Annotated in this window: 79 protein-coding genes and 1 other RNA gene (2 of these 80 cut by a window edge); 37 read left to right on the forward strand and 43 right to left on the reverse strand. The window is 60.8% G+C overall.

The features are described from left to right. A protein-coding gene (gene dacB, locus AB4O01_RS00215; protein WP_116255233.1) for a D-alanyl-D-alanine carboxypeptidase/D-alanyl-D-alanine endopeptidase crosses the window boundary here: on the reverse strand, nt 1-662 show its start. 799 nt of this gene lie to the left of the window's left edge; only the first 662 of its 1,461 coding nucleotides appear in the window; its start codon is at nt 660-662; its stop codon lies beyond the left edge, outside the window. Between the two features lie 233 nt (nt 663-895). Here dacB and AB4O01_RS00220 point away from each other — a divergent pair, with 233 nt between their 5' ends. Next, a complete protein-coding gene (locus tag AB4O01_RS00220) occupies nt 896-1,240 on the forward strand; it encodes a YggL family protein (protein WP_007916365.1) in 345 nt (114 codons plus the stop codon). A 277-nt stretch (nt 1,241-1,517) separates the two neighbouring features. On the opposite strand, the gene AB4O01_RS00225 is transcribed toward AB4O01_RS00220, so the two are convergent. Then, a complete protein-coding gene (locus AB4O01_RS00225) occupies nt 1,518-2,708 on the reverse strand; it encodes a benzoate/H(+) symporter BenE family transporter (protein ID WP_460090283.1) in 1,191 nt (396 codons plus the stop codon). Between the two features lie 357 nt (nt 2,709-3,065). Here AB4O01_RS00225 and AB4O01_RS00230 point away from each other — a divergent pair, with 357 nt between their 5' ends. After that, nucleotides 3,066-3,830 carry a GntR family transcriptional regulator gene (locus AB4O01_RS00230; protein ID WP_007918375.1) on the forward strand — a complete coding sequence of 255 codons (765 nt, stop codon included), beginning with the start codon at nt 3,066-3,068 and terminating at the stop codon, nt 3,828-3,830. 177 nt (nt 3,831-4,007) lie between these two features. Here AB4O01_RS00230 and guaD read toward each other — a convergent pair whose 3' ends face one another. The 4 genes from guaD to xdhA form a co-directional block, all read right to left on the reverse strand. Then, nucleotides 4,008-5,312, reverse strand: a complete 1,305-nt coding sequence (gene guaD / locus AB4O01_RS00235; protein ID WP_093431807.1) for a guanine deaminase — start codon at nt 5,310-5,312, stop codon at nt 4,008-4,010. 13 nt (nt 5,313-5,325) lie between these two features. After that, on the reverse strand, nt 5,326-6,183 hold the full coding sequence (xdhC, locus tag AB4O01_RS00240) for a xanthine dehydrogenase accessory protein XdhC (RefSeq protein ID WP_460090284.1): 858 nt from the start codon (nt 6,181-6,183) through the stop codon (nt 5,326-5,328). Between the two features lie 126 nt (nt 6,184-6,309). Then, nucleotides 6,310-8,703 (reverse strand): xanthine dehydrogenase molybdopterin binding subunit, encoded by a 2,394-nt coding sequence (xdhB, locus tag AB4O01_RS00245; protein WP_127926502.1) that lies wholly within the window; start codon nt 8,701-8,703, stop codon nt 6,310-6,312. Continuing rightward, nucleotides 8,696-10,150 carry a xanthine dehydrogenase small subunit gene (gene xdhA / locus AB4O01_RS00250; RefSeq protein WP_427119611.1) on the reverse strand — a complete coding sequence of 485 codons (1,455 nt, stop codon included), beginning with the start codon at nt 10,148-10,150 and terminating at the stop codon, nt 8,696-8,698. The genes xdhB and xdhA overlap by 8 nt, the downstream gene beginning before the upstream one ends. Nucleotides 10,151-10,418: 268 nt before the next feature. On the opposite strand from xdhA, the gene AB4O01_RS00255 reads away from it, so the two are divergent. The 6 genes from AB4O01_RS00255 (at nt 10,419) to ffs (ending at nt 19,691) form a co-directional block, all read left to right on the forward strand. Beyond that, entirely contained in the window at nt 10,419-11,078 is a 660-nt protein-coding gene (locus AB4O01_RS00255) for a GntR family transcriptional regulator (protein ID WP_460090285.1), read from the forward strand. Between the two features lie 2 nt (nt 11,079-11,080). Next, the gene (gene smc / locus AB4O01_RS00260) at nt 11,081-14,569 is read left to right on the forward strand and encodes a chromosome segregation protein SMC (protein ID WP_460090286.1); all 3,489 of its coding nucleotides are present in this window, start codon (nt 11,081-11,083) and stop codon (nt 14,567-14,569) included. Nucleotides 14,570-14,830: 261 nt separating this feature from the next. Then, nucleotides 14,831-15,694, forward strand: coding sequence for a cell division protein ZipA (gene zipA / locus AB4O01_RS00265; protein WP_034152851.1), 864 nt, complete (start codon nt 14,831-14,833; stop codon nt 15,692-15,694). 86 nt (nt 15,695-15,780) lie between these two features. Further along, on the forward strand, nt 15,781-18,138 hold the full coding sequence (gene ligA / locus AB4O01_RS00270; protein WP_460090287.1) for an NAD-dependent DNA ligase LigA: 2,358 nt from the start codon (nt 15,781-15,783) through the stop codon (nt 18,136-18,138). 158 nt (nt 18,139-18,296) lie between these two features. Next, on the forward strand, nt 18,297-19,460 hold the full coding sequence (locus AB4O01_RS00275; RefSeq protein WP_257357996.1) for a zinc-binding metallopeptidase family protein: 1,164 nt from the start codon (nt 18,297-18,299) through the stop codon (nt 19,458-19,460). 134 nt (nt 19,461-19,594) lie between these two features. Further along, nucleotides 19,595-19,691: signal recognition particle sRNA small type (gene ffs / locus AB4O01_RS00280), an RNA gene on the forward strand. Nucleotides 19,692-19,886: 195 nt separating this feature from the next. Here ffs and AB4O01_RS00285 read toward each other — a convergent pair. After that, nucleotides 19,887-20,636 carry a substrate-binding periplasmic protein gene (locus AB4O01_RS00285; RefSeq protein WP_460090288.1) on the reverse strand — a complete coding sequence of 250 codons (750 nt, stop codon included), beginning with the start codon at nt 20,634-20,636 and terminating at the stop codon, nt 19,887-19,889. A 145-nt stretch (nt 20,637-20,781) separates the two neighbouring features. On the opposite strand from AB4O01_RS00285, the gene dnaX reads away from it, so the two are divergent. The 5 genes from dnaX to AB4O01_RS00310 all read left to right on the forward strand — a co-directional run bounded on the left by dnaX (nt 20,782) and on the right by AB4O01_RS00310 (nt 26,617). Next, nucleotides 20,782-22,890 (forward strand): DNA polymerase III subunit gamma/tau, encoded by a 2,109-nt coding sequence (gene dnaX, locus AB4O01_RS00290; protein ID WP_460090289.1) that lies wholly within the window; start codon nt 20,782-20,784, stop codon nt 22,888-22,890. 67 nt (nt 22,891-22,957) lie between these two features. After that, a complete protein-coding gene (locus tag AB4O01_RS00295) occupies nt 22,958-23,296 on the forward strand; it encodes a YbaB/EbfC family nucleoid-associated protein (protein WP_016984747.1) in 339 nt (112 codons plus the stop codon). A 276-nt stretch (nt 23,297-23,572) separates the two neighbouring features. Beyond that, entirely contained in the window at nt 23,573-24,607 is a 1,035-nt protein-coding gene (locus AB4O01_RS00300) for an NADP-dependent oxidoreductase (RefSeq protein ID WP_460090290.1), read from the forward strand. A 66-nt stretch (nt 24,608-24,673) separates the two neighbouring features. Next, a complete protein-coding gene (recR, locus tag AB4O01_RS00305) occupies nt 24,674-25,276 on the forward strand; it encodes a recombination mediator RecR (RefSeq protein ID WP_007918335.1) in 603 nt (200 codons plus the stop codon). Nucleotides 25,277-25,468: 192 nt separating this feature from the next. Further along, nucleotides 25,469-26,617 (forward strand): acyl-CoA dehydrogenase family protein, encoded by a 1,149-nt coding sequence (locus tag AB4O01_RS00310; RefSeq protein ID WP_460090291.1) that lies wholly within the window; start codon nt 25,469-25,471, stop codon nt 26,615-26,617. Between the two features lie 110 nt (nt 26,618-26,727). Here the strand turns inward: AB4O01_RS00310 and AB4O01_RS00315 are convergent, their stop codons facing one another. Continuing rightward, nucleotides 26,728-27,276: an adenine phosphoribosyltransferase gene (locus tag AB4O01_RS00315; RefSeq protein WP_034152844.1), complete on the reverse strand. Its 549-nt coding sequence runs from the start codon at nt 27,274-27,276 to the stop codon at nt 26,728-26,730. A 78-nt stretch (nt 27,277-27,354) separates the two neighbouring features. After that, the gene (fnr, locus tag AB4O01_RS00320) at nt 27,355-28,089 is read right to left on the reverse strand and encodes a fumarate/nitrate reduction transcriptional regulator Fnr (RefSeq protein WP_007918332.1); all 735 of its coding nucleotides are present in this window, start codon (nt 28,087-28,089) and stop codon (nt 27,355-27,357) included. A gap of 154 nt (nt 28,090-28,243) precedes the next feature. Between fnr and AB4O01_RS00325 the strand changes: the two genes are divergently transcribed. Next, nucleotides 28,244-28,726 (forward strand): hypothetical protein, encoded by a 483-nt coding sequence (locus tag AB4O01_RS00325; protein WP_093431846.1) that lies wholly within the window; start codon nt 28,244-28,246, stop codon nt 28,724-28,726. On the opposite strand, the gene hemN is transcribed toward AB4O01_RS00325, so the two are convergent. From hemN to AB4O01_RS00360, 7 genes are all read right to left on the reverse strand, one after another. Next, a complete protein-coding gene (hemN, locus tag AB4O01_RS00330) occupies nt 28,723-30,105 on the reverse strand; it encodes an oxygen-independent coproporphyrinogen III oxidase (RefSeq protein ID WP_460090292.1) in 1,383 nt (460 codons plus the stop codon). The genes AB4O01_RS00325 and hemN overlap by 4 nt on opposite strands. A gap of 200 nt (nt 30,106-30,305) precedes the next feature. Further along, nucleotides 30,306-30,989, reverse strand: a complete 684-nt coding sequence (locus AB4O01_RS00335) for a sulfite exporter TauE/SafE family protein (RefSeq protein WP_460090293.1) — start codon at nt 30,987-30,989, stop codon at nt 30,306-30,308. Next, nucleotides 30,982-31,194 carry a cbb3-type cytochrome oxidase assembly protein CcoS gene (gene ccoS / locus AB4O01_RS00340; RefSeq protein WP_093431851.1) on the reverse strand — a complete coding sequence of 71 codons (213 nt, stop codon included), beginning with the start codon at nt 31,192-31,194 and terminating at the stop codon, nt 30,982-30,984. The genes AB4O01_RS00335 and ccoS overlap by 8 nt, the downstream gene beginning before the upstream one ends. Before the next feature lie 24 nt (nt 31,195-31,218). Then, nucleotides 31,219-33,669, reverse strand: a complete 2,451-nt coding sequence (locus AB4O01_RS00345; RefSeq protein WP_460090294.1) for a heavy metal translocating P-type ATPase — start codon at nt 33,667-33,669, stop codon at nt 31,219-31,221. Between the two features lie 426 nt (nt 33,670-34,095). Then, nucleotides 34,096-34,635, reverse strand: coding sequence for a FixH family protein (locus tag AB4O01_RS00350; RefSeq protein ID WP_093431857.1), 540 nt, complete (start codon nt 34,633-34,635; stop codon nt 34,096-34,098). Between the two features lie 11 nt (nt 34,636-34,646). Then, the gene (gene ccoG / locus AB4O01_RS00355; protein WP_093431860.1) at nt 34,647-36,062 is read right to left on the reverse strand and encodes a cytochrome c oxidase accessory protein CcoG; all 1,416 of its coding nucleotides are present in this window, start codon (nt 36,060-36,062) and stop codon (nt 34,647-34,649) included. Further along, entirely contained in the window at nt 36,062-36,379 is a 318-nt protein-coding gene (locus AB4O01_RS00360; RefSeq protein WP_257358019.1) for a hypothetical protein, read from the reverse strand. Before AB4O01_RS00360 ends, ccoG begins: the two co-directional genes overlap by 1 nt. Nucleotides 36,380-36,649: 270 nt before the next feature. Here AB4O01_RS00360 and AB4O01_RS00365 point away from each other — a divergent pair, with 270 nt between their 5' ends. Beyond that, complete coding sequence (locus tag AB4O01_RS00365; protein ID WP_460090295.1) at nt 36,650-37,654, forward strand: metallophosphoesterase family protein; 1,005 nt, start codon at nt 36,650-36,652, stop codon at nt 37,652-37,654. 38 nt (nt 37,655-37,692) lie between these two features. Here the strand turns inward: AB4O01_RS00365 and AB4O01_RS00370 are convergent, their stop codons facing one another. The 10 genes from AB4O01_RS00370 to ccoN (AB4O01_RS00415) all read right to left on the reverse strand — a co-directional run bounded on the left by AB4O01_RS00370 (nt 37,693) and on the right by ccoN (AB4O01_RS00415) (nt 45,795). Then, on the reverse strand, nt 37,693-38,112 hold the full coding sequence (locus AB4O01_RS00370) for a type II toxin-antitoxin system VapC family toxin (protein ID WP_093431866.1): 420 nt from the start codon (nt 38,110-38,112) through the stop codon (nt 37,693-37,695). Further along, nucleotides 38,112-38,366, reverse strand: coding sequence for a type II toxin-antitoxin system Phd/YefM family antitoxin (locus tag AB4O01_RS00375; protein ID WP_175559588.1), 255 nt, complete (start codon nt 38,364-38,366; stop codon nt 38,112-38,114). Before AB4O01_RS00375 ends, AB4O01_RS00370 begins: the two co-directional genes overlap by 1 nt. A 530-nt stretch (nt 38,367-38,896) precedes the next feature. Beyond that, nucleotides 38,897-39,880: a cytochrome-c oxidase, cbb3-type subunit III gene (gene ccoP, locus AB4O01_RS00380; protein WP_093431872.1), complete on the reverse strand. Its 984-nt coding sequence runs from the start codon at nt 39,878-39,880 to the stop codon at nt 38,897-38,899. Then, nucleotides 39,877-40,062 carry a CcoQ/FixQ family Cbb3-type cytochrome c oxidase assembly chaperone gene (locus AB4O01_RS00385; RefSeq protein ID WP_003175465.1) on the reverse strand — a complete coding sequence of 62 codons (186 nt, stop codon included), beginning with the start codon at nt 40,060-40,062 and terminating at the stop codon, nt 39,877-39,879. Before AB4O01_RS00385 ends, ccoP (AB4O01_RS00380) begins: the two co-directional genes overlap by 4 nt. A gap of 5 nt (nt 40,063-40,067) precedes the next feature. Beyond that, a complete protein-coding gene (gene ccoO / locus AB4O01_RS00390) occupies nt 40,068-40,676 on the reverse strand; it encodes a cytochrome-c oxidase, cbb3-type subunit II (RefSeq protein WP_093431874.1) in 609 nt (202 codons plus the stop codon). Continuing rightward, nucleotides 40,676-42,118, reverse strand: a complete 1,443-nt coding sequence (ccoN, locus tag AB4O01_RS00395) for a cytochrome-c oxidase, cbb3-type subunit I (RefSeq protein ID WP_093431876.1) — start codon at nt 42,116-42,118, stop codon at nt 40,676-40,678. Before ccoN (AB4O01_RS00395) ends, ccoO (AB4O01_RS00390) begins: the two co-directional genes overlap by 1 nt. A gap of 482 nt (nt 42,119-42,600) precedes the next feature. Beyond that, the gene (gene ccoP / locus AB4O01_RS00400) at nt 42,601-43,554 is read right to left on the reverse strand and encodes a cytochrome-c oxidase, cbb3-type subunit III (protein ID WP_186623383.1); all 954 of its coding nucleotides are present in this window, start codon (nt 43,552-43,554) and stop codon (nt 42,601-42,603) included. Then, the gene (locus AB4O01_RS00405; RefSeq protein ID WP_093431882.1) at nt 43,551-43,748 is read right to left on the reverse strand and encodes a cbb3-type cytochrome oxidase subunit 3; all 198 of its coding nucleotides are present in this window, start codon (nt 43,746-43,748) and stop codon (nt 43,551-43,553) included. Before AB4O01_RS00405 ends, ccoP (AB4O01_RS00400) begins: the two co-directional genes overlap by 4 nt. A 3-nt stretch (nt 43,749-43,751) precedes the next feature. Then, entirely contained in the window at nt 43,752-44,360 is a 609-nt protein-coding gene (ccoO, locus tag AB4O01_RS00410; RefSeq protein WP_003223389.1) for a cytochrome-c oxidase, cbb3-type subunit II, read from the reverse strand. Nucleotides 44,361-44,370: 10 nt separating this feature from the next. Further along, entirely contained in the window at nt 44,371-45,795 is a 1,425-nt protein-coding gene (gene ccoN / locus AB4O01_RS00415; RefSeq protein ID WP_099758480.1) for a cytochrome-c oxidase, cbb3-type subunit I, read from the reverse strand. Between the two features lie 95 nt (nt 45,796-45,890). Here ccoN (AB4O01_RS00415) and AB4O01_RS00420 point away from each other — a divergent pair, with 95 nt between their 5' ends. Together AB4O01_RS00420 and AB4O01_RS00425 are read left to right on the forward strand one after the other, a co-directional pair. Next, nucleotides 45,891-46,571: an alpha/beta family hydrolase gene (locus tag AB4O01_RS00420; protein ID WP_460090297.1), complete on the forward strand. Its 681-nt coding sequence runs from the start codon at nt 45,891-45,893 to the stop codon at nt 46,569-46,571. Nucleotides 46,572-47,743: 1,172 nt separating this feature from the next. Further along, a complete protein-coding gene (locus AB4O01_RS00425; RefSeq protein WP_099758482.1) occupies nt 47,744-48,109 on the forward strand; it encodes a DUF6124 family protein in 366 nt (121 codons plus the stop codon). 244 nt (nt 48,110-48,353) lie between these two features. On the opposite strand, the gene AB4O01_RS00430 is transcribed toward AB4O01_RS00425, so the two are convergent. From AB4O01_RS00430 to inhA, 3 genes are all read right to left on the reverse strand, one after another. Beyond that, on the reverse strand, nt 48,354-49,919 hold the full coding sequence (locus tag AB4O01_RS00430; protein ID WP_460090298.1) for a methyl-accepting chemotaxis protein: 1,566 nt from the start codon (nt 49,917-49,919) through the stop codon (nt 48,354-48,356). Nucleotides 49,920-50,021: 102 nt separating this feature from the next. Continuing rightward, on the reverse strand, nt 50,022-50,813 hold the full coding sequence (locus tag AB4O01_RS00435) for a CPBP family intramembrane glutamic endopeptidase (RefSeq protein ID WP_460090299.1): 792 nt from the start codon (nt 50,811-50,813) through the stop codon (nt 50,022-50,024). Between the two features lie 253 nt (nt 50,814-51,066). Further along, a complete protein-coding gene (gene inhA / locus AB4O01_RS00440) occupies nt 51,067-51,753 on the reverse strand; it encodes an isonitrile hydratase (protein WP_414926865.1) in 687 nt (228 codons plus the stop codon). 89 nt (nt 51,754-51,842) lie between these two features. Between inhA and AB4O01_RS00445 the strand changes: the two genes are divergently transcribed. Further along, entirely contained in the window at nt 51,843-52,826 is a 984-nt protein-coding gene (locus AB4O01_RS00445; protein WP_093431903.1) for a GlxA family transcriptional regulator, read from the forward strand. Here the strand turns inward: AB4O01_RS00445 and AB4O01_RS00450 are convergent. The 6 genes from AB4O01_RS00450 to AB4O01_RS00475 all read right to left on the reverse strand — a co-directional run bounded on the left by AB4O01_RS00450 (nt 52,795) and on the right by AB4O01_RS00475 (nt 58,815). Continuing rightward, a complete protein-coding gene (locus AB4O01_RS00450; protein ID WP_460090300.1) occupies nt 52,795-53,694 on the reverse strand; it encodes an alpha/beta fold hydrolase in 900 nt (299 codons plus the stop codon). The genes AB4O01_RS00445 and AB4O01_RS00450 overlap by 32 nt on opposite strands. A 12-nt stretch (nt 53,695-53,706) precedes the next feature. Beyond that, nucleotides 53,707-54,339, reverse strand: coding sequence for a BRCT domain-containing protein (locus AB4O01_RS00455; protein WP_099758487.1), 633 nt, complete (start codon nt 54,337-54,339; stop codon nt 53,707-53,709). Nucleotides 54,340-54,351: 12 nt separating this feature from the next. Next, the gene (locus AB4O01_RS00460) at nt 54,352-54,741 is read right to left on the reverse strand and encodes a hypothetical protein (protein WP_093431912.1); all 390 of its coding nucleotides are present in this window, start codon (nt 54,739-54,741) and stop codon (nt 54,352-54,354) included. Between the two features lie 394 nt (nt 54,742-55,135). After that, nucleotides 55,136-56,962 carry a glycoside hydrolase family 15 protein gene (locus tag AB4O01_RS00465; protein ID WP_460090301.1) on the reverse strand — a complete coding sequence of 609 codons (1,827 nt, stop codon included), beginning with the start codon at nt 56,960-56,962 and terminating at the stop codon, nt 55,136-55,138. Then, a complete protein-coding gene (locus AB4O01_RS00470; RefSeq protein WP_099758490.1) occupies nt 56,955-57,755 on the reverse strand; it encodes a glucose 1-dehydrogenase in 801 nt (266 codons plus the stop codon). The genes AB4O01_RS00465 and AB4O01_RS00470 overlap by 8 nt, the downstream gene beginning before the upstream one ends. A gap of 91 nt (nt 57,756-57,846) precedes the next feature. Further along, complete coding sequence (locus tag AB4O01_RS00475) at nt 57,847-58,815, reverse strand: family 2 encapsulin nanocompartment cargo protein terpene cyclase (protein WP_460090302.1); 969 nt, start codon at nt 58,813-58,815, stop codon at nt 57,847-57,849. A gap of 296 nt (nt 58,816-59,111) precedes the next feature. Here AB4O01_RS00475 and AB4O01_RS00480 point away from each other — a divergent pair, with 296 nt between their 5' ends. The 7 genes from AB4O01_RS00480 to AB4O01_RS00510 all read left to right on the forward strand — a co-directional run bounded on the left by AB4O01_RS00480 (nt 59,112) and on the right by AB4O01_RS00510 (nt 86,886). Further along, nucleotides 59,112-60,284 carry an MFS transporter gene (locus AB4O01_RS00480; RefSeq protein ID WP_460090303.1) on the forward strand — a complete coding sequence of 391 codons (1,173 nt, stop codon included), beginning with the start codon at nt 59,112-59,114 and terminating at the stop codon, nt 60,282-60,284. 72 nt (nt 60,285-60,356) lie between these two features. After that, a complete protein-coding gene (locus AB4O01_RS00485; RefSeq protein ID WP_093431927.1) occupies nt 60,357-61,097 on the forward strand; it encodes a thioesterase II family protein in 741 nt (246 codons plus the stop codon). 39 nt (nt 61,098-61,136) lie between these two features. After that, entirely contained in the window at nt 61,137-62,120 is a 984-nt protein-coding gene (locus AB4O01_RS00490) for a TauD/TfdA family dioxygenase (protein WP_099758494.1), read from the forward strand. A 178-nt stretch (nt 62,121-62,298) separates the two neighbouring features. Further along, nucleotides 62,299-65,700, forward strand: coding sequence for an amino acid adenylation domain-containing protein (locus AB4O01_RS00495; protein WP_460090305.1), 3,402 nt, complete (start codon nt 62,299-62,301; stop codon nt 65,698-65,700). After that, entirely contained in the window at nt 65,697-73,520 is a 7,824-nt protein-coding gene (locus tag AB4O01_RS00500; protein ID WP_460090306.1) for an amino acid adenylation domain-containing protein, read from the forward strand. Before AB4O01_RS00495 ends, AB4O01_RS00500 begins: the two co-directional genes overlap by 4 nt. A gap of 13 nt (nt 73,521-73,533) precedes the next feature. Then, a complete protein-coding gene (locus tag AB4O01_RS00505; RefSeq protein ID WP_460090307.1) occupies nt 73,534-85,854 on the forward strand; it encodes a non-ribosomal peptide synthase/polyketide synthase in 12,321 nt (4,106 codons plus the stop codon). 75 nt (nt 85,855-85,929) lie between these two features. Next, nucleotides 85,930-86,886, forward strand: coding sequence for an alpha/beta hydrolase (locus tag AB4O01_RS00510; protein WP_460090308.1), 957 nt, complete (start codon nt 85,930-85,932; stop codon nt 86,884-86,886). 944 nt (nt 86,887-87,830) lie between these two features. Here the strand turns inward: AB4O01_RS00510 and AB4O01_RS00515 are convergent. The 5 genes from AB4O01_RS00515 to pvdM all read right to left on the reverse strand — a co-directional run bounded on the left by AB4O01_RS00515 (nt 87,831) and on the right by pvdM (nt 95,763). Further along, nucleotides 87,831-90,311, reverse strand: coding sequence for a TonB-dependent siderophore receptor (locus AB4O01_RS00515; RefSeq protein ID WP_460090309.1), 2,481 nt, complete (start codon nt 90,309-90,311; stop codon nt 87,831-87,833). Between the two features lie 114 nt (nt 90,312-90,425). Beyond that, on the reverse strand, nt 90,426-92,075 hold the full coding sequence (locus tag AB4O01_RS00520) for a cyclic peptide export ABC transporter (RefSeq protein ID WP_093431948.1): 1,650 nt from the start codon (nt 92,073-92,075) through the stop codon (nt 90,426-90,428). Between the two features lie 109 nt (nt 92,076-92,184). Beyond that, nucleotides 92,185-93,072: a dihydropyoverdine dehydrogenase gene (pvdO, locus tag AB4O01_RS00525; RefSeq protein WP_460090310.1), complete on the reverse strand. Its 888-nt coding sequence runs from the start codon at nt 93,070-93,072 to the stop codon at nt 92,185-92,187. Between the two features lie 37 nt (nt 93,073-93,109). Further along, entirely contained in the window at nt 93,110-94,396 is a 1,287-nt protein-coding gene (gene pvdN, locus AB4O01_RS00530; RefSeq protein ID WP_460090311.1) for a pyoverdine-tailoring periplasmic protein PvdN, read from the reverse strand. Next, nucleotides 94,393-95,763, reverse strand: a complete 1,371-nt coding sequence (gene pvdM / locus AB4O01_RS00535) for a pyoverdine-tailoring dipeptidase-like protein PvdM (protein ID WP_460090312.1) — start codon at nt 95,761-95,763, stop codon at nt 94,393-94,395. The genes pvdN and pvdM overlap by 4 nt, the downstream gene beginning before the upstream one ends. Before the next feature lie 207 nt (nt 95,764-95,970). On the opposite strand from pvdM, the gene pvdP reads away from it, so the two are divergent. Further along, on the forward strand, nt 95,971-97,596 hold the full coding sequence (pvdP, locus tag AB4O01_RS00540; RefSeq protein WP_460090313.1) for a pyoverdine maturation tyrosinase PvdP: 1,626 nt from the start codon (nt 95,971-95,973) through the stop codon (nt 97,594-97,596). A 173-nt stretch (nt 97,597-97,769) separates the two neighbouring features. On the opposite strand, the gene AB4O01_RS00545 is transcribed toward pvdP, so the two are convergent. The 3 genes from AB4O01_RS00545 to AB4O01_RS00555 are packed head-to-tail and all read right to left on the reverse strand — an operon-like array spanning nt 97,770 to nt 102,309. Next, the gene (locus AB4O01_RS00545) at nt 97,770-99,164 is read right to left on the reverse strand and encodes an efflux transporter outer membrane subunit (protein ID WP_460090314.1); all 1,395 of its coding nucleotides are present in this window, start codon (nt 99,162-99,164) and stop codon (nt 97,770-97,772) included. 7 nt (nt 99,165-99,171) lie between these two features. Then, nucleotides 99,172-101,145: a MacB family efflux pump subunit gene (locus AB4O01_RS00550; RefSeq protein ID WP_460090315.1), complete on the reverse strand. Its 1,974-nt coding sequence runs from the start codon at nt 101,143-101,145 to the stop codon at nt 99,172-99,174. Next, nucleotides 101,146-102,309 carry an efflux RND transporter periplasmic adaptor subunit gene (locus AB4O01_RS00555; protein WP_460090316.1) on the reverse strand — a complete coding sequence of 388 codons (1,164 nt, stop codon included), beginning with the start codon at nt 102,307-102,309 and terminating at the stop codon, nt 101,146-101,148. A 322-nt stretch (nt 102,310-102,631) separates the two neighbouring features. On the opposite strand from AB4O01_RS00555, the gene AB4O01_RS00560 reads away from it, so the two are divergent. The 11 genes from AB4O01_RS00560 to AB4O01_RS00610 all read left to right on the forward strand — a co-directional run. Then, nucleotides 102,632-103,114, forward strand: a complete 483-nt coding sequence (locus AB4O01_RS00560; RefSeq protein WP_042704912.1) for a sigma-70 family RNA polymerase sigma factor — start codon at nt 102,632-102,634, stop codon at nt 103,112-103,114. 131 nt (nt 103,115-103,245) lie between these two features. Continuing rightward, nucleotides 103,246-104,580 (forward strand): lysine N(6)-hydroxylase/L-ornithine N(5)-oxygenase family protein, encoded by a 1,335-nt coding sequence (locus AB4O01_RS00565; RefSeq protein WP_460090317.1) that lies wholly within the window; start codon nt 103,246-103,248, stop codon nt 104,578-104,580. 573 nt (nt 104,581-105,153) lie between these two features. Then, the gene (gene mgtA / locus AB4O01_RS00570) at nt 105,154-107,853 is read left to right on the forward strand and encodes a magnesium-translocating P-type ATPase (RefSeq protein WP_460090318.1); all 2,700 of its coding nucleotides are present in this window, start codon (nt 105,154-105,156) and stop codon (nt 107,851-107,853) included. A gap of 145 nt (nt 107,854-107,998) precedes the next feature. Further along, entirely contained in the window at nt 107,999-108,715 is a 717-nt protein-coding gene (locus tag AB4O01_RS00575; RefSeq protein ID WP_007913384.1) for an MgtC/SapB family protein, read from the forward strand. 312 nt (nt 108,716-109,027) lie between these two features. Further along, complete coding sequence (locus tag AB4O01_RS00580; protein ID WP_093431979.1) at nt 109,028-109,561, forward strand: fimbrial protein; 534 nt, start codon at nt 109,028-109,030, stop codon at nt 109,559-109,561. A 147-nt stretch (nt 109,562-109,708) separates the two neighbouring features. Further along, nucleotides 109,709-112,090 (forward strand): fimbria/pilus outer membrane usher protein, encoded by a 2,382-nt coding sequence (locus tag AB4O01_RS00585; protein WP_460090320.1) that lies wholly within the window; start codon nt 109,709-109,711, stop codon nt 112,088-112,090. Nucleotides 112,091-112,119: 29 nt separating this feature from the next. Then, the gene (locus tag AB4O01_RS00590) at nt 112,120-112,854 is read left to right on the forward strand and encodes a fimbrial biogenesis chaperone (RefSeq protein WP_095047683.1); all 735 of its coding nucleotides are present in this window, start codon (nt 112,120-112,122) and stop codon (nt 112,852-112,854) included. Next, a complete protein-coding gene (locus tag AB4O01_RS00595) occupies nt 112,851-113,873 on the forward strand; it encodes a fimbrial protein (RefSeq protein WP_225919927.1) in 1,023 nt (340 codons plus the stop codon). Before AB4O01_RS00590 ends, AB4O01_RS00595 begins: the two co-directional genes overlap by 4 nt. Nucleotides 113,874-113,988: 115 nt before the next feature. Then, nucleotides 113,989-114,315: a response regulator gene (locus AB4O01_RS00600; protein ID WP_460090322.1), complete on the forward strand. Its 327-nt coding sequence runs from the start codon at nt 113,989-113,991 to the stop codon at nt 114,313-114,315. Then, the gene (locus AB4O01_RS00605) at nt 114,276-115,175 is read left to right on the forward strand and encodes an EAL domain-containing protein (RefSeq protein ID WP_460092196.1); all 900 of its coding nucleotides are present in this window, start codon (nt 114,276-114,278) and stop codon (nt 115,173-115,175) included. The genes AB4O01_RS00600 and AB4O01_RS00605 overlap by 40 nt, the downstream gene beginning before the upstream one ends. A gap of 150 nt (nt 115,176-115,325) precedes the next feature. Beyond that, nucleotides 115,326-115,343 carry the beginning of a response regulator transcription factor gene (locus tag AB4O01_RS00610; RefSeq protein WP_093431991.1) on the forward strand. 609 nt of this gene lie beyond the right edge of the window, so 18 of the gene's 627 nt are visible here — the first part of the coding sequence; its start codon is at nt 115,326-115,328; the stop codon falls past the right edge of the window.

Below are 115,343 nucleotides of genomic sequence, written 5' to 3' on the forward strand. Positions count from 1 at the left end.
TTGGAAGGCAGCGCTTTGACAGTGTTTTCGATACGCACGCTGGCAATCGGCGGCTCAACCGAGATCAGCACCCGGCCGTTATCGTTACGGGCAACAAAGCGCAGGGCCTTGAGGTTGACCAGCAAGGAGTCGGGTTTGACCAGGAACGGCTTGTTCTCGTCATTACCGTCATCGTTGAATTCCGGCAGCACTGGCTGCACGAAGAAGTTACGGTCGAGGATCAGATCACCGGTGATTTGCGTCACACCGTTGGCGCGCAGGTCGCGCATCAGCAGCCAGAGCTTTTCCATGTTCAGCTTTGGATCGCCGCCGCCCTTGAGGTAGAGGTTGCCGTTGAGGATGCCGCCGTTCAGGTCGCCATCGGTGTAGAACTCGGTCTTCCACTGATGGTTGGGGCCGAGCATTTCCAGCGCCGCGTAAGTGGTCACCAGTTTCATGGTCGAGGCCGGGTTGACCGACACGTCGGCGTTGAACACGGTCGGCGTGCCCGGGCCGTCCAGCGGCACCATCACCAGCGACAGGGCGCTGGGCTGCAATTTGCTCGCCTTGAGGGCTTTTTCGACATTCGGGGTGAGGGAAGTATTGATGGTGGCAGCGGAAACAGGCAGGGCCAGGGGCAAAAGAAGGCCGGCTAGAAACAGAGGACGCAACGATTTGATCATATGAAATAAAACCCTACAGTCGAGGGGAAAATAACGAGGACATGGATGAAAAAGCCCTCAGCGGTCATGAAAGTGTCGGCATTATGCCCCAAGGTGTTACAGCTTGTGCCTTGTCGGGGCCGGCCAATACGTTATTTTTTTACAGGCGGTCGGCTTCAGGGGCCAGAGAGTCGGGCAATCGGCGGCTTAAACTGGTAAAGTGCCGGCCGTTAATACTTAAGAGGATTGTTCCAATGGCGACTAACCGTTCCCAGCGTCTGCGCAAAAAACTGTGCGTTGATGAATTTCAAGAGCTGGGTTTCGAACTGAACCTGGACTTCAAAGAAGACTTGTCCGAAGAAGCCATTGACGCTTTCCTCGAAGCCTTCATCAAAGAAGCCATGGAAGCCAATGGTCTGGGTTATGTGGGCGGCGATGACTTCGGTCTGGTTTGCCTGCAGAAGCGTGGCTCGGTCAACGAAGAGCAGCGCGCTGCCGTTGAAGCCTGGCTGAAAACCCGCTCCGAGCTGACCAAGTATGAAGTCAGCCCGTTGCTGGACGTTTGGTATCCGGAAAAGCCGATCAACGCGGCTAAGTGATACTGAAAAAAACGGCGACCTGAGGGTCGCCGTTTTTTTTCGTCTGGGGTTTGGGTGTTTGGCTTGGGTATTGTGGTGAATCTACCCCTCATCGGAACGCCGCCCGCCCAGCCCTCTCCCCCAGGAGAGGGGGCCGATTTATGGGCTTTTCAAAGCCTGAGTTCAACTCGGGATCACATGTCGCTAAAACTCCCGCATACAACGCGGTCAGTCCCCTCTCCCTCCGGGAGAGGGATAGGCGGGCGGCGTTCCGATGAGGGGCTTTTGATCTTTTGCCTTAAACTTTGCGCCAATTGAGGATCACCAACGTCAAAACCCCCGCCACAATCCCCCAAAACGCCGAACCAATGGAAAACAACGTCAACCCCGACGCCGTGACCATAAAGGTAATCAGCGCCGCTTCGCGTTCCTTAACCTCGGTCATGGCAATGCTCAAGCCATTGATGATCGAACCGAACAGCGCCAGCGCGGCAATCGACAGCACCAGTTCCTTCGGTAGGGCGGCAAACAACGCCGCCAACGTTGCGCCGAACACCCCGGCAATCCCGTAGAAAATCCCGCACCAGACCGCAGCGGTGTAGCGCTTGTTGCGATCTTCATGGGCGTGCGGTCCGGTGCAGATTGCCGCGCTGATCGCTGCGAGGTTGATGCCGTGGGAGCCGAATGGCGCCAGCAGCAGCGAGGCAATCCCGGTGGTGGTGATCAGCGGTGAGGCCGGCACGTTGTAACCGTCGGCGCGCAGCACGGCGATGCCGGGCATGTTCTGCGAGGTCATGGCCACCACGAACAGCGGAATGCCGATGCTGATGGTCGCCGCCAGCGAGAAGTGCGGGGTGGTCCACACCGGTGTCGCCACTTCCAGATGAAAACCGCTGAAATCCAGCAGACCCATAAAGCCTGACAGCGCGGTGCCGATCAGCAGCGCGGCGAGCACGGCATAACGCGGCGACAGGCGTTTGATCAGCAGATAAGTGAAGAACATCCCCAGCACCAGCCCGGTGCGGTGCTGCGCAGCGACGAAGATCTCACTGCCGATCTTGAACAGAATCCCTGCCAACAATGCCGCCGCCAGCGACGCCGGGATCTTTTTCACCAGGCGTTCGAAGCTGCCGGTCAGGCCGCAGATCGTCACCAGCACGGCGCAGGTGATGTAGGCGCCAATGGCCTCGCCATAGCTCACGCCGCCGAGGCTGGTGATCAGCAACGCTGCGCCGGGGGTCGACCAGGCGATGGTGATGGGCGTGCGATAACGCAGCGACAAACCAATCGAACAGACCGCCATACCGATCGAGATCGCCCAGATCCACGAAGAAATCTGCCCGCTGCTCAGCCCGGCCGCTTGCCCGGCCTGGAACATCAGCACCAGCGAGCTGGTGTAGCCAGTCATCATCGCGATGAATCCCGCGACGATCGCCGATGGTGATGTGTCGGCCAGTGGGCGCAGTTGAGTGTGCGTGGCGTCGTTCATGACGGCGGTGTTCCTTATACCAATGAAGATGTCCCCTGTACGCCAAACCCCTGTGGGAGCGAGCCTGCTCGCGAAAGCGGTGTGTCAGTCGACATTCATTTTGAATGTGAAACGGCTTTCGCGAGCAGGCTCGCTCCCACAGGGGATTGTGGTCGACCAGCGGATTCTGTGATCAAGCCTAAACTCAAACGTAACGGATCGTTGCAATACAGCGGAAGTCACAAACAGCCGTACAGTCGTGTTGCCACCTTCCATTGTGTACAATCGCGCTGTTTTTTACGCGATACTTGCCAGCGACCTACTGTGCCGTATTACAGTCACGGTCTATTCGCCGCAGTTCTCCCGACTCGAGTGCCCATGAACGAACAGTTGCAACCCCTCAAGAAACAACCGCGAGCAGGCAAAGCCGGCCGCAGCGGAACCCAGGACGATATTGTCTACGCGCATATCTTCGAGGCCATCCTCGAACAGCGTCTGGCGCCCGGCACCAAGTTGAGCGAAGAAGCGCTGGGGGAAATCTTTGGGGTCAGCCGCACCATCATTCGCCGCGCGCTCTCGCGTCTGGCCCATGAAGGCGTGGTGCTGTTGCGGCCGAACCGTGGCGCCGTGGTTGCCAGCCCGAGTGTTGAAGAAGCCCGTCAGGTGTTTCTTGCCCGTCGCCTGGTCGAACGCGCGATCACTGAGCTGGCGGTGCAACACGCCACCGCCGAGCAGATCGCCGAGCTGCGGCAGATGGTCAACGACGAGCGCGACAGCTTCTCCCGTGGCGATCGCGGCGCCGGTATTCGTCTGTCGGGCGAATTCCACCTGAAACTGGCGGAAGCGGCGATGAACGCCCCGTTGATCAGCTTTCAGCGCAGCCTGGTTTCGCAGACGTCGCTGATCATTGCCCAGTATGAAAGCGGCAACCGCTCGCACTGCTCGTACGACGAACACACTCAGTTGATTGACGCGATCGAGAAGCGCGACGGTGAGTTGGCGGTGAATCTGATGATGCACCACATGGATCACATCGACAGCAAGCTCAACCTCGACGAGGAAGGCGCGTCGGATGATCTGCATGCGGTGTTCTCGCATTTGTTGCAGACCAAGAAGCCGGGGCGTCCTGCGGCCAAGCTCTGACTGACCAATAGAAAAATCCCCCGCAGCTGAAAAGTTGCGGGGGATTTTTTGTGCCTGTCTGATCGTTCCCACGCTCTGCGTGGGAATGCCTCTGGGGACGCTCCGCGTCCAGTGACGCGGAGCGTCACGGGCTGCATTCCCACGCAGAGCGTGGGAACGATCATGGGGCGGGGGAAATTAGCGCTGATGCACCAAAGCACCCGCCGCATACGTCTGCTGCACCGTGCGGTCATCGCCCAGCGTCATCAACACAAACAACGTCTCGGCAATGTTGTTAGCCTGCTTCAAACGGTAGCTCAGCAGCGGCGTGGCGTTGTAATCGAGCACCAGGAAGTCAGCGTCGGAACCCGGTTGCAGGTTGCCGATCTTGTCTTCCAGACGCAGCGCCCGCGCGCCACCCAAGGTCGCCAGGTACAGCGACTTGAACGGGCTCAGGCGCGCACCTTGCAGTTGCATCACTTTGTACGCTTCGTTCAGCGTTTGCAGCAGCGAGAAACTGGTGCCGCCGCCAACGTCAGTGCCCAGACCGACATTGAGCTTGTGCTTCTCGGCCATCGGCAGGTTGAACAAGCCGCTACCCAAGAAGAAGTTCGAGGTCGGGCAGAACGAGATCGCTGAACCGGTTTCCGCCAGTCGTGCGCATTCGTCGTCGCACAGGTGCACGCCGTGGGCGAACACCGAGCGCTCGCCGAGCAGTTTGTAGTGATCGTAAACGTCGAGGTAGCCCTTGCGCTCCGGGAACAGCTCCTTGACCCACTCGATTTCCTTGAGGTTTTCGCTGATGTGGGTCTGCATGTACAGATCCGGGTATTCGGTCAGCAGTTGGCCGGCGAGGGTCAGTTGCTCCGGGGTGCTGGTCGGCGCGAAGCGCGGGGTGACCGCGTAGTGCAGGCGGCCCTTGCCGTGCCAGCGTTCGATCAGCGCCTTGCTTTCGACGTAGCTCGATTCGGCGGTGTCGGTCAGGTAGTCCGGGGCGTTGCGGTCCATCATCACCTTGCCGGCGATCATGCGCAGGTCGAGCTTCTCGGCCGCTTCAAATAACGAGTTCACCGATTGCGGGTGCACGCTGCCAAACACCAGTGCGGTGGTGGTGCCGTTGCGCAGCAGCTCCTTGACGAAAATGTCAGCGACTTCGTCGGCGTGGGCCTTGTCGCCGAACTGGCTTTCGCACGGGAAGGTGTAGGTGTTCAGCCAGTCGAGTAGTTGCTCGCCGTAGGCACCGACCATGCCTGTTTGCGGAAAGTGAATGTGGGTATCGATGAAGCCCGGGGTGATCAACGCGTCTTGGTAATGCTCGATTTCGATGTCCGCCGGCAGGGTCGGCAGCAAATCACTGGCATGGCCAAGGGCGCTGATCTTGCCGCCATCGACCACCAGCAGGCCGTCCTCGAAATATTCGTAGGAGGCTTCGATCCCGACTTCGGCGGGGTCGGCGATGCTGTGCAGGATGGCGGCGCGGTAGGCTTTGCGAGTCAGAGGCATGAGGGTTCTCTAATCAGTTTGAGGCTTTGAGTTTGGTCGCCTGACTGCGCCGCGACACCGGCAGCAGTTTGGCAATCGGTTCGGCGCTGGCAGTCTGCTGGCCGAAGTTGGCGTTGTAGGTGGCGATGATTTCGCCGGCAATGGAGATGGCGATTTCCACAGGCAGTTTGCCTTTGACTTCGCCGATGCCCATCGGGCAGCGCATGCGTTGCACGACGCCGCTGTCGAAACCGCGATCACGTAAACGGTGTTCGAACTTCGCGCGTTTGGTCTTCGAGCCGATCAGGCCGAAGTAGGCGAAGTCGTTGCGCTTGAGAATCGCGGCAGTGAGTTCAAGGTCGAGTTGATGGTTGTGGGTCATGACGATGCAGTAACTGCCGGCGGGCAGGTCATCGATTTCATCCACAGGCTCTTCGGCGACGATTTTACGCACGCCGTGGGGGATCTGTTCGGGGAATTCGGCCTCGCGCGAATCGATCCAGCGCACCCGGCAGGGCAGGCTGGCGAGCAGCGGCACCAAAGCGCGGCCGACGTGGCCGGCACCAAACACGGCGATCTGCGCCTGCACCTGGCCCATCGGTTCGAACAGCAACACGGTGGCGCCGCCGCAGCACTGGCCCAGGCTGGCGCCGAGGCTGAAACGCTCCAGATGGGTGTCCTGCTTGCCGCTGGCGAGCATCTCGCGGGCGATCTGCATGGCTTTGTATTCCAGATGCCCGCCACCGATGGTGTCGAAACTCTGATTAGCACTGATGACCATTTTCGAGCCGGCATTGCGTGGCGTCGAGCCGAGCTCTTCGATGATCGTCACTAGAACGCAGGGTTCACCCTGGTTCTGCAGGTCGGCGAGGGCGTCGATCCAGTTGTACATACACACCTCTCAGATCGTTCCCACGCTCTGCGTGGGAATGCATCACTGGACGCTCCGCGTCCGCTGTTCAGGATGCGACGCAGAGCGTCGCGGGCTGCATTCCCACGCAGAGCGTGGGAACGATCATCAAACAACCGCGGTTTCAGCTTCGACCGCTTTCACAGCCTTCAACTGACGCATCTGCTCACACCCCCACAACACCCGCTCCGGCGTCGCCGGCGCATCGATCTGCGGCTGATGTTTGTAATCACCGAGGCTCGCCACCGCATCCTTGATCGCGCACCACGAAGCAATCCCGAGCATGAACGGCGGCTCGCCGACAGCCTTGGAATGGAACACCGTGTCTTCCGGGTTCTTGCGGTTTTCCACCAGCTTCACCCGCAGGTCCAGCGGCATGTCCGCCACGGCCGGGATCTTGTAGCTGGCCGGGCCGTTGGTCATCAGCTTGCCTTTGTTGTTCCAGACCAGCTCTTCCATGGTCAGCCAACCCATGCCCTGAATGAAACCACCCTCGACCTGACCGATGTCGATGGACGGGTTCAGCGAGGCGCCGACGTCGTGAAGGATGTCGGTGCGCAGCATCTTGTACTCGCCGGTCAGGGTGTCGACGATCACTTCGCAGCACGCCGCGCCGAAGGCAAAGTAGTAGAACGGACGACCACGCGCCTGGCTGCGGTCGTAGTAGATTTTCGGGGTCTTGTAGAAGCCAGTGCTCGACAGCGAAACCTGATTGAAATACGCCTGCTGGATCAGCGCTTCAAAGGTCAGGATATGGTCGCGAACACGCACGTGACCGTTGTGGAATTCAACGTCTTCTTCAGTGACTTTGTAGTGACGCGCAGCGAATTCGATCAGGCGTTTCTTGATGATTTCCGCCGCGTTCTGCGCTGCTTTACCGTTCAGGTCTGCACCGCTGGACGCGGCCGTCGGCGAGGTGTTTGGCACCTTGTCGGTGTTGGTCGCAGTGATCTGCACACGATCGATTTCGACCTGGAACACTTCGGCCACGACCTGCGCGACTTTGGTGTTCAGGCCCTGACCCATTTCCGTGCCGCCATGGTTCAGGTGGATGCTGCCATCGGTGTAGATGTGGATCAGCGCACCGGCCTGGTTCAAGAAACTGGCGGTGAAGGAAATGCCGAATTTCACCGGGGTCAGCGCCAAGCCTTTTTTCAGGATCGGGCTGTTGGCGTTGTAGCGACGAATCGCTTCACGGCGCTCGTGGTACTGGCTGCTTTCTTCCAGTTCGGCGGTCATCTCTTCGAGCATGTTGTGCTCGACGGTCTGGTAGTAGTGGGTGACGTTGCGTTCGGTCTTGCCGTAGTAGTTGGCCTTGCGCACCGCGAGTGGGTCGAGTTGCAAATGACGGGCAATCGCGTCCATCACTTCTTCGATCGCGACCATGCCTTGTGGGCCACCGAAACCACGGTAAGCGGTGTTCGACGCGGTGTTGGTCTTGCAGCGGTGACCATTGATGGTCGCATCGCCGAGGTAGTACGAGTTGTCCGAGTGAAACATCGCCCGGTCAACGATCGACGCGGACAGGTCCGGCGAGCAGCCGCAGTTGCCGGCCAGGTCCATGTTGATCCCGTGCAGGCGCCCGGTGCTGTCGAAGCCGACGTCGTACTCGACGTAGAACGGGTGACGCTTACCGGTCATCAGCATGTCTTCGACGCGCGGCAGGCGCATCTTCGTTGGTTGGCCGGTGAGGTGCGCAACCACCGCGCACAGGCACGCCGGGCTGGCGGCCTGGGTTTCCTTGCCACCGAAACCACCGCCCATGCGGCGCATGTCGACGACGATTTTGTTCATCGACACGTCGAGCACTTCGGCAACCAGTTTCTGTACTTCGGTCGGGTTCTGCGTCGAGCAGTAAACGATCATGCCGCCGTCTTCGGTGGGCATTACCGAGGAGATTTGCGTCTCCAGGTAGAAGTGTTCCTGACCGCCGATGTGCAGCGTGCCTTGGATGCGGTGTTCAGCGGTTGCCAGCGCAGAAACCGAATCGCCGCGCTGGTGGGTGTGGCTGTCGAGGACGAAGTGGCGCTTGCGGAGGGCTTCGACTACGTCGAGCACAGGTTCGAGATCTTCGTATTCGATGATCGCCGCCATCGCGGCTTTGCGCGCGGTTTCCAGATCCTTCGCGGCCACCGCGAGCACCGGTTGACCGACGAACTGCACGTCATCGATGGCCAGCAACGGGTCGCCTGGCATCAACGGGCCGATGTCTTTCAGGCCTGGCACGTCTTCGTGGGTGATGGCGATGCGCACGCCTTCAAAGGCGTAGCACGGCGAGGTGTCGATGCTGATGATCTTCGCGTGGGCGCGGTCCGACATGCGTGCATACAGGTGCAACTGGTTGGGAAATTCCAAGCGATCATCGATGTACTGCGCTTCACCGGACACGTGCTTGGCGGCGCTGTCGTGCTTGACGCTGCGGCCGACGCCAGAGGTCAGATCCTTGGCGAACAGTTCAGCCAGTTCAGCCTGGGTTTTTTCTACGCCGTGATGGTTAGACATAAGCGGTCACCCGAGTCTCGATGTGCGGTGTTTGCAGTTCGATGAAGTATTTGCGCAGCAGGTTCTGTGCGCTGAGCAGGCGATATTCCTTGCTGGCGCGGAAGTCCGACAGCGGGGTGAAATCTTCCGCCAGTGCGGCGCAGGCGCGTTCGACCACCGTGTTGGTGAACGGCGCACCAATCAGCGCGGCTTCACAATGGGCGGCGCGTTTCGGGATCGCGGCCATGCCGCCGAAAGCCATGCGTGCATCGGTGATCACGCCGTTTTCGACGCGCAGGTTGAACGCGGCGCAGACGGCGGAGATGTCGTCGTCCAGACGCTTGGAGACCTTGTAGGCGCGGAACAGCTGCTCGGCGCTGGCGCGCGGGACGATGATCTTCTCGATGAATTCACTTTCCTGACGGACCGTGACTTTGTAATCGATGAAGTAATCTTCCAGGTTCAAGGTGCGGCGAGTTTCGCCTTTGCACAGCACGACCTGCGCGCCGAGAGCGATCAGCAGCGGTGGCGAATCACCAATCGGCGAGGCGTTGCCGATGTTGCCGCCGAGGGTGCCCTGGTTGCGGATTTGCAGCGAAGCGAAGCGGTGCAGCAGTTCGCCGAAGTCCGGGTACTCGGCGTTCAGCGCTTCGTAGCAGTCGGAGAGGGCGGTGGCGGCGCCGATTTCGATGCGGTCTTCGAAGGTGTCGATGCGCTTCATTTCCGCGACGTTGCCGACGTAGATCATCACCGGCAGGGTGCGGTGGAATTGGGTGACTTCCAGCGCCAGATCAGTGCCGCCAGCGAGCAGGCGCGCTTGTGGGTAAGCGTCGTAGAGATCGGCCAGATCAGCGACGGTCAGCGGCACCAGGCAGCGTTTGTCGCCGCTGTTGAGTTCGCCGATATCGGTCGGTGCGATGGCTTTGAGGCGCGCAATGGTCTCCGCTTCGCGGGCATCGAACTGATCTGGTTGCTTGCCGCAGCAGGATTGCTCGGCAGCGGCCAGAATAGGCCGGTAGCCGGTGCAACGGCAGAGGTTGCCGGCCAGCGCTTCGTGGGCCTTGGCGTGATCCGGTGCATCACTGTTCTTTTGCAGGGCGAACAGCGACATGACGAAACCGGGGGTGCAGAAACCGCACTGCGAGCCGTGGCACTCGACCATGGCTTTCTGCACGCTGTGCAGTTCGCCTTTGTGTTTGAGGTCTTCGACGCTGATCAGTTGTTTGCCGTGCAGCGACGACACGAACGTCAGGCACGAGTTGAGGCTGCGATAGCGAATGTGTTCGCGGCCAGCGTCATCCGTTTGCAACTCGCCGACTACTACGGTGCAGGCGCCGCAGTCACCGCTGGCGCAACCTTCTTTGGTGCCGGATTTGCCGACGTGTTCACGCAGGTAATTGAGCACAGTCAGATTCGGGTCCAGGGCGTGCTCGCTACGGAGTTCCTGGTTAAGTAAAAACTGGATCACGGAAGGCCTCGCAGACTCATTATTGTTGTTAACCGACGTGAACCGAATTTAGCAGGTCTGACTTTTCGGTCAATGGTTTTCTGACTTAAAGGTCAGGAAAAAGCATTTCGTCGATCAACAACGTGTCTATTCAGTATTGACCCTCATTGGATCCCCTGCTTTTTTGCGGGAATCGTGCCAAAAACCGCTGAGTGGGCACTCCGCCATGAGCCTGCATTTGCGCTACACTGCGCCGCTTGTGCAGATCGATAGAGTTTGAAGGACAACCATGACGTTCAAGGCGCCGGACAGCCTCGCCGAGCAAATCGCTCACCACCTCGCCGAACGCATCATTCGTGGCGAAATGAAGCCGGGAGAGCGCATCCAGGAACAGAAGGTCACGCTGGCACTGAATGTCAGCCGCGGTTCGGTCCGTGAAGCCTTGCTGATCCTTGAGCGCCGCCACCTGATCGCGATCCTGCCGCGCCGTGGTGCGCACGTCACCGAGTTGACGCCGCACAAGGTGCAGAGCCTGTGCACATTGATGAGCGAGCTGTACATTCTGCTCGGCAACGCGGTGGCCAATGGCTGGCAAGTGCAGTCGGATATGGCGCCGTTCGTGCAGATCCAGCAGCGCCTGACCGCCAGCTACGAGCGTCAGGATATCCGCAGCTTCGTCGACGAGAGCTTCGCCGTAATGCGCGCCGCCTATCCGTTCGCCAACAATCCGTACCTGCAAGAGACCGTCGAGAACCTGCAGCCGGCCATGAGCCGTGCGTACTTCCTCGCCCTCGAACAGCGCAAGGCTTCAATGAGCGAGTTCCTCGAACTGTTCGAACGCCTGCTCGCCGCCGTGCTCGCCCGTGATTTGCCGCAGATCCGCATCGTGCTGACGGCTTACGCCCAGCGCAGCTGCGATCTGGTGGTTTCCGCCCTGACGGTTGCCTAAGCGTGCGGCTCAAGTGCATCAAACTGGCGGGATTCAAATCCTTCGTCGACCCGACCACGGTGAACTTCCCCAGTAACATGGCGGCGGTCGTCGGGCCGAACGGTTGCGGCAAGTCGAACATCATCGACGCCGTGCGCTGGGTGATGGGCGAAAGTTCGGCGAAGAACCTCCGTGGCGAGTCGATGACCGACGTCATCTTCAACGGCTCGACCAGCCGCAAACCGGTGAGTCAGGCCAGTATCGAACTGGTTTTCGACAACTCCGACGGCACGCTGCTGGGCGAGTACGCCGCCTACGCCGAGATTTCCATCCGCCGTAAAGTCACCCGCGACAGCCAGACCACGTATTACCTCAACGGCACCAAATGCCGGCGTCGCGACATCACCGATATCTTCCTCGGCACCGGTCTGGGCCCGCGCAGTTACTCGATCATCGAGCAAGGGATGATCTCCAAGCTGATCGAGTCCAAGCCCGAAGACCTGCGCAACTTTATCGAAGAAGCTGCCGGCATCTCCAAGTACAAGGAGCGTCGCCGCGAGACCGAAAACCGTATCCGCCGCACCCACGAAAACCTCGCGCGTCTGACTGACCTGCGCGAAGAGCTCGAGCGTCAACTCGAGCGCCTGCACCGCCAGGCCGAAGCGGCGAAGAAGTATCAGGAATTCAAAGCCGAGGAGCGTCAGCTCAAGGCACAACTGTCGGCCCTGCGCTGGCAGGATCTCAACGAACAGGTCGGCCAGCGCGAGTCGATCATCGGCACCCAGGAAATCAGTTTCGAAGCGCTGGTCGCCGAGCAGCGTAATGCTGACGCGGCCATTGAGCGTCTGCGTGATGGTCACCATGACCTGTCCGAACGCTTCAATCTGGTGCAGGGACGCTTCTATTCGGTCGGCGGCGATATCGCCCGCGTCGAGCAAAGCATCCAGCACGGCCAGCAACGCTTGCGGCAGTTGCAGGACGACTTGAAAGAAGCCGAGCGCGCACGCCTCGAAACCGAATCACACCTGGGCCACGACCGCACGTTGCTGCTGACCCTCGGCGAAGAGCTGGACATGCTCACCCCCGAGCAGGAAGTCACCAGCGCTGCCGCCGAAGAAGCCGCCGCTGCACTGGAAGATTCCGAATCGGTCATGCACGGCTGGCAGGAGCAGTGGGACGCCTTCAACCTGACCGCTGCCGAACCGCGCCGTCAGGCTGAAGTGCAGCAGTCGCGCATCCAGCAGTTGGAAACCAGCATGGAGCGTCTGGCCGACCGGCAAAAGCGTCTCGGCGAAGAGCGCGCGCTGCTCTCGGCTGACCCGGAAGACGCGGCGATCATGGAGCTCAACGAGCAGCTCGCCGAGTCCGAAGCGACCCTCGAAGATTTGCAGACCAGCGAAGAAGCGCAGGTCGAAAAGCTTGAACAACTGCGTCAGGAGTTGCAGCAAGCGCTGACCGCGCAACAACAGGCGCAGGGCGATTTGCAGCGCCTCAACGGTCGCCTCGCGTCCCTCGAAGCCTTGCAGCAAGCCGCGCTCGACCCGGGCACCGGCACTGCCGAATGGCTGAAAGAACACAACCTCGCCGAGCGCCCGCGTCTGGCCGAGGGCTTGAAGGTCGAGGCCGGTTGGGAGGTGGCGGTGGAAACCGTGCTCGGCGCCGATCTGCAAGCGGTGCTGGTCGACGACTTCAGCGGCTTCGATTTGTCCGGTTTTACTCAGGGCGATCTGCGCCTGCTCAGCCCGGCCAGCGATGGCGTGCGCGTGGCCGGCAGCTTGCTCGACAAGGTTGATGCGCAGATCGATCTGTCGCCGTGGCTCGGTCAGGTCAAGCCGGTCGACAGCCTCGAGCAAGCCTTGGCCTTGCGCGGGCAATTGAGCGCCGGCGAGAGCTTGATCAGCCGCGACGGTTACTGGGTCGGTCGGCACTTCCTGCGCGTGCGCCGGGCCAGCGAAGCGGAAAGCGGCATGCTCGCCCGTGGCCAGGAAATCGAAGCGCTGCACCTCGAGCGTGAAGAGAAAGAAGCCACGGTCGAGGCCATGGAAACCCGTCTGCAAACCCTGCGCGCACAGCAGCGTCAGCAGGAAAACGGTCGCGAACATTTGCGTCGTTTGCTGCAAGACGAAGCGCGCCAGCAAGGCGAATTGAAAGCACAGCTGTCCGCCGGTAAAGCCAAGGCCGAACAGCTGACTTTGCGTCGCACTCGCCTCGATGAAGAGCTGGTCGAGCTCGGCGAGCAACGCGAACTCGAGCACGAACAGATCGGCGAAGCGCGCATGCAATTGCAAGAAGCGCTGGATGCCATGGCGCTGGACACCGAACAGCGCGAGTTGCTGTTGGCCCAGCGCGACAGCCTGCGCGAGCGCCTTGACCGCGTGCGCCAGGAGGCGCGGCAGCACAAGGATCACGCCCATCAATTGGCCGTGCGTCTTGGCTCTTTGCGCGCGCAGCATGACTCCACGCGTCAGGCGCTGGAACGTCTGGAAATGCAGGCCGAGCGCCTGACTGAAAAGCGCGAACAGTTGAGTCTGAATCTGGAGGAGGGCGAGGCACCGCTGGAAGAGCTGCGCCTGAAACTCGAAGAACTGCTCGACAAGCGCATGACCGTCGATGAAGAACTGAAGACCGCGCAGATCGCTTTGGAAGATGCCGATCGCGAATTGCGCGACGCGGAAAAGCGCCGGACTCAGGCCGAGCAGCAATCGCAGTTGATTCGCGGCCAGCTCGAACAGCAACGCATGGAATGGCAAGCCCTGACCGTGCGCCGCAAGGCTTTGCAGGATCAGTTGCTGGAAGACGGCTACGATCTTAACGGCGTGCTCGCGACATTAACCGCGCAAGCCAGTGAACGCGAAGCCGAAGAAGAACTCGAACGCATCAACGCGCGGATTCAGCGCCTGGGTGCGATCAACCTCGCGGCCATCGATGAATACACGCAACAGTCCGAGCGTAAACGGTATCTGGATGCCCAGGACGCCGATCTGGTCGAAGCACTGGAAACGCTTGAAAACGTAATCCGCAAGATCGACAAGGAAACCCGCAACCGCTTCAAAGATACCTTTGATCAGATCAATGGCGGTTTACAGGCGCTTTTTCCAAAAGTTTTCGGTGGCGGGCGCGCGTATTTGGAACTGACGGGCGAAGATCTACTCGATACAGGGGTAACGATCATGGCGCAGCCGCCAGGGAAGAAGAACAGCACCATCCATTTGCTCTCCGGCGGGGAAAAAGCCCTGACCGCACTGGCACTGGTTTTTGCCATCTTCAAATTGAACCCGGCGCCGTTCTGCATGCTCGATGAGGTTGACGCGCCACTGGATGACGCTAACGTTGGACGCTACGCACGCTTGGTCAAAGAGATGTCGCAGACCGTGCAGTTCATCTATATCACCCACAACAAGATCGCCATGGAAATGGCCGAGCAGTTGATGGGCGTAACGATGCATGAACCGGGTTGTTCGCGACTGGTAGCCGTGGATGTCGAGGAGGCGATGGCGATGGTGGACGCCTGAGTCAGCGTGGTGTCGGAAAAGGTAATTCAGGTCTGTAGGACTTTTTTACCAACTGCGACTTGCTGGCCAATCGACATATTCGCGCAAGCCAAATGAGACAGACGGTGTAAAGTTGTCTTTGGTCGTGCTAGTTTAATGTCAATTTTTCGTATACGTGGGCAAAACGCCTGTCAGAACATAGAGTTGGCGCCACGTTTTAAAGCGGTTTGCACAATGTAAACCCCTTATTTTTCAGCATTTTTTATAGAGGCACGGGATTACATGGAAATCGGTCTGCGCGAGTGGCTGATCGTCATCGGCATCATTGTGATAGCCGGTATTCTTTTCGATGGCTGGCGCCGTATGCGCGGCGGCAAGGGAAAACTGAAATTCCGTCTTGACCGAAGTCTGTCCAACCTGCCGGACGAGGACACCAGCGCTGAGCTGTTGGGCCCGGCTCGCGTGCTGGACACCCACAAAGAGCCGCAACTGGACGAACACGATCTGCCGTCGGTGAGCATGCCGGCCCGCGAAGCACGCGAGCCTCGCGAATCCGGTTCGAAACGTGGCAAGCGTGGCAGCAACGGTCCGGCGCAGGGCGACCTGAATCTCGATCTGGATCTGGACGGTGGCCCGAGCTTCAGCAGCCGTGACAACGATTTCGTTGAAGACAGCAAGCCCGCGCCGGCGATGGCCGACAAGGATCAGCCGCAAGCTGAAGAAGTATTGGTCATCAGCGTGATCTGCCGTGATGCCGCTGGCTTCAAAGGCCCGGCGCTGTTGCAGAACATTCTCGAAAGCGGTCTGCGTTTCGGCGAGATGGATATTTTCCACCGTCACGAAAGCATGGCCGGCAATGGTGAAGTGCTGTTCTCCATGGCCAACGCGGTCAAGCCGGGCATCTTTGATCTGGACGACATCGACCATTTCAGTACCCCGGCGGTAAGCTTCTTCCTCGGCCTGCCAGGCCCGCGTCATCCGAAGCAAGCTTTCGACGTGATGGTGGCTGCAGCCCGCAAGCTGTCGCAGGAATTGAACGGCGAACTGAAAGATGACCAGCGCAGCGTCCTGACCGCGCAGACCATCGAACACTACCGTCAGCGCATCGTCGAATTCGAACGTCGCGCCTTGACCCAGAAGCGTTGATTGAAAAGATTGCCTCGGCACAAGAGGCAGTCGGCAATATAGATTGAGCAGCCTCGGCTGCTCTTTTGCTTTATGAGAGAACACCCATGACCGCCGCCAAAAACCGCATTCTCGAGCTACGCGCTGAACTCGATCAGCACAACTACCGTTACCACGTCCTCGACGAGCCGAGCATTCCGGATGCCGAGTACGACCGGTTGTTCCACGAGCTCAAAGCGCTGGAAGCGGCCAACACGGAACTGATCACCAGCGACTCGCCGACCCAGCGCGTCGGCAGCGTGGCGCTGACCGCGTTCACCCAGGTGCGTCACGAAGTGCCGATGCTCAGCCTCGGCAACGCCTTCGAAGAAACCGACATGCGCGAATTTGATCGCCGGGTGACCGAAGGTCTGGACCTGCCGGCCGGCGATCTGTTCGGTGGCGGTGCGGCGGTGGAGTACAGCTGCGAGCCGAAACTTGATGGCCTGGCGGTCAGTCTGCTTTATCAGGACGGCGTGCTGGTACGCGGCGCCACGCGCGGCGACGGCACCACTGGCGAAGACATCAGCGTCAACGTGCGCACCGTGCGCAACATTCCCCTGAAACTGCATGGCGAAGGCTGGCCGGCGACCCTGGAAGTGCGCGGTGAAGTGTTCATGTCCAAGGCCGGCTTCGAGCGTCTCAACGCCTCGCAACTGGAAATCGGCGGCAAGACCTTCGCCAATCCACGCAACGCTGCCGCTGGTAGCCTGCGCCAGCTCGACTCGAAGATCACCGCCAACCGTCCGCTGGAGTTTTGCTGCTACGGCATCGGCCAGGTCTCCCACGATATTTCCGACACCCACATCGGCAACCTCAAGCAGTTGCAGAAGTGGGGTATGCCGATCAGTCACGAACTGAAGCTGGCCAAGGGCATTGGCGAATGTCTCGATTACTACCGCGACATCGGCGCGCGCCGTAACTCGCTGACCTATGAAATCGACGGCGTGGTGTTCAAGGTCAACAGCATTGCCGATCAACGCGAACTGGGCTTCCGTGCCCGCGAACCGCGTTGGGCGATCGCGCACAAATTCCCGGCTATGGAAGAACTCACCGAGCTGCTCGACGTCGAGTTTCAAGTCGGTCGTACCGGTGCTGTCACCCCGGTCGCTCGTTTGAAACCGGTCAAGGTCGCCGGCGTCACTGTGGCCAACGCTACGCTGCACAACATGGATGAAGTCGCGCGTCTGGGCCTGATGGTCGGCGACACCGTGATCATCCGCCGCGCCGGTGATGTGATTCCGCAGGTGGTGCAAGTGGTCATGGATCGCCGTCCCGAAAATGCGCGCGCGGTGCAGATTCCCGAGAGCTGCCCGGTGTGCGGTTCGCACGTCGAGCGCACGCAACTGATCAAGCGCAGCAAAGGCAAGGAAACCGTCAGCGAAGGCGCGGTGTATCGCTGCGTGGGCCGACTGGCCTGTGGCGCGCAACTGAAGCAGGCGATCATTCACTTCGTCTCGCGTCGGGCGATGGACATCGAAGGCTTGGGCGACAAAAGCGTTGAGCAACTGGTCGATGAAGGTCTGGTCAGTTCGCCGGCCGATCTGTATGCGCTGAAGTTCGATGACATCGTCGATCTGGAAGGTTTTGCCGAGGTATCGAGCAACAAACTGCTGGCGGCCATCGAAGACAGCAAGAAACCGGGGCTGGCGCGTTTTATCTATGCACTGGGTATCCCTGATGTCGGCGAGGAGACTGCCAAGGTCCTGGCGCGCTCGCTGGGTTCGCTGGAGCGCGTGCAGCAGGCGCTGCCGCAAGTGCTGACCTATCTGCCGGATGTGGGGCTGGAAGTGGCGCACGAGATTCACAGCTTCTTTGAAGATGCGCATAACCAGCAGGTCATCGCTGAGTTGCTGGGCCATGGTCTGCAGATTCAGGATCAGGGTGAGTTGGGCGCCGAGTTCGCGGCCAGCACTACGTTGGGTGGCTTTCTCGACAAGCTGCACATTCCTTCGGTCGGCCCCGGTGGCGCGCAGAAGCTGGCGGACAAGTTCGGTTCGCTGGAAGCGGTGATGAATGCTGACTGGCTGGACATGCGTCAGGCCTTGCCGGAGAAACAGGCGAATTCGGTTCGCGAGTTTTTTGCGCTGCCTGAGAACCGGCAACTGGCTGAGGCATCCGAAAAGCAACTGCGTGATTTCGGCATGCACTGGCAGAGCGAGAAGAAGATTGTTGAGGGCTTGCCGCTGTCCGGCGAGACCTGGGTGCTGACCGGCAAGGTTGAGCTGATGAGCCGTGATGTCGCCAAGGAACATCTGGAAAGCCTTGGCGCCAAGGTTGCCGGTTCCGTGTCGGCGAAGACTCATTGTGTGGTCGCAGGCCCCGGCGCTGGTTCCAAGCTGACCAAGGCCAATGAGCTGGGCGTGAAGGTGATGGACGAAGAAGCCTTCATCGCCTTCCTCAAAACTCACGGCGTCGCCGTTTAAGATTGATCGTTCCCACGCTCCCGCGTGGGAATGCCGCTCCGGACGCAGAGCGTCACTGGATGCATTCCCACGCAGAGCGTTGGAACGATCAGCAAAGCGCGGGAACGATGTTGTCACGGGAATGATCTAGTCTTGGCAAGCCCCAGGGAGAGATCGCCATGCACCGCTTTTTCGAGCAGCTCAGTTCCCGCATCATCGCGCCGTTCATGGGCGAATCCTCACGCAACAGCAAAGTCTGGCCGTGCCGCTGCGGCCAGTCGCTGTTCTTTCGCAACAGCCAGTGTCTGGCCTGTAATGCGTTACTCGGTTATCAAGCCGAAGAAAGTCGCCTGACCTCGCTGCAGCCGGGGCCGTATGAGGGCACCTGGACGCTCGATGCCGACCCCGAGGCCGGCCTGTTCCGCCGCTGCGCCAACCTCGACACAGCCGCCGCGTGCAACTGGCTGCTGCCGGCCAACGATCACGACAGCCTGTGCATCGCCTGCAGCCTCAACCGCACCATCCCCGACCTGTCCGCCCCGGACAACCCTGAGCGTTGGCGCAAAGTCGAAATCGCCAAGCGTCGCCTCGTTGCGCAACTGATCACCCTCGGCCTGCAAGTCATCCCGAAAACCGTGGATGAAGACACTGGGCTGGCCTTCGATTTCATCGGCGTCGACCTTGAAGGCAACGCGCCGATGACCGGCCACGCCAATGGCCTGATCACCCTCGACATCAAAGAAGCCGACGACGCCCACCGCGAGCAGGTGAGGGCGGCGATGCATGAACCCTATCGCACACTGCTCGGGCATTTTCGCCATGAGGTTGGCCACTATTACTGGGATCGCCTGATCGCCAACGGCCCCTGGCTCGGCTCGTTCCGCAGCCTGTTCGGCGACGAACGCGCCAGTTACGCCGAAGCGCTTGATCGTCACTATCAACAAGGCGCACCTCAGGACTGGCCGCAGCACTACGTCAGCGCCTACGCAACCATGCACCCGTGGGAAGACTGGGCGGAAACCTGGGCGCACTACCTGCACATGATGGATGCGGTGGACACCGCGCTGGGTTTTGGCATGAGCGCGCGGGAAATGGATTTCGACTACCAGCCGTTTCCGCCCAGCACGCTGTACGACCCGGAGCATCCCGGTGGCGAGGCGTTCCTGTCATTCGTCAACGCGTGGATCGAACTGGCCGGCATGCTCAATGAACTGTCACGGAGCATGGGCCAGCCGGATTTTTACCCGTTCGTGCTGCCGGCGCCAGCGATTGCCAAACTGCACTTCATTCATCTGGTGATCCAGCAGGCGGGCGGCAGGGCGGATGAAGTTCTGGCCCTGTAGGCGCTGCCGCAGGCTGCGATCTTTATGTCCTTGAACCCGTTCATATTTTTAATCTGCAACCAACGGTTGTAACTTCGTCTCAGATAGGTACAATGGCGCGGCTCGCCGACAGGCAAGCATCGTTATGGTGACCCCATCGGTCCCCCCGCAACGATTACCCGTGAACCTGGTCAGAGCCGGAAGGCAGCAGCCACAGCGGGAACATTGTGTGCCGGGGTGTGGCTGGTGGGGTTACCACCTTAACGAACAATCGAACGCTTCAAACAGAACTGCATGGGTTTCGCCCACTGCGGTTTTTTTGTGTCTGCGATTTGGCCAGTGCCCTGAGTTAACTGTGGGAGCGAGCCTGCTCGCGAAGGCGTCAGACCTGCCAGAGATGAGTTGACTGAGACACCGCTTTCGCGAGCAGGCTCACTCCTACAGGGGTTATGGGGTGGCTTCAGAGGACCCGGTATAGAGCCGGATAATCTCATCAATCTCCCCCGACATTTTCATCCGCAACAACGTTCGCAATATTCGCTGCACCGGTACCTTCGGATCATTCCGCACATAACAACCGACCTTCTGCTCCTGCAACACCGCCACCCCTTGCAGCTGTTGCTCAGGTAGCAGGCGCTGGTTAAACCAGTCCAGCGTCCACTGATTGCTCACCGCATAGCGATAACGCCCGGCCAACAGTTTTTCCAGCACCTGCTCCTGATTGCGCGCATCTTCGCGTTGCAATCGATCGTCATCGAACAGCGGTTGCAGAGTCCGGTAGGTGTAGCCCAGAACGGTGCCGATGGATTGGCGGGGCAAATGCGCGGGGACGACACTGGCAGGTTGATCTTTGCGGCTGATCAGCAGATCGCGCTGGAAGAACAACGGCAGACTCCAGATGTAATCCCCCGACTGATTTGGCAGCCATGACTGTGCGGCATAGCAGCGCACGTCGATCTCGCCGTGTTCCATGGCGGTCTGCACGCGGGCGCGGGGCAGGACGTGAAACTCGGCCGGTACGCCGACCTGCGTGGCCAGGCTGAGCATCAGGTCGTAGAGAATGCCTTGGGTCGGTCGGCCGCGTTCGAATTGCACCATCGGCATTGCCCAGCTGTCGGGCATGGCGAAGCGCAACGGGGTTTGCGCTGCCGTCACGTTCAGGCTGATTCCCAGCAACGCCCCTAAGGCCCACCGCATAAACGCTCCGGTAATTCCCGATCCCGAGCCGATAAAAGCCTCTGCTCATGCAGCTTAGCCATATTAGACGAGGACACCGGATGCAATTTTGCCCTTGCTCCGCTAGCATTAGCCGCTTCAGCTTCCTTCGTTGCGACGGTTTTCGATGAGTTATCAGGTTCTTGCACGTAAATGGCGTCCGCGCTCGTTCCGCGAAATGGTCGGCCAGACCCATGTGCTCAAGGCTCTGATCAATGCCTTGGACAGCCAGCGGCTGCACCACGCGTACCTGTTCACCGGTACGCGCGGGGTGGGTAAAACCACGATTGCGCGGATCATTGCCAAATGCCTGAACTGTGAGACAGGTATCACTTCCAGCCCGTGCGGCGAGTGTTCGGTGTGCCGTGAAATCGACGAGGGGCGCTTCGTCGACCTGATCGAGATCGACGCCGCGAGCCGCACCAAGGTCGAAGACACCCGCGAACTGCTCGACAACGTGCAGTACGCGCCAAGCCGTGGGCGCTTCAAGGTCTACCTGATCGACGAAGTGCACATGCTCTCCAGCCATTCCTTCAATGCGCTGCTGAAAACCCTCGAAGAGCCGCCGCCGTACGTCAAGTTCATCCTCGCGACCACTGATCCGCAGAAACTTCCGGCAACGATTTTGTCGCGCTGCCTGCAGTTCTCGCTGAAGAACATGACGCCGGAGCGTGTGGTCGAGCATTTGACCCACGTTCTCACTGCCGAAAACGTACCGTTCGAAGACGATGCACTGTGGCTGCTCGGTCGCGCCGCTGACGGTTCGATGCGTGACGCCATGAGCCTCACCGACCAGGCGATTGCCTTCGGTGAAGGCAAGGTTCTGGCCACCGACGTGCGGGCGATGCTCGGCACGCTGGATCACGGTCAGGTCTATGACGTCCTGCATTCATTGATCGAAGGCGACGCCAAGGCGTTGCTCGAAGCCGTGCGTCACCTGGCCGAACAAGGCCCGGACTGGAATGGCGTGCTCTCGGAAATTCTTAATGTTCTGCACCGCGTGGCCATCGCTCAGGCGTTGCCGGAAGGCGTCGACAACGGCCATGGCGATCGCGATCGCGTATTGGCACTGGCGCAGGCCTTGCCGGCCGAAGACGTGCAGTTCTATTACCAGATGGGCCTGATCGGCCGCCGCGATTTACCGCTGGCGCCGGACCCGCGTGGTGGCTTCGAAATGGTCCTGCTGCGGATGCTGGCCTTCCGGCCGGCAGATACGGCAGACGCACCGAGGCAACCGCTAAAGCCAGTGGGGATCAGCCAGGCCACAGTTGATTCCGCAAACTCCGTGGCTGCCGCGCCTAAACCTGCACCGGTAGTCGCTGCGGCTGTTGCGCCGACGCTTGCTGCAGCGCCTGCGCCAGTGGCTGCACCTGCACCTGCACCTGCACCGGCTCCCGAGCCGGCGCCGGTTGCTCCTGTTGCTGCGCCAGAACCTGAGCCAGCGCCTCTCGTCGCTGAAGAAGTCGTCGACCTGCCGTGGAATGACCCGGTGGAACCCGAGGCCGACCCCGAGCCTGCGCAGCAACCCGCCGTCGAACCGGTACTGGAAACCACCGCCGAGCAACCCGAGTTGCCGCCAATGCCGCTGCCGACCCCGGACAGCGTCGTTCCGGAAGCGCCTGAGTGGGCCGCCGCGCCGATTCCCGAGCCGTCGGTCGCCGACGTCGATGCCGCCACCCCAGGCATGGACCTGGACGACGAGCCGCCGCTGGATGAGGATTACATCGAGCCGGACATCGATTCGGCCTATAGCTACCTCGACGAACTGGCCAGCGAACACGCTGCCGAGCCTGCCCCGGAACCCGAGCCAGAGCCGGCTGCGGCGCCGGCCACAGGTCTGGCGTTGCAGTGGCTGGAGCTGTTCCCGAAACTGCCGATCTCCGGCATGACGGGCAGCATCGCCGCCAATTGCACATTGATCGCCGTCGATGGCGACCATTGGCTGATGCACCTCGACCCGGCGCACAGCGCACTGTTCAACGCCACGCAGCAGCGTCGTCTCAACGATGCCTTGAACCAGTTCCACGGTCGCACGCTGAGCCTGACCATCGAGCTGATCAAGCCCGAGCAGGAAACCCCGGCCCAGGCCGCGTCCCGTCGGCGTGCCAACCGTCAGCGCGAGGCGGAGGAGTCAATCCACGGCGATCCGTTCATCCAGCAGATGGTTCAGCAGTTCGGCGCGGTGGTGCGACACGATACTATTGAACCTGTCGACGCCTTGGTCACCCAAGGCTAATAACTGAAGGTGCCCGGCCGCGCTGGCCGGGCGCTGTTTTGATCCAAGTACTTTTGAGGTGATTCCCATGATGAAAGGTGGCATGGCCGGCCTGATGAAGCAGGCACAGCAGATGCAGGAAAAAATGGCCAAGATGCAGGAAGAACTGGCCAACGCCGAAGTCACCGGTAAGGCCGGCGGCGATATGGTCACCGTGGTGATGACCGGTCGCCACGACGTCAAAAGCGTGAGCATCGACCCAAGCCTGGTTGAAGGCATGAGCGAAGATGACAAAGAAATGCTGGAAGCGGTCATCGCCTCCGCCGTCAACGACGCAGTGCGCAAGATCGAAAAGAACAGCCAGGACAAAATGGGCAACATGACCGCTGGCATGAACCTGCCAGCCGGTATGAAACTGCCATTCTGATTCGCCAACCGGCGGCAGATGAGCTACACAAAATGCCAGGCATTGCGCCTGGCATTTTTGTTTCTGGCCGATCGTTCCCACGCTCTGCGTGGGAATGCAGCCCGGGACGCTCCGCGTTCCAAGTCCAGAGCCGAACGCGGAGCGTCCGTTGCGGCATTCCCACGCGGAGCATGGGAACGATCAATCCCGGCCAACTGAATAAACATCGAACGTGCAAAAGCCTCAACGGTCTGCTCCCTATACCCGCTGAATTAACCCTTCACAGGAGACGCTGACATGTCCGACTCTCTCACGCTCAACCAACGCTTCGTCCTCGCCTCGCGTCCGGTTGGCGCGCCGACCCCGGAAAACTTCCGCCTCGAACGCGAAGCCTTGCCGGATCTGCAGGACGGTCAGGTATTGTTGAAAACCCTGTACCTGTCCCTCGATCCCTACATGCGCGGGCGCATGAGCGACGCACCGTCCTACGCCGCGCCGGTACAAATCGGTGAAGTGATGACCGGCGGCGCGGTCAGCCGTGTCGAGGACTCACGTCATCCGAAATTCCATAAAGGCGATCTGGTGGTCGGCGCGACCGGTTGGCAGAGCCACAGCATCAGCGATGGCCGTGACATCATGCCGATCCCGGCCGGGTTGCCGAGCCCGTCGATGGCGCTGGGTGTGTTGGGCATGCCCGGCATGACCGCGTACATGGGGCTGATGGACATCGGCCAGCCAAAAGAGGGCGAAACATTGGTCGTGGCTGCTGCGTCCGGCGCGGTCGGTTCGGTGGTCGGGCAAGTGGCCAAGATCAAAGGGCTGCGCGCAGTCGGCGTGGCCGGCGGTGCTGATAAGTGCAAGTACGTGGTCGAAGAGCTGGGTTTCGATGCCTGCATCGATCACAAGGCGCCCGATTTTGCCGAGCAATTGGCCAAGGCCTGCCCCGATGGCATCGACATCTATTACGAGAACGTCGGTGGTCATGTGTTCGATGCCGTGGTGCCGTTGCTCAACCCCAAGGCGCGCATTCCGCTGTGCGGCCTGATCGCCGGTTACAACGCCTCCGAAACGCCAAAAGGCCCGGATCGCCTGCCGATGCTGCAACGCACGCTGCTGACCAAGCGCGTGCGCATTCAGGGCTTCATCGTGTTCGACGATTACGGTGATCGTCAGCCGGAGTTCATCAGCCACATGGTGCCGTGGGTACGCGATGGCAAGGTGAAATTCCGCGAGGACGTGGTCGAAGGCCTGGAGCAGGCGCCCGAGGCGTTTATCGGTCTGCTGGAAGGGCGCAACTTCGGCAAACTGGTGGTGAAGGTCGCCCAGGACTGAGTATTTGACGCTGGCCAGAGGCGCGGGTATAAACCGCGTCTCGTTGTTTTGTCGGACTTTTTACCCATGAGCTTCAGCCCTTTGATTCGCCAACTGATCGACGCCTTGCGCACTTTGCCGGGCGTGGGGCAGAAAACCGCCCAGCGCATGGCGTTGCAGATGCTCGAGCGTGACCGCAGCGGCGGCTTGCGCCTGGCCCAGGCCCTCAGCCAGGCCATGGAAGGGGTCGGTCACTGCCGTCAGTGCCGCACGCTGACCGAAGACGATCTGTGCCCGCAATGCGCCGATACCCGCCGTGACGATACGTTGCTGTGCGTGGTGGAAGGGCCGATGGATGTGTATGCGGTCGAGCAGACCGGTTTCCGTGGCCGCTACTTTGTGCTCAAGGGGCATTTGTCGCCGCTCGATGGCCTGGGGCCTGAGGCGATCGGCATTCCGCAGTTGATGACGCGGATCGAAGAGGCGGGCACGTTTACCGAAGTCATCCTCGCGACCAACCCGACCGTGGAAGGTGAGGCGACGGCGCATTACATTGCTCAGCTGTTGAGCAACAAAGGCCTGATCGCCTCGCGGATTGCCCACGGCGTGCCGTTGGGTGGTGAACTGGAACTGGTCGATGGCGGCACGCTGGCGCATTCGTTTGCCGGGCGTAAACCGATTTCTCTCTGAATTTGCAGTGTCTGAGCTGACGCCTTCGCGAGCAAGCTCGCTCCCACATTGGTTTTGTGTCATTCACAAATCCCCTGTGGGAGCGAGCTTGCTCGCGAATGGGGTGACTCGGTTTGGCTGATTCACACAATTGAGTTGAAAACCAAGCAAGCGCTCGGTTAAGTTCGGCGAACCTTTCCGTGGAGCTCGCCCATGCCTGCCTTTCAGGAATACTTCGACCCCAGCCACCAATTGGTCCGCGACAGCGTCAGACGTTTCGTCGAACGCGAGATCCTGCCGGACATCGATCAGTGGGAAGAAGCCGAAAGCTTCCCCCGCGAGCTGTACCTGAAGGCTGGCGCGGCAGGCATCCTCGGCATCGGTTATCCGGAAGCGCTGGGAGGCAGCCATGCAGGCGATCTGTTCGCCAAGGTCGCCGCGAGTGAAGAGTTGATGCGCTGCGGCTCTGGCGGCCTGGTAGCGGGGCTGGGGTCGCTGGATATCGGCCTGCCACCGATCGTCAAATGGGCCCGTCCCGAGGTGCGTGACCGGGTCGTGCCACAGGTGCTCAGCGGCGAAAAGATCAGTGCCCTGGCCGTCACCGAACCCGGCGGCGGCTCCGACGTCGCCAACCTGCAAACCCGCGCCGTGCGTGACGGCGATGTCTATCGCGTCAGCGGCAGTAAAACCTTTATCACCAGTGGCGTGCGCGCCGATTTCTACACCGTCGCGGTACGCACCGGTGCGCCGGGGTTTGGCGGCATCAGTCTGCTGCTGATCGAGAAGGGTACGCCGGGCTTCACCGTTGGCCGTCAGTTGAAAAAAATGGGTTGGTGGGCGTCGGACACGGCAGAGTTGTTCTTCGACGATTGCCGCGTGCCTGCAGAAAACCTGATCGGCGCCGAGAACATGGGCTTCGCCTGCATCATGGGCAATTTCCAGAGCGAACGGCTGGCGTTGGCGCTGATGGCCAACATGACCTCACAGCTTGCACTGGAGCAAAGCCTGAAGTGGGCGCGCGAGCGCGAAGCGTTTGGCAAGCCGATCGGCAAGTTTCAGGTGATCAAGCATCGCCTCGCCGAGATGGCGACTGCGCTGGAAGTCTCACGCGAGTTTACTTACCGGCAAGCGGCGAAGATGGCGGCGGGACAGAGTGTGATCAAGGAAATTTCCATGGCGAAGAACTTTGCCACGGACACCTCGGACCGGATCACCACCGAGGCAGTGCAGATTCTTGGTGGGCTGGGTTATATGCGCGAAAGTCTGGTGGAGCGGCTGTATCGGGATAACCGCATTCTGTCGATTGGCGGCGGGACGCGGGAAGTGATGAACGAGATCATTAGCAAGCAGATGGGGCTTTAGGTTTCGGCGTGAGGCTGCCGGACCCTTCGCGAGCAAGCTCGCTCCCACAGTTGGAATGCGTTCCCTTGTGGGAGCGAGCTTGCTCGCGAAAGCGTCCGGGAGGGCGCTACTTATTTATCAGTCAGGGCAAACTGCGTCAGGCAGAAGCTAGGAATGCCCATGTCCTCAAGCCGCTGCGAGCCACCCAGCTCCGGCAAGTCAATAATCGCCGCCGCCTCATGCACCCGTGCGCCCATGCGGCGAATCAGGTTGGCGGCGGCGATCAACGTCCCGCCCGTGGCAATCAAATCATCGAACATCACCACCGAATCGCCTTCACACAGGCTGTCGGCGTGCACTTCCAGGAACGCTTCGCCGTACTCGGTTGCGTAACCTTCGGCCAGTACGTCCGCCGGCAGTTTGCCTTGCTTGCGGAACAGCACCAGCGGCTTGTTCAACTGATAGGCCAACACCGAGCCGATCAGGAAGCCACGGGCATCCATCGCGCCGATGTGGGTGAAATCAGCTTCGACGTAACGGTGGGCGAAACTGTCCATCACCAGGCGCAGAGCCGTCGGCGACTGAAACAGCGGGGTGATGTCGCGAAAGATCACGCCCGGTTTCGGGAAGTCGATCACAGGGCGGATAAGCGATTTGATGTCGAAGGAGTCGAAGACCATCGTCGAGGTGTCCTGGCAGGGCTGCAAACGGCGCAGTATACCCGCGGCTGAAACGCTTCGCTCAACCGCGGATCGAGATCAGCCTTCGATCGAGCCACCGGCCAGCGCGCAGAGCTGGATCGGGTCGAGGATGTGAATCTCTTTACCCTCGGCGGCGATCAGTTCGTTCTGCTGAAAACGGGTGAAGACCCGGGACACGGTTTCCACCGCCAGACCGAGGTAGTTACCGATTTCATTGCGCGACATGCTCAGACGGAACTGGTTGGCCGAAAAGCCGCGAGCGCGGAAGCGGGCCGAGAGGTTGACCAGGAAGGTAGCGATGCGCTCGTCGGCGGTTTTTTTCGACAGTAGCAACATCATTTGCTGGTCGTCGCGGATTTCCCGGCTCATGACGCGCATCAACTGGCGGCGTAGCTGCGGCAGTTGCAGGGCCAGTTCGTCGAGACGTTCAAAAGGGATTTCGCAGACCGAAGTGGTTTCCAGTGCTTGGGCGGAGACCGGGTGTTTCTCGGTGTCCATGCCGGACAGGCCGACCAGTTCGCTCGGCAGGTGGAAACCCGTCAACTGCTCTTCGCCGCTGTCGCTGAGGCTGAAGGTCTTCAGGGCGCCGGAGCGTACTGCATAAACGGAATCGAACGTGTCGCCCTGGCGGAACAGGAACTCGCCTTTTTTCAACGGGCGGCCGCGTTTAACGATTTCGTCCAGCGCATCCATGTCTTCCAGATTCAGAGAAAGTGGCAGGCAGAGAGGGGCCAGGCTGCAATCCTTGCAATGGGCCTGGTTGTGAGCGCGCAGTTTAACTGGCTCGGACATTTCTTGGATCCTTGTGGGAAAACACACATAAGCCGTAAGGGTAACTCACGGGAGGACATTCAGGCCAGTCTGGGGCGACTTTGCCCTACAGCCATAAAGCCACAGGGCCAGCAGCCGATAAACAGGTATCAAAGTGCATACAAGGAACGATTCGATGGCCGCCATTGGTACGCTGGGCCCCGCTAGCAGCGACGTTGCGGCAACGCCGGAAGCGTTTAAAGCTGCGTCCGGCAATGCACGCGATCCAGGCTCGCCCGAAGAGGCAACCCCGACCTTGGTCGAGGGCGTCAAAGTGTCGCTGTCCGGCGCATCGATCGAAAAGGCCGCCAGTATCGGTGGCGAAAACAGCGACATCGAGAACAGTGGCTTGCCAGAGAACATCCAGCAATTGCTGAAGATGATCCGCAAACTGCAAAAACAGATTGCCGAGAAAAAGGCACTCATCGAAGCGGTCATGGCCGACAAGCGCCTTTCCAACGAAGAAAAGATCATCAAGGCTGCCGCGCTGCGAGGCGCTATCGCCGCGTTGAATACCGGCCTGATCACGGCCAATCTGGCTTTGTCCAAAGTGGTCGGGCAGTCCGGGTTGACCGCGGATCAGAACCTGAGCGTCGGTTCGTTGCTGACGAAAAACTAGATCACCCGCGAGAAGCGCTGACGGTTCTGCTGTTCCAGGTAGGCATCGAACACCATGCACACCGAGCGCACCAGCAGACGACCCGCCGGCAAAACGGCGATCCGCTCGCGATCCAGCACGATCAGGCCATCACTGGCCATGCCTTGCAACTGCGGCCACAGCGCGCCGAAATAGCCCTGAAAATCGATGTTGAACTGCTGCTCGATCGCGGCGAATTCCAGGCTGAAATTGCAGATCAGTTGCTGAATCACCGCTCGGCGCAAGCGATCATCGGCGTTACACACCAGGCCCCGGCTGGTCGCCAGTTGTGCGGCGGCGAGGGTGTTCTGGTACTCGTTGAGATCGCTGCTGTTCTGGCAGTACAGATCGCCGATCTGGCTGATCGCGGAAACCCCCAGACCAATCAGATCGCAGTGGCCATGAGTGGTGTAACCCTGGAAGTTGCGTTGCAGGGTTTGTTCTTCCTGAGCAATCGCCAGCTCGTCATCGGGCAGGGCGAAGTGATCCATGCCGATGTAGCGATAGCCGGCGGCGGTGAGCTGCTCGATGGTGCGCTCAAGCATTTCCAGCTTCTGCGCAGGCTCGGGCAATTCATTGCCGTTGATCCGTCGCTGCGGCATGAAACGCTCGGGCAGGTGCGCATAGTTGAACACCGAGAGCCGGTCCGGTTGCAGGCTGATGACTTCTTCAACGGTGCGGGCGAAATTTTCCGAGGTCTGTTTGGGCAAGCCGTAGATCAAATCGATATTGATCGAGCGAAATTGCAGAGTACGCGCAGCATCGATCACCGCGCGGGTTTCTTCCAGACTTTGCAGGCGATTGACCGCGCGCTGCACCGCTGGATCAAGGTCTTGCAGGCCGATGCTGACCCGGTTGAAACCCAGTTCGCGCAGCAGGCCCATGGTCGACCAGTCGGCTTCACGCGGGTCGATCTCGATGCCGTAATCGCCGGAGTCGTCCTCCAGCAAATTGAAATGCTTGCGCAGGTGCGCCATCAACTGACGCAGTTCGTCGTGGCTGAGAAAGGTCGGCGTGCCGCCACCGAAGTGCAGTTGTTCGACCTTCTGCGCCGGGTCGAGGTGGCAGGCGATCAACTGGATTTCCTGCTCCAGCCGCTGCAGGTAGGGCAGGGCGCGACCACGATCCTTGGTGATGACTTTGTTGCAGGCGCAGTAGTAGCAAATGTTCGCGCAGAACGGCACATGCACATACAACGACAACGGGCGCAGGGCCTTGCGGCTGTCGCGCAGGGCATGAAACAGGTCGAAGGTGCCGACCTGACTATGAAATTGCACGGCCGTCGGATACGAGGTGTAGCGCGGCCCCGCCAGGTCGTAGCGGCGGATCAGATCAGAGTCCCAACGAATGGCGTCGAGCATGCGGGCATTCCCCCGGATAGGCTGGCAGTGTGGGCGAGTCTATAGGGCGGCGGCGATGGGGCTTTTGATTTGCATCAACGGGGAGAAGTGTGGTGTTAGTGCGGGCCTCTTCGCGAGCAGGCTCGCTCCCACATTGGATCGGTGGTGCAACACAAATCCCCTGTGGGAGCGAGCCTGCTCGCGAAGGCCGCGCCGCCGATCTAATGGCCCATGAGCCAATGCTGATGTGGGCCGGGTAATGTCCAGATCCCGAACAGGATCACCAGCAGTCCACCCGCCATGCGCACGCTGCGTTTGCGCAAAATGGCAGTCACGCGTTCCGCCGCAAGCCCCGTCGCCAGCAAAACCGGCCAGGTGCCGAGGCCGAACGCGAGCATCAACAACGCACTGTCCAGCGCATTGCCCTGACTCGCCGACCACAGCAATGTGCTGTAAACCAGTCCGCACGGCAGCCAGCCCCACAACGCGCCAAGTAGTAACGCGCGCGGCACACTCGACACCGGCAGCAAGCGGTTGGCCACCGGTTGAATGTAACGCCACAGCCCGAGCCCCAAACTTTCAATGCGCGTCAGCCCACTCCACCATCCGGCCAGATACAAACCCATGGCGATCAGCAACAACCCGGCCAGCACACGCATGAACAATGCGGCTGGACTGTTCGCCACCGCCCATCCCGCCAGCCCGATCAGCAAGCCCGCCGTGGCATAACTGAGGATTCGGCCCAGGTTGTACGCCAACAACAAGCGAAAGCGCCGGCTGCGCTGTTCCTTGGGAATCGCCAGGGTCAGCGCGCCCATCAAACCGCCGCACATGCCCAGGCAATGACCGCCACCGAGCAGGCCGAGGATCAATGCCGATACCAACAGCGGCGCCAGTTCAAGCATGAGGTGGGGCCTTGTCGTCCGGTTTGTCGGGGTTGGCTTCGTCCACGGCGGCGGTGTGGTTCGGATCCTGATCATCGAACAGGATGCTGTGCGCCGGGCCGTCGAGGTCGTCGTACTGACCGCTGTCCACCGCCCAGAAAAAGATGTAAACGGCGATGGCCACGATCAGCAGGGCGGCCGGGATCATCACGTAGAGAGCTGGCATCTGTACTCCAGGTGCCCGCGCGGCTCAGGCCGGCAGCGGGCGGGTGTGCGATCGGGTGCTGGCGGGCGGCGGACTCGGCAGGCGAGTCAGGCGCAGGGCATTGAGCACCACGGTCAACGAACTGATCGACATGCCGACGGCGGCCCACACCGGAGTGATCCAGCCGAGGGCGGCGAACGGCAACATGAGGCCATTGTACAGCGCCGCCCACAGCAGGTTCTCGATGATGACCCGACGGGTCCGCCGCGCGAGCGTGAAGGCTTGGACCAAGGCGTCGAGGCGGTTGGACAGCAACACCGCATCGGCACTGGTTTTCGCCAGATCGGTGGCCGAACCCATGGCCACGCTGATGTCGGCCGCGGCGAGTACCGGCACGTCATTGACGCCATCGCCGAGCATCAGCACTTTGCGACCTTCCTTGTGCAACTGTTGCAAGACTTGCAGCTTGTCATCCGGGCGCAAACCGCCACGAGCTTCATCAATGCCCAATTCCGCTGCCACACTGGCGACCATTGGCGAGCTGTCGCCGGACAACAACAGCGTACGCCAGCCGCGCGTCTTGCACGCGGCGAGCAGGGCGGGGGCGTCGTCACGCAAGCGGTCGTCGAGAACGAACCACGCCAGCGGCCCTTGAGTGTCGCCGAGCAGCAACCATTGGCCGGCCTCGTTTGGCATGGCGGGCACGTTCGCACCGCTGAGGGCGCAGACAAATTCTGCCTGGCCGATGCGCAAACGCTGTCCATCGACCAAGCCTTCGAGGCCAAGACCTGGCGTGCTGTGGACTTCTTCAGCGGCCAGCGGCGCACGGCCAAAGGCACGGGCAATCGGGTGTTCCGAACGGTTTTCCAGTGCGGCGGCAAGGCTCAGGCATTCATCGCTGTCGCGCGCGCCGAGCGGGCGAATCGAGCGCAGCACCAGTCGGCCTTCGGTGAGGGTGCCGGTCTTGTCGAAGATCACCGTGTCGATTTGATTCAAGCCTTCCAGCACGTGACCACGGGTCAGCAGCAAACCGAGTTTGTGCAATGTCCCGGTGGCTGCGGTGAGCGCGGTCGGTGTCGCCAGCGACAGCGCGCACGGGCAGGTCGCAACGAGCATGGCGAGGACAATCCAGAATGCGCGCGATGAATCCAGCTCCCACCAGAGCAGGCCGATGGCCGCGGCGGCAATCAGTGATAACAGCAAAAACCATTGCGCGGCGCGGTCGGCGATTTCCGCCAGTCGCGGTTTTTCCGCCTGGGCGCGGTCGAGCAGACGGACGATGGCCGACAGGCGCGTGTCTTGGCCCAGCGCCTGAACTTCCACGGTCAACGCGCCTTCGACATTGAGCGTGCCAGCAGTGACCGTGTCGCCGAGGGTACGCGGTTGCGGCAGGTATTCGCCGGTGAGCAGCGATTCGTCGATGCTCGATTGGCCGTCGATGATCTTGCCGTCCGCCGGCAAAATCGAGCCGGCCTGCACCAGAATCCGCTCGCCGAGGCGCAGTTCGCTGAGCAGGATGCGTTCGCTCTGGCCGGCTGCATCAAGGCGCAGGCAGGAGGCAGGCAACAGATTGACCAATTGCGCGGTGGCGGCAGCGGTGCGTTCGCGGGCACGGCGTTCGAGATAGCGGCCGGCAAGCAGGAACAGTGCAAACATCCCCACCGCGTCGAAATACAACTCGCCGACCCCGGTGATCGAGGTCCAGATCCCGGCAATGTAGGCACTGCCGATCGCCAGCGACACCGAGACATCCATGGTCAGGTGGCGTGTGCGCAGATCGCGCATCGCGCCTTTGAAGAACGGCGCGCAGCTGTAGAACACGATCGGTGTGGTCAGGAACAGCGCGACCCAGCGCAGGATCGTGTGCAGCTCGGGGCTGAGGTCGATGTTGAATTCCGGCCAGGTGGCCATGGTCGCCATCATCGCCTGGAACCACAGCAGCCCGGCGACGCCGAGCTGACGCAGGGCCAGGCGGTTTTCGCTGGCCAGTTGTTCGCTGGCGTGATCGGCCTGATACGGGTGGGCGGCGTAGCCGATGTGGCGCAGTTCGGCGAGTACTTGGCTCAGCGGTAATTGCGCGTCGGCCCAGCGCACATGCAGGCGATGGTTGGACAGGTTCAGCCGCGCTTCGGCCACGGCGGGCAGCGTGCGCAGGTGTTTTTCGATCAGCCAGCCGCAGGCGGCACAACTGATGCCTTCCATCAACAGGGTGGTTTCAGCCAGTTCGCCTTCATGGCGGACGAAGGGTTGCTGCACATCGGCGCGGTCGTACAGGGCCAGCTCATCGACCAATTGCACCGGCAATGCTTCGGGGTTGGCCGAGGCTTCGCTGCGGTGTTGGTAATAGCTTTCCAGGCCGCCGGCGACGATGGCTTCGGCCACGGCCTGACAGCCCGGGCAGCAGAATTCGCGGGATTGCCCGAGTACGACGGCAGTGAAGCGGCTGCCGGACGAGACCGGCAGGGCGCAGTGATAGCAGGGGAGTGGGGTGGTCATGGCATCGTTGAGGGGTTAAGCCCTTGCATTGGGGTTGTCCGCTTGCCCTCACCCCAGCCCTCTCCCGGAGGGAGAGGGAGCCGATCGGTGTGAGCCGGAAAAACTGGTTCAGTCGACTGGATCATTACTGTCATACACAAAACGTGCAAACGCTCGAGATCAGTCCCCTCTCCCGGAGGGAGAAGGAGCCGATCGGTGTGAGCCTGAAAACAGGCTCAGTCGCCTGGAGTTTCACTGTCATACACAAAACGTGCAAACGCTCGAGATCAGTTCCCACTCCCGGAGGGAGAAGGAGCCGATCGGTGTGAGCCTGAAAACAGGCTCAGTCGCCTGGAGTTTCACTGTCATACACAAAACGTGCAAACGCTCGAGATCAGTTCCCTCTCCTGGGGGAGAGGGCTAGGGTGAGGGGGCTTTTGAAGTTGTTTACTTCTTCAAGTCTTCGGCACCTTGCAGCGGCTCGTCACCCAGCAACAAATCCTTGTCATGGTTAACCAATTCTTCCTCGAACATCCGCCAGACGTGATCATCCTGACTGCCCAGCAACTCGACAAACCGGCGACCTTCAACTTTGTCACCCAATTGACCGATGTAACGCCCGGTTTCAGTCTCGCTGCGGGTCAGGACAATCTTGCGATCCTTCTCCGGCTGCGTCGGTGAAATCAGGTTCAGCTCCAGGGTCTTTGGCTGACTGTCACCGCTCAAGCGCAAATCAACTTCACCGGTCACGTCATCCAGATGCACAGCGGCGCGCATTTTCAGAGTCTGTGCCAACAGTTCACGGTCCAGCGAACGGTTGATGCCTTTGCCGGCCTCGTAGTAGTTGTCGTTGACCAGGTTGTCCGGGTTGTTCACCGCAATGGTCACCATGGACAGGGTCAGGGTCACCGAACAGGCCAGAATCCCGATGATGATCCATGGCCAAAGGTGCTTGTACCAGGGACTTGCGGCGTTTGCTGCGGGCATGTTCAGTTCTCTCAACGGATTTGTGGGCCGATGAATCGGCTCTTGGCTTCAACGTGGACGCTGTCGTCATCGGCATCCTTGAGGATGAATTTCACCTCGTTGGTGCTCGATGGCAGTTGCTCCGGTGCGCTCGACAACTCGACCGGCATGCTGACGATGTCGCCGGCCGCGACTTTGATCTCGCGTTTGCCTTGCAGGCGCAGGTCGGGCAGGCCCGCGGCTTCCAGCACGTAAGTGTGGTCGCGCTGATCCTTGTTCATGATCTTCAGGCTGTAGACGTTTTCGATCCGGCCTTCGGCGTTTTCGCGGTACAGCACGCGGTCCTTGCTAACGTCGAAGCCGACCAGCGAGCGCATCACGAATGCAGTGACCAACAGGCTGATCATCGCCAGCAACACTACGGCATAGCCGATCAGGCGTGGCCGCAGTTTATGGGTTTTCTGCCCGGACAGGTTGTGTTCGGTGGTGTAGCTGATCAGCCCGCGCGGGTAATCCATCTTGTCCATGATGCTGTCGCAGGCGTCGATGCAGGCCGCGCAGCCAATGCACTCGATCTGCAGGCCGTCGCGGATGTCGATGCCGGTCGGGCACACCTGAACGCACATGGTGCAATCGATGCAATCGCCCAGCCCCTGGGCCTTGTAATCGACGCCTTTCTTGCGCGGGCCACGGCTTTCACCGCGACGCGGGTCGTAGGAAACAATCAGCGTGTCCTTGTCGAACATCACGCTCTGGAAGCGTGCGTACGGGCACATGTAAATGCACACCTGCTCACGCAGCCAACCGGCGTTGCCGTAAGTGGCGAGGGTGAAGAAACCGACCCAGAAATACGACCAGCCATCGGCCTGGCCGGTGAAGAATTCGAAGACCAGTTCACGGATCGGCGAGAAGTAGCCAACGAAGGTCATGCCGGTGACAAAACCGATCAACAGCCACAGCGCGTGTTTGGCGAATTTGCGCGCGAATTTGTTGGTGCTCATCGGCGTCTTGTCGAGCTTGATGCGCTGGTTGCGGTCGCCTTCGGTGACCTTCTCGCACCACATGAAAATCCACGTCCACACACTTTGCGGACAGGTGTAGCCGCACCAGACCCGGCCGGCGTACACGGTAATGAAGAACAGGCCGAACGCGGCAATGATCAACAGGCCCGAGAGCAGAATGAAATCCTGTGGCCAGAAAGTGGCGCCGAAGATGAAGAACTTGCGCTCCGGCAGGTTCCACCACACGGCCTGATGACCGCCCCAGTTCAGCCAGACCGTACCGAAATACAGCAGGAACAGTGCCGCGCCGCCCATCATCCGCAGATTGCGGAACAGGCCGGTGAACGCGCGGGTGTAGATTTTTTCTCGAGAGGCGTAAAGGTCAACGCTGTTGTTCGCGTTTTTGCTCGGTGGTGTGACGTCGTGTACCGGAATCTGGTTGCTCATCATTGCATCCCACGGCAGTGGAAAAATGCCTCGGTCGATACGTGCCAACCCAGGTCAGAAAGGGGTGTTGCAGTGGCGCAATGATACGCCGGTCGCTCTGGCTCAAGGGTGCGACCTTTGGTCGCGTTGGGTAAAAAACCTGAATGGTGTAGCGAATGCAGCAAAGCATGATGCAGGTCAATTGACTTGTTGAGTATGGACGGTTTTGGCTTGAGGGCTAATTCATTGTTTCCATGGGAGAACAGTCCGCCGCTGCGGTCATTGCGAGTTTCATAAAAAAGCCTGGTCAGATTGGACGCACGCACGAATGGCGTCACGTTCAGGGTTTCCTTTGCACAACTCGACGCGTGTCTGGCCTGAAAGAAAACTTTGAATGTGGTTTTGCGTGGGCCACGCCACGTTGAATGGAACTTGTCATGTTTATTTTCAGTGCTCTGCAGGTTATTAAACTTGTGCGGCTAGTGCCTCTGAAATAAATCCAATTGATTGTTCTTTGTGAGTGCTTTGAAGTTTTCTGTTTTTTCGAATAAGTTCTGTTTGCGCGAAAAGTTTGCGCCTGATTGATTAATTTAAACGGAATTTAATGTATGGCTTTTAACAAGTTTGCAAGCGTTGTGCTGGGTGTGTGTTTATGGGCGACGGGTGCATCGGCGCAGGCTATAACCGGAACACCGAAACACATGGTTTTTGCCTCGGATACTCAATATCCCTGGACCGACAAGACCGATGACCGGGAGCCGGAATCCGACGCCGAATTCGATGTTCGTTCGAAATGGCTGGTTGATACTCAGCTTGGGAGTATTGCCGAGTTCAGAAATCAGCACGGCTCTCAAGCCCAGGTGCCTTTGATGATCAATGGCGATATAACCGCTTTTGGTCATGGCTGGCAGCGTTCGTTCATGAAGGATTTACTGACCAAGCACTTCAAAGGTGAGTATTTATACGGCTTGGGTAATCACGATTATGAAAACAATGTTGATGATTGTTTTAGTAATAGCTGTGCGGCGGGAAGTATTGTCGAGTTCAAAGAGCACCATGAGGGTAAAGTCGACAGCTTTGATCTGAAAATCACCAGTGGGTTTCTCAGTAAAAAGTACTCTGGCAGTCTCGCCTATTCAAAAAACATCGGCGAAGTTCATATGGTTCAACTCAATAACGAACCGACGTATACCACCCGGATTGCTCATCCATTGAACCCGACGACATTTGAAATCAACCATGCGCTCGACTGGCTCGAGACGGACCTCAGACTGGCGCGAGCCTCGGGGTACGCCATCATCATCAATATGCATAAACCGTTGCGCCACCAGGGGACCCAGGCGCAACAGAAACGCTTCACCGATATGGTCAACAAATATCAAGTGACGGCGATCTTTGCCGGCCATTTGCATAAGGATGGAGGTGATGCTTATTGGGAGGGTAGCGTACCCATCTACCTGAGCGGCAGTACGTCTCAGCAAACCTATCTGATTGCCAGTTTCACCGAGGACCGCAAGCAGTTGCAGGTCTATCTGGTGAAGAACAATCAGTGGCGCAATCGAACGCTGATCGATACGACGCCGGTGCATTCAATCTTTGCCAAGCGCCCATAAAAAAAGCCCCGCCAGTGATTAGGCGGGGCTTTGGACGATCAGTGATTGGCAGCGTTCCATGGATTGATCAGATGAACGCCGCTGAGTTGGAAATCGGCAACATTACGGGTGACCAGCGTCAGCCCATGAACAAGCGCGGTGGCGGCGATCAAAGCATCGCATTCATTGCTGCGATCAGGCACATGCAGCTGTGCACATCGGCTAGCGACGGCGCTATCGACCGAGAGGATTCTTCCCGAGAATGCGGGTTTGACATGACGCTCGAGCCAGTTGCGCAGCATCCCTCCTTGTGGCGGGTCGCGGCGTTCGATACGCAGAATGCCGGTTTCCAGCTCCAGCACAGTGATGGCCGATAAATACAGGCTGGCCGGGGCGACGCTGTTTGCCCATGTCACCACCTGCTTGTTGGCCTGGGGTTTTCGCAGTTCGGAAACTACATTGGTATCCAGTAGAAACATCAGGACAGGTCCACGCTGCGAGGAGTGATGACGGCGCGCTCGGTTTCGAATTCGATGTCAGGCGCATTCGGCATGACCAGCAGATCGACGATGCTGGTCTGGCTACCGGTCAGTTTCTGGTATTCCTCGATGCTCAGCAGTACATGGGCAGGCTTGCCACGATCGGTAATGATGACCGGGCCCTGATGCGCGGCTTTTTTGGCGGCACTGGTGTCCTGGTTGAATTCGCGGCTGGAAATGGTCGTGATGGCCATCATGTTCGGCCTCCGGTGATTCTGGTGTAGAAACGTTACTACTTTGGGGTTTGCCCAGCAATCGAAAAGGTGGGTTGCGGACGATCGGTTTATCACTGTCATAACGGCACCGGCGAAAGCGCCCCGGCCAAAGGGCAGGGGCGCAGGATATTGGACGTAAATTCGCTGTGTTTTGCTGCCCCCTGTCAGGGCAATCTGCCGCCGCCAAGACCGTCCAGACCGCCGCTGTTACCTGGGCGACCTACAGGGTTTGGTGAGGGTGAGCGTGCGGGTGCCACAGGCCTATTCACCGCCGTTGCTTCATGATCATGGAGGGGCTGCAAACGTTTTGGCAGTGTGGTTTCGTCATTCTTTGACATGTAGGCTTCATCCTTGAAGGTTGACCCGATGCTGTTCATCGGAGTGGGAAAAACCTACAGGGCAGTGCTGCTCAGGTCTATTGAGCATATGTCTCAAGGCATGAATGCCAGCATGAAAAAAGGCCCCGCCAATCAACATTGGCGGGGCCTTTTGTACTTCAAGCGCTGGCCTTACTCGGCGTTCGCTTCGGGTGCTTTTTCACCGTGGGACAGGCTGTAAACATATGCCGCCAGCAGGTGCACCTTGTCGTTGCCTTGCAGTTGTTCCTGCGCAGGCATCTGGCCCTGACGGCCGTAACGGATGGTCTGCTGCAGTTGCGCGAAGCTCGAACCGTAGATGAACGCGCCCGGGTGGGTCAGGTCAGGCGCGCCCATGGCGGGGGTGCCTTTGCCGGCCGGACCGTGGCAGGCCACGCAGTTGGCGGCGAACAGTTTGCCGCCGTTGGCCGGATCAGCCTTGGTGCCTTCCGGCAGCTTGCGGCCATCCAGGTTGGTCACAACGAATGCTGCTACGTCGGCAACACCTTGCTCACCGATGACTTCAGCCCAGGCCGGCATCACTGCGTGACGACCGCCCATGATGGTGGTCTTGATGGTTTCCGGCTCGCCGCCCCAGCGCCAGTCGGCGTCGGTCAGGTTAGGGAAACCGTAGGCGCCCTTGGCGTCGGAACCGTGGCACACCGAGCAGTTGGAGGCGAACAGACGGCCACCCATCTTCAGTGCTTGCGGATCCTTGGCCACTTCTTCGATTGGCATGGCAGCGAACTTGGCGAAGATCGGACCGAACTTAGCGTCCGAACGAGCCATTTCCTTTTCCCACTCGTGCACGCCGGTCCAGCCGGTCTGGCCATTGGCGAACGCGGTCTGCTTGTCGTTATCGAGGTAGTTGTAGCCCGGCAGCAGGCCTTTCCAGTTGCCCAGGCCCGGGTACAGCACCAGGTAACCCAAGGCAAAAATGATGGTGCCGACAAACAGCATGAACCACCATTTCGGCAGTGGGTTGTCGTACTCCTCGATCCCGTCGAAAGAGTGCCCGACCGTCTCGTCCGTCTGTTCGCTGCGCTGGCCCTTGCGGGTCGACAGCAGCAGCCAGGTCAGGGAAAAGATCGTACCGAGACTGAGGACTGTGACGTACAGACTCCAGAATGTAGTCATTCTTTGTTACTCCTAGAAGCTTGCTCGACGTGCTTGATGGCTTCGGGATCATCCGCAAAAGGCAACAAGGTCGCGTCTTCAAACTCCGACTTGCGCTTGGGGCTGAACACCCACAGCGCCAGACCGATGAAGGCCACCATCACGACAACGGTGCCCAGGCCACGAATCATCCCGATATCCATCCAGATCACCGTTTGCTTTTGATGATGGTGCCCAGGCCTTGCAGATAGGCCACCAGCGCGTCCATTTCGGTTTTGCCCTTCACGGCATCCTTGGCCCCGGCGATGTCTTCGTCGGTGTAAGGAACGCCGAGCGTGCGCAACACTTCCATCTTCCTGGCAGTGTCTTTGCCGTCGAGCTTGTTTTCTACGAGGAACGGGTAAGCCGGCATTTTCGACTCAGGCACGACGTTGCGCGGGTTGTACAAGTGCGCACGCTGCCAGTCATCGGAGTAACGACCGCCGACACGGGCCAGATCTGGCCCGGTACGTTTGGAACCCCACAGGAACGGGTGATCCCAGACGCTTTCACCGGCGACCGAGTAGTGCCCATAGCGTTCGGTTTCAGCGCGGAACGGACGGATCATCTGCGAGTGGCAGCCGACACAGCCGTTGGCGATGTAAACGTCGCGGCCTTCCAGTTCCAGCGCCGAACGCGGCTTCATGCCTTCGACCGGCTTGTTGGTGACGTCCTGGAAAAACAGCGGAACGATTTGGGTCAGGCCGCCAACGCTGACGGCGATGACCATGAAGAAGGCCAGCAGGCCAATATTCTTCTCGACAGCTTCATGCTTCATCAGTGAGCTCCAACGACAGCGATCTGGGCAGCGGCTTCGGCTTCAGCCGGGTTCGAGGCGCGCACGGTGCGCCAGACGTTGTAAGCCATCAGGAACATGCCGCTGGCGAAGAAAGCACCGCCCAAGGCGCGAACGATGTAGCCCGGGTGGCTGGCTTGCAGCGCTTCAACGAACGAGTAGGTGAGGGTGCCGTCGTCGTTGATTGCACGCCACATCAGGCCCTGTGTGATGCCGTTGACCCACATCGAAGCGATGTACAGCACGGTGCCGATGGTCGCGAGCCAGAAGTGCGCGTTGATCAGGCCGACACTGTGCATCTGCGCACGCCCGAACAGGCGCGGGATCATGTGGTAGATCGCGCCGATCGAGATCATCGCGACCCAACCGAGAGCGCCAGCGTGTACGTGGCCGATGGTCCAGTCGGTGTAGTGCGAGAGCGAGTTGACGGTCTTGATCGCCATCATCGGCCCTTCGAAGGTCGACATGCCGTAGAACGCCAACGAAACCACGAGGAAGCGCAGGATCGGGTCGGTGCGCAGCTTATGCCAGGCGCCCGACAGGGTCATCATGCCGTTGATCATGCCGCCCCAGCTTGGCGCCAGGAGGATGATCGACATCGCCATGCCCAGCGATTGTGCCCAATCCGGCAATGCGGTGTAGTGCAGGTGGTGCGGGCCGGCCCAGATGTACAGGGTGATCAGGGCCCAGAAGTGCACGATCGACAGACGATAGGAGTAGATCGGACGTTCGGCCTGTTTCGGCACGAAGTAGTACATCATCCCGAGGAAACCGGTGGTCAGGAAGAAGCCCACCGCGTTGTGGCCGTACCACCACTGGATCATCGCATCGGTCGCGCCGGAGTAGGCGGAGTAGGACTTGAAGAAGCTCACCGGCAGGGAGGCGTGGTTGACGATGTGCAGCATCGCCGTGACCACGATGAACGCACCGTAGAACCAGTTACCCACATAAATGTGCTTGGTTTTGCGCTTGGTAATGGTGCCAAAGAACACCAGACCGTAGGTGACCCAGACAATCGCCAGCAGAATAGCCAGTGGCCATTCCAGTTCCGCGTATTCCTTGGTGGTGGTGTAACCCAGCGGCAAGGTGATGATTGCGCCGACGATCACCGCTTGCCAGCCCCAGAAGGTGAAGGCCGCGAGGCTGTCGGAAATCAGTCGCGTCTGGCAGGTTCGCTGCACGACATAGTAGGAAGTGGCAAACAGTGCACAACCACCGAAGGCGAAAATCACCAGGTTTGTGTGCAACGGGCGCAGGCGTCCAAAGCTCGTCCACGGCAGACCGAAGTTCAACTCCGGCCAGACCAGTTGCGAGGCGATGAAGACACCGAGCCCCATGCCAAGGATCCCCCAGACCACCGTCATGATGGCGAACTGGCGGACTACCTTATAGTTATAAGCAGTCGGACTGATTGCTGTGCTCATTCTAAGGTTCCACGGTTTGGGTGTTTTATTAGGATTAAAATCGGCCGCAAGTATGCAGAGAGCAGGGGGTCATTGCAACGCGCCATGACCTGGGTCAATGCTTTCCAACGCTGATTCTGCGGCCTTTCCATGCGCCGCGTAAGGACAAAATTGGCCTCGGACAAAATGTCGCAGCGGACGAAAAAAGCGAGGGGTTCAGGTCGCTTGTAACGGGGTGTGTTCAAACGCTCAGTTCGGGTGACGGACGGTAAATGGCACGACAGCCGGTATCTACCGGCGTTTGCGGCCACATCAGTCAGCCGGTTCGCGGAACACAGCAGTCAGCGTTGACCTGGAACCGGCACAAGCCAGTCCGCATCGAGCAAGCGTAGACCCGAATCAGAGGAACCGAAAGGAGAGGGTGTGAAGGGGTGCGACAATGCGTCGCAAAGGGGCTGGATGCTGCCGCACCGAGAATGGTGCGGCAGATGTGTACGCAATGATTACTTCTTGTTGTCTTCAGTAATAAGTTTTTCTGTATTCAATCCATGTGACAGGCTGTACACATAAGCGGCAAGCAATTGCACTTTATCGTTGCCCAACAGCTCGTTCTGCGCCGGCATGTGACCCTGGCGACCATGGCGAATGGTCTGCTCGAGTTGGGTCAGGCTGGTGCCATAGATAAACCCGGCCGGGTGCGTCAGATTCGGCGCGCCCATGGCTTCAGTACCTTGGCCGGTCGCCCCATGACAGGCCACGCAAGTAGTGCTGAACGCTTGCTGTCCGGCTTGCAGGTCAGCCTTGTTGTCGGCTGGCAATGGCAAACCGGCCAGTTCGTGACGGACGTACGCCGCGACGTTTTTCACCCCGGCTTCGCCCAACACTTCGCCCCAGGCCGGCATCGCCGCCATCCGGCCACCCATGATGGTGGTCTTGATGGTGTCGGCGTCGCCGCCCCAGCGCCAGTCGCTGTCGGCAAGGTTAGGGAAACCGAACGCGCCTTTGGCATCGGAACCGTGGCACACCGAACAATTGGAAGCGAACAAGCGGCCACCCATTTTCAGTGCCTGCGGATCCTTCGCCACTTCTTCCACCGGCATGGCGGCGAACTTGGCGAAGATCGGCCCGAATTTGGCGTCGGCCTTGTTCATTTCCTTTTCCCACTCGTGCACACCGGTCCAACCATCCTCGTAACCGGGAAGAATGCCTTTCCAGTTGCCCAGGCCCGGATAGAGGATCAGATAGCCCACGGAAAACACCAGCGTGCCGGCGAACAGCATGAACCACCACTGCGGCAGCGGGTTGTCGTACTCCTCGATGCCGTCGAAGCTGTGGCCCATGGTCTGGTCGACGCTGCCCTTGGTCTCGCCCCGGCGGGTGCCGATCAGCAGCCATGTCAGGCCGATCAGGCTGCCGATGGTCAGTACGCAGATCCACGTACTCCAGAAGGTGGTCATGGCCGGGTACTCCTTGTCTCATTTACTGGGGTTGTGTCGGGTTGCAGCTCGTCGGCGAACGGCAGCAGACGCGCTTCGGCGAACTCCGGGGTGCGCTTGCGGTTGAACACCCACAAGGTCAGGCCGACAAAGGCGACGAACACCACGACCGTGCCGAGGCCACGAATCATGCCTGCACTCATTTCAATGACCATGGCTCACCTCTTGCTCTTGATCGCAGTGCCGAGCACTTGCAGGTAGGAGACGAGGGCGTCCATTTCGGTCTTGCCCTTGAGGCTGGCCACCGCGCCGCTGATGTCGTCGTCGGTGTACGGCACGCCGAGGGTGCGCATGGTCTTGAGCTTGGTTTCGGTGTGGCTGCTGTCGACCGCCTGCGTGACCAGCCACGGGTAGGCCGGCATTTTCGATTCCGGCACAACGTTGCGCGGGTTGTACAAGTGCGCGCGGTGCCAGTCATCCGAGTAACGCGCGCCGACCCGGGCCAGATCCGGCCCGGTACGTTTCGAACCCCACAGGAACGGGTGATCCCAAACGCTTTCGCCGGCCACCGAGTAGTGCCCGTAGCGCTCGGTTTCGGCGCGGAACGGCCGGATCATCTGCGAGTGGCAACCGACGCAGCCTTCGCGGATGTAGATGTCGCGGCCTTCCAGTTGCAGCGCGGTGTAGGGCTTCATGCCTTCCACCGGTTTGTTGGTGACGTCCTGGAAGAACAGCGGGACGATCTGGGTCAGGCCGCCGATGCTCACGGCGAACACCATGAGCAACATCAACAGGCCAACGTTCTTTTCAATCGTTTCGTGTTTCATGGCGGACTCCTCAGGCCATCTGCGCGGCAGCAACGACGTCAGCAGGCCGCGAGGCCCGCACGGTGCGCCAGGTGTTGTAAGCCATCAGGAACATGCCGCTGAGGAAGATCGCCCCACCAATCAGCCGCACGACGAAGCCTGGGTGGCTGGCCACCAGGGTTTCGACGAAGGAGTAGGTCAGCGTGCCGTCCTCGTTCACCGCGCGCCACATCAGGCCTTGGGCGATGCCGTTGACCCACATCGAGGCGATGTAGAGCACGGTGCCGATGGTCGCGAGCCAGAAGTGCGCGTTGATCAAACCGACGCTGTGCATCTGCGCCTTGCCGAAGATTTTCGGGATCATGTGGTACAGCGCGCCGATCGAGATCATCGCTACCCAGCCGAGAGCGCCGGCGTGTACGTGGCCGATGGTCCAGTCGGTGTAGTGGGAGAGGGCGTTGACAGTCTTGATCGCCATCATCGGACCTTCGAAGGTCGACATGCCGTAGAACGCCAGCGAGACCACAAGGAAGCGCAGGATCGGGTCGCTGCGCAACTTATGCCAGGCGCCCGAGAGGGTCATCATGCCGTTGATCATGCCGCCCCAGCTCGGTGCCAGCAGAATCAGCGACATCACCATGCCCAGCGACTGTGCCCAGTCCGGCAGCGCGGTGTAGTGCAAGTGGTGCGGGCCGGCCCAGATGTACAGGGTGATCAAGGCCCAGAAGTGCACGATCGACAGGCGATACGAATACACCGGACGCTCGGCCTGTTTCGGCACGAAGTAGTACATCATCCCGAGGAAACCGGCGGTGAGGAAAAAGCCTACGGCGTTGTGGCCGTACCACCATTGCACCATCGCGTCGGTTGCACCGGCGTACACCGAGTAGGACTTGGTGAAACTCACCGGCAACTCAAGGTTGTTGACGATGTGCAGAATCGCCACGGTGATGATGAACGCGCCGAAGAACCAGTTGCCCACGTAGATGTGCTTGGTCTTGCGCTGCATGATCGTGCCGAAGAACACGATGGCGTAGGCGACCCAGACGATGGTGATCAGGATGTCGATCGGCCATTCCAGCTCGGCGTATTCCTTGGAGCTGGTGTAACCCAGTGGCAGGCTGATCGCCGCCAACAGGATCACTAGTTGCCAGCCCCAGAAGCAGAACGCGGCGATTTTCGGCGCAAACAATTGGGTTTGGCAGGTGCGTTGCACCGAGTAGAACGAACTGGCGAACAGCGCACAGCCACCGAACGCGAAGATCACCGCGTTGGTGTGCAGCGGGCGCAGACGGCCGAAACTGGTCCAGGGCAAATTGAAGTTGAGTTCGGGCCAGACCAATTGGGCCGCGAGAAAAACCCCGAGGCCCATGCCGACGATGCCCCACACCACCGTCATAATGGCGAATTGGCGGACCACCTTGTAGTTGTAGGCGGTACTGATAGAAGTGTTCATGGTTCCCCATCCACGGTTCAGCCGAAGTGAGCGCGCGCAAGACACGCGGCGAATCCTTCGTCTGGAGTTATAGGCAGACTAAAAGCGAGGCAAGCATGGACAAACAGCACAAGGCCAGTATTGACGGGGATCAATGGGCGCAGTGCGTGCTCGATCATGGATGGCTTTGGAACGCCGCCAGTGGTGAGGCTTCAGCGACGTTGATCCTTGCCCACGGTGCTGGTGCTCCGATGGATAGCGATTGGATGAACGACATGGCTGGGCGCCTTGCCGGGCTTGGGGTGAATGTGTTGCGGTTTGAGTTTGCGTATATGGCGCAGCGGCGGGTGGATGGCGTGAAGCGGCCGCCGAATCCTGCGGGGAAATTGCAGGAGTGTTGGCGTGAGGTGTATGCCGAGGTGCGGCGTCATGTCGCTGGGGTTTTGGCCATTGGCGGGAAGTCGATGGGGGGGCGGATGGCCAGTCTGCTTGCTGATGAGTTGGGGGCTGATGCGCTGGTGTGTCTGGGCTATCCGTTTTATGCGGTGGGGAAGCCGGAGAAGCCGCGGGTTGAGCATTTGGCTTCTTTGCAGACGCGGACTTTGATTGTGCAGGGGGAGCGGGATGCGCTGGGTAATCGGGAGGCGGTTGAGGCTTACACCTTGTCACCGAGTATTGAGGTGACGTGGTTAGCTGCCGGCGATCATGACCTGAAGCCATTAAAGGTTTCCGGGTTTACCCATGAACAGCATTTGGCTAGCGCTGCGCAGAAAGTATCCGAGTTTCTCAGCAAGTGACCGAGCCGGGCTGAGATTTTGAACTGCATGAAGATCTGCTCCCTTTCCCCTCGCCCCCTTGGGGGAGAGGGCTGGGGTGAGGGGGATCGATTTCAGCTACGACATATTTTTTGGGTACATATCCATTCCTGCGGTAACGGCCACTTATGGTTTCCCCCTTACGGCGACTCACTTTTTTTACAAACGCCTAAAAAAAGTAAGCAAAAAAACGCTTGCTCCTACGTGCGGCCCGCTCGCTAAAGCTCGGGGTCCCTTCGCTCCGGGATCGATCCGGGCGCAGCGTCTCCGGTTTGCTTCGCTGCACCTCCTCTCGCTGTGTTTGGCTGCGCCAAACGGTCGCTGCGCTCCCACGCCCGGATCAATCCCTCCACTCAGCCTTCCGACGTCGCCGGTGGGTCAAGATCAAAAGCAGGCGAGCTGACACTCGGCCTATTGAGTGGTGAAGAGTACGGCGCGCTTGGCTTTGGTTTTTGTGGTGTTCTCGCCCCTCACCCCAGCCCTCTCCCGAGGGAGAGGGAGCCGATTTTTGGGCTTTTCAAAGCCTGAGTTCAACGCGCTATTGCACGTCGGCGTACCTCTCCCAAACACCGCGATCAGTCCCCTCTCCCTCGGGGAGAGGGCTAGGGTGAGGGGCTTTTGATCTGTTTCAGAATCTGAGTTCAACTCGGTATCGCACGTCGGCGTATCTCTTCCATTCCATGCGATCAGTCCCCTCTCCCTCTGGGAGAGGGTTAGGGTGAGGGGCAATTTCGCTGACACGATAAAGAACTGGAAGCGCTCACTGTCCGGCATTTCCCGTGCACAAACATGATTTTGTGAGCACGTTTAAATTACACAACCCGTTACGCCACGGGGCCTACAACACCTTGCGCCGTTACCTACGCGTACGCCAGAATCCGCCGGCTTACACGACTACAGGCCGGGCTATATCGTTTCCTTGTCACTGAAAAACAGTGATCGGGTTTGGTAGCCCGCCTTAAATTGTCGTTGTTGCGACACTGTCGATGCTGTCTCCTTTTTGAGATATGGCTTTGTATGGTGGGCATGCGTGGGGCTCCTCTGTGAGCGCCGGGTTACCCAATTTGACCGGTCTACCAACCCGCGCATGGCCGCCACCCGCCGTTTGGTAGCGAGGGTGATGGCTCCCGTTTTTTCAAATTGGAGCTTTATCTATGTTCAAAATCACACCAAACCCACCACCCACTGATCCAATCCCCCACGACCCAGCGCTCAGCCCGCAAAAGATCAAAGAAGCAACCGACCGCGCCCTCGACTATTACCTCAGACCCGAAGCACTGGGGGCTCCACCAAGCTCGCCAAAATTTCGCCCGGTCTATCTCGTCGACCCCACGCTGGATGACGAAACCCTGCTGGTCGAGGCGAGCGAGTCGCTTTCATACGCCCACGCCATGGCCGGCAACATCGCCAACTCAATAGGCGGCCCGGAGCGCAAACCGCTGCTGGCGCTGCAACAGGTGATCATGCTCAACGAGCTGTTGGTCAATCGACTGCTGGATAAGCTGAAGTTGCCTCAGTAGTTATTGGGCCGGCCCTCACCCTAACCCTCTCCCAGAGGTAGAGGGGACTGACCGAGGTGAATGTGCCAGGTGCACCGACTTGAGATACCGAGTCGAACTCAAATTCTGAAATGCACAGAGATCGGCTCCCTTTCCCCCTCGCCCCCTTGGGGGGAGAGGGCTGGGGTGAGGGGGAGATATTCAATGACACAACAAAAAACCCGGAAGCTCTCGCTTTCCGGGTTTTATGTTATCGCCAGTTCAATCAGCGGTTAAACCGCTCCACCAACGAGTACTGCGTATTCGCTGTCTTCGTCAGTTCTTCACTCAACAACGCCGAGTTATGCGCCTGTTCCGACGTCTGATCCGCCAGTTCCGAAATATTGCTGATGTTGCGGCTGATCTCTTCAGCCACCGCACTTTGCTCTTCCGTCGCTGCAGCAATCTGCGTGGTCATGTCGGTGATGTTGGCCACCGCTTCACTGATACCGACCAACGCCTGATCCGCTTCCAGCACCCGCGCTACACCTTCTTCAGCCTGACGATGTCCAGCTTCCATGGTTTGCACGGCACTCGAAGCCGTCTGCTGCAACTTGGCGATCAGGGCATGAATCTGCCCGGTCGATTCGCTGGTGCGTTGCGCCAGTTGACGCACTTCGTCAGCCACCACGGCAAAACCACGGCCCATCTCGCCAGCACGGGCTGCCTCGATGGCGGCGTTGAGCGCGAGCAGGTTGGTCTGGTCGGCGATGCCTTTGATCACATCAACCACGCCGCCGATTTCGTCACTGTCCTTGGCCAGTTGCGTCACGGTCAGGCCGGTTTCCCCGACAACGACCGACAAACGCTGGATGGCTTCGCGGGTTTCGCCGGCGATGTCACGGCCGCGACCGGTCAGGCGATTGGCTTCCTGAGTGGCGTCAGCGGTGCGCTGGACATGGCTCGCCACTTCCTGGGTGGTCGCGGCCATCTGGTTGACGGCGGTGGCGACTTGTTCGGTTTCCACACGCTGGCGTTCCAGGCCGGTGGAGCTGTTGTGCGCCAGGACGTCGGATTGCTTGGCCTGATCGGTCAAGTGTTCGGCGGTGTCCTGCAGACGGGTCAGGCAGGTTTTCAGGCGTGCTTCCTGGCTGAGGATCGACATTTCTAGACGCGCCTGGGCGCCACGGCTGTCGGTGTACATCTGCGCGATCAGCGGGTCGGAAGTGGTCTGCTCGGCCAGGCGCAGCAGGCGTTTCAGCCCGCGTTGCTGCCATTGCAGGCCCATCAGGCCCAGCGGCACCGACAAACCGGCAGCGAGGGCGAAGCCCCAGTGCGAGTTCAGCGTCGCGCCGATCACGAAGCTCAGTTGGCTGACCAGAATGAACGGCAGCCAGTCCTGCAGCACCGGCAGCCATTTATCGCTGGAAGGGATCGCCGACTTGCCCTGGTTGATGCGTTGGTAGAGCGCTTCGGCGCGGCGGATCTGTTCGGCGGTGGGTTTGATCCGCACCGACTCGTAACCGACCACCTGATTGCCGTCGAACACCGGTGTGACATAGGCGTTAACCCAGTAATGGTCACCGGTCTTGCAGCGATTCTTGACAATGCCCATCCATGGCAAGCCTTGTTTCAATGTGCCCCACATGTGCGAAAACACCGCCGCCGGGACGTCGGGGTGACGGACCAGGTTGTGCGGCGCACGGATCAGCTCTTCACGCGAAAACCCGCTGATCTCGACGAAAGCGTCGTTGCAGTAGGTGATCACGCCCTTGGCGTCGGTTGTGGAAATCAACCGTTGCTGAGCCGGGAAAGTCCGTTCGCGTTGTGTAATGGGCTGGTTGTTACGCATGGTTTTTCAATCCGCAAGGCTTTGAAAGGTTGTCGGCGGTGACAGCTTTTTATTGAAATTTTTTTTCAATAATCAGCACGGCGTCGCAAAATGGCGCTTGCTTCAGCCGGCGAGCATCGGATAGGTGAACAGGCCGAAATGCAGCAGGTTCAGGCCGAAATGTGTGGCGATCGCCGCGCCGAGTCCGCCAAAACGGTAGGCCAGACCATAGGCGACGCCCGCCAGCCCTGCCAGCAACACCCAGGTCCAGCCTGCGCCGGCATGCACCAGACCGAACAGCAACGAGGCCAGCAGCAGGGCGAGATTTTCTCCGTAGGGCAGACTTTTGAAACGCTGACTGAGGCCGCCCTGTATATAGCCGCGAAACAGCGCTTCCTCGACCAAGGTCACCAGCAGCAGATTGTTCAGCACCCACAGCCACGCTTGATCAGGCCACTTCGGTGCCCAGGCGATCACGCCCAGCAACAGCGCGCCGCCAAGGGCAAGAACCGCGCTCAGCGTCAGGGCGAGGGCGGTGGCGTAGACGCTCAGGCGCAACGAACGTCGCCCGACAATCCACGGGCACACCAGCAACAACCAGAAGCCAACCAGCGGTTTGTCGAGGTTCAGGTACATCGCGAACGGCACGGCGTTGTCGGTGAAGCGTTGCGGATCAATGGCGCGACCGTTGGCGAAGCCCGGTAGCCAGTGCAATGCCAACGCCACGGCCAGCACGATGAACAGGCCATGGCCGAGAAAACGTGCGACCGGCACTTTCTGCAGATGCACGGCGAAACCTGCGAACACCAGCAGCCCAATGGAGATCAGCGCCAGCCAGCCGAGGTGGCCGTAACTCAGCGCCCATCCGTAACCGAGGCTGAGAAGCGCCAGATAGAGCCATGGCAAAGCCTTCATCGAAAGTCCCTGTGCAAATTTGTGGAAGGGCTTTCTACACGGACGAGCGGCGGGGGACAAGTGAAGGTGTGGCGGCAAACCGGGACAACTCCAATACCGTTGGCCAAACATAATTCCCAATGTGGGAGCGAGCTTGCTCGCGAAAGCGGTGTGACAGGCAATAGTTGTTTCGACTGATACACCGCATTCGCGAGCAAGCTCGCTCCCACAGGGGATTGGTATTCCAGAAAGGGTTTTGCGTTTGGCGTGGGATCTAGCGCAAGTTAAGTTTCGCCGCCGCACGCTCGGTTATTTCCGTGCGCAGTTTCAGCGATGGCGCTGCACGCAAACGTGCTTCATCGACAATTGCGCTCGGCGCGGTTGCCGGGCTGCCCGCGTTGAACGGCGGCGCCGGGGCATATTCCAATTGCAACTGGATCAGCTGCGCCGCGTCGGCACCCACCAACTCTTCAGCCAGCACCAGCGCAAAATCAATCCCCGCCGTAATCCCGCCGCCGGTAAACAGATTGCCGTCACGCACCACCCGATCCTTCACCGCGATCGCCCCCAGCGTCGGCAGCAGATCGTGATACGCCCAATGCGTGGTCGCCCGCTTGCCTTGCAACAGACCCGCCGCGCCGAGCACCAGCGAACCGGTGCACACCGATGTCACGTACTTCGCCTGCGCAGCCTGACGCTTGATGAAAGCCAGCGTCAGCTCATCTTCCATCAGCGCGCCGACGCCACCACCACCCGGTACACAGATCACATCCAGATCCGGGCAATCCTCAAACGTGGTGGTCGGTTTCAGCAGCAGTCCGGTGCTGGCGGTGACCGGCATCAGATCCTTCCAGATCAAGTGCACCTGCACGCCCGGCAGCGAGGCGAGCACGTCATACGGCCCGGTCAGGTCGAGTTGCTGAACCTGCGGAAACAACAGAAAACCGATCTGCAACGTCATCGTTCTTACTCCATGAAAAGGGCTGGACGGCTTCACTGTAGGCGCGTAGGTTCTGGCGCATACGCCAATAACCCCACGAATTACGCCAAATGCCCAAAGCCATCCACGTACTCGCGTTTGCCAACATGCAGATCCTCGACGTCACCGGCCCCTTGCAGGTGTTCGCCTCGGCCAACGACATCGCCCGTCAGCGCGGCTTGCCGATCCCGTATGCGCCGAGCGTGATTGCCAGCGGCGGCGGGGCGGTGATGTCGTCGGCGGGTCTGGCGGTGTTGGCCGAACCGTTGCCCGAAGCGCCCAGCGACACGTTGATCATCGCCGGTGGCTGGGGCATTTATCCGGCGGCCGAAGATGTGCTGTTGGTGGATTGGGTGCGCGAACACGCGGGCAAATGTCGACGCGTGGCCTCCGTGTGTACGGGGGCATTTCTGTTGGCGGCAAGCGGTTGGCTCGATGGCCGTCGCGTGGTCACCCACTGGACGCGATGCGAACAACTGGCGCAGCAACATCCGAATCTGCACGTTGAGGCCAATCCGATTTTCATCAATGACGGCCCGATCTGGACGTCGGCGGGAGTCACGGCCGGCATCGATCTGGCCTTGGCCATGGTTGAAGAGGATCTGGGCAGCGACATCGCCCTGGATGTCGCCCGGCATCTGGTGGTGTTCCTCAAGCGCCCGGGCGGGCAATCGCAGTTCAGCGTGACCTTATCCTTGCAGAATCAGGGCAATCGCTTTGATGAACTGCACGCGTGGATCGCCGAGAATCTCACCTGCGACCTCGGCATCCCGACCCTCGCAGAACAAGCCGGCATGAGCGAACGCAGTTTCGTCCGCCACTACCGCGCCGACACCGGCCAGACCCCGGCGCGGGCGATCGAATTGATTCGCGTCGAAACCGCCCGGCGCTTGCTCAGTGACACCGGTTTACCGGTCAAACGCATCGCCGCCAATTGCGGGTTTGGCAGTGAAGAGACATTGCGCCGAAGTTTCCTGCGGGCTATCGGGGTTACGCCGCAGGCTTATCGGGAGCGGTTTTCGGTCAGCGCTGCAACAGATCCAGTAATGCCTTGAGGGTTTGTTCAGGAGCTTCCTCGGGAATGTTATGGCCGACATCGGGCAACACACGCCGCTCATAAAAACCGGTGAAATGCTCTGCGTCTTCATCCTCTTGTGGCGCAGGGCCGACACCGTCGTCGGCACCGCACAAAGAAATGGTCGGCACGCCAATGGTCGGTTGCCGAATCAGCAAATCTTCCATCAACTCAAACGCCGGATCTCCCGCGACATACATGAAGCGGTGGCGATAGGAGTGGATCACCACGTCAACGAAATCAGGGTTGTCGAAGGCAGGCGCGGTCAGGGGAAAACGCTCGGCAGCGTGCGACCAGGTCGGAGACCAAAGCCTCCAGAGCAGCTCACAAAACTCCCGACGATTGTGCTTCAGGCCCTCAACGCCACGTGGCGTGTGGAAGTAATACTGATACCAGAACCGATGCTCGGTCTCGGGATCCAGCGGTCGAATCGAGTTGGGGATGTCCTGCAGGTTGTAGCCATCACCGGTCACCAAGCCGCGCACTCGTTCCGGAAATAACGCCGCGACGATGCATGCCGCGCGACCACCCCAGTCATACCCGCAGAGCGTGGCTTGTTCGATGGAGAGTGCATCCATCAAATTCAACAAATCCTGAGCGAGTGCGGCTTGCTGGCCTGAGCGCAGTGTTTGTGCATCGTTGAAGCGAGTCTGCCCATAACCGCGCAGGTACGGAACGATGACTCGGTAACCCTGAGCGGCGAGGAGCGGCGCGATTTCATCGTAAGCGCGAGGGGAATAGGGGAAGCCATGAAGGAGGATCACCGGCACACCGGTTTCCGGGCCATGCGCCTCATAGGCAATGGTCAGGCTAGCGGTTTTGCAGAACAGAATCGCTTTTCCACTCATACCTGGCTCCTGTTATCCGAACAGCACCTTCTGCCAATGATCTTCACTGATGATGGCGATTGGCACGCCGCTGTCTCTCAGCTCAACGGCTTTTTTGATCTTCGTACCATAGCTGCTGTGCAGCCACTGTTCATTGCCGATGCTGCCGATCACTAGATAATGGATTTTCTTGCTGACACCTGCACCTATCATTCCGCCGCGTTCTACGATCAGCGATTCACACGCTTTGCGCGGCCCGTAAGCCATAACACCGGTAAACAGAAAAACACGATTGGCACAGTCCAGAGTTGGGGCTGGACTATCGAGCGGCAGGCTGTTGGGCACACTGAAGGTTTGTGCTGCGCCCACTGGCAGGCCGGCGAACTGATGAAGAATCTCCAGCAATTCCACCGATTCATCGGCATCCAATAAACCGTCGCTAAGCATGCCCTCAAGACGCTTGTAGAGAATATTTACCACCGGATCCCCCAAGTGAACCAAGTGGGTTTCGATCCAGGTCTTGAGAAACTCGGCTTCCTGCTGATTGATCTTGCCATCAGCGGCTAGCCCGGCAGCGACCCCTGCCAGTGCGTCGGCCGAACGCCTGTCAATCCGCGCTTCGTGAAAGAAACGGCTGTTTTGAAATTCCTGATGCAAATCGACCATCGCTGTTTCTCCTTAAACCTCAGCTTCCGCCACCTGATTGAAATACTTCGTTCGATCCGGGGTAAACGTCACCCGCATCTTCGTTCGCGAGCAGGTCAACGAGCGTTCTTCGCTCAGATCAATATCCAGATCCTCACCGCGCAAGCCTTGCCACTGCGCCAGATACTTCAGCGAGCCATATTTCTCGTTTTTCTTCAGGCTGCGGCTCACGCCACCTTTCCAGCCGAGCACGGGCAGTTCGCCGGCGAGACATTTTTGCGCGAGGTCGGGGAAGCGGGTGGCGCGCTGGCGGCCGATTTCCCAGCACTTGATCAGGCCTTTGTCCGCGGCTTCCCAGAGTTGGGTGCGGGTCAGGCCGCTGCGAAGCGGCGTGTCGATGGTGCGCTGGACGTGCTGGGACATTCTGGTTCCTTGAATTCGGGTTTTATTGGACAGCTCCGCTGTGCCCGTTGCGGTGGATGGTAGGGGTGGATGTAACAGCTGGCAACAGGGTATTTCCGGGTGTGACTGCGAGTTGCAGGGCAGGCACGGTTCGGAGGATGTTGACCATTTGTAGTCTTACGGCAGTTGAAAACTGTGCTGAGGGAGCTTGCTCCCGCTCGGCTGCGCAGCAGGCGCAAAGTCAGGCAACCCGGTACTTCAGTGGGATTGGGGAGGCAGATTTCAGGGCCGCTTCGCGCCCCGGCGGGAGCAAGCTCCCTCGCCATAGGGGGTGGGAGTGAGCCTGCTTTTGCGTAGGTGTCAGTCCTACAATTGGCTGTTGATGCAGACTATTTCCTACAGCCTTTGGTGACAATTACGGCTGCCAGTAACTCTTTTCCCCACTCAGCTTGCGGTCGAGAAAACTCGCCGCACTGATCAACGCCAGATGCGTCAAGGCTTGCGGGGTATTACCCAAATGCCGGCCATGGGCGTCGAACTCTTCGGCGTAGAGACCCAGCGGATTGGCATAGCGCAGCAATTGCTCAAACTCCAGATGGGCTTTTTCAACCTGCCCCGCGCGAGCCAGGCATTCGACATACCAGAACGAACACGCGGCGAAGGCGCCTTCAGTGCCGGTCAGGCCATCGATATTGCTGTCGTCATTGCGATAGCGATAAACCATGCCGTCGCGCACCAAGGTCTTTTCGATGGCCGCAAGGGTCGACAGCCAGCGCGGATCCTTGGCGCTGACGAAACGCACCAACGGCATCAACAACATCGAGCCATCCAGGGCGGTGCCGCCCTTGTACTGGACGAAATGCCCGCGCTCCTCATTCCAGAAGTTGTCCCAGATGTCGGCGTAGATCGCCTGCCGGGTCGAGTCCCATTGCGCAAACGGTGCCGGTAACGAGCGTTTCGAGGCCAAGCGAATCGCCCGGTCCAGCGCTACCCAGCACATCAGCCGTGAGTGCAGGAAGTGATGCTGCTCACCGCGCATTTCCCAAATGCCGACATCGGCGGTCTGCCACGTTTCACAGACTTGATCGACCACTTCGCGCACATGTTTCCAGCCTTCATGGGAAATCGCGTCGCCGTACTTGTTGACCAGATACACCGCATCCATCAGCTCGCCGAAGATATCCAGCTGAATCTGATCGTAAGCGCCGTTGCCGATGCGCACCGGTTGCGCACCGCCGTGACCGGACAAGTGCGACAGCTCGGTTTCCGGCAATTCCTGACGACCATCGATGGCGTACAGAATGTTCAACTTCATCGGCTTGCCGCAGCAGTCGCTGACCCGTCCGCGCAGCCAGCCCATATAGGCGTTGGCCTCGCCGACAAAGCCCAGGCGCATGAACGCGTACACCGTGAACGAGGCATCGCGGATCCATGTGTAGCGGTAGTCCCAGTTACGTTCGCCGCCCGGCGTTTCCGGTAGACCGAAAGTGGCGGCGGCGAGAATCGCGCCGTGTTTGCGTGAGGTCAGCAGTTTCAACGCGAGGGCCGAGCGGTTGACCATTTCCCGCCAGCGCCCGCGGTAAATCGACTGACCGATCCAGTCGCGCCAGAACTTCAATGTGCGTTCCATGCACAAGTGTCCGGCGCCTTCGGCGAATCGTGGATCATCGGTCGCCCCGAGCATGAACGCCGCCGTTTCATCTTGCTTGAGCGTGAATTGTGCCACCGCCGCTTGCGCGTCGATCTGCATCGGCTGGTCCGAAACCAGGCGCAGTGACGGTTGGCCGGAAGCGCTGAACGTCACGTCTTGTTGATCCATCTCAGCTCGGGTGTCGGCTCGGGCGTAATCGTGGCGCACGGCGCAGCGCATGGTGAAAGTCGCTTCGCCGCTGACCACGCGCACCCGACGCATCAACAGCGGCAGGTCATCGGCGTTGTCCGCCACTGGCAGCAGATCGGTGACTTCGACCACCGCGCGCTCACTCAGCCAGCGGGTTTGCAGAACGTTAGTGTCGGGCAGGTAAATCTGTTCGCGGCGCGCGTCCGGCAAGTCCGGCGCCAACTGGAAAATCCCCGCGTCCGGGGTGTCCAGCAACGAACAGAAAATCGACGGACTGTCGAATTCCGGCCAGCAGAAAAAATCCACACTGCCACGGTCGTTGATCAGTGCCGCACTGCGCATGTCGCCGATGATGCCGTGGGCGTCGATCGGGCTTTGTCGTTCCAGGTGATGCTCAGCCATTGCCGCGAAACTCCGGATAGAGGCTCATGCCGCCGTCGATGAACAGGGTGGTACCAACGATGTAATCGGCGGCATCCGAGGCGAGAAAGACCACGGCGTTGGCGACGTCTTGCGCGTCGCCGATACGCCCGTAAGGAATCAGATCAAGCAGCTTTTCGCCGGCAGCGCCTTCGGTGGCGTCTTTGTTGATCGCCGTGCGAATCGCCCCCGGCGCGATGCCGTTGATGCGAATGCGTTGGTGGCTGACTTCCTGTGCAAGGGTCTGCATCAACTGATCGACACCACCCTTGGACGCGGCGTAATTGACGTGCCCGGCCCAGGGAATGCGCTGGTGCACCGAACTCATGTGGATGATCTTGCCGGCCGCGCGGGACACGCCTTCACGAACGCCCTGGCGATTGAAAATCCGCAGGGCAGCGCGGGCGCAGAGGAACTGCCCGGTGAGGTTGACGCCGATCACCGCGTTCCAGTCGTCGAGGGTCATGTCCACAGCGGCGGCATCTTTTTGCATACCCGAGTTGGCCAGCAGAATATCCAGCGAACCGAAGGCATCGATGGCCGCCGAGAACAGCCGCTCAACCTCGTCTTCCTTGGAGACATCAGCGCGAATGGCGATGGCCTGCCCACCGTCAGCGATGATTTGCCGGGCCAGTGCTTCGGCAGGCTCGGCCTGGCGGTTGTAGTTGATGACCACCGCCGCGCCGGCAGCGGCCAGGGCTTTGGCGCACGCCTGGCCGATGCCGGAGCTGGCGCCGGTGATCAGGGCTGTTTGTCGGGCGAGGGAAATATGCATGCAAAATCGCGCCTGGGGTCAGTGGGCTTATTTAGCTGACTGACGGGCGGCGGCGAGAGTTCATCTTGCAATCATGAAAAGATCGACAGCTTCAGACCTGATAGCGACCACTGGTGCGATGCCATTCCACATTGCCGGCCAGCCAGCTCTTGACTCCGCCCAGGTAACGTATGAGCGGCGCTGATGCGTGCGGCAGTACGGCCTGTTCTGCGGCCTCATACAAATGCATGATCTCGTCGTGAATGGCGGCACTTTGCGCCATTGCTTGTTCCGGCGAGCAGTGCTGTTCGCGGATCAACAGCAAGGGCAGGTTGAAGTCACCGATTCCGGCTTGCTGCTCCTTCAGCGCCGAAAACAGATCATTGGCAATGATCGTCGCGCTGGCGGCCAGTGCCGTCACGCGTCGCACGTCGGGTGCGCTATACACATTGGCCGGTAGTTCGTAGCCTGCAATGATGTCGATCAACGACAGGCACGGCAGGAAACTGTTGACCTGACGGTGGGCCAGATATTCCCAAAGTGCTGGCGTGAGACCTTCGGTGCGCCAGGCCGCTTCGGCGCTCATGGTCACGAACATGGCGATGATTTCATGGCGCACGCGTGACACCTGTGCCGGTGTGGCGAAGGACTCCACCCGCGCCAGATACCCGCGCAGAGCGACCAATACCGGATCGCCGCTCAATGCCCGCTCAAGGCCGGGGCGGAACCGTTCGCTCAAGTAAACCGGTTCCAGCGCTGCCAGCGCCACGGACAGGCGTGGGCCGACCATTTTCGGTTCAGATCCGGTTCTCTCGTCATCGCAGTAGTAATCATCGACGGCGAACAGGGCGGCAAAACATTGCGCCGCCAGCAGCAGGCGGTCCGGATCATCCGTATCGTTATGACAAAGCACAGCGAAGCGCCCGAAGCCCATCGCCCGCACTTTTTTGTGCTGGCCTGGAAAAATCCCGACCTGCTCGATCCACGGCATGAGGCGATCATCCACTTCTGCCGCCAGAGACGGGTCGACTCTAAAAGGGGCAAGTCCATACAGCGGCGGGACAGTCCAGGGCGATTGCATCGGCGATTCCTTCGCGGTTGAGCGCAGGGTCATCAGAGCCCGATTGGCGAAAAAAGGCACCTGTCAGACCTGACAGGTCTGCGCGCTTTGCGACAGATGGTCATCCTGGATCCAGAGTCTGACGGAGGTTTCTGGCGGTCTGGTCAGTTGCCAGCGGCAGTCCGGCAGGGGCGACTGAGCCATCTGTTCAGCGAAACGACCCGGGGCTTCGCACCTTCACATTCCACCAACAATTCCCTGCTTCCACGCCACCCGACCCTATGGCAACTTGGCGGCCCTTGATGAGGCTGCAGTCCATGGCAAACCCCTACCGCGAATTGTTCAACGCCCCCGGCGCACGGAATTTTGTCCTGGCCGGAATGATCGCGCGCATGCCGATCTCCATGACCGGTATCGGCGTGATCACCATGCTGTCGCAGTTGAAGGGCGGGTATGCGCTGGCCGGCGCGGTGGCGGCAACCTTTGCCCTGGCCACAGCGTTTTGCGCGCCGCAGGTATCGCGTCTGGTTGACCGCTATGGCCAGCGAAAAATTCTCCCGGTATCGGCATTGATCGGCGGCGGGGCACTGCTGATGTTGCTGCTGTGCACGCGGTTGCAGGCGCCGAACTGGACGCTGTTTATCTTTGCCGCACTGGCCGGGTGCATGCCGAGCATGTCGGCGATGGTGCGGGCGCGCTGGACGGAGATCTATCGTGGCCAGCCGCAGTTACAGACGGCTTATGCGTTGGAGTCAGTACTCGATGAAGTCTGCTTTATCGTCGGTGCGCCGCTGTCGGTGGGGCTGTGCGTGACGCTGTTTCCCGAGGCCGGACCACTGGCGGGACTGTTGATGCTGGCGGTCGGCGTCACCGCGTTTGTCGCCCAGCGCAGCACGGAGCCCTCGGTGCATCCGCATGAGCCACACCATCAAGGCTCGATCATTCGCTCCACGGACATGCAATGGCTGCTGTTGTTGATGACCGCCATGGGCGTCATCGTCGGTGTGATTGATGTGGTCAGCGTCGCGTTCGCCCAGCAACAGGGGCAGCCGGCGGCGGCGAGCATCGTGTTGTCGGTGTACGGAATCGGTTCTTTCCTGTCCGGTATCGCGTTCGGTGCGATGCGCTCGAAGTTGCCGTTGCCGCAGCTGTTTTTGTACGGTGGAGTGGCGACGGCGGTGACCACATTGCCGCTGTTGCTGGCGAGCAATATTGTTGGATTGTCGGTGGCGGTGTTCGTCGCCGGGCTGTTCTTCTCACCGACGCTGATTGTGGCGATGGCGTTGATCGAGCGCATCGTACCGCCGGCCAAGCTCACTGAAGGCCTGACCTGGCTGGTGACCGGTTTGAGTATCGGCGTGGCGGTGGGCGCCGCCGGCGCAGGCGCACTGGTCGATGCCTTCGGCGCGCGCAGCGGCTTCTGGCTGGCGATTGCAGCCGGGGCGGTAGTCCTCGCATCGGCGGTGCAGAGTTTCCGTCATCTGAAGTGATCGGCTAACCGACTAATTCCCGCGCTATCTCATCCGTTCTCTTTTACAGATAACCCTATTGAGGTAAACGCGGTGACAAAGCTGACACTGCTGTGCCTGCCCTATTCGGGCGCCAGCGCCATGGTCTATAGCCGCTGGCGGCGCCAACTGCCGTCGTGGCTGCACTTGCAACCGGTGGAGCTGCCCGGGCGCGGTGCCCGTTTCGACGAACCCCTGCAAATCGACATGCGTGCGCTGGCCCGGCAACTGGCCCGCGAGCACAAGGCTGGCTTGCAGACGCCTTACGCACTGTTCGGGCATAGCCTCGGCGCGCTGCTGGCGTGCGAGATGGCGCATGCCTTTCGCGAACTCGGAGTACCGGAACCGGTGGCGTTGTTCGCTTCCGGTACTGCTGCGCCAACGATGCGCAGTGACTACGATCGCGGCTTTGCCGAAGCGCGCAGCGATGAGGAATTGATCGATCAGCTGCGCACTTTTCAGGGCACCAGCGAAGAAGTGCTGGCTAACAAAGAACTGATGAGCCTGACCCTGCCGGTGCTGCGCGCCGACTTCATGATGTGCGGGCGCTTCACGCCGGCGCAGCGTTCCTTGCTCAATTGTCCGGTGCACGTGCTGGGCGGCAAGGAAGACCGCGCGACCACCGAGCAACTGATCGGCTGGAGCAAGGAAACCCTGGGCAGTTTCTCCGTGGACATGATGACCGGTGGGCATTTCTTCATTCATGAACACGAAGCCCGGGTCATTCGCACGATCAAGACCCATCTGGAAGTCCATCAGCGCCGTCATGCGCAGGCTACGGCACCGGCGTTTTAGCGCGCGGTTCACCTATCGAGTGATTACAGGAGGCCAGTCATGGCTGTTGCTGTGGGATTTTCCGTTCGGCCACTGCTGCCGCAACGGGGGCGCTTGCCGTTGTTGGTGGAAGCGACCGATGCGGACACTGACTTGTTGGCGGTGTTCGATGAATTGAAAGAACTGGTGGACGAGCATCTGCTGCGCGACGGCGGGGTGCTGTTTCGCGGCTTCCGTCTGAACGGTGCCGAACAGTTCCGGCAGTTTGCGGCCAGTTTTGGCCATCCGTTGTTGAACTATGAATTCGGTTCGACGCCGCGCACCAACGTGACGCAGGGCGTGTACACCTCCACCGAATACCCGGCGCACCAGAGCATTCCGCTGCACAACGAGCAGGCTTATTCCCGCGACTGGCCGATGAAGATCTGGTTCTACAGCATGATCGCCGCTAAGTCCGGCGGCGAGACGCCGATTGCCGACAGCCGTGAAGTTTATCGGCGCATTCCGTTGGCGATTCGCGAGCGCTTCGTCAGCAAAGGGCTGATGTATGTGCGCAACTTCGGCAACGGCTTGGATGTGGCTTGGGAAGACGTGTTCAACACCGACGATCGCGAGGTCGTCGAGGCCTACTGCAAGGCCCACGGCATTGTCTGCGAATGGAAGGACGACGGTGAGTTGCGTACTCGCCAGACTTGTCAGGCGGTGGCGGTGCATCCTGTGACCGGCGACAACGTCTGGTTCAATCAGGCGCACCTGTTCCACATTTCCAATCTGCAAGCGGAAGTGCGCGAAAGCCTGCTCGATATCGTCGACGAAGAGGACTTGCCGCGTAACGTCTATTACGGCGATGGCTCGGCGATTGAAGACGAGGTGCTGGCGCAGATTCGCGCGGTGCTCGATGAGTGCGCGATCAGTTTTCCCTGGCAGGAGGGCGATGTGCTGATGCTCGACAACATGCTCTCGGCGCACGCGCGTTCGCCATTCGAGGGGCCGCGCAAAGTGATTGTCGCCATGGCTGAAGGGCATTCACAGGGGCCGCTCTGAGCAATCCCCACGCCTGGTGGTAAAGCAGCCGAAGCCGGTCTCGTACCGGCTTCGGCGTTTGTGTGCCTAGCGTCGGGCCGCTGTTGCGCCAGCGCGCTAAATCATCACGTTTGTCATTCGTTCTTGTTGATACGACCGGGTCTCCTGGTCACGCCGCCGATCAGCAAGGACCCCATGCATGAATGCCGCAGACGCCCAGAAACTAGCCCGTCGCTTTATCGAACTGCCACAGGACAAACGCCGTTTGTTCCTCGCCGGCATGGCCCGTGAGGGCATCGATTTTGCGCAGCTTCCCATGACTGCCTGTGACGGAATCGCCGAGCGCGACGGGCTTTCGTACGCCCAGCAGCGGATGTGGTTTCTTTGGCAACTGGACCCGCACAGTGCCGCTTACAACTTGCCGATGGCGGTGCGCCTGACGGGCGATCTGCAAGCACAGGCGCTGGAGCAGGCGTTCAGTCTGCTGGCGGCGCGGCACGAGTGCTTGCGCACCACCTTCGGTCAGGAAGGTGAGCGCGCGTTTCAGCGCGTCGCCGAACCGCAGCCGTTGAAACTGCCGATCACCGATCTCAGTGCGCTGCCCGAGGCCCAGCGCTGGCCGCTGGCGCAACAGCACATGATGGCGGAGGCCGCTCAGGCCTTCGATCTCGAGAACGGTCCGCTGCTCAGCCTGCGCCTGTTGCGCCTGGCCGAGCAGGAGCATGTGTTGCTGCTGACCTTGCACCACATCATCGCCGATGGCTGGTCGATGAACATTCTCATCGATGAATTCATGCGCACTTACGATGCTCTGGTGGCGGGGCGCGAGCCGTCATTGCCGGCACTTACCGTGCACTACCGCGATTTCGCCCTGTGGCAACGCAGTTGGCTGGAGGCCGGTGAGCGCGAACGTCAGCTGGATTACTGGCGCACGCAATTGGGCGACGAGCATCCGCTGCTTGAGCTGCCGACCGATCGTGCCTATCCGGCGCAATCCAGTCATCAGGGCGCGCGTCTGGAAACGGTGATCGACGCAGCGCTGCGCCAAGCGCTGAAAAGCCTCGCGCAACGCCAAGGTGTGACGCTGTTCGTGGTGCTGTTGGCCGCGTTCAAAACGTTGCTGCATCGCTATAGCGGCCAGACCGATATTCGCGTCGGCGGGCTGATTGCCAACCGCACCCGCAGCGAAACCGAAGGGCTGATCGGCTTCTTCGTCAACACGCAGATTCTGCGCAGTGAAGTCACCGCACAAACCCGTTTTGCCGATCTGTTGCAGAGCCTGCGTCAGGCCGCGCTCGGTGCTCAGGTTCATCAGGATCTGCCGTTCGATGCCTTGATCGAAGCCTTACAACCGGCGCGCAGCCAAAGCCACAACCCGTTGTTCCAGGTGATGTTCAACCACCAGCCGCTGGTGACCGACTTGCACGATGTGCAACTGGAGTCCGGTTTGCAGGTGGGCTATTTGACTGAGGAGCAATTGGCCGGCAGCGGTCGCCAACATGCCGCCACCAGCGACCTGATGCTCGACACCCGCGAGGAGGGCGAGCAATTGTTCGCGGCCTTCACGTATGCCACCGATATTTTTGATGCCGCGACCATTGCCGCGATGGCCGGGCATTGGCGCAACATCCTCGCGTCCGTGTGCCGCGATCCGCAGCAAGTCGTCGGCGAAATCGAACTGCTGGCGGCGGCGGAACGTGCACAACTGATTCAGGCCACCGCAGCAGAACCTGTGTTCGCCAGCGTGCAGAGCCTGTTCGAAGCGCAAGTAGCGCGCACGCCACAGGCAGCGGCGGTGATTCTGACGACCGAGCCGTCGCCGGCACTCAGCTATGCCGAGTTGAACAGCCGCAGTAATCGTCTGGCCCATCAGTTGCGCGCTCGCGGTGTCGGCCCTGACGTGCTGGTCGGCGTGGCGCTGGGGCGCTCGCTGGAACTGGCGGTGGCATTGCTGGCGGTGCTCAAGGCCGGCGGCGCCTACGTGCCGCTGGATCCGCAAACCCCGGCCGAACGTTTGCGCCATGTGCTTGATGACAGTGGCTTGAAACTGTTGCTGACCGATCGCGAAAGCCTCGCCAGCCTGCCGGATCTGGATGGCGTCGATTGCCTGTGCCTGGAGCAACTGGCCGAGAGTGATCGGGCCGACAATCTGCCGGTGACGGTCGCCGCGCAAAACCTCGCCTATGTGATTTACACCTCCGGTTCCACCGGGCGCCCGAAAGGCGTCGCCGTCAGCCACGGCGCGCTGAGCGAGTTCATCGCCCGTGCCATTGATTACAGCGACCTGCGCGAAGGCGATCGCGTTCTGCAGTTCGCCACCAGCAGCTTCGACGGCTTTGTCGAGCAGTTTTTCCCGCCGCTGTGCCACGGCGCCGCAGTCGTCCTGCGCGATGCGCGGTTGTGGGACAGCGCGGCGTTGCATCAAGTGATTGTCGATCACGGCATCACCCTGGCCGACTTGCCGGCCGCTTATTGGTATTGGCTGGTGCAGGAATATGCCGCTAATCCACCGAGCGGCTTCGGTGCGCTGCGGCAGATTCACGTCGGTGGCGAAGCGATGGCGGTGGACGGTTTGCGCCTGTGGCAACAAGCCGGTTTGGGCCATGTGCGCTTGCTAAATACCTATGGGCCGACCGAAGCCACGGTGGTGTCGAGCATTCACGATTGCACGGCATTGACGGCGGACGCGGTGTCGTGGCGCGGCATCCCGATCGGCCACGGTCTCGACGCGCGGCGTTTATACGTGCTGGACGATGATTTGAACCTGCTGCCGCAAGGCGCGGTGGGTGAGTTGTACATCGGTGGTCCGGGCCTGGCGCGGGGTTATCACCGCCAGCCGATGCTCAGCGCCGAGCGTTTTATCGCCGACCCGTTTGCCGATGGCCAGCGCCTGTACCGCACCGGTGACCGCGCGCGCTTGCGACCTGACGGAGCCGTGGAGTACATCGGTCGGGTCGATCATCAAGTGAAGATTCGCGGTTTCCGCATCGAGCTGGGCGAAATCGAATCGCGCCTGCAGCAATGCCCTGGCGTTCGCGAAGCCGTGGTGCTGGCGGTGCCGCTCAGCGGCGGCCAGCAACTGGTGGCCTACGTAGTCGCCGATCACGCCACGCTCGAAAACGCCGCGACGCAAGCGGCGTTCCGTCAGCAAATTCGCGCTGCCCTGCAAGCCCATTTGCCGGACTACATGGTGCCGGGCCACTTGCTGTTGCTGGCGAACCTGCCGCTGACACCCAGCGGCAAGCTCGATCGCAAGGCGTTGCCGGCGCCGGATCCGAGTCAACTGCACGGCGACTATCGCCCGCCGCAAACAGTCACCGAACAACAACTGGCGCAGATCTGGACGGATGTCCTGCAAGTTTCGCGGGTCGGTCTGGACGATCACTTCTTTGAACTGGGCGGCCATTCGTTGCTGGCGGCGCAGGTGATCGCGCGCATCAAAACTCAATTGGGCGTGGTGCTGCCGCTGCGCAGCCTGTTCGAGAAACCGCTGCTGACCGAGCTGGCCGCCGTGCTGGCGCAACTGGCTGACGGCGCAACGAACGACGACTGGTCCGACATGGATCAGTTCATGAATGCTTTGGAAGGAGAAGAAGTATGAGCGGCACCATGGCGGAACGTATCGCGAAGAGGTTCGTCGGCTTGCCGCTGGAACAGCGTCGGCTGTTTCTGGCCAAGTTGCGCGAAGATGGCAAGGACTTCAGCCTGTTGCCGCTGCCGGTCAGTCGTCACGATGTCGCGCCGATTCCGTTGTCGTTCGCTCAGCAGCGCCTGCTGTTTCTCTGGCAACTCGAACCGCAACGCGCCGCCTACAACATGGCCGCCGGCCTGCGCCTGAGCGGGCGTCTGGACGAAGTGGCACTGCAGCGTTCGTTCGATCATCTGGTGGCGCGCCATGAGGTCCTGCGCACGGTGTTCCAGACTGACGGTGATCAGCCGCATCAGGTGATCCTTGCACAGCAACCGCTGGCCGTGGAGCGCATCGACTTGACGGGCTTGCCGGCAGCAGAACGCGAGCAAGCGTTGGCGCAACAGGTGCAGACCGTTACCGCACGACCATTCGATTTGCGCCACGGGCCGCTGCTGCGCGCCAGTCTGTTTGCCATGGCCGACGAGGAATTCGTGCTGGTGGTGAGCATGCACCACATCGTCTCTGACGGCTGGTCGATGGACGTGATGGTCAAGGAATTCGTCCAGAGCTATCAGGCCTTCAGCCTCGAACGCGAACCGCAATTGCCGGCGCTGGCGCTGCAATACGCTGACTACGCGATCTGGCAACGCCGCTGGCTGGAAGCCGGCGAGGGCGAGCGTCAACTCGATTACTGGCGCCAGCAACTGGGTGAAGAGCATCCGCTGCTGGAAGTGGCGCCGGACTTCGCCCGGCCACTGACGCAAAGCTTCGAAGGCCAGACCCTGAGTTTTGATTTCGGTGCGCCGCTGTCCCTGCAGCTCAATGCCTTTGCCCGCAGCCAGGGCATCAGTCTGTTCATGCTGGTGCTGGCCGGGTTCTCGTTGTTTCTGTCGCGGCAGGCCGGGCAGCGCGACATTCGCGTCGGCGTGCCAAATGCTAACCGTGGTCGTGCTGAAGTCGAAGGGCTGATCGGCTTTTTCGTCAACACCCAAGTGCTGCGTTGCGAGGTGGATGAGCGCGGCAGTTTCGAGGATTTGCTGGCGCGGGTGCGTGAAGCTTCGTTCGGCGCGCAGGCGCATCAGGAGTTGCCGTTCGAGCAACTGGTGGACGAGTTGGTGGCTGAACGCACCCTCGGCCACAACCCGCTGTTCCAGGCCAAGTTCAACCAGAACGTCGGCATGCAGAAACAGCGCGCGATGGCTTTGCCAGGGCTGACTGTTGCCGAATATCCGCTGGACAAGGACGGCACTCACTTCGATCTGGCGCTGGACATCACCGATGACGGCACGCTGATTCACGGCCAGATGACTTATGCCAGCGATCTCTATCGCCCGCAGACCGTCGAAGCTTTCGTGCCGGCCTTGCTCGGTCTGTTCAGCGAATTGCTGAAAGCGCCGCAGGCACCGTTGCACCGTGTTGCGTTGATCTCGCCAGCGCCGCTCCCGGCACACGCCGAACCGGCGTTGTTGGTGTTGCAGCACTGGGATCGTGAAGTCGCGCGCCAGCCCGAAGCACTGGCCGCGCGCGACCTGAATCAGGCCTTGAGTTTTCAGGCGCTGGATCAGGCGGCCAATCGACTGGCCCATCATTTGCGCGCCCAAGGCGTGCGCGACGGCCAACCAGTGGCGGTGCTGATGGAGCGTTCGCTGGACTGGTTGACCTGTGTGCTGGCGATCTTCAAGGCGGGCGCGGTGTACATGCCGCTGGACGTCAAGGCGCCGGACGCACGTTTGCAGCAGATGCTCGGCGCTGCGAAAGCACGGCTGCTGTTGTGCGCCGAAGGCGATGCGCGTGTCTGCGCGCTGGCGGTCGATGGCTGTCAGGGCATCGCCTTTGCAGCGTTGCAGTGGCAGTCAATGCCGGACACTTGCCCAGCCGTGACGCTGTGCGCGCAATCACCGGCGTACGTGATTCACACCTCCGGTTCCACCGGGCAACCGAAAGGCGTACTGGTCAGCCACGGTGCGCTGGGCAGTTATGTGCGCGGTGTGCTGGAGCGGATGGCGCCGACGGCGGACAGCAGCATGGCGCTGGTTTCGACCATTGCTGCGGATCTGGGCTTTACCGTGCTCTTCGGTGCGTTGTGTTCCGGGCGCCTGTTGCATGTCTTGCCGGAAGAATTGGGCTTCGATCCGGACCGCTTTGCCGAGTACATGGCCGCGCATCAAGTGGGCATGCTGAAAATCGTTCCCGGCCATCTGGCCGCGTTGTTGCAGGCCGCGCGGGCTGCCGACGTGCTGCCGGAACACGCGTTGATTGTCGGCGGTGAAGCGTGCTCGCCGGTGCTGGTCGAGCGCGTGCGCCAGCTCAAACCGGGCTGCCGCCTCATCAACCACTACGGGCCGAGTGAAACCACGGTGGGCGTGCTGGCCCATGAAGTCGGTGATCTGAGCCTGACGCGCAGCGTACCGGTCGGTAGCGCACTGGCCGGCGCTCACGTTTACGTGCTCGACGATGTGCTGAACAACGTCGCCGATCAGGTGGCTGGCGAGTTGTACATCGGTGGTGACAGCGTGGCGCTGGGCTACCTGAATCAGCCGGGGCTGACGGCCGAGCGCTTCCTGCCCGATCCGTTTGGCGCGCCGGGTGCGCGGGTGTATCGCAGTGGTGACCGGGTACGCCGCAATCGTCAGCAAACGGTGGAGTTCATCGGCCGTGCCGACGATCAGGTCAAGGTGCGCGGTTATCGCGTGGAGCCGGCGGAAGTCGCGCGGGTGTTGCTGGGCCTCGACGGCATCAGTGAAGCGGCGGTGCTGGCGCTGTCACTGGATGACGACCCGACGCGTCTGCAACTGGTCGCGTGGTGTGTGCCGGCGGCGGGGCGGACCATGCAGGCGCAGGCGCTGCGCGAGCAATTGCAGGCGTGCCTGCCGGATTACATGGTGCCGGCGCAGATTGTGCTGCTGGAAACATTGCCGCTGACCGCCAACGGCAAGCTCGACAAACGTGCCTTGCCGGTGCCGGGCGTGGTGACTCAGCACTTCGTCGCGCCAGTGGGTGAAGTCGAAGAAAAACTCGCGGCGATCTGGGCCGATGTGCTCAAGCTTGAACGCGTGGGCAGCAGCGACAACTTCTTCGAACTGGGCGGTGACTCGATCCTCAGCCTGCAGATCATTGCCCGGGCCAAACGCCAGGGCATCAAGCTGAGCCCCAAGCAACTGTTCGAAAAACAGACCATCGGCCAACTGGCTGCGGTGGCCAAGTTGATCGAAGCCAAAGCCGTCGCGGCGGCACCGGTCGCTCGCGGACCGTTGCCGCTGTTGCCGATTCAGGCACGTTTCTTCGCAACCGCGATTGCCCAGCGTCAGCACTGGAACCAGTCGGTGATGTTGCAGCCGACCACGCCGCTCGACGCCGCGCATCTGCGCACAGCGCTGGCGGCGCTGATCGAACAGCACGATGCATTGACGCTGTGCTTCCAGGCGTCCGCCGACGTGTTGCAGGCAATGCCGCAGACTCAGCGTGATCCGCAGCTGTTGTGGGTGCGTGAGCTGGACAGCCTGGATGCTTTGCCGGCATTGGCCGATGTGGCCCAGCGCAGTCTGAATCTGCAACAAGGGCACTTGGTGCGGGCGGTGTTGGTGAACCTGCCGAATGCTGAGCAACGCCTGTTGCTGGTTATCCATCACCTGGTGGTCGACGGTGTGTCGTGGCGCATTCTGCTGGAAGATCTGCAGCACGCTTACACTGCGCTGGCGGCGGGCACGCCGCTGGTCTTGCCGGGCAAAAGCAGCTCGCTGCACAGCTGGGCGGAGCATTTGCACCGTTACGGGCAAAGCGCAGCGCTGGCCGCTGAGAGCGCCTACTGGCGGCAAACCCTGGCGGCGGGCGACGCGCAACTGCCACGGGATTTCCCGCAGGACACCCAGACCCGCGCACAAGCGGCCCGGGTCAGCACGCGCTTGAGACAGACGCTGACGCACAAACTGCTAAAAGTGGCGCCAGCGGCGTATCGCACGCAGATCAACGACCTGTTGCTGACGGCGCTGGCGCGGGTGTTGTGTGACTGGAGCGAACAGCCTTCGGTACTGATTCAGCTCGAAGGTCATGGTCGTGAAGACTTGTTCGACGACATCGACCTGAGCCGCACCGTGGGCTGGTTCAGCAGCCTGTTCCCGGTGCGCCTGACCCCTGAATCGACGCCGGGTGAGTCGCTGTGCGCGATCAAGGAACAACTGCGGGCGGTGCCGGGCAAAGGCATCGGATTTGGTGTGCTGCGTTATCTGAGCCAATCCGCCGAGTTGCAGGGATTGCCGCAGCCGCGCGTGACCTTCAACTACCTCGGCCAGTTCGACGGCGCGTTCAACGCCGACGCGGGTGCGCTGTTCGTGCCAAGCGGCGAAAGCACCGGCGCCAATCAGGACGCGGCAGCGCCGCTGGGTAACTGGCTGAGCGTTGACGGTCAGGTCTACGGCGGTGAGCTGGAATTGACCTGGACCTTCGGCAGCGGCATGTATCGCGCAGAAACCGTCGCGGCGCTGGCCGAAGCCTATCGTCGCGAGCTGGAGCGTTTGATCGAACATTGCTGCGACAGTGGCGAGGTGGCTGTGACGCCGTCGGACTTCAGTCTGGCAACGCTGACCCAGGCACAACTGTCGGCGCTGCCGATCCCGGCCCGCGACATCGTCGACCTCTATCCGCTGTCGCCGATGCAGCAGGGCATTCTGTTCCACAGCGTCAACGATCCGGACAGCCCGGCGTACACCAATCAATTGCGTGTGGATGTGCAACAACTCGACGTCGAGCGTTTCCGTCAGGCCTGGCAGCAAACCGTTGATGCCCACGAGATCCTGCGCACGGCATTTGTCTGGCCACAAGACGCTGCCGCCGCAGTACAAGTGGTGCGTCAGAGTGCGCAGATGCCATGGCGCGTGCAGGACTGGCGCGGTCGTGCTGACCTCGGCACGGCGCTGGAGCAACTGGCCGGCGAGGACTTGGCCAACGGTTTCGACCTGACCGGCGCGCCGCTGTTGCGGGTGACGCTGGTGCGCACCGACGAGGCCACGCATCACCTGATTTACACCTGCCATCACATCCTCATGGACGGCTGGAGCACCTCGCAGTTGTTCGGCGAAGTGCTGCAGCGGTATGCCGGCATGACCCCGGTGGCCGGGCAGGGGCGTTATCGCGATTACATCGAATGGCTGGGTCAGCGCGATCAGCAGGCCAGCCGTGATTTCTGGACGACGGCCCTCGCTGATCTTGATGAGCCGACGCGTCTGGCCAGTGCCGTGTCGGGCGGGCAGCACGCGGCCAGCGGTTACGCCGATCACGAGCATGTATTCAGCGAGACCTTGACCGCTGAGTTGAACCGCTTCGCCCGCGAGCAGAAAGTCACCCTCAACACCTTGGTGCAAGCGGCGTGGCTGGTGCTGTTGCAGCGTTACACCGGGCAGGACCATGTGGCGTTCGGCGCCACGGTTGCCGGGCGTCCGACGGATTTGCCGGGTGTCGAGCAGCAGATCGGTCTGTTCATCAACACCTTGCCGGTGGTCGCGGCGCCGTCCGCCGAGATCGCCGTCAGCCAGTGGCTGCAACAGGTGCAGGACGTCAATCTGGCCCTGCGTGAACACGAGCACACGCCGCTCTACGACATTCAGCGTTGGGCCGGTGCCGGTAACGGCGCGTTGTTCGACAGCATTCTGGTGTTCGAAAACTACCCGATGGCCGAAGCGCTGCAACAGGGCCCGGCCACCGGTCTGACGTTCTCGGCGATTCGTCGTCAGGAACAGACCAACTACCCGTTGACGCTGGTGGCGGTCACCGGGCGTGAACTGAGCCTGGGGATCAGTTACGACCGGGCCAGTTTCGATGCGGCCGCAATCAGCAGTTTGAGCGCGCAACTGGAGAGCCTGCTGACGCAGTTCCTCGCCGATGCTTCTCTGCCGCTGGGTGCGTTGCAATTGCTTGCAGAACCGCAGCGTCAACAAGCCATCGCTTGGGGCAAGGCTGACCTCACGGCAACGGACGCGCGTACGGTGCTGGAACACCTCGCCGCGCAAGTGCAGCGCCAACCGCAAGCGCATGCGGTGCTGTTCGCCGAACAACAGATCGATTACCAAAGCCTCGATGCTCGGGCCAATCGTCTGGCGCACAAGCTGCAGGCACTGGGCGTAGGGCCGGAAGTGCGCGTCGGCGTGTGCATGCGACGCACGCCAGATATGCTCGTGGCGTTGTTGGCCATTCTCAAGGCCGGTGGCGCGTATGTGCCGCTGGATCCGGACTACCCGCAGGAACGCTTGCTGCACATGCTCGATGACAGCCGCGCCGCCGTGCTGATCACCGAACCGGCCGCACTGGCGCTGTTGCCTGAAACCTTGAGCGCGCAGGTGCTGTTGGTGGACGAGGGTGCGTTGAGTTCGTTCCCGGCAACTGCGCCGCTGGTGAATGTCACTGCGCAGAATCTGGCGTACGTCATCTACACCTCGGGCTCGACCGGCAAACCGAAAGGCGTGGCGATCACCCACGCTAACCTGTCGGCGCTGATTCAGTGGTCGGCCGGGGTCTATCGCGAAGAACAGTTGCGTGGCGTGCTGGCGTCGACGTCGATCTGCTTCGACCTGTCGGTCTGGGAGATCTTCGTCACCCTGGCTTGCGGGGGTTGCCTAGTGTTGGCGGACAATGCGCTGGCGCTGGCCGATTTGCCGGCCCGCGAACAGGTCACCCTGATCAACACGGTGCCGTCGGCGATTGCCGCGCTGCAACGGGCCGGGCAGATTCCGCTTTCGGTGGCGACCATCAACCTGGCCGGCGAACCGCTCAAGCAAAGCCTGGTCGACACGTTGTACGCGAGCACGTCGGTGCAACAGGTCTACGACCTCTACGGGCCGTCGGAAGACACCACCTATTCGACCTTCACCCTGCGCACCCCGCAGGGGCAGGCGAACATCGGCCGGCCATTGCCGAACACCGTGGCCTATCTGCTCGACAGCCAGTTGCAAGTACTGCCGAGCGGCGTGCCTGCCGAGTTGTACCTGGGCGGTGCCGGTGTCACCCGGGGTTATCTGCTGCGCGCGGCACTGACCGCCGAGCGCTTTGTGCCGAACCCGTACGCCAGCAACGGCGAGCGCCTGTACCGCACTGGCGATCTGGTGCGTCAGGGCGGCGACGACAACATCGAGTACATCGGCCGGGCCGACCATCAGGTGAAAATTCGCGGCTTCCGTATCGAGCTCAGCGAAATCGAAGCGCGACTGCTGGAGCAGGATGAGATCCGTGAAGCCGTGGTGCTCGCGCAGGACGGTGCCGCCGGCAAACACCTGCACGCCTATGTGGTGGCGGCGCAGGCTGTGGTCGATCAACCGGTGTTGGCGGAACGCTTGCGCAATGCCCTGGCCAGTCGCTTGCCGGCGCACATGGTGCCGGGCCACTTGCACCTGATCGACGCCATCCCGCTGACCCCCAACGGCAAGCTCGATCGCAAGGCGCTGATGGCCTTGGGCGACGGCCCGACGCAGCAGCACTATCAGGCGCCGCAAAGCGATTTGCAGTGGGCTGTGGCGACGATCTGGCAGGAGGTGCTGGAGGTCGAGCAGGTGGGCCTCGCGGACAACTTCTTCCAGCTCGGCGGGCATTCGTTGCTGGCCACGCTGGTGGTGACCCGGATCAAGGAACGTCTGGGCGACAAGGTGCCGCTTAAAGAGTTGTTCGAAACCGATACCCTCAAGGCGTTCTGCGCGCGAATCGAGGCTCTGCGCGTCGAAATGTCGCCCGTTCAGGATGAATTGGCTAAATCCCTGGAGGCCCTCAAACGTCTATCCCTCGATGATCTGGAAAAACTGATTTCTTGAGAGGGAAAAACGCGTGCAAGAGTTAATCGAGTCGGTAGGACAACTTTCGGCTAAGCAAAGAAAGGCTCTGGCGGTTCTGCTCAAGCAGAAAGGCGTCAACCTCTTTGACATTGCCCCGGTTTTCAAGCGCACGGCTGAAGAGCCGTTGCTGCTGTCCTACGCTCAGCAGCGCCAGTGGTTTCTCTGGCAGTGGGCGCCGCACAGTGCGGCCTACAACATTCCGACGGCCCTGCGTTTGCAGGGTCCGCTGGATGTCAGCGCGCTGGAGCGCAGCGTTCAGGCGCTGATCGAACGACACGAAACCTTGCGCACGGTGTTCTCCCAGGAAACCGCGCAACCTTTGCAAGTGGTCCTGCCCGCAGGGCCCTTTGCACTTGAGATCCATCAACTGAGCGCTGAGCTGGCCAACGACGCGGATGCCTCGATCCAGGCGTTCGTACAGACCCAGAGCCAGAAAACTTTTGACCTGCAGCACGGCCCGCTCTTGCGCGCAGCGCTGCTGCAAGTCAGCCCCAATGACCATGTGCTGGTGCTGACCCTGCACCACATCGTCTCCGATGGCTGGTCGCTGCAAGTGATGATCGAGGAACTGGTGCAGCTCTACGCCGGTTTCAACCTCGATCACGACGCCGGTCTGCCGGCCTTACCGATTCAATACGCCGACTACGCCTTGTGGCAGCGGCAGTGGATGGAGGCCGGTGAGCAGGAGCGGCAACTGGCCTACTGGCAAGAGAAACTCGGTGGCGAACAACCGGTGCTGGAACTGCCGATGGATCGCCCGCGCACCATCGAGCAAAGCTTCGCTGGCGCCAGCCATAACCTGATTCTCGACCCGGCGCTGAGCAACGCGCTCAAAGCCTTCGCCCGGCAAGAAAACGTCACCCTGTTCGTGGTCTTGCTGGCCTCGTTTCAGGCCTTGTTGCATCGCTACAGCGGTCAGGCCGACATCCGCGTCGGCGTGCCAAATGCCAACCGTGGCCGGGTAGAGATCGAGCGGCTGATCGGCTTCTTCGTCAACACTCAGGTGCTCAAGGCCGACATCGATGGGCAGATGTCCTTTGTCGATCTGCTGCGCCAAGTCAAACAGACCGCACAAGAAGCGCAGGCCCATCAGGACTTGCCGTTCGAGCAACTGGTCGAAGCACTGGAGCCGGGCCGCAGCCTCAGTCACAGCCCGCTGTTCCAGGTGATGTTCAACCATCAGGCCGAGCGCCGTGCGAGTGTCGAAACCCGTTTGAATGGCCTGAGCATCGAACCGCTGGAATGGCAGAGCCAGACCGCGCAGTTCGACCTGACCCTCAACACCACCGAACAGGCGCATGGCATCGAAGCCGTGCTGAAGTACGCCACCGATCTGTTCGACGCCGCGACCATTGAGCGTCTGGCACAACACTGGAATGCGCTGTTGCAGGCCATCGTCGCCGCGCCGACCCAGCGCATTGGCCAGTTGCCGATGCTCGATGCCGGCCAGCAGCAACAATTGCTGGCGCAGTGGAATCCCGAGCGGATCAAGCAACCGCTCGAGCAGTGCATTCACCAAGCCATTGAAGCGCAGGCCGAGCGTTATCCCGACGCGATCGCCGTGACGTACGACGGGCAACGCCTGACGTACGCCGAATTCAATCGCCGCGCCAATCAGTGGGCGCATGTGTTGATCGCCCGTGGCGTCGGCCCGGACGTGCGCGTTGGCGTGGCGGTCGAGCGTTCGCTGGACATGATTGTCGCCATCCTTGCCGTGCTCAAGGCCGGTGGCGCTTATGTGCCGCTGGATCCGGGCTACCCGGATGATCGCTTGAGCTACATGATCGAAGACAGCGGCATCGAGCTGCTGCTGACCCAAGGCCATCTGCTTGCGCAACTGCCGGTACCGTCGGGGCTGGCGTGCCTCGATCTGGATCAGGCGCCAGAGCCCGGTAACGAAACCAACCCGCTGTGCCTGACCACGCCGGACAGCCTGGCGTACGTCATCTACACCTCCGGTTCCACCGGTAAACCGAAAGGCGCATTGCTGCCGCACGGCAACGTCATGCGGTTGTTCAGCGCCACCGAACACTGGTTCGATTTCGGCCCGCAGGACAGCTGGACGCTGTTCCATTCCTACGCTTTCGACTTCTCGGTCTGGGAGATTTTCGGCGCGCTGTTGTATGGCGGCAAACTGGTGGTGGTGCCCCATGACATCAGCCGTTCTCCGGAAGATTTCTACACGCTGCTGTGCGATGAAAACGTCACCGTGCTGAACCAGACGCCGTCGGCGTTCAAGCCATTGATGCAGGTCGCCAGCGAGTCGACGCGCAATAACTCTCTACGCTACGTGGTGTTCGGCGGCGAGGCGCTGGAAGTGCAGAGCCTGCGCCCGTGGTTCGAACGCTTCGGCGACCGTGCGCCGACGCTGATCAACATGTACGGCATCACTGAAACCACGGTGCACGTGACCTACCGGCCGTTGTCGATGGCCGATCTTGAACAAAGCCACAGCAGCCCGATTGGCGAGCCGATTGTCGACCTGTCGTGGTACTTGCTCGATGGCTCGCTGAACCTGGTGCCACAAGGTTGCATCGGTGAGTTGTACATCGCCGGTGCCGGTCTGGCGCGGGGTTATCTGAATCAGGCCGGCATGACCGCAACACGTTTTGTGCCAGACCCATTCAATCCGCAGGCCGGCGAGCGTCTGTATCGCACCGGCGACCTGGCGCGGCTGCGCGGCGACGGGGTGATTGAGTACATCGGCCGTATCGACCATCAGGTGAAGATTCGCGGCTTCCGTATCGAGTTGGGTGAAATCGAAGCGCAACTGCTCAAGCATGCCGATGTGCGCGAAGCCGTGGTGCTGGCGGTCGACGGTATCAGCGGCCAGCAACTGGCGACGTGGATTGTCGCGAACGAAGAACTGGACGGCGCAGGGCAGGGCGCACTGCGCGATTCGATCAAGGCGCATTTGCGCGAAACCCTGCCGGATTACATGGTTCCGGTCAGTTGGGCGTTCCTTGAGCGTCTGCCGCTGACCGCCAACGGCAAACTCGATCGCAAGCAACTGCCGCACCCGGAAGTTGCGCAGGTGCAGGAAGTCTATGCGGCGCCGCGCAACCAACTGGAGCAGCGTCTGGCCGAGATCTGGCAGGACGTGTTGAAGGTCGAGCGTGTCGGCCTAAACGACAACTTCTTCGAGCTGGGCGGCGACTCGATCATTTCGATTCAAGTGGTCAGCCGCGCGCGTCAGGCCGGCATTCGCTTCAGCCCCAAAGACATCTTTCAGCACCAGACCGTGCAGCGTCTGGCGACCGTCGCGCAACAGAGTGACGCGGTGCAGATGCAGCAGGGCGAAGTACTCGGCGACGCGCTGCTGACACCGATCCAGCACTACTTTTTCAACAGCGACATTCCGGCGCGGCATCACTGGAACCAGTCGATCCTGCTGACCCCGGCCAACGCACTGCGCGCGGCGCCGCTGGAGCAGGCGCTGCTGCAGTTGCAGCGCCACCACGACGCCTTGCGCCTGCGTTACCGGCAAACCAACGATGGCTGGCAGCAGAGCCACGCGCCGGCGGATCAGGCGCAAACCTTGTTGCGCACGGTCACCCTGGACGACAGCGCAGCATTGCCAGCGCTGTGCCTGGACTTGCAACGCAGCCTCGATCTGCTCGATGGCCCGCTGATTCGTGCAGTGTTGGTCGATTTGCCGGACGCCAGTCAGCGTCTGCTGCTGGTGATTCACCACCTGGTGGTCGATGGCGTGTCGTGGCGCATTCTGCTGGAAGATTTGCAAAGCGCTTATCAACAATTGAGTAGCGGTCAGGCTGTGCGTCTGCCGGCCAAGACCAGCGCGTTCAAGGATTGGGGCGAGCGTCTGCAGGCGCATGCCCGTAGCGCTGAACTGGAAAGTGAACTGGATTACTGGCGCGGGCAACTGCGCGAGGTGTCCGTCGAGCTGCCGCTGGACAACCCGCAGGGCCAGTTGAGCAACCGTTTCGAGCGCAGCGTCGATACGCGTCTCGACGCCGAACGTACCCGTCAGTTGCTGCAACAGGCACCGGCGGTTTATCGCACCCAGGTCAACGACCTGCTGCTGACCGCGCTGGCCCGCGTGCTGTGCCAATGGACGAACACCGACAGCGCCCTGGTGCAGCTTGAAGGTCACGGTCGCGAAGACCTGTTCGATGACGTCGACCTCAGCCGCACGGTGGGTTGGTTCACCAGCATGTTCCCGGTGCGCCTGACCCCGGACGCGAGTCTGGAAACCTCGATCAAAGGCATCAAGGAGCAACTGCGCGCGATCCCGAACAAAGGCATTGGTTATGGCTTGCTGCGTCATCTGGGCAGCGCCGAGTCGCAAGGGGTCTTGAACGAACTGGCGCAACCGAAGGTGACGTTCAACTACCTCGGCCAGTTCGACAACAACTTCGATGAACACGCCCTGTGGGTGCCGGCCACTGAAGACAAGGGCGCCGGTCAGGACGAAAACGCGCCGATGGCCAACTGGCTGACCATCGATGGCCGGGTTTATCAGGGGCAGTTGAGCCTGACCTGGACCTACAGCGGTGATGTCTTCGAAGAGAGCACCATCAACGCGTTGGCCCGCGCCTACGAAGTGGCGCTGGGCGAGTTGATCGACCATTGCCTGAGCCATCCGAGCGGCGGTTTGACACCATCCGACGTGCCGTTGGCCGGGTTGTCCCAGGCGCATCTGGACAGCTTGCCGATCGCCGCCCAGCGCATCGAGGACATCTATCCACTGGCGCCGATGCAGCAAGGCATCCTGTTTCACAGCCTGTACGACGCCGATGCCAGCGCCTATGTCTATCAGATGCTGCTGGATATCGACGGCCTCGACGTGGCGCGTTTCCAGCAGGCCTGGCAGCGCGTGGTGGATCGCCATGAAGTGCTGCGTGCCGGTTTTATCTGGGGCCGCGATGGCCTCGATGCACCGCTGCAAGTGATCAATCGCCAGTTGACCCTGGAAATGCCCGAAGTCGATGTGCGCGGTATGGTGGATCTGCCGGCCGTGCTCGAAGCGCGGGCGCAGGCTGATCGCGAACGCGGTTTTGATCTGCAGAATCCGCCGCTGCTGCGTCTGTGCCTGCTGCGCACCGGCGATGACCGCCATCGTTTGATTTTTACCTGCCACCACATCCTCATGGATGGCTGGAGCAACTCGCGGATGTTCGGCGAGGTGTTGCAGGATTACGCCGGTCAGCCGGTACCAAGCGCGCAGGGCCGTTATCGCGACTTCCTCGTCTGGCTGCAAGGTCAGGACAAGGCGGGCGCAGAGGCATTCTGGCGCGGACAACTGGCCGCACTGGACGAACCGACCCGACTGGCTTCGGCGTGTCATGGGCGTACCGTGCCGGGGCCGGGCAAACAGATGCATCGCCTGCATTTCGACCAAGCCTTCACTCAGCGCCTGAACGGTTTCTCCCGTCAGCAGCAAGTGACCCTCAATAGTTTGGTGCAAGCCGCGTGGTTGCTGCTGTTGCAGCGCTACACCGGCCAGGCCACGGTGGCCTTTGGTGCGACCGTGTCCGGACGTCCGGTGGATCTGCCGGGCATCGAGCAGCAATTGGGCCTGTTCATCAACACCTTGCCGGTGATCGCCAGCCCGCAGGCCACGCTCAGCGTCGGCGACTGGGTGCGCAGCGTGCAGGACAAAAACCTGTTGCTGCGTGACTACGAGCAGACGCCGTTGCAGGACATCCAGCGTCTGGCCCAGCTGAGCGGCGAAGCGCTGTTCGACACCTTGCTGGTGTTTGAGAACTATCCGGTGTCCGAAGCGCTGGAGGCCAACCCGGGCGGTCTGCGTTTCGCTGGCCTGGAGCACCGCGAGCAAACCAACTACGGTCTGACCCTGATCGCCGGGGCCAGCGATGTCTTGAACCTGGATTTCAACTACCTCACCGAACACTTTGCCGAACGCAGCGTGCTAGGTCTGGCGGGGCATCTGGAAGAAGTGCTGCGTCAGTTCATTGAGGCGCCGCAGCGTCTGCTCGGTGAGATCGGCCTGTTGCCACTCGCCGAACGCCAGACCCTGGCGCAATGGAACGACCATCAGGCCGCGTATCCGGCTGAGCGGTTGATCCCGCAAAGTTTTGAACGTCGCGTCGCGGCGCATCCGCAGGCACTGGCCCTGAGTCATGCGGGCGTCGCCCTGAGCTATGCCGAGCTCAATCAACGCGCCAACCAGTTGGCTCATCATCTTGTCGCACTGGGTGTCGGCGCGGAAATCCGTGTAGGCGTGGCGATGCCGCGTTCGGCGGAGCTGGTCATTGCCCTGATGGCGGTGCTCAAGGCCGGTGGCACCTATGTGCCGCTGGACCCGGATTACCCGGCGGATCGCGTGGCCTACATGCTCGACGACAGTCAGGCGAAAGTATTGCTGACGCAGCAGTCGCTGCTGGCGCAACTGCCGCAGACCGATGCGCAGGTGGTGCTGGTCGAGGCGGGTGGTGCAGCATTTGCCGAGCAGCCTGCGGACAATCTTCCTGCGCGGGGTGATTCAGCCAATCTGGCCTACGTGATCTACACCTCCGGCTCTACCGGCAAGCCGAAAGGCGTGGCCATTGCCCATCGCAACGTGCAGGCGCTGATTCACTGGTCCGCCGAGGTCTACAGCGAAGACGATCTGCAAGGGGTGCTGGCGTCGACGTCGGTGTGCTTCGACCTGTCGGTGTGGGAGATCTTCGTCACCCTCGCACGCGGCGGCTCGATCGTTATGGCGCGCAATGCCCTGGAACTGCCGGACTTGCCGGAGCGCGATCAGGTGCGCCTGATCAACACCGTGCCGTCGGCGATTGCCGCGCTGCAACGCACCGGGCAAATTCCGCCGGGCGTGCGCATCATCAACCTCGCCGGTGAGCCGCTGAAGCAGAGCCTGGTCGACACGCTCTACCGCGAAACGGCGGTGGCGCATGTCTACGACCTGTACGGGCCGTCGGAAGACACCACCTATTCGACCTGCACCCGCCGCGAACTGGGTGGTCAGGCGAACATCGGCCGGCCGCTGGTCAACACCACGGCGTATATGCTCGACGGTCAATTACAGCAAGCGCCGCTGGGCGTGGCGGCTGAGCTGTATTTGGCCGGCGACGGCATCACCCGTGGCTACCTGTTCCGCCCGGGCCTGACCGCCGAACGTTTCCTGCCCAATCCATTCTCAAGCAGCGGCGAACGCATGTACCGTACCGGCGACCTGACCCGCTTCAGCGATGACGGCCGGATCGAATACGTCGGCCGCATCGATCATCAGGTCAAGGTGCGCGGTTTCCGCATCGAACTGGGTGAAATCGAAGCGCGTCTGCTCGCTCAGGACAGCGTGCGCGAAGGCGTGGTGCTGGCGGTGGATGGCCACAGCGGTCAGCAACTGGTGGCGTATGTGGTGCCGAGTGACAGCAGCCTCAGCCTCGAACAATTGGACGATTTGAGTGAAACGCTGCAGGCCGCGCTGAAGGCGCATCTGCCGGAGTACATGGTGCCGGCGCAGTGGCTGTTCCTCGAACAGTTGCCGCTGACACCGAACGGCAAACTTGACCGCAAAGCCTTGCCGGCAGCGGACCTCAGCCAGTCGCAGCGCGAATACGTGGCGCCATCAACGCCGTTGGAGCAGCAACTGGCCGAGGTCTGGCAGGACATTCTGAAGATCGAACGGGTCGGCGTGACCGACAACTACTTTGCGCTGGGCGGCGATTCGATCATCTCGATCCAACTGGTCAGCCGTGCGCGCCAGCAGGGGATTCGCTTCACCCCCAAAGACCTGTTCCAGCAGCAGACCGTGCAGAAACTCGCCGCTGTGGTTGCGCTCGAGTCGTCGACCGACGAGGCGCCGTTGGATTATCCGCTGGCGCAACTCGATCAGGCGCAGCTCGATGCGTTGCCGGTGCCGGCCGACCAGATCGAGGATGTCTACCCGCTGTCGCCGATGCAGGAAGGCATGCTCTTCCACACGCTGTCGGATAACGGCAGCAGCCTTTACGTGCAACAGGTCAGCCTGCCGATCAAGGGCCTGGACGTGGAGCGCTTCCGCCAGGCGTGGGAATTCGTCATCGCCCGTCAGGCGATTCTGCGCACCAGTTTCCATTGGCAGGACGGCCTGGCGAAACCGTTGCAGGTGGTGCATCGCCATGCGCCGTTGCAAATGCAGGTGCTCGATTGGCGTGAGCGCGAAACCAGTGAAGAACTGATTGCCGAGTTCGCCAGCGCTGACCGTGCGCTCGGTTTCAATCTGGCCGATGCGCGTTTGTTGCGGGTGACCCTGCTGCGCCTGAGCGACGATCAGTACCAGATGATCTGGACCAGCCACCACATCCTCATGGACGGCTGGAGCAGTTCGCGGCTGTTCGGCGAGGTGCTGCAGTATTACGCCAAGGGCGAAATCATCGGCGAGAACGGTCGTTACCGCGACTTTATTGCCTGGTTGCAGGCGCAGGATCAGGACGCCCAGGAGCTGTTCTGGAAGGCGCGACTGGCGGCGGTCAACGAGCCGACGGCACTGAGCCAGGCGATGCACCCGCGCCACAGCGCCGATGTCGCCGGTCACGATGCGATCTATTCGAACTGGGATAAAGCGCAGACCGCGCGGCTGTTGCAGTTCTGCCGCGACCTACGCATCACCTCCAACACCTTGATTCAGGGTGCATGGTTGCTGCTGTTGCAACGTTACACCGGGCAGCAGACGGTGACCTTTGGCGCCACGGTGTCGGGGCGTCCGGAAAGCCTGGCGAATGTCGGCAACATGCTCGGTCTGTTTATCAACACCTTGCCGATCATTCAGACGCCGCAAGCCGATCAGCGTCTGGCTGACTGGCTGGGCGAAGTGCAGGCCTACAACCTCGACATCCGTGATTATTCCCAGGCGCCGCTGGCGGATGTACAGCGCTGGTCCAGCCTCGGTGGGCAGGCGTTGTTCGACAGCATCGTGGTGTTCGAAAACTTCCCGATCGACGATCGCTTGCAGGAAGACAACGACACCGATCTGACCTTCGGCAAATCCATCGGCCATGGCGTGACCAACGTGCCGATGGACCTCGCGGTGATGCTCGGCGACGAGTTGTCGATCGAATACCTGTACCTGCGCAGCCACTTCAGCGCCGAGGCGGTTGTCGGTATTCGCCAGACCATGGAAAACACCCTCGCCGCGATGCTGGCGGCGCCATACGAGCGCCTCGGTAATTTGCAGCGCCTGAGCGGCGAGCAATGGCAAGCGGCGCAAGCCTGGAGTGCCGAGCCGACGCACACCCATCAAGCCGCGCTGTTGCCGGAACTGATCAGCCGTCACGCGCAACAGCAGCCGCAGGCCATCGCCCTGCAATGCGCCGGAATGAACCTGACCTACGCCGAACTCGAGCAACGCGCCAACCGACTGGCACACTGCCTGATCGAACACGGCGCCGGGCCGGAAGTGGTGATCGGCGTAGCCTTGCCGCGTTCGCTGGAAATGGTCGTGAGCTTCCTCGCCGTGCTCAAGAGCGGGGCGGCGTACGTGCCGCTGGACATCGATTATCCGCCGGAGCGTCTGGCCTACATGATCGAAGATTCCGGCATGGCGCTGTTGCTGACCCAGAGCAGTCTGCGCAGCACGTTGCCGGCGCGGCAAGGCCTGCTGCGTCTGGAAATCGATCACCTCGATGAAAGCCGTTATGCCGACCACGCCCCCGACTGTCGCGTGCAGGAACAGGGCTTGGCCTATCTGGTTTACACCTCGGGTTCCACCGGGCGACCGAAAGGCGTCGCGGTGACCCAAGGCCCGCTGAGCATGCACTGTCAGGCCATCGCCGAGCTGTACGAAATGGACGCCAGCAGTTGCGAGCTGCACTTCATGTCGTTCGCCTTCGACGGGGCCCATGAGCGCTGGTTGAGCACCTTGTACAGCGGCGGTCGTCTGGTGATTCGCGACGGTTGCCTGTGGACGCCGGAGCAGACCTATCAGGCGCTGCACGACTACGGCATCACCATTGCCTGCTTCCCGCCGGCCTATCTCAAGCAACTGGCCGAGTACGCGGCGGCCAGCGGCATTGCGCCGCCACCCGTGCGCATCTATTGCTTCGGCGGTGACGCGGTGCCGGATCAGACCTTCGAGCAGGTCAAGGCTGCGCTGCGTCCGCAGTACTTCACCAACGGCTACGGCCCGACCGAAACCGTGGTCACGCCGATGCTCTGGAAAGTCCCGGCCAGCCAGCATTGCGAAGCGGCGTACGCGCCGATCGGCCGTGCCGTGGGCGCGCGCTCGCTGTACGTGCTGGACGAAGACCTGAACCCGCTGCCGCCAGGCTTTGCCGGTGAGCTGTACATCGGCGGCTATGGCGTCGCCCGGGGTTATCACGGCCGTCCGGACCTGACCTGCGAGCGCTTCGTGCCCAACCCGTTCGCGGCGGGCGAGCGCCTGTATCGCAGCGGCGATCTGGTGCGTTTACGCGCCGACGGTGTGGTCGATTACGTCGGCCGTATCGACCATCAGGTCAAGGTGCGCGGCTTCCGCATCGAACTGGGTGAAGTCGAGGCCAGTCTGCGCCAGTTGCCGTCGGTCACCGATGCACTGGTGATCGCCCGCGACAATGCCTCGGGCAAGCAACTGATCGGTTATGTGGTCACCGCAAGCGGCGAGGACATCGGCGATGAACTCAAGGCGGGCCTGCGCACCGCGTTGCCGGAATACATGGTGCCGGCGCAGATCGTCTGCCTGAACGCTTTCCCGGTAACGCCTAACGGCAAGCTCGATCGCAAGGCGCTGCCGGAACCGGAATTCAAAACCGAAGAATACGTCGCCCCGCGCAACGAGCAGGAAAGCCTGCTCGCGGACATCTGGGCGCAGGTGCTGCAGGTCGAACAAGTGGGCATCAGCGACAACTTCTTCGAACTGGGCGGCGATTCGATTCTGAGTTTGCAAGTGATCTCCCGCGTCAGAAACCACCCGACGTTGCAGATGGATCTCAAGCTGCGCGACCTGATGCGTTATCAGACCATCGCCGGCATCGTCGAGCAGGAAGCGGCGAAGGAAGGCACGGCACAACCGCAGACGGACATCACGCACGTGGCCACCGAGGGCTTGTTCAATCTCTTGCCGATTCAGGAGTGGTTCTTTGCTGAAGGCATGGCCGAGGCGCATCACTACAACCAGTCATTGCTGTTGAGCGCGCGCCAGCCGCTGGACCTCGATGCGCTCGAGCAGGCACTGGGCTGGATCGAGCAACATCACGACTCGTTGCGCCTGCGTTTCTCCCACGAAGGCGGGCGCTGGATGCAGCGTTACTGCGACCTCAGTGAACAGGGCGAGACGTTGCTCTGGCGCCGCGAGGCGGACAACAGCGAGCAGGTCGAAGCCTTGGCCAACCTTGCCCAGCGCAGCTTGAAACTCGATGACGGGCCGGTCTGGCGAGTGATGCACGTCGCCTTGCCGGATGGCCAGGCGCGCCTGCTGGTGGTGATTCACCACTTGGTGGTCGACACCGTGTCGTGGCGAATTCTGCTCGATGATTTGAAAGTGGCGTACGAGGCGTGCGTGCAGGGGCTCGAGCCGAAACTGCCGATTCGCACCAGCAGTTATCGATCATTCGCCGAGGCCTTGCAGGCGCAGGCGCCGGTGATTGCCGAGCAGGAACTGGGGTACTGGTTGGAGCAACTGGATCAGCCGGGCGTCGACCTGCCTTGCGACAACCTGCGCGGCAAAAACCTCGTGCGTCAGCAGGCGCAGGCGCGGCTCAAACTGTCCCGCGAGCATACTGAACAACTGCTCAAACAGGCCCCGGCGGTGTATGGCACGCAGATCAACGACCTGCTGTTGTCGGCGCTCAGCCGTGCCCTGTGCCGCTGGAGTCAACAACCGTCGGCGTTGATCCTGCTCGAAGGCCATGGTCGTGAAGACCTGTTCGAGGCCATCGACCTGAGCCGCAGCCTGGGCTGGTTTACCAGCATGTTCCCGGTGCGTTTGCGCCCGGACAGCGACGACATCGGCCAGTCGATCATCAATGTGCAGGCACAGTTGGCAGCGGTGCCGCAGAAAGGCATCGGCTATGGCGTGTTGCGGCATCTGGCAGGCGCTGAGGTGTCGAGGCAACTGGCCGAGCTGCCGCAAGCGCGGGTCACGTTCAACTACCTGGGGCAATTCGACCAGAGCTTCGACGAGCAGGCCTTGCTGGTGCCGGCGCTGGAAGAAACCGGTGACAACTACAGCCTCAAAGCCAATTTGGGCAACTGGCTGGAAATTGTCGGCCAGGTCTATGACGGTCAGTTGGCCTTGCGTTGCATCTACAGCAGCCAGCGTTATCGCGCCGGCACCATGGATGCCTTGATGAGCGATTACCAGCGTGAGCTGGAAGCGTTGGTCGAGCATTGCATGGCACGCGCGGGCTGATAGCCACGCGTTCAGTCATCTTCGGCGGCGCTGCCGCGGCGCGCCCCTTTTTTTGCCGATACAAGGATTTTAGCGATGTCGTTACACCCTGATCTGGAAGCCTTCCTCGATCTGGCCCAAGACAGCCAGGACGCCGGCCTGCCGGCCATGCACCAAATGACCCCGAGCGAAGCCCGCGCGACTTTCGAACAGACCACGGCGCAACTGCGCTGGCCGGCGCCTGAAGACCTGTTGGTCAGCGAAATCGACACGTCGGCACGTGATGGTGCGCCGCTGGCACTGCGTCTGTATCGACCCAATGCTGCGGTTTCGCCGATGCCGGTGCTGGTGTATTTCCATGGTGGTGGTTTTGTTGTCGGCAGCCTCGACTCTCACGACGGTGTGTGCCGCGAGTTTTGCCAGCGCACGCCGTGTGCGGTGTTGTCGGTCGGCTATCGACTGGCCCCGGAGCATCGTTTTCCAACGGCACTGGAGGATGGCGAAGACGCCTTGTCGTGGTTAGCGGAAAACGCCGTGAGTCTTGGGCTTGATACCTCGCGCGTGGCGTTTGGTGGCGATAGTGCCGGCGCGACGTTGGCCACGGTGCTGGCGATTCAGGCGGTGGTGCAACCGCATACTGTGGCCATCGCGCCGAAGGCACAGTTGTTGTGCTATCCGGTGACCGATGCTGCGCGCGTGCACGATTCGCGGTTGTTGTTCAGCGAGGGGTATTTGTTGGAGAGCGATACGCTTGACTGGTTTTATCAGCATTACGCTCGCAGTCCGGAAGATTATCTGGATTGGCGTTTTTCGCCGTTGTTGGCGGAGGATCTGCAGGGGGTGGCGCCGGCGATTATGTTGTTGGCGGGTTTTGATCCGTTGCTTGATGAGGGGCAGGCTTACGCTGATAAGTTGCGGGGGCAGGGGGTGAGTGTCGAGGTTGAGCATTGTCCTGGGCTGACGCATGATCTGCTGCGGATGGCTTCGGTGATGCCTGATGTTTTGCGGGTGCATGAACGCCTGAGCCGGGCGTTGGCGCGGGTGTTGGTTTGATTTTTTGGGGGGTGGTTTTTGGGTGAATATCCGTTGCTGCGGTAATGGCTGCTTGGGGTTCCGCCCTTACGGCGGGTCACTTTTTACAAACGCCTAAAAAGTAACCAAAAACGCTTGCTCCTACGTGCGGCCCGCTCGCTGGGGCTCGGGGTTCCTTCGCTGCGGGATCGATCCGGGCGCAGCGCCTACGGTTTGCTTCGCTGCACCTCCTCTCGCTGTGTTTGGCTGCGCCAAACGGTCGCTGCGCTCCCACGCCCGGATCAATCCCTCCACTCAGCCTTCCGATGTCGCCCTACAGATCAAGAGCTGCAGCCGAGCTAACGCTCATCCTGTTGAGTGGTGAAGAGCACAGCGCGGTCGGCTGTGGTTTTGTGTTGGATTCGCCCCTCACCCCAGCCCTCTCCCGAGGGAGAGGGAGCCGATGGTGAGCTTTTCAAAATTTGTGTTCAACGCGGTATTGCACGTCGGCGTACCTCTCCCAAACACCTCGCTCAGTCCCCTCTCCCTCCGGGAGAGGGTTAGGGTGAGGGGCTCTTGATCTGGCTTGTGATCTTGCTTTGGCTTTGGCTTTTGATCTTTTGCCCCATCGGCAGGCCGAGCGGAGGTGTTCATCCGGGGGTTAGGCGCGCAGCGCCGTGCGGCGTAGCCGCATACATCGAGAGGAGGTGTAGCGAAGCCAACCGTAGGCGATGCCCCCGGATGGACACCGTAGCGAGGGAACACTGAGCCTCAGCGAAGTGCCGTACGCCGGGGCAAAGCCTTTTAGGTTACCTTTTCGGCGTTTGGAAAAGGTGACTCGCTGTAAGAGCGAAACCGCCATCGGCAACACCCGCAGCAACGGATATGCCCCCAAAACCCAAAGAGCATGGTCGGCCCGAAGGCCGCCAAGACCAACAGGCGAAAAAAAGCCCCACCAAAGCGGGGCTCTCTCACAACACACCCAATCAGAAGTCAGCCTTGACCGACATCACGAAGTTACGCGGATCACCATAGAAATTACCGAACCCTTCGGTACCAATGGTCGAGTAGTAACGCTTGTCAAACAGGTTATTCCCGTTAAGCGCCACCGACCAGGTGTCATCGATACGGTAGCCAATGCGACCGTTCCAGACCGCATAACCGGCGCCATCAATGTTGTCACCGCCCAAAGGCGAAGTCCGGTAGTTGCCCGTCTGCGCGTTGACACCCGCACCGATCGTCACGCGATCCAGCGGCCCGCTCAGGCTGTAGTCACCCCAGACACGCAGCAAATGGCGCGGCACGTAGGAGTTGTAGACCACGCCATCCTGCGTGGCGTCGGCATCTTCCAGCACCTTGGTCTGGGTGTAGGTGTAACCGGCGAGCAATTGCAGCCGATCAATCACCTCACCACTGACTTCAGCTTCGAAGCCCTGCGCGCGAACCTTGCCGGAGTTGATCGAGCAAGAACTGTCTTCGCAACGCGGGTCATCCTGGGCGGCATCTTTCTGAAGGGTACGGAACAGGTTGAAGGTGCTGTTCAGACGACCGTCGAACCACTCACCCTTGATCCCCAGCTCGTAGCTCTGGCCAACCAATGGCTTGAGGGTGCTGCCATCGATGGTCTTGTAAGCGCCTTGCGGGGTGAAGATGTCGGTGTAGCTGGCGTAGGCGGTCAGGTTGTCGTTGAGGTCGAACAGCACACCGGCGAACGGCGTGACCTGGCCGGTTTCGGTGGACTTGGTGTCGACCTGGGTGCCTTCGCCACGGAAGTACTGCACCGAGTCGGTGTCGGACTTGTACCAACTGACACGGCTGCCCAGTACCAGGGTCAGCGGATCAGCCAGTTTCAGGCGGGCGATCGAGTAGGCGCCGTATTGCTTGATGTGCATGTCTACCGGGCCGCCACGGGAAGCGTTGGCCAGGTAGTAGCTTTCGTCCGGTTGCGGGATGTGGTGGTTGGGGTCGAGCACGTTCTGCCGTTGGGGCAGGGCGGCGACGGCGTAGAAGTCATCCTTGTGCGAGCGGCTGGCGTTGGCGCCGATGGTCAGTTCATGTTGCTGGCCGAAGGCGTCGAATTTGCCGTCGACATAGGCATCGAAGCCGTAGTCGCGCTGGTCGTAGTCGTAAATACTGCCCAGCATCAGGGTATTGGTGGCGGTGGCACCGACCGGCACGGCGCCGCTCGGGAAGGCATATTCCATGTCCTGGGTGTTGCGCGAATACACCCCGGCGACTTTCAGCGACCAGTCGTCGTTGAACTGGTGTTTCAGGTCGGCGAAGTAGGTGGCGCGTTTGCTGCGCTGGTTGTTCCACGCGGTGTTCAGGCAGGTGGAGCGCTTGAGGTGCAGGTCGGAGCCGTCGGCGTAACGCGGCAGACCGCCCCAGCATGGCGTGGCGTCGACGTCTTCCCAGGCGAAACCCAGCCCCAGGGTGGTGTCGGGGCTGAGGTCGAAGTCCAGGGCGCCGTAGTAGATCTGGTCCTTGCGGCTGGCCACGTCATAGAAATATTGACGGGTCTGTTCGGTGACCACGGCGCGACCACGGATGGTGCCGGAATCGTTGAGCGGGCCGCCGGTATCGACCTGGCCACGATAGTTGTCCCAGGTGCCTGCCGACAATGAGAGCTGCGTGTGCGCAGTGTCCTGGCCGCGTTTGCGCACGAAGTTGACGCCACCGGCGGTGCCGCCTGCGCCTTTCATCATGCCGGCTGCGCCACGCAGAACTTCCACGCGGTCATAAATGGCCATGTCGCTGTTGAAGCTGTCGGCTTGCACGTAGCTGCTGCCGATATCCAGCGGCACGCCGTCGTACTGGTACTGGCCAGTCATACGGAAACCGCGGGAGTAGAAATACTTGCCGCCCATGGGCGAGTCATACACGGTGATGCCCGGGGTCTTCTCCATCACCTGTTCGATGGTGTTGAGGTTCTGGTCATCGAGCATCTTGCGGGTCATCACCGTGACCGACTGCGGGGTGTCCTTCAGCGAGTGCACGCCCTTGCCAATGGTCACGCCACCGGTGGTGTAGGAGTTGCTGCCCTCAGTGGTGGCGCCCAGGCGGCTGGCGTTGACGTTGGTCGGGGCCAGTTCCATCGCGCTACCGGTGGCCGGGCCGAGCACGGTCACGGTGTTGCCGTCACGCTGGTAGCGAATGCCGGTACCGTTGAGCATCGCCTTGAGCGACTCATCATCCTGGTAGCGGCCGTTGAGCGCGCTGGAGCGCAGACCTTGCAGGCTTTCCGGGCTGTAGATGATTTGCAGACTGGTCTGCTGGCCAAGGGTTTGCAGCGCCTGCGCCAGTGGCTGCGACGGGATGTTCAGGGTCCATTCCTGGGCTTGGACATACGGTGCTGCCGTGAGTGTCAGTGCCAGACCAAGGCCGGTGCCGGCCAGTCGAGTGCGTGTCGCGCCGTGCATCAGCAGGGCTCGAGTCAGAGGGCGAAGCATGAAACGGGATGCGGACATGAGGTTAAGACCTTGGCAGGTATAGTTGTTAATGGTTCTTATTCATCTCATTAAGACGAGGAAGCCGCGGCAAACCGGAAAATTATTTTTCCGGCCAGACCGCGGCCTCGTCGATCAAGCGGTTTGCAGTTCGCTCTTGACCTTGCCGGCCTCCATGCGCACCAGTTGATCGGCGACGTCGAAGTAACGGTCATCGTGGGAAATGACGATGATGGTCTTGCCCAGACGTTTGAGGTCAGGCAGCAACTCGGTGTAGAAAATTCGCCGGAACGTCGGGTCCTGATCGGCCGCCCATTCATCGAACACCAGCACCGGCCGCTCTTCGAGCCAGGCATTGACCAGGGCCAGGCGCTTGCGCTGGCCGGTGGACAAATCGGTGGTGCTGAACGCGCCGTCGCGCACGCTGACCTTGTGCGCAATTTCCAGGCGTTCGAGGTAGCGGGTCGCGTCCTGCGGGACTTCGCGGTCGCCCTGAATCAGATCGTCGAACAGGTAGTAGTCGGCAAAAATCGTGGTGAAATTCTGCCGGTAGTCATCGCGGTTGAGCGCGGTGATCGGCTGATCGTTGACGCGGATTTCGCCTTCGGTTGGCGCGTACAAGCCCAGCAGCAGTTTGATCAGTGTGGTTTTGCCGCAGCCGTTTTCACCAACGATAAAGACGATGTCGCCCTGTTCGATGCGCAGGTTGACCGGCCCCAGACGGAACGGTTCGCTGCCTTCCACGGGCGGGAAGGCGTAACGCACGTTGTGCAGTTCCAGGCTGTTGACCGCACCGGGTTTCTTGCCTTGGTCTTCCAGCAACAGATGCGGTTCGGGCGAGGAAAATTGCTCGCTCAGTTCGGCGATGCGGCGGAAGGCAATCTGCGCACGGCTGATGATCGGCAACGTGCTGACCAGATGCTCCAGCGGCCCCTTCATGTATAGCAGCACCAGGACGAAGCCGCTCATCACCGCTTTGTCGCCGCTGGGCCAGAAAGATTGCAGGGCCAGCGCCATGCCGATGACCACGAAGAACAGCATCGAACCGAAGGACTTGGCGATCACAAAAGTGTTGATGGATTTGATCTGGGTGTCGCAGATCTTCTCGGCGGTTTTCTGAATACCGGCGACAAACATGCGCTGGCGACGCGGACGGTGAATGCGCAGTTCCTTGGCGCCCTCGGCAATCGCGTTGTAGTGCTTTTGCAGTTCATCTTCGGAATCGCGTGCAGCGTAGAAACCGCGCATGCCCTTGGCCCGGGCAATCGCTTGAATGGTCGTGCCGATGGCAATGGCCACCAGCATCATCAGGAACATCGGCCAGGACAGCATGGCCAGATAGCCGAGGCAGCCGAGGGTGACGGTCATGGAAATTGCCAGCGGGGCGAAGGCGAAGGCGAAGTCGCTGATGGTGTCGACGTCGTGGGTCAGCACCGGGATCAACCGATGGCTGCGGTAGCGTTCGATCTGGTCGATCGGCGCCGACAGGACCTTCTCCCCCAGCTCTTTGCGCAATTTGGCGATGATGTGCTGGCCGACGTAGTTGGTGCCGATGTCGGACAAAATCGTCGTCAACAAGGCCAACGCACAGAGGCCAGCGAAGATCATTACCACGGTGCGGGTCAGGCCGTCGTCGGAGTGCAGGGCATTGTTGATGGTCGCCAGCAGCACGGTGACGCTCAGGCCGCCGATCATGCCGAGCACGATGGACACAGAGACGATCAGGCGGAAGGGCTTGAGCAAGGCGAACAATTCGTTGATCGCCCCACGCGTAGGCTTGGTCATGGAGGATTCCTGCTTCGGTGCGGAGGGAGTGCCGGTACTTAAGGAAAACGAATGGTCACGGACTTTCTTTAAACGACCGCAGGCGGGGCTGCGGTCGTGGCGGGCAGGATCAGAGGTCGCGCACTACGCGAAACCCGAGCCAGTCGCCTTTGCTGGTCGGCCAGCTGCTGTTGCGGTTGCCGGAGCGCGAGAACACCGGCGCCTCGCCCCAATCGTTGCCACGCATGACCTGACGCTCGCAGTTTTCCTGGGTCCATGGGCGACCGTCGTTGGGTACGCCGGAGTAGTCCTTGTGATAACAGTCGGCGGTCCATTCGTAGACGTTGCCGTGAACGTCGTAAACGCCGAAGGCATTGGCCGGGAACGTCCCGGCAGGGGAGGTGAAGTTGTAGCCGTCGGCGGCGCCGTAGGTGTTGGCGTGTCTGGAGATCTGGTAGTTGTTGCCTTCATCGAACGGGAAAGGGAAGGGCCCGGTGCTGCCGCCGCGTGCGGCGTACTCGCGGATCGATTCGCTTTGCAGGCGATACGCGTGGCCGGTCTTTTTCGATAACCAATCGATGTAGCCCTGGGCTTCGGCGACGTTCATGCACACGGCCGGGTCGCGGGCGGTCTGTTTGAATTGCGGTTTGCCGGCGGTGCAGCGGCGACCCGGGCGATCATCGAAGTCGTAAGGCTTGTTGCCGGTTTCGCGCACGTACGCGTCCCACTCGCCGACCAGCACCTGGAAGCGGCTGATGGCGAAGGGTTTGCTGAAGGTCACTGCGTGGCGCGGGCCTTCGTCCGGTTCGCGGCCGACTTCGTCGTCCGGGGTGCCCATGGTGAAGGTGCCGGTCGGCAGCACGACCATTTCCGGGCAGTCCTTGCAGTCCTTGAACACTTTGCCCGGCGCCGGCGCTGTCGCCGCTTGAGCTGCACCGGGCAGCAGGCCGGCGCACAGCGCGGTCAGGGCCAGCGCGGGCAAGGCCTTGAAGGTGAAACAGGCGTGAGGCTTTTTCATGAGTCGTCTCTGTGAAAGGAAAACGGGAGGCGAAGGTTCAGGCGCGCAATTTTTTGCCGAGGATGGCCATGAAGCGGTCCACTTCGGCTTCGTTGTTGAGCAGGCCGGGCGCGGTGCGAATCACCGGGCCGACATCACGGCTGACCGCATCGCAGATCACCCGGTTTTGCATCAGGTAGGCGGCGACTTCATCACTGTCCTGACCCTTGACCCGGAAGAACGTGAAACCGGCGGAAAACTGCGGATCGAGCGGGGTCACCAGTTCGATGTTCGCGTGTTCGCGCAGGCGCTGCTTCAGGTAGCCGTTGAGCTGATGAATGCGCGCCTGAACCTCGGCCTTGCCCAGTTGCAGGTGCAACTTGAACGCTTCGTCCACCGCCCAGCGATGCTCGAAAGCGTGGTAACCGCCCGGGGTCATGATCGTGGCGAAAGAGGTGGCTTCGGAGAACGTCGGCACGCTCGGGCTGACGTATTTCAGCTCTTCGCTGCGGCTGCACACGATGCCGGTGCCGCGCGGGCCGAACATCCACTTGTGGGTGCCGGCGATAAAGAAGTCGCAGTTCATCTGCGGGAAACTCAGGTCGTCGACACCGAAACCGTGCACGCCGTCGACCACGTAAATCAGCCGATCCTTGTCGTCGCGTTGACGGTTGTGTTCATCGACCAGCCGCGAGATAGCGCTGATCGGCAATTTCACACCGCTGCCCGAATGCACCCAGGTCATGCCGAGGACGCGGGTCTCAGGGCGAATGTTGCGGTTGATGGTGTCGAGCACCTGATCCAGGGAAATGCTTTGCGGGTTGTCGAACAGCCTGAGTTTACGCACCTGCGTGCCATCGCGGCGGCTGCGGAAATCGAGAATGTTGCGGGTGGAATAGTGCTCGTGCTCGGTGGTGAGGATTTCCTGATCCGCGCGCACTTGCACGCTGCCATAAATCATCGCCAGACCTTCGGTGGTGCTACCGGTGAGCGCGATCTGGCCGGGCTTGGCTTGCAGGTATTGGCCGGCCCAGACCCGCACGTTTTCCTGCAATTGTTCGTCGCTCCCCAAATCCCAGTCCATGGCCAGCCCCGGGTTCAGGTCAAGCGCGGCGCGATGGCGTTCGATGGCCTCGCGCACGGGTTTGGGGTGAGAGGTAATCAGGAAATTGGCGAAGTGGATCGCCTGTGGATCCTGATCGAACAACTGGCGCAATTGCGTCCATTTGTTCGCGGAGGCCACGGGGGCGGTCGTCGCCATGGCCGGTGCTGTCAGGCTGGCGCCAAGCGGCAGGGCGGCCGCGACCACGCCAGCCTGTTTCAGAAAAGTCCGGCGGTCTGTCATGGCTTGGCAGTGTCCTGACGGGAAATCAGTGCCGGTTTCGCGGATTTCTGCACCTGATCCCAGACGCGCATGAAGTTGCCGCCCCACAGCTTGGCGATGTCCGCTTCGGAGTAGCCGCGCTGTATCAATTCGGCGGTGACGTTGCGGATTTCGCCAACGTTTTCCCAACCCTTGATGCCGCCGCCGTCGTTGAAGTCGGACGAGATGCCAACATGGTCGATACCGATTTTGCGCACGGTGTAATCGATGGCGTCGCCGAGATCCTTGAGGGTGGCTTTCGGCTCTTCTTCAAGGATGCCGTAGAGGCCGCTGGCGTACTGGCCGAGTTTCTGTTCCGACCAGGCCGTGATGATCGGGTCGCCCGGCATCAGCGCCATGGCCAGGTTTGGCAGTGGCGGCAGATCGAAGCGTGCGCGCAGGGCATTGAGTTTGTCCTGCGTGCCCTGAGTCAGCGGTTTGAGGTACTGCGAGAAGCCGACCACCTGAACCACGCCGCCGCTGTTCTTGATCAGCTGCAATTCCTTGTCGCTGAGGTTGCGCGGAATATCCACCGCCGCACGCGGCGCCGAGTGCGAGGCCACCAGCGGTGTGCGGCTCAGCTGTGCAACCTGTTCCAGGCCTTTGGTCGACATCTGCGAAACGTCGATGATCACGCCCAGATCGTTCAAACGCTGCACTGCTTGCTTGCCGATATCGGAGAGACCGTCGAGGGTGTCCGGTGAGTCATTGAAGAACGGCAGCGGCCGCGAGGAGTCCGCCCAGCTGTTGTTGCCGATGTAGCTGAAGCCGAACATGCGCATGCCGCGTCCGGCCCACAGGTCCAGTTTGCTCAGGTCGTTGCCCAGCGGGTAAGCGTTGAGCATGCTGATGAAAATCGCAAACTTGCCTTCGCCATGCAGGCGGCGGAAATCATCCGGGGTGTAGGCGATGCCGACCTGATTGGGGAAGTCGCGGACCATGCCGGTGATGATCTTGTAACGGACTTCCTGTTGGTTGCGGGCTTCTTCGACAAAACCTTCGGTGGGGCGATGCGGAGCGTTCGGGCCGTTCCACATTTCCGGCCAGCCGAACACCGTCAGCGCAGCGCCCGACAAGCGCCCGCGATTGGCCTTGATCAGGTCGAACTGGCCGGAGCCGTCCTTGTCGGCTTCATTGCCGTGGGCGCCGAAACTCAGCGGTACGGTGATGTGGCTGTCGAAGGAGAGAATGCGATCCTGCAACTCGGTCGCCTGTTTCATCACTTTTACCGGGTAGCCAGGGTTGTCCCGAAACCAGTAATCCCAAGCCAGAAACCCTGCGCCGGCGCTGATCGCCAAGGCCAGCGGCAGGCCGATAAATAGAGCCTTTTTCGAACGCGGTTTTGTCATTGCCATCTCATTCAGGTTCGCCGTCGAGGTGCAGGCGCAGGGGCCTTTGCTATCTGGGAGGAACGAGTGGCCGGGCGGGTAATTTAGTCGCGCGCAGGAAAAGCGCTGACGGCGCGTAGCGATCTTTTGCCGGGGCCGTAAATTTCCCCGGCGAGCAAACGTTCTAGCTTGGATAAAGCCTGCTTCATGGCTGACACAGGTAGGGCAATGACGATCTCTCGACGCTGGTTCATGGCGGGCATGGCACTCACGGGCGCCGCGCTGCCTGCCGCTTTTTATGCACATCGTGAGCTGACCCGCGAGGAGTTTCCGATCACCCCGGGCGAGGCTACGGTCGATCTGGCCGATACCGCCGGACAGCAGTTGGCGGACAACCTGCGCGGCGTCTGGGATATCCGTTTCAGCGGATCTGCGGCGGGGCTTGATGGCTTGCCACGCGACGGCCTCGAGTTGTTTCTCGACATTGCCCACAGGGGGCGCGGTTTGCGCGGGTTTCTCGATACCGGTGCCAGCCTGCGCTCAGAAGCGCCTGCGTGTTACCAAGTGATCGGCGATCTGGCGCCGGGCAACGGCGCCGAAATGTACTGGCGGCTGATGCGCGCCGATGCGCCGCACGCGCCGCCGGTCTACGAATTCAAAGTCAAACTCGACGAAGTCTGGGCGGCGTTCGGCAATGCCGGCAGCGGTACGTTCACCGGGCAAGTGTTGCGCCTCGATCGGCCGTTGGCGCTGCCTGAACTGGACAATCATTTCATCGCCATCAAGCGGCGTTTTCCCGAAGCCCGCGAACGCACCGGTTTGAACCCGACGCTGTTGGCGTGGCTGGTGGCGCCGGAACATCGCCTGTTCCACCAGCTCTGGCACGCCAGCCGCGACAAGTGGCACAAGCTCTCGGAGAAAAAGCGCGACGCCCTGCGCGGTATTGGCTGGCAACCCGGCCCCCGTGACAAGGAGCGCGATGCCCGTGGGCCCAGCAAGGATCGTAACGGCTCTGGCATCGATTTTTTCTTCATGCACCGGCACATGCTCGGTAAGGCCCGTTCGATGCAGGATCTGCCGTCCTGGCAGGCCTTCCCGATGCCGCAGCCGGAGCTGGAACGCGACCGCCAAGGCTTCGCCCGTTACTTCGACAATCACGACGGCGATGCACTGCCACCGACGTGGCTGACCGAAGGTGATGACGAATACACCAAGTGGGTCAGCGATATCAAAGCGGCCGAGACCTATCACAGTAATTTCCAGGTGTGGGAGTCGCAGTACCGCGACCCGCGCTACTTGGCGAAACTCACCCTCGGCCAGTTCGGCTCGGAAGTCGAACTGGGCCTGCACGACTGGTTGCACATGCGCTGGGCGTCGGTGGCGCGGGATCCGTCCAACGACATTCCGGTGCCGATGGCGCGCGATCAGGCGGATTTTGCCGCGCGTTGGTATGCGCCGGAAAACGACTTTCTCGGCGACCCGTTTTCCTCGCACGTGAACCCGGTGTTCTGGCGTTTCCACGGCTGGATCGATGACCGCATCGAAGACTGGTTCCGCGCCCACGAGCGTTTTCATCCGGGCGAGGTCAGCCGGCTGGAGGTCAACGGCGTGCCGTGGTTTGCGCCGGGGCGCTGGGTTGAGGTCGATGACCCGTGGCTGGGGCCGGACACCCATGGCTGCAGCACCGTGCCGGGGTTGCAGATCGGGCGCTCGGTGGAGATGGATCCAGAGACGATGAAGCTGGCGTTGCGCATCACCTTTGGCGATGAAGACAACATGGCCGACCTGTTCCGCAAAGTGCCGCAGCGACCGTGGTACGCGCGGCATCTGAAAGTGAAAGGGCGGCAACTCTAAGCGCAAAAAAATCGCAGCCCGGTGCTGCGATTTTTTTTGCCTGGGGATCTTGGTTGCCTGACCTGGCGCCTTCGCGAGCAGGCTCGCTCCCACATTGGATCTGCGTCGTTTACAAAGTCCCCTGTGGGAGCGAGCCTGCTCGCGAAGGCGTCAGTCCAGTCGATAGTTTTCGCTCAGATAACCTGCCAGCCCCCGCCCAGCGCCTTGTACAGGGCAATGCTGGCCTGCAAGCGCGAAAGGCGCAATTGCACATTCATATCCTGCGCCGCATACAAGGTGCGCTGGGTTTGCAGCACCGTCAGCAAATCTTCGGCACCGGCCTGATAGCGGCTCTGGGCAATGTCGAACGCGGTCTGCGCCTGGCTCAGTTCTTCGCTTTGCCACTGGCGCTGTTCATCGAGGCCGCGAATGTTGCTCAGGGCTTTCTCCACGTCGGCAAAGCCATTGATGATCGCCCCGCGATAGGTTTCCAGCAGTTCGTCCTGACGCGCCTTGGCCTTGTCGCGCTCGGCGCTCAGGCGGCCGTTGTTGAAGATTGGCGCGGTCAATCCGGAAGACAGGTTGTAGAACGTGGTGCGCAGCAGCTCCGCCGCCAGATCGGCGCCGGTGCCGAGGCTGGCGGTCAGGGTGATTTTCGGCAGCATGGCGGCGCGGGCCACGCTGACGTCAGCCTGGGCCGCCGCCAGTTTGGCTTCGGCGCTGGCGATGTCCGGACGCCGGCTCAGCAGATCGCTGGGCACGCCACTGGCGATGTTCGGCCATTGCAACTGTTCGAATGACTGTTGCGGTGCCGACACTGCCTGCACCGGTTGGCCGAGCAGGGCGGCGAGGGTGATCAAGGCTTCGCGGGCCTGTTGCTGCACCAGTGGCAATTTGCGCTGCTGTTCGGCGACCAGGCTTTTTTGCTGGGCCAGTTCCAGCGCGGTGGCGCTGCCGGCGTCGAAGCGGGTTTGCACCAGGTGCAGAACGTTCTGCGCATTGGCCAGATTGAGCTCGGCAATGCGTGCCTGTTCGCGCAACGCCAAGGCTTGGGTGTAACTGCTGGCCACGCCGCTTTGCAGGGTCAGTTCGACGGTGGCACGGTCGAATTCGCTGGCCTGTACACCGAACACGGCGCTGTCGCGTGCTGCGCGTTTACCGCCCCAGAAGTCGATTTCGTAACTGGCGCTCAGCTCGGCGTCGTAGTAATCCAGCGAGCGATTATCCGGGCTGACGTCGAGTTGGCTGTAGCCTTTGCCGTGCAACAGTTTCTGCCGATTGGCATTGAGACCGGCCTTGATTTCCGGGAGCAGCGGGGCGCCGGCAATCGTCGCACTGGCCTGGGCCTGCCTGACCCGGGCGACGGCGGCGCCGAGGTCATGGCTGCCCACTCGCGCCTGTTCGACCAGACGATCCAGCTCGGGGCTGCCGAACTGCGTCCACCATTGGCGGTTGCTCTGCACGGCACCGGGATGCTCAGGCGATTGCCACGCGGCCGGTGGCAGCACGCCGCTGTCGGGACGTGGCGCAGGGCTGTTACAGGCCGCCAGCAACAGGCTGGCGGCAAGGATGGTCAGTGGCGCTTTCATAGGTCGATCATTCACTGGTAAGGGCCGTGACCGGGTCGAGCCGGGCAGCCTTGCGGGCAGGCATGAAGCCGAAGAGGACGCCGGTGGCCAGCGCGCAGGCGAAAGCGCCGATGACGGCCAGCCATTGAAACGCGATCGCCACGCCGCTGAACAACAGCACGCCGCCGACCAGCATCGCCAGGCTGATACCGGCCAAGCCGCCGACCACCGAAAGCATCACCGCTTCGGTGAGAAACTGGCGCAGGATGTCGCGCTGGCGCGCGCCCGTGGCCATACGGATACCGATTTCCCGGGTGCGTTCGCGCACGGTCATGAGCATGATGTTCATCACCCCGATACCGCCGACCAGCAACGAGATCGCGGCGATGGCGCCGAGCATCAGCGACAGCGTGCCCTGCGTGCGTGCTTCGGCTTGAATCATTGCGGCGTTGTTGGTCAGTTCGAAATCCTTCTTGCCGTTGTGCCGCCGCAGCATCGCCTGTTCGATCGCCTGCTCGGCGTCTTTGACTTTGCGTGCGTCCTTGGCGGCGATCACCACGTATTCCGGATTACGGCTGCCGAACAGGCGCGTGCTGGCCGCCGAGTAGGGCACGGCGATGCGGTTGTCGCTGTCGGAATCGCCGGAGCTCGAGCCCTTTTCCGCCAGAACACCGAGCACCTGAAACGGCACGTTTTCGATCAGGATGTATTGGCCGATCGGATCGGCGACATCCTTGAGCAGCTTGTCGCGCACCTTGGTGCCGATCACGGCCACGGCGGCGGCGCTGTCTTCATCGGCCTGGCTGAAGTAGCTGCCCTGAACCACCGGCCAGTTGAAAATGCTTGGAAAATTGGTGTCGTTGCCACCGACGTAACTGCTGTGGTCGGCATTGCCGAAACGCACGCCAGCGGTCGAGCCGTTGACCGGCATGATCCGCTCGACCTGGGGCAGGGCGGCTAGTTCGGCGACGTCGTCGAGGGTGATGATGCCCGGTGGTGTGCGCGGATTGGGTGCGGCGCCGCTGAGGTAGATGATGTTGGAACCGAAGGCGCCCATTTGCGCCATCACCTGGCGTTTGCTGCCTTCGCCCACCGCGAGCATCACCACCACCGAGGCCACGCCGATGACGATCCCGAGCAGGGTCAGCGCAGTACGAAAACGATTGATCCACATGACCCGCCACGCCGCTTGCACGGCGTCGACCAGTTCACCTTTCCAGGCGCCGGTCTGGGTGCTGCCGCTGCTCAGGCGCTGGCGCAGATCCACCGCTTGCAGGGCGCCGGGATTGGCGCTGCGTGGTGGCGCTGACGGGTGTTCGGCGGTGTCGCTGATGATCAGGCCGTCACGAATCTCGATGATGCGCTTGGCTCGTTGTGCGACTTCGCGGTCGTGGGTGATGAGAATCACCACATGGCCCTGACTGGCGAGTTCGTCGAGCAGGGTCATGACCTCGGCGCCGCTGTGGCTGTCGAGGGCGCCGGTGGGTTCGTCGGCGAGAATGATGTGGCCGCCGTTCATCAACGCCCGGGCAATCGACACCCGTTGTTGCTGACCACCGGAAAGCTGATGCGGGCGGTTGCCGGTGCGGCTGCCCAGGCCGAGCCGCTCCAGCAAGGCACTGGCCCGGGCGTGGCGTTCGGCGGCCGGGGTACCGGCGTAGATAGCCGGCATTTCGACGTTTTCCTGGGCGGAGCCGGACGGAATCAGGTGATAACCCTGGAATACAAAACCAAACGCTTCGCGGCGCAGCCAGGCCAGCGCATCGCTGTCCAGTCGGGCGACGTCTTCTCCGGCGAAGCGATATTCGCCGCTGGTAGGGCGGTCGAGGCAGCCGAGGATATTCATCAATGTCGACTTGCCGGAGCCGGACGCCCCGACGATGGCGACGAACTCACCGGCATGAATCGACAGATCAATGCCGCGTAATACTTCCACCAGCGGGCTGTCATTGCCGCCATAGGATTTGCGGATCTGCCGCAGGTCAATCAGGGGCGTTTGCATTCAGCCTCCGCTGCCGGTGGCCGGCGCGCTGAGGATGTGATCGCCTTCGGCCAGGCCTTCAAGCACTTGGGTGCGCAAGCGGTCGCTGATGCCGGTGCGCACTTCGCGGGACTGGATTTCGCCATTGGCGGCGATGATCTGCGCCCGTTGCCATTGTGGGCGTGAGCCGGGTTGCAGGGCGGCGCTGGGCACGGTGAGGGTGTCTTGCGCCTGTTGCGCCACAAAGAACACCTGCGCAGTCATGTCGGTCATCAGGCTGTTGTCAGCGTTGTCGACGTCGAGCAATACGGTGTAGAGCACCACGCGTTCGCTGCCGCTGCGACCGCTGGTGGGACTGCCACCCTGATTCTGTTCGAGCGGGCGCGGCGGCACCGGCAGAATTTGCCGGACGGTGCTGCTCCAGCGCCGAGCGCCGCCGCTGAGCGTGGTGAAGTAGGCGGTCATGCCGGGTTTGACGTGGCCGATGTCCGCTTCGGAAACCTCGGCCCACACGGTCATCGGCGAAAGCCGGGCGATGCGCAGAATCAGCGGGGTTTGCTGCTGCGCGTTGAGCGTCTGGCCTTCGCGGGCGCCGACGGCGACGACCGTACCGCTCATCGGCGCATAAATACGCGTGTAGCCGAGCTCCGCTTCATCACTGCGCAGGCTGGCTTGAGCCTGGCGGATCTGCGCCTGGAACATGTCGATGCGTGCCTGCGTGGCGCGGACTTCGGCGCGGGCGGTCTGCACGTCTTCCTCACGGGTGGCGCCACCGGCGGCGAGTTTCTGCTGGCGCTGGTATTTCTGTTGCGCGAGGTCGTGCTGGGCGCGTTGCTCCTGCAACTGTGCCTTGAGGTTTTCGATGGAAAACCGCCCGGCATCCAGTTTGGCCTTTTGCGTGGAGGGGTCGATCTCTACCAGTAACTGGCCTTCCTTGACCGTGTCGCCAGCCTCGACATGAATCTTCTGGATCTGCCCGGACGCCTGCGCACCGACGTCCACATAACGGCGTGGCTGCAGCGTGCCCAGTGCGGTCACGCTGTTTTCGATACTGCTGCGGGTCACCTGCACCGTGGCGAGGGCGTCGCGCCCGGGCGGCAGGACTTGCCACGCGGCAACGGCGATCACGGGAATCAGGCAAAGGGCGGCGAACAGAGCGCGTCGGGCGGGGCGGGGACGTTTCATGCAGGGTTCCGGCCAGTGGAATCGGCCCGTCATTCGGCCAGTACACAGGCGTGCAGAGGCGCTGAACGCTGTCGCATGGCACGACAGATACGGGGAGCTGTCCTGTAAACGATGAATGCACAAGGGAATTTAAGCGCCGTACACATCAAGTAACAGGTAGCCAGACGCGACTATTTGGGGCGGATGTGGAAACAGCGCTTTAAATCTATATGAGAATTACTATAAATTACGCACCTCACGTTGCCACTATCTTGCTACTGCGTTTGCGGCGGCTGGATCAGTGTGCTCAAGGACAGGAACTGCATCGATGCGGTCGGGAGTCATGTTGGAAAACTACTATCGCGAGCTGGTGTGTTTCCTTAACGCCAAGCTGGGCAACCGTCAGGTGGCCGAAGATGTGGTGCATGACGCTTATGTACGGGTACTGGAGCGTTCCAGCGACACACCGATCGAACAACCGCGGGCCTTCCTTTATCGCACGGCATTGAACCTGGTTATCGATGATCATCGGCGCAACGCCTTGCGCCAGGTCGAATCGCTCGATGTGCTGGACAGCGAAGAGCGCTATTTCACCCCGTCGCCCCACGGCACCCTCGACCACGGTCAACGTCTGGAGATGCTCCAGCGCGCGTTGGCCGAGTTGCCGCCGCGCTGCCGAGAAAGTTTTCTGCTGCGCAAGATCGAAGGTCTGTCCCATCCGGAAATTGCCGAGCACCTGGGGATTTCCAAGGCGTTGGTGGAAAAGCACATCGTCAACGCCATGAAGCATTGCCGCTTGCGCATCAAACAATGGGACGCCCATTGATCCTTGCTGGTTAAATTTCCGTTCATCGTCCTCGTTCCTACTCAACAGACGACCTGCTGACCTGATTCAGGCCGGTCAGGCCACCCAGGCTTTATCCCCGCGTTGAGGGGTTCATCCAGAGGACACTGGAAATGACACAGGCAATTGCATCGCCCATCGTTCACGACCTGATCGGCGTCGGTTTCGGCCCTTCGAACCTGGCGCTGGCCATCGCTCTGCAAGAGCGCGGCCCGACCCAGGGTGAGCTGAATGTGCTGTTCCTCGACAAGCAGGCCAACTACAGCTGGCACGGCAACACCTTGTCGACGCAGAGCGAGTTGCAGATTTCCTTCCTCAAGGATCTGGTGACCCTGCGTAATCCGACCAGCCCGTACTCGTTCGTCAATTACCTCAAGTATCACGGTCGTCTGGTCGACTTCATCAACCTCGGCACCTTCTATCCGTGCCGCATGGAGTACAACGACTACCTGCGCTGGGTCGCCGGGCAGTTCACCGAGCAGAGCCGTTACGGCGAAGAAGTGCTGACCATCGAGCCCGTGCTGCACAACCACCAGGTTGAAGCGCTGCGCGTGATTTCCCGCGATAGCCAGGGCCTGCAACATGTACGCACCACCCGTTCGGTGGTGGTCAGCGCCGGTGGCACACCGCGTATTCCGGAGGCGTTCAAAGCGCTGAAGGGCGATAGCCGCGTGTTCCACCACTCGCAATACCTCTCGCAAATGGCCAAGCAGCCGTGCGTGAACAATCAGCCGATGAGCATCGCGATCATTGGTGGCGGGCAGAGCGCGGCGGAGGCCTTTATCGATCTGAACGATTCGTTCCCTTCGGTGCAGGTCGACATGATCCTGCGCGGCTCGGCCTTGAAGCCCGCCGACGACAGCCCGTTCGTCAACGAAGTGTTCTCGCCTGAGTTCACTGATCTGGTGTTCCAGCAGAACAGCGTCGAGCGTGAGCGTCTGGTCAACGAGTACCACAACACCAACTATTCGGTGGTCGACATCGACCTGATCGAGCGCATCTACGGCATCTTCTATCGCCAGAAGGTTTCCGGAGTTGCCCGTCACGCGTTCCGTACCCTGACCACCGTCGAGAAAGCCACCGCTACCGAAAACGGTATCGAACTGGCCGTGCGCAACAACGCCACCGGCGAAGTCAGCGTACGCAACTACGATGCGGTGGTCCTGGCCACTGGTTACGAGCGGCAGATGCACCGCAAACTGCTGGCACCGCTGGAAGAATACCTGGGTGATTTCGAGGTCGATCGCAATTACAAACTGATCACCGACGAACGCTGCCAGGCCGGCATCTACATGCAGGGCTTCTGCCAGGCCAGCCATGGTCTGAGCGATACGCTGCTGTCGGTGCTGCCGATTCGTGCGGACGAGATTGCCGGTTCTTTGTATGACCATGGCAAGAACCGTGGGCATCGGTCGATGGCGGATCTGCTGTTGGCGACGGCCAGTTGATTTTTTAGCGCCTCACATACCGCTTTCGCGAGCAAGCTCGCTCCCACAATGGTTCTGTGTACGCCGGACAAATGTGGGAGCGAGCTTGCTCGCGAAGGGGCCTTCAAGAACACCGCAAAAATTCGTTCCTGAACCCTTCCTGAACATCCCCCACATTCCCCGACACACTGCCTTTTGCGGGTTTACTCTCCAGACATCGGGGCGTAAGCTTCGCGCGTTTTCATCAATAGCGGAGACCCACAGTGGGTACTTGTTCGAGTGACAGTTGTCGGCCGGTCTCGGTAACCGGCAGATTCTCGGCAAGATAACGCGCAGCCTTTCTCTGCCGTTGTCTCGCCGTAACAGCGAGCAGCGGCATCCCGTGCATGACCCGTCCTGGGCCATGTCTGGACGTTCCTTCTCATCGACGCTGAACAGAGCGTGATTGCGACTTTATTGTCGTCATCGCAGCCCTATCGACACGCCTGTCGTTTCTGACTGGCGCGCCAAGCCTTGCCGTGCCGGTTTTTCCGGCGGACGAGGCGCGGCCGTACCTGCTTGACGGTTTCCCGGCTGACCATAGGGGCAACAGCCATGAAACTTACGCTCAAGGAATTCTTCGCAGGTTTTCTGCGGACCCGCCACATCGCCCGGCACTTCCGTCGTCTGGCGCTGCTGGAATCGATCAACGACACCACGGTCAGCCGTGAAGTCCCGCCGACTTTGGCCAACACCCTGGTCGATGCCGCGCATTGCGACAGCGGTGTGTTGCTGTCGTCACTCGGCACGCATTCCGATGGCCTCACCGATTTCGAAGTCGATGCGCTGCGTGCGCAATACGGTCTCAACGAAGTCGAACACGAGCAGCCGCTGCCATGGTGGATTCACCTGTGGCACTGCTACAAAAACCCGTTCAACTTGCTGCTGACGTTGTTGGCGGTGATCTCGTGGCTGACCGAAGACCTCAAGGCCGCCGTGGTGATTTTCTCCATGGTGGTGCTGTCGACGCTGCTGCGTTTCTGGCAGGAAAGCAAATCCAACCAGGCTGCCGACGCGCTGAAAGCCATGGTCAGCAACACCGCCACGGTGATGCGCCGTGATGCACCGCGCAGCGAGTTGCCGATCAAGCAACTGGTGCCGGGCGATCTGATCGTGCTCTCGGCCGGCGACATGATTCCCGCTGATTGCCGGGTGCTCAGTGCCAAAGATCTGTTCGTCAGCCAGGCGGCGATGACCGGTGAATCGATGCCGGTGGAAAAATTTTCGCGTCAGCAGGATCGCGACACGCGCAATCCTCTGGAGCTGGACAACATCCTGTTCATGGGCACCAACGTCGTCTCCGGCACGGCGGTGGCGGTGATTCTCACCACGGGCAACAGCACCTATTTCGGTGCGCTGGCCCAGCGTGTCGGCGCAACCGATCGCGCGGTGACTTCGTTCCAGCAAGGCGTCAACAAAGTCAGCTGGCTGTTGATCCGTTTCATGTTCGTGATGGCGCCGCTGGTGCTGTTCATCAACGGTTTTACCAAGGGTGACTGGACCGAAGCATTGCTGTTCGCGCTGTCGATTGCCGTCGGCCTGACCCCGGAAATGCTGCCGATGATCGTCACCTCGACGCTGGCCAAAGGCGCGGTGTTCCTGTCGCGTAAAAAAGTCATCGTCAAACGTCTCGATGCGATCCAGAACTTTGGCGCGATGGACGTGCTGTGCACCGACAAGACTGGCACGCTGACCCAGGACAAGATCTTCCTCGCGCGCAATGTCGATGTCTGGGGCGAAGACTCCGATGACGTGCTGGAAATGGCCTACCTCAACAGCTACTACCAGACCGGTCTGAAAAACCTGCTCGATGTCGCGGTGCTGGAGCACGTGGAAATCCACCGTGAACTGAAAGTCGGCACGACGTTTCGCAAGGTCGATGAGATCCCGTTCGACTTCAATCGTCGGCGTATGTCGGTGGTGGTCGAAGGACGTGGCCAGCCACATCAGTTGATTTGCAAAGGTGCCGTGGAAGAAGTCTTGGCGGTGTGCAGCCGCGTGCGTCACGGTGAGGTCGATGAAGCCTTGAGCGATGAATTGCTGACCCGGATTCGTCAGGTCACCGCAGCATTCAACGCTGAAGGCTTGCGCGTGGTGGCGGTGGCCGCACGCTCGATGCCCGAAGGTCGCGAGATTTACAGCCTGGCCGATGAACAGGAACTGACGCTGATCGGCTATGTGGCGTTCCTCGATCCCCCGAAGGAAAGCACCGCGCCGGCGCTCAAGGCCTTGGCCGAACATGGCGTGGCGGTGAAAGTGCTGACCGGCGACAACGAACTGGTGACCGCGAAAATCTGCCGCGAAGTCGGTCTGGCTCAGCAGGGTTTGCTACTGGGTAACGACGTTGAACGCATGAGCGATGCCGAACTGGCGGTTGCCGTAGAGACCACCAACGTCTTCGCCAAACTGACGCCGTCGCACAAGGAACGCATCGTGCGCGTCCTCAAAGGCAATGGTCATGTGGTCGGCTTCATGGGTGACGGCATCAACGATGCGCCCGCGCTGCGCACCGCCGACATCGGTATTTCCGTGGACAGCGCGGTGGACATCGCCAAGGAAGCGGCGGACATCATCCTGTTGGAAAAGAGCCTGATGGTGCTGGAGGAGGGCGTACTCGAAGGGCGGCGCACCTTCGCCAACATGCTCAAGTACATCAAGATGACCGCCAGTTCCAATTTCGGCAACGTCTTCTCGGTGCTGGTCGCCAGTGCGTTCATTCCGTTCTTGCCGATGCTGCCGATGCACCTGCTGGTGCAGAACCTGCTCTACGACATTTCGCAGATCGCCATTCCGTTCGATAACGTCGACGAGGACATGCTGAAAAAACCACAACGCTGGCAGCCGGGTGACGTTGGGCGCTTCATGCTGTTCTTCGGCCCGATCAGTTCGATCTTCGACATCACCACATTCGCCTTGATGTGGTACGTATTCGATGCCAACACCCCGGATCACCAGACCCTGTTCCAGTCCGGCTGGTTTGTGGTCGGGTTGCTGACCCAGACGCTGATCGTGCACATGATCCGCACGCCGAAGATTCCGTTCCTGCAAAGCCGCGCGGCCATGCCGCTGCTGGTGATGACCGGGATCATCATGGCGGTCGGCATCTTCCTGCCGATGGGGCCGCTGGCGCACTACTTCAAACTGCAGGCGCTGCCGTCGCTGTACTTCGTGTTCCTGCCGGTGATTCTGCTGGCGTACATGGCGCTGACCCAGGCAGTGAAAGGGTTCTACATCCGCCGGTTCGGCTGGCAATAACCGCACGGCCAACACCGTTCCCCTGTGGGAGCGAGCCTGCTCGCGAAGGCGTCCAGTCAGTTAATCATCTGTTAGCTGACACACCGCTTTCGCGAGCAAGCTCGCTCCCACAAGGAGTTGATGCGTTCTCAAGAGGGAGATACACATGCAAGCCATCAACAACCTCAACCTCGATTCGCTGCTCGATACCCTCGTCAGCCTCAGCGCTGCGTTCATTCTCGGCGGTCTGATCGGCTTCGAGCGTCAGTACCGGCAACGCACCGCCGGCCTGCGCACCAATGTGCTGGTCGCCGTCGGCGCGGCGATTTTCGTCGACATGGCCAACCGTCTCGCCGGTGCCGAAGGTGCGGTGCGTGTGGTCGCCTACGTGGTCTCCGGCATCGGTTTTCTCGGCGCCGGGGTGATCATGCGCGAAGAGGGCAACGTGCGCGGTCTCAATACCGCCGCGACCCTGTGGACCTCCGCAGCGGTCGGTGCCTGTGCCGGGGCCGATCTGCTCGCCGAAGCCGTACTCGGCACGCTATTCATTCTGGCCGCCAACACCTTGCTGCGGCCGATCGTCAACAACATCAACCGCCAGCCACTGGACGTGGTCTCGGCGGAAGTCACCAACATCGTTTACGTCATCGCCCGGCGCTCGCAGCAAACCGCCGTGTTCGCCTTGCTTGAGGCCGAGCTTGAACGCAGCAACTACCCGGCCAGCGATGTTGATGTGCATGCCTTCGGCGCCGATGAAATCGAAATCGAAGCGACGCTGGCGACGACGTCGGTCGATGGTGATGAACTGGATGCGCTGGTGGCGCGGATTTCCACATCGGCGCTGGTGGTGCAGGCGTTCTGGAGTCCGAGTACCACGGAATGATCGTTTTCGGTTGCTGAGAATTGTCCTACAAGGCGGCAAGAAAGAGCCTACATTTTCACCCTTGGGTCTCGATCACTATTTGTTCCGGAGCAGAGATGCCCGGCGTCCTGATGACTCGATGCGTTATTACGGAAGTGCAATGAATACCTGGAAAGTTCGGCAGGGAATGGCCGGAAAGAGGGGGGAACCATTCGTTGCAGATTCCGTGATGAAGGTTGTTCGCTACAGCGAGCAAGCCTGTTGTCGCTGATGAGTAATTGGGAGAGCCAGGCCGCTGGGCCGAATAAACAACTATCCCAAGAGATGTAAAAAATGAAAAAGATCGTCGCTGTTACCGCCGCTACCGTTGTCATGGGTCTCGCTTCTTTCGCCAATGCTGCGACGCCGGCTTCCGGCAACCCTGGCACCGTACGTTTCAATGGTGAAATCGTATCCGGCGCCTGCGGTATCGACGCCAGCTCTCTGGACCAGACCGTTTCCCTGGGGCAGGTGCCATCGAACCAGTTCAAGGCGATCGGTGATCGTTCGACGCCGACCAAGTTCGACATCATCCTGACCGACTGCGACACCACCACCCAGAAGAACGCCCGCTTCACCTTCAGCGGTGTGCAGGATCCAGCGGTTCCGGGCCTGTTCGCCACTACCGGTCTGGCGCAGAACGTCGGCATCCGTCTGCAGGCCAGCGCTGGCGAAATGCTCGATAACGGCACCGAGCAGGTCGCTCCGGTTGTGCTGCAAAACGGCAACAACACCGTGACCTTCGCCGCCATGTATGAAGCCACCTCTGCGACCGTCACCACCGGTGAAGCAGACAGCGTTGCGAACTTCACCGTGGCCTACAACTGATACCTCGGTATCGCACGTTGTAAGAGAAAGGGGTGAAAACCCCTTTTTTCTTTTCCGTCAAAGTTCTGATAAAGGCTATTTCCCGTGTACGGCCGAAAACTTTTCGTGTCTTGCGTGTTGATCTCCTGTGCGCGTTATTCAAACGCTGTGGAGTTTAATTCGGAGTTCCTGAATATCGATAAAAACGACGATATCAGTCTCGGACAGTTTGCCCACGCCCAATATACTGTGCCCGGTCGTTACTTGCTGGATATCACCGTCAATCAGCGTTATTTCGGCTCACGTTCGATCGAGTTCAAGAGCGGCGCCAACCCTCAAGAAAGTTACGCCTGTCTGCCCGAAGACCTGGTGGCGACCTTTGGTCTCAAGCCTGCGTTGCTCAAAAGCCTGCCGCGTCTGGCTGAGGGGCAATGTGTGGATTTGCGTGGCATTGAAAATGCCTCGATCAAGTACATGAAAAACCTTGGACGGCTGTCGATCAGTCTGCCGCAGGCCACCTTCGAATATGACGATCCCAACTACATTCCGCCTGCCGCCTGGAGCGACGGGCTCAACGGCGCGTTGCTTGATTACCGAGTGATCGCCAACAGCCGCGAAACCAATACGCCGTCCGGCGATTCGCGTTCATTGCAAAGCTATGGCACGGCCGGGGTCAACCTCGATGCCTGGCGCATCCGCGCCGATTATCAGGCGCGGCAAGAATCAGGTAGCCAGAATAATGATCCCCACGGCGAAGCGTTCCAGTTGAACCGCTTGTACGCCTATCGCGCGTTGCCATCGATACGTTCGAAGCTGTCGGTCGGTGAGGACTATCTGAACTCCGATGTGTTCGACACCTTCGCCTTGCGCGGTGCGACCCTGAGCAGCGACGACCGCATGTTGCCGCCGAACCTGCGCGGTTATGCGCCGCTGATCAGTGGCGTGGCGCGTACCAACGCGACCGTCACCGTGTCCCAGCAGGGCCGTGTGTTGTACTCGACCACGGTGACGCCGGGCGCGTTCAGCCTTCAGGATCTCAACAGCAGCGTGCAAGGCACACTGGATGTGACCGTGCGCGAAGAGGATGGCAGCGAACAAACGTTTACCGTAGCCACCGCCGCCGTGCCGTTCCTGTCCCGTGAAGGCGAGTTGCGTTACAAGGTTTCCGCCGGCCAGCCGCGCCTGACCGGTAACGGCGGCACAGAGCCTGAGTTTGTCGCCTCGGAAGCGGCCTATGGTCTGCCAAGGGACTGGACGATCTACGGTGGCGTGCTGGCGGCCTCGGGTTATCAGTCGAATGCCATCGGTATCGGCAAGGACCTTGGCGTATTCGGCGCAGTGTCTGGTGATGTCACCACGTCTCGGGCGAAGCTGCGCTGGAACGGCGAAACCGTGGCCGGCAACTCTTACAGAATCAACTATTCCAAGCGTTTTGACGCCATTGGCACCGACCTGCGGTTTTTGGGTTATCGCTTTTCCGACAAGACCTTCACCAACTTTTCGCAGTTTGTCGGCGATGCCGATTCCTATGCGATGAACTCGGGCAAGCAACGTTATTCGGTGACCTTGGCCAAGCATTTTTCCTGGTTATCGACGAGTTTTTCCTACGACCATTCGACTTATTGGGACGCGCCGGCAGCCGATCGTTTCGGCATGACCGTGGCGCTCAGTTTTTCCCTTGGCAACGTCAAGAACATCACCGCAAACCTGTCGGCTTACCAGACGCAAAACAGTCGGCAGAATGACTCGCAGATCTACCTCGGTGTGACGGTGCCACTGGGGGGCAATTCGATGGCCTCCAGTAACCTGCAGCGCTCGGGCTCCGGCGATTCGTCCGCCAGTGTCGGCTACAGCCATGACGACGGCGAAGGCGTGAACTATCAGGTGTATGGCGGCGTTGGCGACAACCGCTACGTCAACGCCTATGTCGGTAAACGCGCTTCGAGTTACCGCGCCAATGCGTCGGCCTCCACCGATGGCAGCACCTATCGCTCGCTGACCGGCGAACTCGACAGCTCGCTGGTCGCCACCCGTTATGGAGTCTCGGCCCATGGCAATGGCACCAATGGCGATACGCGCCTGCTGGTGTCCACCGATGGCGTACCGGACGTGGCCTTCACCGGGCAGACCCGCACCAACCGGGACGGCTATGCGGTGATGGATGGCTTGCCCTCGTTTCAGGCTTACGAAGCGCGGGTCAACGTCGAAAAACTGCCGCTCAACTCCGAAGTGTCCAACCCGATCCAGCGTCTGGCGCTGACCGAGGGAGCCATCGGCTACGTCAATTTCGCCACGGGGCAGGGCCGCAACGCATTTGTCGTGTTGACCCGCAACGACGGTAAACCGGTGCCTTTCGGCGCATCGGTGCAGGACAAGAACACCAACCGGGAGGTGGGCATCGTCGGAGAGGCGGGCGTCACTTATCTGTTGGGCATCAAGGTTGGGGCTGAACTGGTAGCGCGTTGGGATGACGCCGGCCAATGCAGTCTGGCCAAACTCCCTGAGGAGGACGTGGTGAGCAATATCGCCAAGCCTGCCCAGTGTCTGTAACCGCGTCTTCCAATAAACCCGGAGTCATCATGTCTCGTTTTGCCTTGTTTACTGCTCACCGTCTGTTTCTGGCCGCGGGCCTTAGTCTGCCGCTGTTGGCCAGCGCCGCTGTGGTGCCGGATCGCACCCGGCTGGTGTTCGAGGAAAGTGCACCATCGGTCAGTGTCACAGTCAGCAACAAAAACCCGCAGCTGCCATTTATTGTGCAGTCGTGGATCGAAAACGAGAGTGGCCAGAAAGTCACCTCACCGTTCATGGTCCTGCCACCGCTGCAGCGCATCGAGCCGAACGAAAGCAGTGTGTTGCGTATCGTGAAATTGCCCGAACTGGCCCTGCCGGCGGACCGCGAGTCGGTGTTCTATTTGAACATTCGCGAGATTCCGCCGAAGAGCCAGGCCGTCAACTCGATGCAGATCGCCTTGCAGTCGAAGATCAAATTGTTCTATCGCCCGGCAGCGGTGAAGCGTGAGCGTGGCGAAGACCTCGCGCTGGGCCTGAACCTGAAAATCGACCCGGCAGCGAAACAGCTGATTGTCGATAACCCGACACCGTTTCACATCACTGTGGTCGGGCTGCTGGCCGGCCCGGAAAAAACCAGAATGCCGATCGATACGGTGATGATCGCGCCACGCGGCAATGCGCGCTTTGCCCTGAGCAACACCGCGTTCAGCACCTTGCGGGTGTCGAACATGAATGACTTCGGTGGCCAGTCCGATACGTTGTTCAACTGCGTGGCGAACGTCTGCAAAGGCGTGAGACCGTGAGCCTGTTCTCCACGCTGACCCGGCTGGTCGCGGCCGCAGTGCTGCTGGGCGCGTCGCAGTTGGCTTCGGCGATGGTCTGCAAGTCGCTGGACGGCGGCAGCTACCTGAGCGAATACATTGGCCCGGTGTCGGTGCCGGACACCGTGCCGGACGGCACGATCATCTGGCGCTCGAAAACCCATGTGGTGCCGGCCGACTGCTGGAAACTCTTCGATCTGCACTTCAGGGAAGACGATCCGATCTACTTCTATGGCAACCCGGCAGGACTCAATGCCACCCCGTGGGGCATCGAATTCGGTCTGGTGTATCGCGGCGTGACAGCCTGGGACGGCGACTGGAGCTCCAACCCGACCCAGGGCGTGAACAGCGGATTCGTATCCCGTGGTTGCCCGGACGCGACCAGCGGCGCTGACATGCTCGCGTGTTCACGGGTGACGCCCAGCATTGCGTTTCAGGTGGTGATCCGCAAACGCGGATTGTTGCCCTTGCAGCGTCCCTCGCAAGACACCTACGACGTGTTCCAGTTCGACGGTCTCTATGGCTTGAATGGCGGGCCGAGCAACCCGGCGGGCAACTTCCGTTTTCAACTCTCCGGGTTGCAGAACATTGTCGGCACCGCGTGCACGGTCGATGTCACGGTGACGCCGGAGCCGGGCATTGTCGACTTTGGCGTGATTCAGAAAACCACCACTGGGTTCTCGCCGCCCAATCCGACCCGGCCCTTCAGCCTCGCGCTGGAAAAGAAGTGCAGCAGTGCGATCAACATCGGTGCGACGTTTGTCACCGCCAACCAGCAGGGGCTTTACAACATTCTGCCGACGGCGGGCAGCCAGTTCGGCATTCAGGTGCGCGATGCCCACAACAATCTGGTGCAGATCAACGAGCCTTTCCCTCTGGCGAATTTTCCGGCGGACGTCAGCCATATCGATGTGCCGTTCAGCGCGTCGGTGGTGTCGCTGGGCGATCCCGAAGTCGGACCGTTCGAAGCGATCATGGTTGTGCAGATCGTTTACTACTGATGACGCCTTAGCCTCTGGGAAATTTCCTACATTGACGCAGGATAAGTCCTGCGTTCAACCCTGCTGGCGCAGGCCACTATCCGGTCTCCCGGGTCAATTGAGTGATTAAAGGAAGATGACCTCCCCACGTATTCTGGTGCTGGAAAATCATGAGTTTGCCCGCAACGTGCTGGTCAGGATGTTGCAACGCCTGAGCGTGCGTGACGTGTTGCAAGCACCGGATGCCGAGCAGGCCATGGTGCAGATGCACCTGCAGGGCGGGGTCGATATCGTGATCTGCGATCTCACTGACCGGGGCCTCGATTGCCTGGAATTCCTCCGTGTTGCCAGCCACAGCGGTATGGTGCGCGCGGTGTTGCTGTGCAGTGAACTCCCCCGGAGCTGGCGCGCACCTTGGGGCAAATGGCCTCGCTGGGCGGTCTGCAATTGCTCGGAGTGCTGAGCCGGCCGGTGCAGCTGCGTGCCTTGAACCGCCTGCTGTATCGCTATAAACACGGGCGGATCCCGCCGGTGCTGGCGCCACCGAGCAAAGAGTTGCCCCACGAAGATGAAGTGCGCCGCGGGCTGGCGCTGGGTGAGTTTCGGGCGTGGTTTCAGCCGCAGTTTCAATTACACAGCGGTGCGGTGATCGGCGTGGAAGCGCTGGTGCGTTGGCAGCATCCTGCGCGCGGGACGCTGTTGCCTTGCGACTTTCTCTCCGCCGTGCTGGCGTATGACTTGACCGACCAGATGTTCAAACAGTTGCTCGAGCAGGGCCTGAACCTGCTGGGCATTTTGCGTCATCGTGGTGTGGCCTTGCAGTTGGCGTTCAATCTGCATGCCTCGCAACTGACCCATAGTGCTCTGGTGGAACACATCAAACGGGCGCTGGAGCGGCACGGGTTCAACGGATCGGTTCTGATGCTCGAACTGGCGGAGAACGGTTTGCTCGATTGCCCGCCCGGCACGCAGGAGAACTTGTTGCGTTTGCGCCTGCTGGGCTGCGGATTAGCGGTCGACGACTTCGGTGTCGGGTTTTCCTCGTTGAAGCTGATGTGCCAGTTGCCGTTCACCCAGATAAAACTCGATGGCCGTTTTGTCCAGCACCTCGACCGTCAACGCAACCGGGCGATGGTCGCCAGTACGAGGGTGCTGGCTCGTTCGTTAGGGATGGATCTGGTGATCGAAGGCATCAGCAGCCCAAAGGTGCTTGAGCATGTGCGCGAGCTGGAGTGCGAAATGGGTCAGGGTTATTACCTGGCCCGTCCCATGAACGGACATGACTTGCTGCAATGGCTGGAGAAGCCAGAGGGCGAGCGCTGATCGTTGTGCGGTGCTGTGCGGTGTTTTCCAAGAATTTTCCTACAATTCTGTGGTGCTCGTGTATGTTCTGCACGTGGAGCATCTGGACTGCTGTCCCATTGTTATTTGTGGCGTTGCCAAGTAGTTGATCAACGTCTTACAGGGGTTTTTATGTTGAAAGCGATCATC

Source organism: Pseudomonas sp. S2_E02 (genome assembly GCF_054668355.1).

What these genes read in the sequence shown, in the direction of transcription:
- AB4O01_RS00335 (WP_460090293.1), bottom strand. Translation starts at nt 30,989, where the DNA reads ATGCTTGAACTGGCGCCGCTGTTGGTATCGGCATTGATCCTCGGCCTG.
- ccoO (WP_003223389.1), bottom strand. Translation starts at nt 44,360, where the DNA reads ATGAAACACGAAACGATTGAAAAGAACGTTGGCCTGTTGATGTTGCTC.
- recR (WP_007918335.1), top strand. Translation starts at nt 24,674, where the DNA reads ATGAGCTTCAGCCCTTTGATTCGCCAACTGATCGACGCCTTGCGCACT.
- AB4O01_RS00275 (WP_257357996.1), top strand. Translation starts at nt 18,297, where the DNA reads ATGCACCGCTTTTTCGAGCAGCTCAGTTCCCGCATCATCGCGCCGTTC.
- ccoS (WP_093431851.1), bottom strand. Translation starts at nt 31,194, where the DNA reads ATGCCAGCTCTCTACGTGATGATCCCGGCCGCCCTGCTGATCGTGGCC.
- AB4O01_RS00445 (WP_093431903.1), top strand. Translation starts at nt 51,843, where the DNA reads ATGCCCAAAGCCATCCACGTACTCGCGTTTGCCAACATGCAGATCCTC.
- AB4O01_RS00315 (WP_034152844.1), bottom strand. Translation starts at nt 27,276, where the DNA reads ATGGTCTTCGACTCCTTCGACATCAAATCGCTTATCCGCCCTGTGATC.
- ccoP (WP_093431872.1), bottom strand. Translation starts at nt 39,880, where the DNA reads ATGACTACATTCTGGAGTCTGTACGTCACAGTCCTCAGTCTCGGTACG.
- AB4O01_RS00370 (WP_093431866.1), bottom strand. Translation starts at nt 38,112, where the DNA reads ATGTTTCTACTGGATACCAATGTAGTTTCCGAACTGCGAAAACCCCAG.
- AB4O01_RS00515 (WP_460090309.1), bottom strand. Translation starts at nt 90,311, where the DNA reads ATGTCCGCATCCCGTTTCATGCTTCGCCCTCTGACTCGAGCCCTGCTG.
- AB4O01_RS00550 (WP_460090315.1), bottom strand. Translation starts at nt 101,145, where the DNA reads ATGCAAACGCCCCTGATTGACCTGCGGCAGATCCGCAAATCCTATGGC.
- AB4O01_RS00455 (WP_099758487.1), bottom strand. Translation starts at nt 54,339, where the DNA reads ATGGTCGATTTGCATCAGGAATTTCAAAACAGCCGTTTCTTTCACGAA.
- fnr (WP_007918332.1), bottom strand. Translation starts at nt 28,089, where the DNA reads ATGTCCGAGCCAGTTAAACTGCGCGCTCACAACCAGGCCCATTGCAAG.
- ccoP (WP_186623383.1), bottom strand. Translation starts at nt 43,554, where the DNA reads ATGACCACCTTCTGGAGTACGTGGATCTGCGTACTGACCATCGGCAGC.
- ccoN (WP_093431876.1), bottom strand. Translation starts at nt 42,118, where the DNA reads ATGAGCACAGCAATCAGTCCGACTGCTTATAACTATAAGGTAGTCCGC.
- AB4O01_RS00490 (WP_099758494.1), top strand. Translation starts at nt 61,137, where the DNA reads ATGGCTGTTGCTGTGGGATTTTCCGTTCGGCCACTGCTGCCGCAACGG.
- pvdP (WP_460090313.1), top strand. Translation starts at nt 95,971, where the DNA reads ATGACGATCTCTCGACGCTGGTTCATGGCGGGCATGGCACTCACGGGC.
- AB4O01_RS00345 (WP_460090294.1), bottom strand. Translation starts at nt 33,669, where the DNA reads ATGACCACCCCACTCCCCTGCTATCACTGCGCCCTGCCGGTCTCGTCC.
- AB4O01_RS00420 (WP_460090297.1), top strand. Translation starts at nt 45,891, where the DNA reads ATGGACAAACAGCACAAGGCCAGTATTGACGGGGATCAATGGGCGCAG.
- AB4O01_RS00475 (WP_460090302.1), bottom strand. Translation starts at nt 58,815, where the DNA reads ATGCAATCGCCCTGGACTGTCCCGCCGCTGTATGGACTTGCCCCTTTT.
- AB4O01_RS00590 (WP_095047683.1), top strand. Translation starts at nt 112,120, where the DNA reads ATGTCTCGTTTTGCCTTGTTTACTGCTCACCGTCTGTTTCTGGCCGCG.
- AB4O01_RS00350 (WP_093431857.1), bottom strand. Translation starts at nt 34,635, where the DNA reads ATGCCCGCAGCAAACGCCGCAAGTCCCTGGTACAAGCACCTTTGGCCA.
- AB4O01_RS00300 (WP_460090290.1), top strand. Translation starts at nt 23,573, where the DNA reads ATGTCCGACTCTCTCACGCTCAACCAACGCTTCGTCCTCGCCTCGCGT.
- ccoN (WP_099758480.1), bottom strand. Translation starts at nt 45,795, where the DNA reads ATGAACACTTCTATCAGTACCGCCTACAACTACAAGGTGGTCCGCCAA.
- AB4O01_RS00520 (WP_093431948.1), bottom strand. Translation starts at nt 92,075, where the DNA reads ATGACCAAGCCTACGCGTGGGGCGATCAACGAATTGTTCGCCTTGCTC.
- AB4O01_RS00465 (WP_460090301.1), bottom strand. Translation starts at nt 56,962, where the DNA reads ATGGCTGAGCATCACCTGGAACGACAAAGCCCGATCGACGCCCACGGC.
- AB4O01_RS00255 (WP_460090285.1), top strand. Translation starts at nt 10,419, where the DNA reads ATGACGTTCAAGGCGCCGGACAGCCTCGCCGAGCAAATCGCTCACCAC.
- AB4O01_RS00575 (WP_007913384.1), top strand. Translation starts at nt 107,999, where the DNA reads ATGCAAGCCATCAACAACCTCAACCTCGATTCGCTGCTCGATACCCTC.
- AB4O01_RS00385 (WP_003175465.1), bottom strand. Translation starts at nt 40,062, where the DNA reads ATGGATATCGGGATGATTCGTGGCCTGGGCACCGTTGTCGTGATGGTG.
- AB4O01_RS00310 (WP_460090291.1), top strand. Translation starts at nt 25,469, where the DNA reads ATGCCTGCCTTTCAGGAATACTTCGACCCCAGCCACCAATTGGTCCGC.
- pvdO (WP_460090310.1), bottom strand. Translation starts at nt 93,072, where the DNA reads ATGAAAAAGCCTCACGCCTGTTTCACCTTCAAGGCCTTGCCCGCGCTG.
- hemN (WP_460090292.1), bottom strand. Translation starts at nt 30,105, where the DNA reads ATGCTCGACGCCATTCGTTGGGACTCTGATCTGATCCGCCGCTACGAC.
- AB4O01_RS00460 (WP_093431912.1), bottom strand. Translation starts at nt 54,741, where the DNA reads ATGTCCCAGCACGTCCAGCGCACCATCGACACGCCGCTTCGCAGCGGC.
- dnaX (WP_460090289.1), top strand. Translation starts at nt 20,782, where the DNA reads ATGAGTTATCAGGTTCTTGCACGTAAATGGCGTCCGCGCTCGTTCCGC.
- AB4O01_RS00285 (WP_460090288.1), bottom strand. Translation starts at nt 20,636, where the DNA reads ATGCGGTGGGCCTTAGGGGCGTTGCTGGGAATCAGCCTGAACGTGACG.
- AB4O01_RS00365 (WP_460090295.1), top strand. Translation starts at nt 36,650, where the DNA reads ATGGCTTTTAACAAGTTTGCAAGCGTTGTGCTGGGTGTGTGTTTATGG.
- xdhB (WP_127926502.1), bottom strand. Translation starts at nt 8,703, where the DNA reads ATGTCTAACCATCACGGCGTAGAAAAAACCCAGGCTGAACTGGCTGAA.
- AB4O01_RS00580 (WP_093431979.1), top strand. Translation starts at nt 109,028, where the DNA reads ATGAAAAAGATCGTCGCTGTTACCGCCGCTACCGTTGTCATGGGTCTC.
- AB4O01_RS00495 (WP_460090305.1), top strand. Translation starts at nt 62,299, where the DNA reads ATGAATGCCGCAGACGCCCAGAAACTAGCCCGTCGCTTTATCGAACTG.
- AB4O01_RS00220 (WP_007916365.1), top strand. Translation starts at nt 896, where the DNA reads ATGGCGACTAACCGTTCCCAGCGTCTGCGCAAAAAACTGTGCGTTGAT.
- AB4O01_RS00295 (WP_016984747.1), top strand. Translation starts at nt 22,958, where the DNA reads ATGATGAAAGGTGGCATGGCCGGCCTGATGAAGCAGGCACAGCAGATG.
- AB4O01_RS00500 (WP_460090306.1), top strand. Translation starts at nt 65,697, where the DNA reads ATGAGCGGCACCATGGCGGAACGTATCGCGAAGAGGTTCGTCGGCTTG.
- AB4O01_RS00510 (WP_460090308.1), top strand. Translation starts at nt 85,930, where the DNA reads ATGTCGTTACACCCTGATCTGGAAGCCTTCCTCGATCTGGCCCAAGAC.
- pvdN (WP_460090311.1), bottom strand. Translation starts at nt 94,396, where the DNA reads ATGACAGACCGCCGGACTTTTCTGAAACAGGCTGGCGTGGTCGCGGCC.
- AB4O01_RS00605 (WP_460092196.1), top strand. Translation starts at nt 114,276, where the DNA reads ATGGCCTCGCTGGGCGGTCTGCAATTGCTCGGAGTGCTGAGCCGGCCG.
- AB4O01_RS00470 (WP_099758490.1), bottom strand. Translation starts at nt 57,755, where the DNA reads ATGCATATTTCCCTCGCCCGACAAACAGCCCTGATCACCGGCGCCAGC.
- AB4O01_RS00225 (WP_460090283.1), bottom strand. Translation starts at nt 2,708, where the DNA reads ATGAACGACGCCACGCACACTCAACTGCGCCCACTGGCCGACACATCA.
- AB4O01_RS00600 (WP_460090322.1), top strand. Translation starts at nt 113,989, where the DNA reads ATGACCTCCCCACGTATTCTGGTGCTGGAAAATCATGAGTTTGCCCGC.
- AB4O01_RS00425 (WP_099758482.1), top strand. Translation starts at nt 47,744, where the DNA reads ATGTTCAAAATCACACCAAACCCACCACCCACTGATCCAATCCCCCAC.
- AB4O01_RS00450 (WP_460090300.1), bottom strand. Translation starts at nt 53,694, where the DNA reads ATGAGTGGAAAAGCGATTCTGTTCTGCAAAACCGCTAGCCTGACCATT.
- AB4O01_RS00545 (WP_460090314.1), bottom strand. Translation starts at nt 99,164, where the DNA reads ATGAAAGCGCCACTGACCATCCTTGCCGCCAGCCTGTTGCTGGCGGCC.
- AB4O01_RS00480 (WP_460090303.1), top strand. Translation starts at nt 59,112, where the DNA reads ATGGCAAACCCCTACCGCGAATTGTTCAACGCCCCCGGCGCACGGAAT.
- AB4O01_RS00325 (WP_093431846.1), top strand. Translation starts at nt 28,244, where the DNA reads ATGGCCGCCATTGGTACGCTGGGCCCCGCTAGCAGCGACGTTGCGGCA.
- zipA (WP_034152851.1), top strand. Translation starts at nt 14,831, where the DNA reads ATGGAAATCGGTCTGCGCGAGTGGCTGATCGTCATCGGCATCATTGTG.
- guaD (WP_093431807.1), bottom strand. Translation starts at nt 5,312, where the DNA reads ATGCCTCTGACTCGCAAAGCCTACCGCGCCGCCATCCTGCACAGCATC.
- AB4O01_RS00405 (WP_093431882.1), bottom strand. Translation starts at nt 43,748, where the DNA reads ATGGTCATTGAAATGAGTGCAGGCATGATTCGTGGCCTCGGCACGGTC.
- AB4O01_RS00230 (WP_007918375.1), top strand. Translation starts at nt 3,066, where the DNA reads ATGAACGAACAGTTGCAACCCCTCAAGAAACAACCGCGAGCAGGCAAA.
- ccoO (WP_093431874.1), bottom strand. Translation starts at nt 40,676, where the DNA reads ATGAAGCATGAAGCTGTCGAGAAGAATATTGGCCTGCTGGCCTTCTTC.
- ccoG (WP_093431860.1), bottom strand. Translation starts at nt 36,062, where the DNA reads ATGAGCAACCAGATTCCGGTACACGACGTCACACCACCGAGCAAAAAC.
- xdhC (WP_460090284.1), bottom strand. Translation starts at nt 6,183, where the DNA reads ATGTACAACTGGATCGACGCCCTCGCCGACCTGCAGAACCAGGGTGAA.
- AB4O01_RS00555 (WP_460090316.1), bottom strand. Translation starts at nt 102,309, where the DNA reads ATGAAACGTCCCCGCCCCGCCCGACGCGCTCTGTTCGCCGCCCTTTGC.
- AB4O01_RS00435 (WP_460090299.1), bottom strand. Translation starts at nt 50,813, where the DNA reads ATGAAGGCTTTGCCATGGCTCTATCTGGCGCTTCTCAGCCTCGGTTAC.
- pvdM (WP_460090312.1), bottom strand. Translation starts at nt 95,763, where the DNA reads ATGACAAAACCGCGTTCGAAAAAGGCTCTATTTATCGGCCTGCCGCTG.
- inhA (WP_414926865.1), bottom strand. Translation starts at nt 51,753, where the DNA reads ATGACGTTGCAGATCGGTTTTCTGTTGTTTCCGCAGGTTCAGCAACTC.
- AB4O01_RS00375 (WP_175559588.1), bottom strand. Translation starts at nt 38,366, where the DNA reads ATGGCCATCACGACCATTTCCAGCCGCGAATTCAACCAGGACACCAGT.
- AB4O01_RS00565 (WP_460090317.1), top strand. Translation starts at nt 103,246, where the DNA reads ATGACACAGGCAATTGCATCGCCCATCGTTCACGACCTGATCGGCGTC.
- AB4O01_RS00430 (WP_460090298.1), bottom strand. Translation starts at nt 49,919, where the DNA reads ATGCGTAACAACCAGCCCATTACACAACGCGAACGGACTTTCCCGGCT.
- AB4O01_RS00560 (WP_042704912.1), top strand. Translation starts at nt 102,632, where the DNA reads ATGTTGGAAAACTACTATCGCGAGCTGGTGTGTTTCCTTAACGCCAAG.
- mgtA (WP_460090318.1), top strand. Translation starts at nt 105,154, where the DNA reads ATGAAACTTACGCTCAAGGAATTCTTCGCAGGTTTTCTGCGGACCCGC.
- ligA (WP_460090287.1), top strand. Translation starts at nt 15,781, where the DNA reads ATGACCGCCGCCAAAAACCGCATTCTCGAGCTACGCGCTGAACTCGAT.